A 114852-nucleotide genomic window follows, 5' to 3' on the forward strand; every position below is an offset into this window, starting at 1 on the left:
GACCGGCAGCGGGCCGGGGAGGGGCTTCGGCGAAAGGGCTCGCGCGCCCGGGAACCGGAGGTCGGGAGTCCGCGCGCACCCCCTTGCGCAATGGTCAAGAAACGTTGACCATTGCTCGCATGCCTACCGACGATCTCCCCGACACGTTCCGCGTCACCACCGACGAACAGCTGCGCGCCGTCTCCAGCCTCACGCGCCACCGGATCATGGCCGTGCTCCGCTTCGAGCCCGCGACGATCACACAGATCGCCGAACGGGTGGGCCTTGCCAAGGGAAGCTCCAGCTACCACGTGCGGCTGCTGGAACGGGCCGGCCTGGTCAAGGTCGTACGCACTCGCAAGGTGCGCGGCGTCACCGAGCGGTACTACGCGATGGCCGCACGCTCGATCGAGCTGCCGGGCCCGGGCGAGGGAGGGCCGGACGTGCTGATGCGGCACGCGGTGGCCGACCTCGAAGCATCGCCGGCGGACGGCGAGCGGCACGTGCGGATGGCGCACCTGCGGCTCACCGGGGAGCAGTTCGCGCAGCTGGGAGCGCGCCTTGAAGCGCTGGCGGACGAATACCGGGAGCTGTCCGACCCGTCGCTGCCCGACGCCTCCCTCGTCTTCGCACTGTTCCACCCGGCACGGCGCACGCAGACCGAGGAGGGCGTCAAGTGACCACAACCGCTGGGACGTTACCGACCGGGTTCGGACGGCTGTGGACCGCGCAGACGATCTCCTCGCTCGGCGACGGGGTGTCGCATGCCGCGCTGCCGCTGATCGCGCTGACGCTGACGCGCGATCCGATGGCGCTCGCCGTCGTCACGGCCGCCGGGACACTGCCCTGGCTGCTCTTCGGGGTGCTCGGCGGTGCGCTGGTGGACCGCTGGGACCGCCGGCGCACGATGTGGGTCGCGGACGCGGCCCGTGCGGTGTTGCTCGGCATACCCGCGGCGGCGGCCGTGCTCGACGTGCTGAGCATTGGGCTGCTCGCGGCCGTCGCCTTCCTGCTCGGCCTCGGCGGACTCTTCTTCGACACCGCCGCCACGGCCTATCTGCCGGATCTGCTCCGCCGGGATCCCGTGCTCCTGGAGCGCGCCAACTCCCGTCTGCGCGGCGCCCAGACCGCCATGTCCGGCTTCGCGGGGCCGCCCGCGGGCAGCGCGCTGCTCGCGCTCGGGCGGGCGGTTCCGCTGCTGGCCGACGCGGCGTCGTTCCTGGCCTCCGCGCTGCTCGTCCGGTCGCTGCCCGCCATGCCCCGACCCGTGCCGGAGGCCCGCGAGTCGCTGCTCGGACAGGCGCGGGCCGGGGCCTCGTACGTCTTCCGGGACCGGGTGCTGCTCGGCCTCGCGCTCCGCCCGGCGGTCGGCAACATCGCCTTCCTCGCCGTCGAGACCGTCCTCGCCCTCTTCGCGCACGACCGCCTCGGCATCGACACCTACGGCTTCGGGCTGCTTCTCACGGCGGAGGCCACCGGCGGCCTGCTCGGCGCGGCCATCGCCTCCCGCCTCGGCCGGCGACTTGGCACCGGCACCGCACTGACCTGCACGGCCGCCGTCGAAGGGCTCGCCATCCTGGGCCTTGCCGCTGCCCCGAACCCGTACGCGGCCGGGCCGGCGCTCGCCGTCTGCGGGGCCGGCATGGGCGCCACGATGGTCCTCGCCCCCTCCCTCAGGCAGGCGATCGTCCCGGCCCACCTCATGGGCCGGGTCACCTCCACCTCCCGCATGCTGGCCATGTGCGCCGCGCCCCTCGGAGCCTTCCTCGGCGGCTGGCTGGCCACCACCTACGACGTCCGCACCCCGCTCTGCACCGCCGCCGGCCTCCTCCTGACCATGACGGCCGTCACGGCATCCATGACCAGCAACCGCCGTGTCGAAGCAGCCCTGCGCGCCGCCACCCCGACGGCCGGCACCCCGGACCACCCGGCGCCCAACGAACCCACCCAGGAGCACGCACCCGACCCGTCCTGACACCCGCGCCCAAGGCAGAGCCCCAGTCGGCCCGCGCAGGAGCCGGTGCCGGGTGGTTGCGGCGATGATCAAACAGGACCGGCGGTCGCCGGCCTCGGGGAGGGCGGAGTTGTGGACGTGCGCGGTGAACGTCTCCGGTGCGGGCCGGCCCACATCGTCGTACGCCATCAGCACCGTGTCGATCCGCTCCCACAGCTTCACCGGTCCGCCTCGCGCACCTCCCAGCCTTCCCGGCGCGGGTCAGGGCGGCGGCCGAGGTTGGGCTCCTGCTCTGCCCGTTGTCGTGGACCATGGACGGAACCAAAATGGACTGGTTTCGTGCAGCTCAGCTGTGGTCGACGCTGGATGCGGCCTCGCGGGTCATGCGTAGGTTGGGCAGCCTTCCTTGCCAGAGCTTTCGCTCGCCCGTGATCTTGAACCCGTGGCGTTGGTAGAAGCGGACCGCGCTGTCGTTGTAGTCGGTGACCCATAGGCATATGGGTGCGGCTCCGGCCCAGGTGAAGAACTTGGTCATCATGCGGCCACCGAGCCCTTGGCCCTGGACATGGTTCAGCAGGTACATCGGTCCGAGGGTGACCACCTCCTCGCGGCGCCCGCAGAGAACGCCGACGATCTCGGTTCTGGAACGGACGACACGGCAGAACAGCAGGTCCGGTTGCTGGTTCGCTGCCTCGATGAACTCCCGCCACTGGATGATGCCTTCGGCGGTGGCTGACGAGCCGCGATGCTCACGGATCCAGTTGTTGTCGATGCCCATTTCCGGGTTGGGGTATGTCTGCAGCCAAGCTTCCAGCAGCAACGGCCCCAAGCACGCGGAGTCGTCCGGACGGGCGGATTCGATCACGTAGGTCATGGCAATGATCCTCGCCGATCATCCACCGCCTCGGGCCGCTGAGACAGACGTCAGCCGACTCCGGCGGGCTGCTCCGTTCGCGCCGGCTCCCGCATCGTCATATCGACGAGGAAGCCCGTACAGCCTCCTACACGAATAGCGAGCAGGCCGAGCCCGCCGGCTTCCACAGTCCAAGCGGTGAAGGGGCGGAACTGATCCGAAGCCCCGCCCGTGATCGTTCATGGGCGTCCGTCAGGTGCCGAGGCCCGGACGGTCGCGGAGCTGGCGGCGTGAGCTGATGCCGAGTTTGCACTGCGCCCCGGACACCCGTACGACCCTCAGCCCGGGAGCCGTCCGCCCGGCATGGTCCAGCAGGCTGCTCTTGCCCATGCCCGCATCGCCCCGCAGGACCAGCGCCCCGCCCCGGCCCGCACACGCGGCGGCCGTCAGCTCGGCGAGATGCCCGATCTCGCTCTGCCTGCCGACGAGTTGGCCATCGGTTCGAGCATCCGTCATGCCGCACACGCTGGGCCGGCCTCGGTTGCCGGGCAGAAGAGCGTTCGCAGGGCGGAACAGCCACTGCGGTCTCTTTGTCGGCCGACGACCGGGCCGGCCCTCTGCCGCGGAACGGGAGGGGCCGATGCTGTCGAAGAGGGCCGGCAGTCTACGTAGTTCTTGCCGACGCGACGGTGGTCCGGGGCGCAGCAAGCTGGTCCCGACGTCGGACGGCACCGTACGGGCCCGTGACCGGGTCCGTCTTCCGCCACGTCCTGGCCGCCGAACCTGTCAGAAGTTCGCGCGCGCCGAGAACCGTAAGTTGCCCCACCGTCCAGAGGATGCTCACCGATGAAGCTCCGCCGATCCGCGAAACTGGCGACGCTGACATGCGCCGCAGCGGTCGCCGCCACACTCTGCACCACCGCCTTCACCCCGCAGCCCGCCGCCCGGCACCACAGCACGGGGATCGTCGCCGACTGGGCCGCCGCCTGGAACGGCACCGATCCCGATGCCCTCGGCGCCCTCTTCACCGCCGACAGCAGCTACACCGACCAGGCCATAGGCGTCACCATGCACGGCCGCGAGGAGATCTCGGGGTGGAAGACGCGCACCGACGCCGGTATCGACGACGTCCACATCAAGGTGCGTGCCGTCCACCGGGACGGTGACCACATCACCGTCGAGACCGACTACTCCGGCCACATCAAGGGTGCGCCCACACCCTTCTCCGTGCCGGCCGTCGCCCTGCTCAAAGTCGACAGCCCCCACCGGCTCGTCACCGAGCAGGACTACTACAACCTGAGCGCCGTGATCGCCCAGTCCGGTCTTCCCGCCGACTGGTCCCCGTCGGCTTCCTGACCCGTAGGGCATCCCCGGCCGTCCCCGGCCAGGCTGGTGGGGTTGCCGCTCCAGGATGAGTGTTCATGCTGGCCATCGACGTCTCCTGTGTGCTCTCGGAGGACGAGCTGCACGGCCTGCTGAAGCGGGAGTTCGGCTTTCCGTCCTTCTACGGCAGAAACTGGGACGCGTTCTGGGATGCCGTCTCCGGCTTGGCGATTCCCGATCATGTGCGTTTCCTTGGCTGGGCTTCCTTCTTGGAGCACGTCCCGGGCGGAGGTCGCATGCTCCGGCGTCAGCTGGACAACCTCCGCGATGAGTACCGCCCCGATCTGCGCGTCGAGTACGTGTAGGCGATGTGTCCGCGTCCAGGACCCGGTAGCGGACGTTCGTGCTCGCACGCGCTGCTGTTGAAGAGGCGCACCGACTGGCCCTGGCCCCCGTCCGATGGGGCCAGGGCCAGTCACGGTAGCGGGCGCTGAGGACGCCGAGGACATACTGGTAGCGGCCCTCGGCCTCGGCGTTGCGCTGCCACTTCACTCGCTCGACGAGTAGCTCGTCGGCGCTCGGCCGGGTCTCCAGCGGGCACATGACCTCGCGGAGGAAGTCCTCGAGCGGCATGGCCACCGGCCTGTCCTGCTGCCCCATTCAATGTGGTCCGCGTCGCCGGCGGGACGAGCCCGACCACGTCGACGTTGCTCTTCGTCAGCTCAGGAGTGCGGGGGGCCGCAGCCCGTCACAGAGCAGGCGTACGACCTCCCGTGCCGTGTTCTCCCAGCCGGGCTGGCCGTGGGAGGCGCAGATGCCGCCCATGGCGCGGAAGACGGTGTCCGCGGTGATGTCGGCGCGGATCGTCCCGGCGGCGGCTCCGGCGGCCATCAGCTGCCTGATCGTGTCGGTCATGGCCTCGCGGCCCCGGCTGAACACGGGCGAGCCCAGGTCCATCAGCGTCTTCAGCGCGACGGCCATGCTGCGGCTGTCCACGGCGTGTTGGATCAACTGCTCCAGAAACGCGCGCAGCGCGTCTTCGGGAGGTTCGGTCGCCAGCCGGGCCGGCGCACTGGCGCACATGTCCCGCACCTGCCCGTCGTAGACCGCCTCGATGATGGCCTCGCGGGTGGGGAAGTGGCGGTAGAAGGTGCCGACGCCGACTCCTGCGCGCCGGGCGATCTCCTCCACGCGGACGTCCGCCTCCCCGGCGGTGAAGGCCTCGTACGCGGCGTCGATCAGCGCGTCCCGGTTGCGCTGGGCATGGGCCCGCAGCGGCCGGATGGCCGGGGGTGTGGCGTGGTCGTCGTCCACTGCGGCGGATCCTCCTCGTACTGCTGTCCTCAGGGACTCCACCCTACCGGAATCCGATTCCGCTATGGTTGCGGAATCGGATTCCGGTTTCTCTCCGGTCTCCGTCCGTCATGCCGTCTGCCACCTCTTCTCGGAAGGCACAGTCATGCTCCACACCACGTTCGGCCGCGGCACCGGCCTGCGTGTGTCCGAGTTCGCCCTCGGCACCGCCACCTTCGGCACCGGCCCCGACGCACCCGCCCCGCCCGCCGCGGCGCGGGCGGTCTTCGAGGCGTTCGCCGAGGCGGGCGGCACCTTCATCGACACCGCCGACCGCTACCAGGGCGGGCAGTCCGAGACGGTCGTCGGCGAGCTGCTGGGCGCCGACCGCGAGCGGTTCGTCCTGGCCACCAAGTACACCTCCGGCAGCGACGGGCTGACCGGCATCGGCGCCGCCGGCAACGGCCGCAAGACGATGATCCGGTCGCTGGAGGCGAGCCTGCGGCGGCTGCGGACCGACTACGTCGACGTGTACTGGGCCCACCTGCCCGACACCGTCACCCCGGTCGAGGAGATCGTCGCCGCCTTCGACGACCTGGTGCGGGCCGGCAAGATCCGCTACGGCGGCCTGTCCAACTTCCCCGCCTGGCGGGTGGCGACCGCCGCGACCCTCGCCACGCTGCGCGGCCGCGCCCCTGTCCTCGGCATCCAGATCGAGTACAGCCTCGCCGAGCGCACCGCGGAGCGCGAACTGCTGCCCATGGCCGAGGCGTTCGGGCTCGGCGCAGCCCTCTACTCGCCGCTGGCCGGCGGCCTGCTGACCGGCAAGCACCGGCGGGGCGACGCCGACAGCCGGCGCGTCGCGCGTCCCGAGACCGCGCACACCTCGGCCGTCCTGGACACCGTCCTCGACATCGCCGACGAGTGCGGTGCGGACGCCGCCCAGGTGTCCGTGGCGTGGCTGCGCGGCCGGGCGGCCCGCAGCGCGACGGCGCTGATTCCCGTCGTCGGCGCGCGCACCACCGCGCAGCTCGACGGCTACCTCACCGCGCTCGACCTCGACCTGAGCGAGGAGCAGTACGACCGTCTCGAGCGGGTCAGCGCCGTCGCCCTCGGCACCCCGCACGAAGCGGTGGCCGGCGCCCTGCCCGGCATCTTCGGCGGCGACCTCGGCAAGCTGCGCCGACACCCGGTGCCGGTGATCTGACCGCGCGCCGTACGGTCAGGAAGGGCTTGCGGTCCCCCGCCCGCCGGGACAGCCAGTGGCGTCGGCGTCGTCCGCACCTGTCCGTCCAAGGCCGGATCTTCCGTAGGAGGGGCGGGCACCGGGGACGCGCATCAGTTCAGGCGTCCGACATGGCCGTACACGGGCTCGGTGCCAGGCCGGTCGCGGAGCCGGAGGCTGATCAGCGCGGTGAGCGTGAAGGCGGCGACCTGGTAGAGCATGGCGTGGCGGAACGCGGTGTCCGCATCGGCGGCGGGGGCGTAGTAGGCGAGTCCGGCCGCGGTCACTCCTATGGATCCGCCGAGCTGCTGTGCTGTGGGCAGCAGTCCGGACACCGAACCGGCGGCGGGGCCGTGCACCTCGGCCAGGACCAGGGTGAAGACCGAGGCGGTGAAGGCACCGAACGCGGCTCCGCCGATGGCCAGCACGGGCAGTGCCGCCTGGCGTCCCGCTGCCGAGCCGATGAGCGGGGCCAGCGCCAGGCACATCCCGGCCAGTACCAGGGACGCGACGGTGAGCACCGCCGGCCCGTGCCGGCGGGTGAGAGCGGGCGCGGCTCTGCTGCCGACGACGGCAGCGGCGGCGAACGGTGCTGAGGTCAGCGCGGCCGCCAGGGCCGAGTACCCGACGGCGGACTGAAGGTGGAGGAGAAGCAGGTAGGTGAAGGAGGGCACGCCCGTGTTGAACACGAACACCAGCAGTGTGCCCCGGCGCGCCGACCGGTCACGCAGCACCGCGGGACGGATCAGCGGGTCGGGCCGGTGCGGGAGGCTGCGGACGAAGTGGCCGAGGGCGGCAACAGCCACGGCGAAGCCGGCCCAGGTCCACCAGGGCCAGCCTGCTTCCCGCCCCAGGGCCAGGGGCAGGACCAGCGCGCCGGCTCCCACGGTGACGAGCAGCGCACCCAGCTTGTCGACGCGGAGTCCGGCCGCCCCGCGGGTGCGGGGCAGGGCGGTCGCTCCGGCCAGCGAGGCGAGCGCCACCGGCACGGTGAGGAGCATCACCGGCCGCCAGCCGGCGCCGAAGAGATCGGCGCTCAGGACGAGGCCGCCGATCAGCGGCCCGGCCAGTGACGCGACGGCCATGGTGGCGCCGTACAGGCCGAGGGCGCGCGGCCGGCGTGCCGCGGGCGTGGCAGCCTGGATGAGTGACAAGACCTGGGGAGCGACCAGGCCGCTGCCCGCGCCCTGCACCAGCCGGGCCGTGATCAGTGATGCGGCGTCGGGGGCACACGCGCCGGCCACCGAGCCCACGGTGAAGACCACGGTGCCCGTCACGAACAGGCGGCGGTAGCCGTACCGGTCGCCGAGCCGTGCGGCGGGGATGAGCAGGCACGCGTACGTCAGGGTGTATCCGGCGAGGACCAGTTGCACGGCGCCCGGGCCGGCGCCCAGACCGGCCTGTATCGCCGGCGCGGCCACCTGGACGACAGTGACGTTGAGCAGTTGCACGAAAGTGGCGCTGAGCACCACCGGCAGCACGAGGCGTCCGCCGCTCACGGCAGCAGAGCCGCGGCGAGCTCACGAGGCCGGGCGGCGAACGGGCTGTGGCTGCCCGGGAGGGTGCGCACGGTGAACGGGTTGCCGGTCATGGCCCGGTCGGCTTCCGTGATCATCAGATCCTGCACGGCCGTCGGCAGTGCCCGGTCGTCCGCACAGCGCAGGAAGGTCCGCGGGATACGCCCCCACCGGCCCGGGGTCACGATGACCGGGGTGGTGGGGATCGCCAGCGGCAGATCGGGGCTCAGTGCCGAGCGCCAGCGGTCGAAGCGGTCCCGGGGGGTGTCGTGGTAGTGGGTCTGCCGCAGTTCCTCGATGTAGGCGGGGTCCTGCGAGAGCGGGTTGATCCGCACGGCGCCCAGTTCCCCGGGGTCGCCGAGGTTCAGAGTCCGGCCTCGTGCCGTGGCGTTCTCGGGCGAGCCGAGGTAGTCGAAGAACCGTGGCCGGCCGGCGGGCACGAAGGCCGAGAGGTAGACGATCTCGTCGACGAGTTCGGGTGCGCGCTCGGCGGCGAGAGACGCGGGGCCGCCGCCCGCGCTGTGTGCGACGAGCACGACACGACGGTGGTGGCGGGCCTGGCGCAGCGTGTCCAGAACAGTGTCGGCGCTGTCGTCCATCGTCACGGTGGCGAGCGCGGACTTCTCGGTCAGCAGGCCCGGCTGGCCCGGCTGGAGGTATCCGCTGGGCAGTGGCGCGTCGAAGCCGTGTCCCGGCAGGTCGGCGGCCATGCTCGCGGCACCGAGTGCGGCGAGTGCGCGCTGCGTCGCCGCCCACTGCCCGGAGCCGTGCCAGGCCCCGTGCACGAAGACGAAGACGGTGTCTGTAGAGGAGAAAGCAGCCATGCCCGCATTCCACGCGACCTGACCTCGATCATCCAGCGAAAGATCTGACAAGCGGGCCTACGATACATATGAGATATGAATGGGAGGCTGACATGGAGGCGCGGCACCTGCGCTATGCACTGACCCTCGCCGAGCACGCACACTTCGGCCGGGCGGCCGGTGCGCTGGGCATCGCGCAGCCTCCGCTGTCCAAGCAGATCGCCGACCTCGAACGGGAAGTTGGCGCCCGCTTGTTCGACCGCACCCGCCAGGGGGTGTTCCCGACGGCTGCGGGCGCGGCCTTCCTCTCCCGGGCCCGCAGGGCGCTCGACGAGATCACGGCGGCCTCGGTCGACGCGGCCAGGGCGGCACGCGGCGAGACGGGACGGCTGCGCCTGGGGTTCATCGCCTCGGCACTGCTCGAACCCCTGCCGGACGTTCTCGGCCGGTTCGGCCGCGAACGGCCCGACGTGCGGCTGGAACTGCACGAGATGGCGACCAACCGCAGCACGACCGCGCTCGTCGCCGGCGAACTCGACGCGGCGATCGGCCTCGGCCGTCCACGAGGGGTCGGGGCCGAGCAGTTGGTATCGGTCCCGATCGGGCACGACCACCTGGTCGCGGTCGTGAGCAGTACGCATCCGTACGCGGGGCAGTCGTCGGTGGACGTGGATCAGCTGCGGCGACAGCCGCTGATCGTGGCGCCGGGCGAGGACGAGCCCGCCGTCGTCACCGGACTGCGGACCCTGCTGGGCAAGGACTCCCCGGCGCTCTCCGGCGCGACCGTCGCGAGGGACGTCCACACCATCATCGGCCTCGCCGCCTGCGGAGTGGGCGTCGGTCTGGGACCCTCCCGCATGCTGACGGCCCCACGACGAGGCACGTGGTTCTGCGAGGTGACCCCGCACACACCTCTGCCCGATCTGGTCCTGTCCTTCCAAGCCCGGGACCGCTCCCCCGCGCTGAACGCCTTCCTCGACATCATCCGCCAGAACTGCCCAGAGGTCGGTGCCGCACTCGACCACCGGCTCGGCCCACTCGAACCACAGGAAGCAGGCGACGGCGCCTCGACTCCTGCCTGACTTCGCCTCGCCGGACGAGTGGGAGGAGTTCACCTCCGTTCCTGTGAGGGCTGTTTCCCGTTTCTCGCGGTGACTCGCGTGGACGAGCCCACGGTCCGTGGCTTGTGCACGCTGTCCCGCGAACCTGTCACGCCAGGCCCGGGCATCGCCGTCGGCGCGGGTCGTGCGGAAGCTGCTCCGGCGTCGAAGAAGTCCTGTGGCAGTCGATGGGATCCCGCGGTAGTCGCGCCCCGTCAGGCCCACGCCGCGGCGAGCCGCTGGGCGTGCGTGCGCAGCTCGCGCAGCGACGGCGGCGCGTTGCCGATGACCACCATGAGCACGATCGGACCGCACAGTTCGGCGGCGGCCAGGCGGTCCTCGGGCATCCCGGGGAACGCCGGGCGCACCTGGTCCAGCACCGCCCGGGCCGGCCCGGCGAGCAGGTCGGCGTCGGCGAAGAGCTTGCTCACCTCGGCGTCGTGCTGGGCCTCGCCGAGCAGGGCCCGGTAGGCCGCGCCGGCGGTCGAGGTGGTCAGGAACTGGGCCAGGGCGACGAGGAAGTCGGTGACGGTGCGGACCGGGTCCTCGTGCGCGGGGACGGTCAGCTCGGTGTCGGCGTCGTCGGCACAGGACTCGATCAGGATGTGCGCCTTGGTCGGCCACCAGCGGTAGACGGTCTGCCGGCCGACACCGGCCCGCTCGGCGATGCCCTTCATGGTCATCGCCGAGTAGCCGATGTCGACGAGCAGGTCATCGACGGCGTGCAGGACGGCGAGCCGCGCGCTCTGGCTGCGCGGACGCCCCGGGGTGGCAGGCTTGGTCACGTCGTCAGCATATCGGGCCACAGTGCGCCGTTATCGCTGCCCGGCTGTCGGCCCGGACCGCTGCCGCCCGGCGCGAACCGCCACGGTGACGACCACGGCCCCGACGAGCGCGGTGAGCAGAGCGGCCGTCCGCAGCGCCGTGCCGACCCCGGTGGCGAAGGCCTCGACTATGGCCTGCCGCTGTCCCGGCGCCGCGACGAGCGCTTCGGCGACGGTCCGCGGAGCCGGGTGCCCGTCCCGTACGCCGGCCGGCAGGTGTGCGGTGAACGCGGCCGTGAGCACCGTACCGACCACCGCGATACCCAGCGCGCTGCCGAACTCCCGCGTCGCCGACTGCAACCCGCCCGCCACACCGGCCTGCTCGGCCGGCAGCGCCCTGGTGAGTTCGGCGCTCAGCGTGGGCAGGGCGAGCATGAAGCCGGTCCCGACGACGACCAGCCATGCCGCGTACGCCGGGTAGGGCAGGCCGGTCGCTGTGGACACGCCGAGCAGCCCGCCGCTGATGGCCACGAACGCCACGGTCAGGACGGCCGGGATGCCGAAGCGCCGCACCAGATCCGGCACGCGCCGGGAACCGGTCAGCAGCGGTATTGCCAACGGGAGGGTGCCCAACCCGGCCGCCAGTACCGAGTATCCGCGGCCGTACTGCAACAGGGAGGCGTTGGCGAAGAAGAGCCCGAAGCTGCCGAAGAAGGTCACGAACATGCCCAGGCCGGCGCTGCTCAGCACCGGGATGCGGAACAACCGGGGGTCCAGCAGCGGGTGGCTCACCCGGAGTTCGGCACCGATCCAGACCGCGCCCAGAACGGCGCCGACGATGAACGCCGAGACCACCGAGGCGCTGCCCCAGCCCTGTTCGGGCCCTTCGATGATGCCGAAGAGCAAGGCCACCGTGGCCGTGCTGAGCAGCACGGTGCCCACCGGGTCCAGCCGGCGGACGCTGCGGGCGCTCGGCGCCGCCACCATGGCGGCCCAGACCGCGAAGACCAGGGCGGTCAGCGCGACGACGCCGAACATGACGCGCCAGGACCCGACGGCCAGCAGCGCGCCGCCGGCGGTGTTCCCGACGAGCCCGCCCATGCCGGACACCGCGCCCCAGACGGCCAGGGCCCGGCCCCGCCGCTCCGGAGCCGTGGCGTGCACGAGCACCCCGACGCAGTTCGGGAGCACCAGCGCCGCGCCCAGGCCGGTGAGCGCCCGGGCGGCCAGCATGACCGGCACGTTCGGCGCGGTGGCGGCGAGCGCCGCGCCGGCGGCGAAGGTCAACAGCCCGGCCAGCAGCACGCCCTTGCGGCCGAACCGGTCCCCGGCCGCGCCCGCGGGGATGACCAGGCAGGCGAAGACGACGACGTAGGCGTCGACGATCCACAGCAACTGCGAGGAACTCGGGTGCAGCCCACCGGCGGTGATCTGCGGCACCGCCAGGTTGATGGCGGCGACCAGCCCCATGACCAGGACGGTGCAGGCGCATACGCAGGCCAGCACGGTGCCGGGGCCGCGGGTGCGCTCCGTGACGGCTGGGCGAGCTTCGACGGTGGTCATCGCGACAACCTCCTTACTCGCTGTAGGCGCCGGTCAGAATGGACTCGACCAGGGTCGGGCCGGTCGGGTCCCAGCCGAGCAGGTCGCGGGTCAGCCGACTGGAGGCGGTCATGGTCATGCCGAAGAAGCCGCCGACGAATCCGAAGTGCTCGTCGGCGTCCGCCGGGTCGATCGAGGCCACCGGGAGGTCCAGGGCCTGGCCCAGGGCCTCGGCGATGGCGCGCGTGGTCACGGCCTGTTCGGCGACGGCGTGCAGCCGGGTGCCGGCGGGGGCGTGCTCCAGGCCGAGCCGGATGAGCCGGGCGGCGTCGGTGCGGTGCACCGCGGACCAGGCGGCCGAGCCGTCGCCGATGTAGCCGGAGACCCTGTGCTCCTTGGCGGCGGCGGCCAGGAAGGTGACGAACCCCCAGTCACCGGCGCCGTGCACGGAGGGGGCGAACCGGATTGCCATCCCCCGCACCCCGCGCTCGACGTAGTCCAGTGTGAGGTTCTCGCTGCCACCGCGGTCCGCGCCCGGTCCGGCCTCCGGCGAGGCGTCGGTCTCGGTCGCCGGCCTGCCGTCAGTGAGGCCCGACAGCGCGTTCGCGACCAGGAACGGGCGGTTGGTGCCGACCAATGTGTCGAGCATGGCCTCCACGGCGGCGCGCTCGGCACGGTCCGATTCGGCCGGGTCGGCCCAGTCGTGCTTGTTGGCGAGGTGGACGACGGCGTCGGCGGTGCTGGCGCCGGTGCGCAGGCTGTCCAGGTCGTCGAGGTGGCCGGGCAGGGCGGTGGCGCCCTTGGCGGTGAGGGTCTGTGCGGCGTCCGGGGTGCGGGCCAGGCCGGTGACGGTGTGGCCGGCGGCGAGCAGTTCATCGACGGTGGCAGAGCCGATCCAGCCGGTGGCTCCGGTGACGAACACATGCATGGGAGAGCTCCTTCAGACAGGGGACAGCAAGTCGGTAACCCGTTTCGAGTCAACGTGTGTTGAAACGGTAGCAGAAACGAGGCACGCTGCCCTCAAACAGCGAAAGAAGCGAGAGAGACGGAGAAGCCATGCACATATCCGAGCTTGCGGAGTCGTTCGCGGCCACGCTGCCCCGGGCCCAGCGCGCCCGACTGCACCAGGAGTACTCGGCGGCGAACGCGGCGCGCTGGTCGAACTTCCCCCAGTCCGCCCTTGGCCACCGCGGCCGGCTCGGCCTGCGGACCGGCGCACTCACCCCCGAGCAGTGGCGGGCACCGAACACCCTGCTCGCCGCCGCCACCGGAACGGCGCCGAACCGGGGCTACGACAAGATCCAGCAGCACCTCGACGCGGACGACCACCTCCGCGCGCACGGCGCCGGCTACGGCTACGGCTACGGCTACGGCTACGGCTACGGCTACGGCTACGGCTACGGCTACGGCTACGGCTACGGCCGCGGGAACTTCTACGTCGCCTTCCTCGGTACGCCGTCGGAAATCGGACGATGGGAGCTCCAGTTCGGCGGGCACCATCTCGCGGTCGCCAACACCTACGCCGACGGCGCCCTGATCGGGGCCACGCCGTCCTTCCGGGGCATCGAGCCCTTCGCCGGCTTCGAGGCCCGGGACGGAGTCCGCGAACCCGGACGACACATGCGGGAGGCCCTGGCCGCGCTGCTCGCGGCGCTCAGTCCCGCCCAGTCGGCCGCGGCCCGGCTCGGGCGCCCCCACCATGACCTGTTGCTGGGGCCGGGACGGGACTGGGCGTTCCCGAGCCGGGCGGAGGGCATAGCGGGCGTCGAGCTGACCGCCGAACAGCGGACTCTGCTGCCGGCGGCGATCGAGGAGTATGTCGCCGACGTCGACGACGAGAGCGCGGCGCGCATCCTCGCCGGCTACGCGCGCGAACTGGACGCGACCCACGTCGCCTTTACAGGGTCGGCCTCCCTGCTCCGGCCCGGAGACTACATCCGCATCGACGGCCCGTCGGTGTGGGTCGAGTTCTCGATGCACGACGGCATCGTCCTGGCCGAGCCGCATCCGCACGCGGTCTGGCGCGACAAGAACACCGACTACGGCGGGCGCGGATTCTGAGGCTCGCACCATATTCGAGACAGCAAGACTTGAATCTAGCTTCATTTCAATACACCATGGATCGAAACAGGGACCGCTGGCAGCCCACATCCCAGGCTTCCACCGCTGCCCCCCAGGCTTCCACCGCTGCATCGCAGGCTTCCCTCGCAGCCACCTGTCGCAGTTCACCTCTCTGAAGGAGCTCTCCCATGCATGTGTTCGTCACCGGAGCCACCGGCTGGATCGGCTCTGCCACCGTCGATGAACTGCTCGCCGCCGGCCACACCGTCACCGGCCTGGCCCGCACCCCGGACGCCGCACAGACCCTCACCGCCAAGGGCGCCACCGCCCTGCCCGGCCACCTCGACGACCTGGACAGCCTGCGCACCGGCGCCAGCACCGCCGACGCCGTCGTCCACCTCGCCAACAAGCACGACTGGGCCAACCCGGCCGAGACCAACCGGACCGAGCGCACCGCCGTGCAGACCCTCGCCGAGGCGCTGACCGGCACGGGCCGTCCGCTGGTCCTGGCCGCCGGGCTGTCCGGCCTGGTCCAGGGACGGCCGGCGACCGAGGCCGACGCCTCCCCCGCCGTGGGCCCTGACTCGCCGCGCGGCGGCAGCGAGAACCTCGCTCTGGAGTACGTGGACAAGGGCGTCCGAGTGGTCAGCGCCCGCTTCGCGCCGTCCGTGCACGGCATCGGCGACCACGGATTCATCGCGCAGGCAGTCTCCGCCGCCCGCAAGCACGGCGTCTCGGCCTACATCGGCGACGGCACCGCGTCCTGGGCCGCCGTGCACCGCTTCGACGCCGCCCGGCTCATCCGGCTCGGCCTGGAGCACGCCCCCGCCGGCACACGGCTGCACGCCGTCGCCGAGCAGGCCGTGACCACCCGCGCCATCGCCGAGGCCATCGGCCGCACACTCGGCGTCCCCGTGAAGTCGGTCGCGCCGGACGACGCCATGGAGCACTTCGGGTTCGTCGGCCGCTTCTTCGGTATGGACATGTCCGCATCCAGCGCCCACACCCGCGACCTGCTGGCCTGGAGCCCCTCGGGCCCGACCCTGATCGAGGACATCAAGGCCGGAGCGTACGGCACGGCCGAGTAGCACGCCGGATCAGAGCTTGAACACGGCCAAAGAACCCTTGAACACAACCAAAGAACGGGAGACATCATCATGAGCGACGACATCACGAGCGACGACAAGACCTTCGACGCCGCCCTCACGGCCTTCATCATGGTGCGCACCACGCCGGAATGGCTGGCGCTCACCGTGCCGCAGCGGTTCGAGGTCTTCACGAAGGAGATCCTCGACCCGGTGCTGGCCAAGGTAGCGAACGTCCGTTCGCGTTTCTTCGACACCGAGTTCTACTCGGCCCGGGTGACCGACATGTGGGTGTGGGAGGCAGCAGACCACCACGCCTTCCAACTCGTCGTCGAAGCGTTGCGCGAGACGCCCTTCTGGGACCGGTACTTCCGGATCGAGGAAATCCTGGTCGGTGTCGAGAACGCCTACGCCAACAACTACGGCCGGGAGGCCATCCTCACCATCGAGGCCTGAGCACACATCACGCATCCTGACACTGCTCTGCTCTGCCCTGCCCGCGGCCGGCTCGTAAAGTCCGTCGACGTCCCGCTCACCGGCTGGCGGCGGGACGCCGGCGGCACTGCCAGGCACACGTGCTGCCGGCGGGATACTCGCGAGACTCCGACACGGCAGCTGTGGCAGCCTGCGGACATGCCCGTGGGTTCGGGCGATCAGCCGCGGATGCCCGCCGCCCACTCCCCCACAGTGGTGACGTCGGCCTGCTGCGGAAAGACCTTCTCCGTCAGCACTCGGTGAACTTCGGGATCGGCATCCGCGCACCCGTCGGAGAGAACGGTCAGGCCGTAGTCGAGGTCGGCCGCCTGCCGCAGGGTGGAGAGCACCACGCCGCTGGTCGCGATACCGGCCAGCACGAGGTGGTCGATACCGCCTGACCGGAGCACCAGATCCAGGTCGCTGCCGGCGAAACCGCTCACCCGGCGCTTGGTCACCACGGGCTCCGACGGCAGCGGTGCGACCTCGTCGTGGATGGAGTTGGCTCGTGCCTCCTGCGGCAAGGCCTTGCTGCGGGCAAGCGGGCCGAACATCTTGTTGCGCGGATGGATCTCGGCGCGACCCGGGCGGAAGCCGACCACGACGTAGATCACGGGCAGGCCCGCCTCCCTCGCGGCGTCGATCGCACGGCGCAGCCGCGTCACGTACTCCGGATCGGCGTACCGCTCGGGACCAGCTGGTGGACGGACTGTGCGCCAGACCCGATGTCGTACTGATGCCGTCCGGCACATGGTCCCGGCTCGCCGAGCGGCTCATCGAGGAAATGGTGATCGCCGACGGCCTGCCGTGGATCCTCCGTTTCGAATCACTCAACCGGCTGCTGAACCATCCCCGGGGCGGCCGGACCGTCATCGCCATGTGCGGTGTGATGGCTGCCGAACGCGCGCGACTGACAGCCACCGAGATCGTCTGCGCCCTGGACAACTGCGGGCACCCTGACGCGACCGACAAAGTGCTGGCCGAACTCACTTGTCCCAGCGGGCCGTTGGCTCACCGGGGCGCGGTCATGGCCTGCTTGCGGAAAGTGGACTACCGCCACTTCGACGAGCGTCAGCTGAGGACTCTGGTACGGGCGCTGCGGGACTGCGCCACTACCGGACCGCTCGGCGACCAGATCGCCCCTCTCCGCAGACACCTGTCCGCGGCGCACCCCCAGCACGCCCACGCGGTACTGGGCCGCCTCGACCACCCCGTCAGCGGAACGGCAGTCCACCGTACGAGCAGGTCGAGTCCGACGGCCGGAACACCCCTGGCAGCGGCACTGCACAGGGTGACCACACGGATGGCCACCGTCCAGCCCGACCGGATGCACGACCCCGCGGTACCGACCGCCCTGGTGGCCGAGGCCCTGACCAGCCCGCTTTTCGACATCCGGCTCTACGCCTCCTTCATGCTCGCGGCCACCCCGTACCGCTCGGCGCTGGCGGACGCACTCGCAGCCGAACTGGCGCGTCCCATGGCCGTCCGGCACGAAGAACTCGCGGTTCCGCTACTGGACGCGCTGCGCGTCCTCGGCGGCCACCGGCACCGCGAACTGCTGCAATGGCTGGCCGTGGCACCGAGCGTGCCACGCTTCACCGCGTACGCCGCGGTACGCGGCCTGGGCCACGAGGCGGCCGGCCACTCCACCGACACCTTCTTCCAGGACGCCGTCACCCATCACCACACCGCCTGGCTGAGCGATCGGGACCCGATGACCGCGGCCACGCTGGAAAGCCTCTTACTTCACAGGTAATGGCCTCAGGCTTCCTGCATCGGCAAGGTTGGAGATCACTCCGCGTCGACAGGACGCGGGCCGGGACGGAGGGGTCAGCCATGTCCACAGCCGCACCTACGAACACGCGCACCGTGGTTGAAGAACTGCTGCGCAGGATCGGTGAGGGCGACCCCCAGCGGATTGCCGAGTTGTATGCCGAGCAGGGCGATTGGAAGCTGGACTGGCCGGAGGCCGAGCATGGTCGTGCCGCCACACCGTGGATCCGTCACCGGTCGACCCGGGCCGACGCGGCCGCTCACTATCGCGAGATTGCCGAGCACCACATGCCGGAGCATGTGGCGACAGAGGTCGAGCGCATCCTCATCGACGGTGACGACGCGGTCGTGCTCGGCGAAATCCGTCAGACCGCCCGGACCACCGGACGTGCGTATCGCGCGCGGTTCGCCCTGCACCTCACCGTCGAAAACGGCCTCGTCACCCGGCACCATGTCTACGAGGACAGCCTCGCAGTCGCCCAGGCATTCGAGGCGGAGGATCAGTGAAGGGCCGCAGGCCGATCGAGAGGCTGCTGGTCACAGCCACTCGTTGCCCAAGCTGCGAATGCCGCAAAACCTCTCGGCACAGCAACCCGGCATGCCGGCATGATCTGCGCTGCCGGCGCTTGCGCACCAGAGGCCGCCACCGGACCCGCACCGCGTCATCGATCTCCGCAGCGGCGTCGGCACGGGCGTGCTTGCGGGCACCGCATCGGTAGCGGTTGATGGCGTCGACGGTCACCCCGATCACTGCCGCGACGGCCTGTGCGCTGCCCAACTGGCGGATGAGATAGCCGATCCGGCCCTCGAAGGTCTTCGACGGGGCCTTGGTGAACGACTCCCGGTCGGCCCGCTCGATCGCGTCGTCGATTTTGCCCGCGGACTGACGCACGGCGAGGGGCAAATCTGCCGTCAGCAGAGAACGTGCAGACTCGCTGTCGCGAATACTCCGGTCACCCAGGTCCACAGCACGGCGAGACCGGCGTGTCCCCCGGTGCGCAGGCGGTTGCCGTACCACAGACGCGGTGAGAAGTAGGCGAACTCCATGATCCAGCGCAGTCCCCAGAACAGAGTCTGGGCACACAGCAGAAACGTCGGCAGGGGCGCGCCGGTCAGAAGGTCCGGGGCGAACGCGAGCGGGAGTGTGCCGAGCAGCGCGCAGGTGAGCGCGATGAAGACGAGATGTGCGTAGGAGACCTGGCGGGTCAGCAGGCTGCTGGCGCGTAGATCGGCGGGCCAGTTCATGATGCGTGGGAGTGCGGTGTGCACCAGGCCCATGACGATGAGGGCGAGGCCGACCAGACGCAACTGCCCGGTGAGGGTGAGGAAGTGGGTCACACCTGTTCCTTGGTGAAGGCGAACGCCGTGACCAGGTGGGCGAGTCGGCGCTCTGCCGTGGGGCGCAGTCCGGCGTGGGCGGCAAGGCGCAGCCACTCCGCGCGGGGCAGGAAGTGCCAGGCACCGGGTCCGAACACGGCCTTGTTCGGCGTGTCCCGGTGATGTTCGGCCAGGAGCAGCGTGCCGCCCGGCCGCAGCAGGCGGGCGCATTCCGTGAACAGTCGCTCCCGGTCTCGTGCCTGGCGCAGTTCGTGTGCCGCGAAGACCAGCAGGACGGCGTCCGTCCCGCCCGAGGGGAGCGGCAACGTGCCGGGGCGCCCCGGCACGGCGTGGGCGGGTGGTGACACGCGGCGCCGGGCGCGGCGGATGGAGCCCTCGTTCGTCAGTGCCGGGTCGTACAGGTCGACCGCGGTGTGCCGGGCGTTCGGCCAGCGCTCGGCGAGCGGGGCGCTCACCTCGTCGAGTCCGGTGCTCACCACCGCGTACGCGGACGGGGTGGCGGGCAGCAACTCCGCCAGCCAGTCGTAGGTGTACAGGTCGGAGCGGTCGTAGACGTACCAGCTCGCCACCGTGGCGGTGCCGAGGAGGGTGACGGCCGCGGCGGATCCCGCGCGGGCGAGGCGGCGCAGAGGGGGTGGGAGCCGGCCGGCGACGGTGGCGGCGGCCAGCGCGACGGCCACTCCCTTCGCGTACTGCGGCCAGTTGTAGGCGATGACGTCGCGGACGCCGGAGTGCCGCACGGTCATCTCGCACCGCCGCTCTCGCTGCGCCGTACTCCGCGCTCCCAGCCGTAGTCGACGCCGGCGACGTGAAAGGCGTTGGCGAGAACGGGGTGGGCGCCGGCGAGCGGGCCGTGGTCGAAGAAGGTCAGCCGGTCCACGTCGACCCGGACAGGCTGCGGGTCCCATTGCGCGCGCGACGCTTTGATGACGATCACGGAGCGGGTCTGCGGTTCCCATTCGAAGGTGTAGGGCAGCGGACCGGCGAAGCGACGGGCAGCGCGTTCGTCCGCGAAGGGGCTCGTCGGCGGCAGGGGCGCCGGAGCGCTGCGCAGATCGGCGCGCACGGTCAGATCGGCGTGCCCGTCAGCGCTGTCGACGCGGAACTCCAGGGTGTCGTTCGTGACTTGTGTGCTCACGCGCGCCTGGCGGTAGTTGTAGCGGGTGAGCAGGTTGCCGCCGAGCCGCATCAGGTGTTTGTCGGTGTCGCTGCGCAGGATGCGCAGGCCGCGCATGGTCCGGCCGCCGGGAGTGGGAAAACGAGTGAAGACCCGGTAGCCCGTGAGCAGGAAATCGCGGCCGAACCGGGCGGGTACGGCCGCGGGCCGCAGCGCACGGGTGTCGACCAGGGCGGCGGCCACGAAGCCGTACAGCGGTTCCTGCGCACCGGCGCGGTATGTGTCGAGTTCCAACGCCGGTGGTACGAGTGGGCGCAGTACCTCGGCGGGCAGGGCGTAGGTCAGGACGAGCGAGTGCGCGAAGTGCGTTTCTATCGGGATGGGGTGACGTCGTATCAGGTGTCGCACGGATCGATCTTTCTGTCGTTGTTCTTGTCCGGGTCCGTGCCCAGCCGCAGGACACGTACGACACCCCACAGCGCGGAGCGGTCCTGTGCCGCCCAGCCCGCGCCGGCGGGTCCGGGTCCACGGAAGCTGCGCAGGATCACGGTGCCGCCGGGGCGTACGGCGTGCCGTACGGCGGCGCGCAGGCGGCGACCGAAGGCGGGGCCCGGGCCGTCGAGCACGTTGGAGAGGGTCACGGCGTCGTAGCCGGCGCGCGGCGTCCGCTCGAGGACGTCCACCACATCTCCTTGGACGAGTGGAAGATCCGGTGCGTGCGGCGGTGGCGTGTCCGGGGGGTCAGCGCCCGCGAGCAGCCGCCACATCCATGGGTTACGGGCGTTCGGGTGGCTGGTGACGGTTCGCTCGATACGCCGTCTGAGCACCTCGTCGAAGCGGGCGGGGACGACTGCGGCGAACGAGGGGCGCAGCGCCACCGCGAGTGCGCCACTGGGGCGCAGCGCGATCCGCATCAGGCGGCGCAGCCCCGGACCATCCAGCTCCGAGTGCCATCGCCGGGCCTGTTCGGCCGGGTCGTCCAGGGCGAGGAAGGTGCGCAGCGCGGGCGGGCGCCAAGCGGGCAGCGCCGAGCCGGCCGCGCGACGTCCCAGCCGCATCAGCGTCTCGGCGGAGCCCTCCGTGCTCACGCCCCCGGCGAGCCGCTGTCGGGCGTAGGCGAGTTGCACGGGGTTGAGGTCCACGGCTGTCACGTCATGGCCGGCCTGGTGCAGGGCGGCGGCCGTGTCGCCCGCGGAGGCGATGCAGAGCACCCGGGCGCCGGTCTTCGGCAGGACAGCGAGTTCGATGCCGCTGTCCTCGTACATCCGCCCGAACAGGAGGCGGGGGCCGCCCAGTCCGCTGATGATCCGGCCGTGGGTCCACGGGGTGGCGCTCACCGGGCCACCGGCCTCGGGGAGGTCCCTGACACCGTCCAGATCAGGACGATGAAGACAAGGTTCTGCGTGAGCAACCGCCCGGGCTCCTCGATCCGGCCGGGGCTGAACAGCAGGCCACCCGCGTTGAATACCGCCACGAGCGCCGTCTGGACGATGGCCGCGCTCCGCGCCCGCCGCCCGGCGAGCACCCAGAGACCGATCAGCACCTCGGCAGACCCGATCAGCACGAGCGCCGCCGTCAGCGCCCAGTCAGGAAGGAAGGGCACGCCATCGACGATGGCCCGCTGATCCGTCCGCCCCGGCCAGATCTTGCACCAGAAGCCTTCGTAGAACCACACCAGGGCCACGGCCCAGCGCGCCGCCGCGCCGCGCCAGTCCTCGGCCATGCGCCCGCCGCACCGGGCGACGTGAACGTCGGAGCCGGCCAGCTGTTCCATGCACATTGAACATCGCACCGATCTCGTCGGTCCACTAATTTGAACACGTTCAAGAATAGCGTAGCGAGACGAGGCCGCGGGGGTCGGGGCACGAGATGTAGTGTCAAGACAGCAACGCTCGGCGGGTGTTCGCCGGCTTGCCGGGGTCGCCTGGGTGGGCGCGTACCACCTGTACGACCGGGGTGACCGGGGTGACCGGGGTGACCGAGGGAGACTCCAGCGGCACACCGGAAGCGAGCGGGCGTGCCGCAGCAGCCGGGGCCGGCCCACCCACGGCCGGCCACCACGGCATTGACCGACGAGGCGTCGATCTGATCGCCGGTGAGGGCCGACTCCCGCTATGCGAGAGCCGGCATCGCGGGTCTCACAACTCCAGTACGCCCTTCACCAGCGTCGTCGCCCCGCCTGCCAACGCCAGTGCCAACACCAGCGTCCGGGCGCGGCGTTCGGGGGTGTGGGCGGCGAGGAACCGGCCGGTCATCATTCCGACCGCCATCGCGGCGGCGACGGACGTCCACTGGACGACGTCCAGCCGTGGCACGCCGTTCACCGCGACCGACAAGATGTTGACGAACAGACCGTAGAACTGGGCGTTGGGGACGAACTCCCTGACCGTCCAACCCGCGTTGAGGGCGTAGAGGGAGATCGGAGGACCGCCCACGCCCGCCGCGGCGTTCATGAAGCCACCCACCGCGCCGGTACCGACAGCTCCCGCGCGGCCCCTGAGGGCAGGGACCCGCAGTCCTCGGATGACCAGCAGCACAGCCGCCGTCACCAGGGCGCCCATCACGATCAAGAGCGTCGGCTCCGGCAAATGCCGTGTCGTCCACGCGCCGAGCGGGACCGTGCATGCCGAGGCCAGGCAGAGCGGGACCATCGCGCCCCACCGGACCCTTCGCCAGCCGCTTGCCAGACCGATCGCACAGATCACGCCGGATGCGCAATTGGCGAGGATCACGCCTTGAGCGGGGCCCAGGAGGAGGATCAGGGCCGGAACCGCCACCAGCGCGAAGCCCATGCCGGTCAGCCACTGGACACATGAGCCGAGCAGCACGATCGCCGCCAGCCAGAGCGCCCCCGTCGTCACAGTCTCCGCCTTCCGTCCTGAAGTCCTGAAGCTCTACCTCTCTCCACTGATGGAAGGCGCGGCAGCCCCACACCGTACCGCGACCAGTTCGGACGAGGGTGTCTCGCCCGCCTGGTGGCCAAGGGCGACCGCGCGGCGTTCGAGGAGTTGTACCGGCATACGTCGCCGTGGACGGCGGTCCGGCTGCGCCGTCGCTGCTCCGACGAATAGATCACCGTCGAGGTGATGTGGGAGATGTGCTTGGCGGTGTGCGCGCCGCGGATCTTTCTGTGCGGGGCGGCGTACGCCTGGACACTGCCGCCGGGCGGGCTGGAGCTGGCCCTGTTCGCCCCTCCCGCGGCCAAAGAACCGATGCAGCGCCCGCTTGGATGCTGCGGCCAGCGGGCGCGGTGGCGGCCACGTGGACCGCCCCGATCCTGGGCGTGGCCGACACCGCCGTGTACGCCGTTGTCGGGCCCAGGTCGGTGGGGTTCCGTCAGCTGGTCCTGTCCACGCTGGTCACGAGCGCGTCGAGGAATGCGGACGCGTACGAAGTGGCCGTACGCGGGTGTCGTTCGTGGGACGCCCGGGTGTTGAGCGAGGTCTTCGGGCCGGAACTCCTGTAGGAGGCCGGCCACGGCCCAGCTGAACCGGCAGAGCCACCAGATGGCCCCTTGCACCGTCGAACTCGCGATGCGCGAACCCGGCATCCGCGGCACTGTCCGCTGCCGGCGGGTGGTCACCACGGTGCCCGGCGGGCTGGTCGAGCGGGCCCCGGACCTGAACACTCGGTGTCCTGCCACGGCGGACCGGGCCCGTGCGGGGCATCACCCCCGCTCGGCCCCGGTCGTGGACGGCCGGCGTCAGATGCCGGGCTGCGGTCCGGGCTCGTCCTCGTGACAGTTGAGTCCGACGACGTTCGGGAGGTGGGCGGCGACGACGGTGCACCGGAAGGTTCCGCTGTCGTTGGAGATGGTGCCGTCAGTGATGACTCCGTTCTCCGGAGCGCCGCCGACCGCCGTGCAGTCCGTCCCGTGCACCTCGTCGCCGGAGTCGGCCGACTGACAGTGGTAGCCCGGGCCCGCTTGCACGGTCCGGGCCTGCGGTGCGACCGGTTGGGCCGCCACCGCCGTGACAGTCAGCGGGGCGGTGAGGGCCAGCGCGGCCGTGCTGATGCCGAGGGCCCTGTGAAGCCGGATCATGACGATCCTCCAAGGTGTGCAGCCGCGCCGCTGTTCGGCGCGGTCATTACCCTGCGACTGCGCGCATCGGACGCGGACACACCGAGCACATCCCGTCAGTACACAAACGGTTGACGGCCTGGATCCCGGACCCGGTGCGCAATGGGCACACACGTTCCGCTATAGCTCGTGCGTACGAATATCGAGCGGCGGCGGGCGACAGGGCCCACCGGACCCGGTCGGGCAGCCTCCGCGGCCGACGTGCGCCGCTTCCGTACGCGCCCGGACAACGCCGACGGCGGACCGGCCCGCCGAGGCCGGGAGCCGAGGTGACAAAGTGAAGCCAATCGTTCCGCCGAGTGGAGGTACTTCCTGAATGCGTCTGCTGCTCATCCGCCATGGCCAGACTCCGTCCAACGTCAAGCATCTGCTGGACACCGCGCCACCCGGACCGGCTCTGACGCCACTGGGCCAGCAGCAGGCAGCCGCCCTGCCCACGGCCCTGGCGGAGGAGAACATCGAAGCCCTGTACGCCTCCACCCTCGTACGCACTCAGCTGACCGCCGCACCGCTGGCCGCCGCCACAGGGCTCGACGTCCGCATCCGGGACGGCATCAGGGAGGTGGAAGCGGGTGAGCTCGAGATGCGCGGGGACGACGAGGCAGCCGCTGTCTACCTCGCCACCGCCTTCGCCTGGTCCGCCGGGGACACGGAACGCCGGATGCCGGGCGGCGAGAACGGCAGGGAGGCTCTGGGCCGGTTCGATGCCGTCGTCACCGAAGCGGCCCGGACGGGAGCGGAGACGGTCGCGATGGTCAGCCATGGTGCGGTCATCCGGACGTGGGTGGCCGCCCGCGCTCACAACATCGACGTGGCCTTCGCATCCGGCCATGCGCTCGGCAACACGGGCGCCGTCGTGCTCTCCGGCTCGCCCGGCCAGGGCTGGCACGCCGTCACGTGGGAAGGCCGTCCGCTGGGACCGGAGGGACCGTTCCCCGATGACAGCGGCCCGGCGGGAGCGGCCGCTCCGACGCCATGAGCAGCTGTCCTCCTTCCCCGGACCGGGCCGGTGGGCCGACCTCGATGCCGTCCGTTACGCGCAGGGCGCCGTAGACCCAGGTACCTCGCCGACGCAGGCGACTACCGCTCCTGGGGCGGGCGGGAGCCCGTCGGGCGGGCCGCCGCCCGCCCCAGGGGCGGTCGGGAGCCGATTCCGGTCCGCGTCAGCGGATTTTCCTGGAGCGAAGGCGTCCCCGGCGGCCTGACCGCTCCGCCCCTGCCGAACGGCGGCCGGACCGGGTACCGCCAAGACCTCGGCTCCGCCGGGCGTGTCGGGATGGAGGCAGAGGCGAATGCCGCCGGTCGGACAGCGCACCGCTTCGCCCGGTTCGTCCGCCCTGAACGGGCGGAGTGTGAGGCGGTGTGTCCTGGGCAGGCACGGTCACTCCGGAATCCAGTCCATGGCGTCGTGGGTGCCCGCGCTCGCGTGGATCTGCACCAGGCGTCCGGTCTCCGGGTCGATCACGAACACGTTCTCCTGTTCATCGACGTAAAGGGTCTGTCCCTCCTCGTCCACGTACCGGGTCAGTCCGGGGATCTCATGGGCTTGTGCCACACCGCTGGACGTGCCGACGTCCGGTACGGGCGGCAGCGGCTTCTTGACCTCACGGGTGAGCGACCTTTCGGCGATGTGCAGTCTGCGTGCCATCGAGGAGGTGGTGTACTGCGCGCTGAGGGTCTGCACGAGCCGGCGCAGCCCCAAGGGCATGTTCCTCGGCTCGATGTGGGATGTGTCCTGCTTTTTCTCGCGCCGCAACCACGCCTGGTGGAAGTCCGGATCCGCCTCGATCTCCTGCGTAAGACGCGACCAGTTCTTGGACGTCTTGTCGAGTGGCTTGCGGGTCTCCTTCTGTGGCTTCTTCTCGGCGTACTTGCCTTTCTGCGGCTGCCTGACGGGGGCCTTTCCCTTGCCCTTTCCGCTGTCACGAGACTCATGACCGGTGCGCTTCTCGACACATCGGTAGATGGCACTGACCAAAGCCTGTACGCCCCGAGGGTCCACCTCGTCGAGGATTTCGGCCAGTTCGGTACGGGTGGCCTTCTTCTCTTTCTCCCAGTAGGTGAAGCACGCCCTCCGCTGTTCTTCGGTTCCCGTCTGCCACGTCTGCTGGATGTACTGCCGGTCTTCGATGTTGTTGATGATCCGTGGCGCGTTGAGCCTGGCCAGGCTCCTCTTCGACCCCTTGCCGACGCGGGAGCCCGTCACACCCTCGATGTCCTGCTCCATCGTGTACGGATAGAACGCCGTCATGCCTTTCTCGTCGACCCCCATCCCCATGTCGCTCGGGGACGGAGTCCGGTAGTTCCGCCGCGACGCTTGTCCGGCGCTCTCGATGGTCTCGCCCAACGGGCCCTCCGGGCCCATCGGTGCGCGCATACGCGTGAGCGCGGGAGTGCTCGGCAGGCCCGAGGCCAGAGCCAGCATGGTGGTCTGGAATTCGGGGTCGTTGATGACGTGTTTCTGGTGCCGGTAGAGATTCTCCAGGGATTCGTAGTAGTAGAAGCCCGGATTGGGGTCGTAATTGAGGCCGGGGAATTTCGACTTGTAGTACGCGAGGGCAGCCGTGCAGCAGAGGCAGCCCCGGTACCGGCCCATAATGGCGTGTTCCCCTCGCACATCTTCGGCCTCGATGCCCGACCTGTGCAGGGCCAGCATCAGTTTCTGTTCGGCATGGAGCAGTTCCTCGTCCTCGGAGAAGGCCACCAAGAAGACCGCCCCCTCGTAAACCTCGTTGGTGAGGTAGTCGTGCAGGTCCTTGTCACCGATGTCCAGCAGCTGCACCGGCGAGCCGTGCCGTTCCTGCAGAGCTGCGGCCGTGGCGTCGTACGCTCCCCGCGCGCCCGCCAGGACGGCCTGTGTCTTCACGGCGGCCCGCTGTATTCGCTGGTCGTACTCCTCGGCGTCCGCCCCCTTCAGCCCGGCCAGTCGCCGTTTGGCACTCGGGTGCTTGCTCACCAGATCCGGATACGTGTCCACGGTGCCGTCCGTCTGATAACCGCCCAGGGCGCGCATCGACGCGTTGTAGTTCGAGGCAAAAAGCAGCCGGTTGTTGATCAACATGCCCTGCACCTCGCGTTCCTCGTCCTTCTCCACCCCCTTGTCCTCGTTGACGGCCGAGATGGCGTCGTACAGCAGGAAACTCTGGTGCGACAGGGTCTGCGCCGTGCGGTCTCCGTCCATGGGACGCGCGTACCGCATCCGCACCTGTTCCGGACCCCGGCCGTGCCGTCCTCCTCCGAACTGCTGGGGCCACGACTCCTTGACCTGAGCGTCGAGCGCGTCCCTGACCTGCTTGGTGGAGGGCTTCCTGGCCTCACCCCGGTCACTCTTGTGCCCCGCCATGCGCTGCACGGGAGGCGCCCCGGCGGCGCCCATCATGCGGGCGACGGCGCGATTGCCCGCCGCGGACTGAAGGGCCAGCATCCGGGCGACGATCGCGTTGCCGGGCGCGGGACGCGGCGCGAGGCCCTGCGCGGGACGGGAACCGAGGGAGGGGGCCGTACCGGCGCCGGCCGCGAACGCCGCTCCGTCGGCCGCGGCGACCCGCTCGGAGCGCTGGTCCGGGTCGGTCACGCTGACCCCGGAACCGTTGTCGCTGCCGGTCTCCGGCATGCCCCGCAGGTTCTTGTCGACATGCCCCAGTTCATGGCCCATCACCTCCTTGCTGCCGGCCGCCCCCTCGCCCAGCAGGACATGTGTGCCGACCGTCATGGACCCGGGCTCCCAGAGCCGCCGCGGCCCGCTGCGCCACCGGACCGTCATGGACCCGGGCCGCGGAGAAGTCGTTCTGGTAGAAGCTCTCCGCCTCGGCCCGCAACGGCCCCGGGAGAGGCCGGTCGGGCGAAGCCAGCGCGGACTGCAACAGTGCCTGACCGCCGACCGGTTCGGTGTCCGCGTCACCAGGGTGCCCGCACCCGGCACCGTGGACATGCGCCTGCGCCCCCCGGTCGCCGGCGAAGCGCTGAACGAGTGCGATCTCCGCCGCGGACGAAGGGCTCCCTGTGGGGGTCCGGCCGGCGCCGGGCGCCACCCGTCCCCCGCCGGAAAGGCTGGTGATGTCGTTCTCTGAGCGGTCCGGCGCTTTACGCACGTGTTCTGTCCTTCTGACGACGCGGTGGCGTCCTCGGCCCGACGGGCAGAGGAACAGGCCGAATTTGCGGGCAGGACGTCTCAACCGCCAGACTTCGCTGACCATTTGGGACGCCGGGACGGCCGAGCCCTCTGGACCAGCGGGGACACGGTCGACGCGGGACGTCCCGTGGGACGCCGGCGGCGAGGAGGACGGATGCCGGGTACGGAACAAGCCGACGACATCGAGAGGTTCGCCGCGCTGCTGTGGCAGCTCAAGCAGCGCTCGGGGCTCAGCTACGAGGTTCTGGCGAAACAGCTGCACACGAGTGCGTCGACGCTGCACCGCCACTGCCGCGGCGCCGCCGTTCCCGACCGGTTCACGCCGGTGGAGCGCCTCGCGCGGATCTGCCGGGCCACGACGGCTGAACTTCTGGAACTGCACCGGCGCTGGATCCTCGCGGATGCGGCCCACCGGCGTGCCACGGCCACCGGAATTCCCGCCGCGGCCGGTCGGGGAAGTGCGACGGACCCGGCCGTCGCCCCATTGGTGGACGGCCGGTCGTCGGTGGGCGGTGCCGCTCGCGAGTCACTCGTGGACGACCGGGTGACGGCGGTCAGTGCCGCATCCGATCACACCGCACCGGACACCACCGCACCGGAAGACATCACAGCGGACACCACCGCACCGGAGGACACCTCAGCGGACATCACCGCGCCGGGCGGCACCGCGCCGGACGACACCGCGCCGGCCCGCCTCCCAGCCGCCCCGCACCGCATCCGTCCGGCTCAGCTCCCGCCCGGCCAAGCCGCCTTCATCGGCCGTGTCGAGGAACTCCGTTGCATCGACGACCTGTTACCCGACGACGGGACCCGGCCGAGCACGGTGGTGATCAGCGCGATCGGCGGTATGGCCGGGGTCGGCAAGACCACCCTGGCCGTGCACTGGGCCCAACAGGCCGCCGCCCGCTTCCCCGACGGGCAGATCTTCCTGAACCTGCGCGGCTTCGACCCGGCCGCGCCCGCCATGACTCCCGAGGAGGCCGTCAGGGTCCTCCTCGACGCCCTCGAAGTCCCCCCGCAGCGCATACCGGCCGAACTGGACGCCCAGACGGCTCTGTACCGCAGCGTGCTGGCCCACCGGCGCGTACTGGTCCTCCTGGACAACGCCCGTGACACCGACCAGGTGCTTCCCCTGCTGCCGGCCGCCCCCGGCTGCCTCGCCATCGTCACCAGCCGCGACAGCCTCACCGGCCTTGTCGCGGGCGAAGGCGCGCACCCTCTGACCCTGCACCCTCTGACACCCGCCGAGGGACACACGTTCCTGGCGCGCCGCCTGGGTGCCCGGCGGACGTCGGCGCAACCGGACGCGACGGCCGAGATCGTCCGGCGCTGCGGCCGGTTGCCGCTGGCCCTCGCCGTGGTCGCCGCCCGGGCGGCTGCCGAGCCCGACTACCCGCTGACCGCCGTCGTCGACGAACTCCGCGAGGGCCAGGACAGTCTGGACGCCTTCGATAGCGGCCACCGCGGCACGGACCTCCGAGCCGTCTTCTCCTGGTCCTCCCAAGCCCTCACCCCACCGGCCGCGCGGCTCTTCGCCCTGCTGGGCCTGCACACCGGACCCGACCTCTCCGTACCCGCCGCGGCGGCCCTGGCCGGACTGGCCCCGCGTACGACCCGTGCCCTGCTGACCGAGCTGACCCGGCTCCACCTGGTCACCCGGCACGCGCCCGGCCGGTACGCCCTGCACGACCTGCTGTGCGTGTACGCCCGTGAACGCCTGCGCATCGACATCCCGGCCGGGGAACAACAGCGGGCCCTGGAACGGCTCTTGACCTGGTACCTGCACACCGCCGACGCCGCCTACGCCTGGTTCGCGCCCCGCCGCCGCCGGGTTCCCCAGGAGCCGGTTCCCCCGGATTGCGAGCCGTCGGCGTTCGCCACCCACGACGAGGCACTCGGATGGTGCGAGACCGAACGGCCGAACCTCGTAGCCGCCGTCCAGCAGGCCGCCACATCCGGCCTGCCCGGCATCGCCTGGCGGCTGAGCGCCGCGCTGTGGGGCTTCTTCTACTTGCGCAGCCACGTCAACGACTGGCTGGACACCTGCCGGATCGCCCTCGCGGCGGCCCGCGCCGCACACGACCGCACCGGCGAGGCATGGACCCACAACGACCTGGCCAGCGCACTGACAGTAACGCGCCAGTATGACGAGGCCATCGAACACCACCGGTGGGCGATGATCCAGCGCCGGGAACTCGGTGACGCCGTGGGGCGGGTCCAGTCGATCTCCAATTTGGGTGACACATACCTGAAGGCCGGCCGGTGCAACAAGGCCGTCGAGTACCTCCGCCGTGCCCAGGTCTGCTGGGGCCATCTCGGCGACGCCTGGGGCGAGGGCATCGCCCTGGCCAACCTGGGTGACGCCTACCAGAGGCTGGGGCGTTTCGATGCGGCCGTCGAGCAGTTGCAGCGGGCACTGACCGTGCTCCGTGTCACCGGCAACCGCTGGGTCGAGGGCGTCACCTTCGACATCTTCGGCACCGTCCAGCACCGGCTCGGCCGCCCCGGCGAGGCGATCGAGCACTACCGGCAGGCGCTCGACGCGCACCGGGACGTCGGTAATCGCTGGGTCGAGGGCGAGACCCTCAGCCACCTCGGAGAAGTCCTGCTGGCGGAGGGCAGGACGGAAGAGGCCGGCGCCGAGTTGCGGCGGGCCCTGGAAATCTTCGAGGGACTCGGCCATCCGGACACGGCGCGGCTCAGGACCAGAGTCGTCGGGCTGGCCCGATGACGGGTGGGTGCAGCTCTTGGCCCGAAGGTGAGTCCCGTGGGTGCTGACCGTCCGTCTCCTTCCCGGGCGTGACACCGCGCGCGGTCGACGAGACGGCGTTGCCGCTGCTCCGGCCGGAGCCGGTGGTGATCCCCCGGGGGATACGGAACGGAAGGGGCTGGGCGGCTGTCCAAGGGGGGCCGCGAAGGCGCGGTACTGGTCAGCCCCGACGATCGACGGTTTCGTGGCGTGGCGCTGCACGGGCCCGGTGCCCGACTTGGAGCCGTCTCCAGGTGCCCGACTTGGAGCCGGACCTGCGCCAGGCACCTGGCCCGAGCCACGTGAGGCCGCGGCGAGGGCGGAGAGCGGCGGACGCCGACGGCCGACATGCCAGGCAGTCCCCCGGGCCGGTCGCCGACCGGCCGATACCGGGAACGAGCTGCTTCAGGGCGAGCCGCTTTCACCCGTTCGGCCGTCTCTTCCCGGCGGCCGGCCGCGCGGCGGAACGTGCGTGCCACGCGCGGTCCGGCCCGTCAGCACCGTACGGGCGGGTTCGAAACGCCAGGACGCCGCCCTTTCGCGGCGGATGCGGTGGCCGCGAGTTCCGCGAAGCCTGGGCTGAGTCGCCGCGGTCCAGCCGACCGCCGCGAACGGAAACGGCTTCCGCGGCCTGTGTGCGGGACCACCGGCCGTACCCGCGTCGATGGACCGGAGTCCGGTCGTGCCCCGTGGCCGAGCCGATGGACGAGTCGAACGGAGTGAGCGATGCCTGAACCGACCGAGGGACTGTCCCCGCGGCACGTGGAGTCGGCCGATGCGACGGGCCGGCTGGGTGCCGCCGTCGTAGGGCTGGGCGGAGCGGTCGCCACCACCGCCGTGGCCGGCGTGGAACTGCTCAGGCTCGGCGCCTGCGGCCAGGACGGGCTTCCGCTGGCCTCGCGTACGGACCTGGTGCCCTACGAGGAACTGGTGTTCGGCGGCTGGGACGTCTCGGCCGACGACCTGGCCAAGGCGGCCCACCTGCACCGCGTGCTGGAACCGGCGCAGATCGAGGCCGCGGCCCCCAGCCTCCAGCAGCTGCGACCGTGGCCTGCGGTGGCCGACTCGGACTACTGCCGCGCGGTCACCGGCGCCAACGTCGTGCCCTGCGACGGCCTGCGCGAGCGCACCGAGCGCATCCGGGAGGACCTGCGGCGCTTCCGCGACGAACAGGACCTGTCCCAGGTGGTGGTGGTCAACCTCGCCTCCACCGAGCGGCTGCCCGACCCGGCGGCACCCGCTCTCGCCTCGCCCGAGGCGTTCGAGGCGGCGCTGGACGCGGGCGACGAGGCGATCGCCCCCGCCATGCTCTACGCCTACGCGGCCCTCATGGAGGGCATGGCGTATCTCAACTTCACGCCCAGCGCCGGGGCCGACGTGCCGGCGCTGAGACTCCTGGCCGAGCGGCAGGGCGTGCCGATCGCCGGCAAGGACGGCAAGACCGGACAGACCATGGTCAAGACGGTGCTCGCCCCCGCGCTGCGCTCGCGGGCCCTGCGGGTGGAGGGCTGGTACTCCACCAACCTGCTCGGCAACCGCGACGGCCGGGCCCTTGAGGATCCCGACTCGCTGGCCAGCAAGACGGCCACCAAGGAGAAGGTGCTGGACTCGGTGCTCGGCTACCCGGTGGAGGACCACAAGGTCCGCATCGAGTACTACCGGCCGCGCGGTGACGAGAAGGAGGCCTGGGACAACATCGACCTCGTGGGCTTCCTCGGCCGCCGCATGCAGATGAAGATCGACTTCCTGTGCCGGGACTCCGTCCTGGCCGCCCCGCTGGTGCTGGAGCTGATCCGGCTGCTGGCCGAGGCGCGGCGCCGCGGGGAACGCGGTGTGCAGGAACAGTTCGGCTTCTTCTTCAAGGCCCCGATGACCGTCGACGGCGGGGTCCCCGAGCACGCTCTGCACCGTCAGGAGCGGGCGCTGCTCGACTGGCTGGACGGCGCGGACCGGACAGCGCCGGGCGGACGGTCGTGACGGAGGCCGCTTCCCGTCCCGCCGCGCAGGCCACTTCCCGTCCCGCCGCGCAGGGCGCTCCCCGTCCCGCCGCGCGGGACGGGGAGGTGCCGCGCGGATCACTGCGGGTGGCCGTTCCGCTGCTGCGCGAGATCGGCGACCTCAAGCGGATCCGTACGGCCGGCAGCGGCGCCTCGATGGCCGAGCGCGCGTTTCGCCGGTCGTGGGCGGAGCTGGTGCGCGGCGGGGACGCGAGCACCATCGCCGTACGCGAGTGCGCGGCCGCCGTGGCCGGGGCACGGCTGGCGGGTGTCGACGGCCCGGTGCTGCGGCGTTGCGGGCTGACCGCGGACGAGGCGGTCGCCGTACTGGAACGCTCGGTCGCCCAGCACACCGACCGCATGGATCCGCTGACGTCGGGCCTGCTGTACGAGGCACTGCCGAGCCTGGTGGAGGACCCGCTTCGTGACCCGGTGGACGACGCGCGCGTGCTGTCCGAGGATCCGCTCCGTGCCCCGGCTCCCGCCTTCGCGGCGGTGATGTGCGCCCAGCCCCGGGCGGGCGCCACCTGTCCGGGACGGCCGCGGCTGATGGCCGAGCCGCCGGAGAGCCACGGCGACCACTGCTGGGCGGTGGCGGTCTACGGAGTGCTGCTGGCCGGGGCGTTCGGCGCCGCTCCCGGCGATGTCTTCCTGCTCGGCCTGGCCCACCACCTGCACAACGCCGTCCTGCCCGACGCGGGGTTCGCCGGTGAGGAACTGCTGGGCGATCACCTGCCCGCGGTCGTCGCGCGGCTGACCCGGCAGGCTCTCGCCGAGCTGCCGGAGCCTCTCGCGGAGCGCGTGGAGGCGCTGCTCGCCCTGCGCGAGGGGGCAGACGCCCCGGCTGCCCGGGCCTTTCACGCAGCCGACGTCCTCGACCGGGTGCTCCAGGTCCGCCACCACGCGCGAGCCGCCGCCTTCACCGCCGAGCAGGCGCTGGAGGAACTGGACCTGGTGCATGCCTGCGCGGTGTCCGGCTTCCACCGGGCCGTGCTGGACGCGGCGGAGGCGACGTGAAGGGCCGCCCCGCGGGCCGCGCGCAGGCCGGTCCCACGACGACCGTGGACACGGCAACCATCAACGCCTCAATCACCGGCACGACGGCCACCGACACCTCAATCACCGACACGGCGACCGAGCCGGTCGCGGCCCCGCCCACCGCCACCGGTCCTCTGGACTTGGTCAGCCCCGGCAACGGGGCCCCGCTGCGACCCTGCGGCCCCCATCTCCCCGGTCTCCTGACCGACGGCGAACGGCGCTGGCCCGTCGTGGCGGGCATCCCCTGGCTGCGCACCGGCCGTGAGGAGCTGCGCGAGCGGGCGGTGCGCCGGCTCCAGGAGGGTGACGCGGACGGTGCCGCGCTGGTGCTGCTCGCCGACAGCGACGACTGGTGGGACGGCCCGGCCCCCTCCCCCGGCGACCTGCGCGCCGCGCTGGCGGCCGACACGCTGCGCGGGGCGGTGACGCTGCTGGGCATGGGCAGGGTCGGGGCGTACTTCCTGCACCGGTGGAGCGATCCGACCTGGCTGGCCGTGCTCGCCCTGACCGCCCGGCACTCCCCCGGCGCTTCGCCGGTGCTGGAGCTGGCGTGCGGCGCCGGGCACCTGCTGCGCGAACTCCAGCTGCGCGGGCACCGCGACGTGACCGGGATCGACGTGGTCTTCGCCAAGCTGTGGCTGGCCCGGCGCTTCGTCTCGCCCCGGGCGCGGCTGGTGTGCGCCGACGTCACCGCGCCCTGGCCGCTGCCCCCGCCGGGCCGCCCCGCGTACGTCGCCTGCCACGACGCGCTGTACTTCCTTCCGGACAAGGAGCAGGTGGTGCGCCGTGCCGTGGCGTACGCCGGTGGCGGTGGCGTCGTCCTGGGCCACCTCCACAACTCCCTCGTCCCCGGCCCGGTCTCCGGGCTGCCGCTGGACCCGGAGGGCTGGCGGGGGCTGCTGCCGGAATCCCTCTGCTACGACGACGCCGAGCTGACCCGCGCCCTGCTGGCGAACGCGCCGCCCCGGCCTCGTACGACCGGGGAGCTGGCCGGCTGTGAGGCCGTCGCCCTGGTCGGCGCCCCGCCTCCGCCGCCCGCGTACGGCCCGCTCTCCCCGGACCGGCCCGTCCCCGGCCGGCCTCTGCGTCCCAACCCGCTCTACCGCGACGGAGTCCTGCGCTGGCCCGGGGACCGCTGGCGGGACGAGTACGGGGCTGGCGCCCGCGCCTATCTGCCCGACCGCGTCGCCCTCTCCCCCGCCCTGCTCGCCGACGCCCGGGCCGGACGGCTGACACCCGAGGTGACCGAACTGGCCCGCCGCCGGGTGCTCCTGGACCTGCCGGAGCAGTGGTGAACGCCAACGAGGACGGACGCGCCACCCCCGCCGCCGCTCCGGTGGCGGCCGGGTGCCGCTGGGCGGTCGCCGGCTGCGGATGGGTGGCCCGGGACCACTTCCTGCCCGGCCTGCTGGCCGCCGCCGAAACGGCCACCGAGCAGGAGGCCGGGAACAGGAGCGGGCCCGGAAGCAGGTCCGGGAACGGGAGTGGGACCAAGCCTGGAAGCAGGCCCGCCAGCGCGAGCGGGGACGCGACCGCGAGCCGAGTCCGCGACGCCCCGCCCCGCCTGGTCGCCCCACCGCGCCTGATCGCCGTGACCGACACCGACCCCGCAGCCGCCGACCGGCTGGCCGCGCGGGCCCCCGGTGCCCGCACCGTCGCCGACCTCGCCACGCTCCTGGCCGTGCACCGGCCCGACGCGCTGTACGTCGCGACGCCCAACCACGCCCACCGTCCCGCGGTCGCCCTGGCCGCCGCGGCGGGGACCGCGGTGCTGTGCGAGAAGCCGCTGGCCGCCGGTCTCGCCGACGCCGAGCGGCTGGTCGCCGCCTGCGGCCGGGCGGGGATTCTGGCGGCGACCGCCTACGACCAGCGCTTCCACCCGGCCCACCGGGCGGTACGGGAGATGGTGGCCGCCGGGGCGCTGGGCACGGTCACCGCGGTGCGCCTCACCTACTGCTGCTGGCTGCCGCCCGCCTGGTCGCCGGACGGCCGCCCCTACGACAACTGGCGGGCCGACCCCGTACGGGCGGGCGGCGGGGCCGCCCTTGACCTGGCCCCGCACGGCCTCGACCTGGTGGGGGTCCTGCTCGGCGGGGACGACGTGACGGAGCTGACCGCGCTGGTGCAGCACCGGGCGCATCCCTACCCGGTCGACGACGGCGCCGTACTGGCCGGCCGGACCGGTGACGGCGTGCTGGTCTCGCTCCACGTCGCCTACAACACCCCGGACGCGCTGCCCCGTCGCCGCCTGGAGGTCGTCGGCACCCTCGGGCAGCTGACGGCCCTCGACACCCTCGGCCAGGACGCCGGGGGGACGTTGTGGCTGACCGACGCGCGCACCGCGCACCGTACGCCCGTGCCGTTCGACACCCGCACCTCGCCGTTCGCCGTGCAGGTGCGGGAGTTCTCGGCGGCCGCGCTCGCGGTGCGCGCCGGACGTCCGGCCGGGCGGGCCTGGCCGTGGCCGCTGCGACGCGATCTGGCCCTGCACCGGCTGCTGCTGGACGCGCTCGCCCGGGTCCGCGACGCCCCCTCCCCGCACCCGTCCGCCCGACGTGCCCCGGCGCCGCCGCCGTCCGGTTCGTTCCCGTCCGCGCTGCCCGTTCCGTCCACCGTCGAGGAAGGCCGACGATGACCCTGACGATGTACGCCTGCACCAACTGCGGCCACTGGCAACGGTGGTTCGACACCCCGCCCGCCTGTCCGGTCTGCTGCGACGTGCGCAACGCGCTGCCCGAGGACGGCTGGGACCTCGTCGAGGAGAAGGCAGTCGAGGCCGTGTCGGTCGCGGACTGGGACCGGCCGGTCCCCGGCGTCACCGGCTTCCGTACGCTGCCCTCCTTCGGTCTGGGTTCGACGGGCTGGCTGATCGAGGCCGAGGGCGGCAACGTCGCCTGGGAGGCCGCCCCGTACTACCCGGCCGAGGCGCTGGCGGAGATCGAACGGCTCGGCGGTATCACCCGGCTGGGCGCCAGCCATGTCCACGGTTACGGCGCGCTGTGGCAGCTCCAGCGGCGCTTCGACCCGCCGGTGGTCGCCGTGGGCGTGCAAGACCTGGTGTGGACGAAGGCGTTCCAGGTCACCTGGCCGGTGGACGAGCGTCTCGAGCTGGCGCCCGGCCTGACCGTGCACCGCACCGGCGGCCACTTCCCCGGCCACTGCGTGCTGCACGACGAACGCCGCAAGATCCTGTTCTGCGGCGACACCCTCAAGGTCGACCTCGACGGCACCGTGCCCCGCGCCCTCTCCTGCCACAAGGCCTTTCACGCGGCGATCCCGCTCTCCCACGACGAGGTGCGCCACTACCGGTCGGTGATCGGGGCCCTGGACTTCGAGGCCGTGGCCACGCCCTTCGAGTTCGCCGCTCCGGTGAGCACCGCGGACGTCCTGCGCCTCTTCGACCACCAGCTGGCCGGCCGGCCCGACACGGCCGCCCTTCCCCTGGGAGCCCGATGATGAACGCCGCCGACGAGCATCCGGTCGTCCGGGCCTACCGTGCCGCGCTGGCCCCCGGTGAGCAGCAGGACTTCGACATCGGCGGCGCCGACCGCACCGGTCTGCCGGTCGTCTCGGCCGACCACCTGGATGCGGCCGGTCTGCGCAAGAGCGGCGTCGGATACGGCGCGGACCCGGCCCAGGCCCGTACCGGCGCCTACGGCGAACTCGTCGAGGAGGTGCTGATGACCCGGCACCTGGCGGGTGTCGAGCGGCGCCGTGCCTCCTACGCGGAGCTGGTGCGTGAACGCGGCCGGGACCGGGTCGCCGACCCCGTCACGCTGGTGCTGCCCGCCGGCGCCGAGTACGGCCCCGAGCGGCTGCTCGAGTGGGTGCCCGCGCGCCGGCTGCGGACCGGCGAGGAGGTGCTGGTGCCCGCCGAGTTCGCCGCCTGCTCCGGGTCGGACCTGCCCGGTACCCCGCCGCCCGGCGGCTGGCTGACCACGCCGGTCAGCAACGGGCTCGGAGCCGGGGACACCCCGGAGCGGGCCCTGTCCCACGCGCTGCTGGAGATCCTTCAGCGCGACGGCAACGCCACCGCGCACCGTGCCATGGACCGGGGCGTGGTCATCGACCTGGACGAGGTGGGCGACCCCGTCACCCGCTCCGTACTCGAACGGCTGCGGGACACCGGTGTCGATGTGCTGCCCAAGCTCGCCTCCACCCAGTTCGGCATGGCCGACATCCACGTGGTCGGCACGGACACCGCCCCGGGGCCCGTGGAAACGGCCTCGGCGGGCCCGTACCCGCAGGTCCCGGGGAATGCGAAGACGGCCTCGGCAGACCCGTACCCGGAGGAAGGTGTCACGCCGCTGACGCTCACCGCCTGCGGCGAGGCCGCCCACCCGGACCGTGAGACGGCGCTGCGCAAGGCGCTGACGGAGTACGTCTCCTCCCGCGCCCGCAAGGTCTTCAGCCACGCTCCGCTGGAGACCGTCGCCCGTATCGCCCCGCCCGGATACCTGGAACGCGAGCTGTCCTCGCCGCTGGCACCGCAGGAGCCCCGGGCCCTGCGGGCGATGACGCGGTGGGCCGCCCTGGACGCCTCCCGGTTGCGGGAACTGCTGGCACCCACCGTGCTCTCCCGGCGTTCCACCGTGCCCTTCTCCGGCCTGCCCACCGTGGCGCCCGGCTCACTGGACGACCCCGCCGCCCTCCTGGCGGACCTGCTGCAACGGCTGGCGGATGCGCATTTCGATGTGCTGGTGATCGAGGCGGGCGGCCCCGGGGCCCACTCGGTCAAGGTGCTCGTCCCCGGCATGGAGGTGGAGACGATGTCCTACGCGCGGATCGGCGAACGCGGCGTGCGCAAGCTGATGAGCCGCAGTCACCCCCTGGCCGGAGTGGGGCGACCGCCCCGCTCCGGAGCACGGCCGGTGCATCTGACACCCGGGGCCCGCGAACGGCTCGGCGGCCCGGCCTGGTTCGACGTGGACGCCGCTCGGGAGACGGTGGGAGGGCTGTACCCCCTCTACCGTGAACCCGACCGCCACGCGATCGCGCGTACGGCCGTGGGAGCGGCCCGATGACGCCGCCGCGCGCGGGCCGGCTGCGCTACGCCTACAACACCAACGGCATGACCTCGCACCGGCTGCACGACGCGCTGGCGCTGCTGGCCGACGCCGGGTACAACGGGGTCGCACTCACCGTGGACGTGGCCCACCACGACCCCTTCGCACCGGATCTGACCACCCGTACGGCGGCACTGGCCCGGCGCCTGGACCGGCTGGGCCTGGGCAGCACCGTGGAGACCGGAGCGCGCTTCCTGCTGGACCCGCGGCACAAGCACGAGCCGACCCTGATCACCGCCGACGCGGCAGGGCGGGCCCGGCGCCTGGCGTTCCTGCGCAGGTGCGTGGACATCGCCGCCGATCTGGGCGGCGAGGCGGTCTCGTTCTGGGCGGGCGTACCGGCGCCGGGCACCGACACCGCTCCCGGCGGGACGGCCTGGGGCCACCTGGTGGAGGGGGTGCGCGCCGTCACGGCGTACGCGGCCGAGCGGGGCGTGGTGGCGGCCTTCGAACCCGAGCCCGGCATGCTCGTCGAGGACTGCGCCGGCTGGTCCCGCCTCGCGGCCCTCGCCCCGGGGCTGCGGCTGGCCCTGGACACCGGACACTGCCTGGTCGCAGGGGAACTGACACCACGTCAGGCTGTGCTGCGGCACGCCGCGGACCTCGGCGCGGTCGCCGTGGAGGACATGCCCCGCGGCCGGCACGAGCACCGGGCCCCCGGCGAGGGCGACATGGACCTGCCCGCCGTCCTCGGCGCGCTGCGCGCCGTACGGTACGGCGGCCTGGTGAGCCTGGAGCTGTCCCGCGACGCGCACCGCGCCGACACCCTGGTGCGCTCCGCGCTCCAGGCCCTGCGCGAAGCCGAACGCGCCGGGAGCGGCACCACCACGGTGGGTGCACGCACGGTCGACGCGGCCGGCGCCGGTCCACCACCGCCCGCCCCGGTGATCGGCGCCGTCGGCACCCCTGGCGGAGGCGCGCGATGAGGATCTGCTTCGTCTCGCGGCGCTACTGGCCGGCCGTGTCGGGCATGAGCACCTACGCCGAGAACCTGCTGCGCGCGCTGGTCGCGGCCGGACACGAGGTCACCCTGGTGTCCCAGTACCGCGGCGACCGCCAGGGCCGCGCCGTCTACGGCGGCGGTCCGCCCCCGCCCGAACGGGTCCCAGAGGGCGTGGAGCTGGTGGCGCTGGAGTCGCTGGGCGAACAGGCCGTCGGCGACGGACTGCCCGCCGACTTCGAGGCCGACGTGAGTGCGCTGCGCGACGCGGTCACCGCCCTGCACGCCCGCGCGCCGCTGGACGTCCTGCACGCCCAGTACGGCTATCCCCCGGGGCTGGCCGTACTGGAGGCCTCCGAGCTGCTCGGTGTCCCGGCGGTGGTCTCCATCCAGGGCGGCGACGGCCACTGGGTCGGCACCTGCTGCACGACCCACCGCACGGCGATCCGCCGGGTGCTGCGGGAGACCCCGGCGCTGCTGATCGGCTCCCCCTCCTTCCGGGCGGAGGTCGCCGCCCGGCACCGGGTGCCCGCCGAACGCTTCACCGTCGTCCCCGGAGCCACCGACACCGACCTCTTCCACCCCGCGCCCGGACGGGACATCGGGGACCTCGCGGATCCGCCGACGCTGCTCTACCACGGCCGGATCGACGTCCGCAAAGGCGTCCTGGACCTGCTGGAGACGGTACGGCTGCTGCGGGCGGACGGCCGGCGGCTGCGGCTGCTGGTCTCCGGCACGGGCCCCGACCTGGACCAGGTGACCCGCCGGGCGCTCCGGCCCGACCTGGCCGGCACCGTGGAGGTACTGGGCCCCACCGGCTACCACGACGCCCCCGCCGTCTACCGCAGGGGGGACGTCTTCGTCAGCCCCACCTGGGCCGAGGGCTTCTCCAACACCGTGCTGGAGGCGATGGCGAGCGGGCTCACGGTGGTCTCCACCGATGTGGTCGGCGTGGTGGACTGCGTGCGCGACGGCGTCAACGGGCTGCTGGCGCCGCCGCGCGACCCGAGGGCCCTGGCGGCGGCGGTCGGCCGGGTCCTCGACGACACCGCGCTCCGCCGCCGCCTGACCCGGACCGCGCTCCACCAGGTGCGTACCCAGTGGTCGTGGCCGGTGGCCGCCGCGCGGATCGGCGCCGTGTACGAGCGGGTGCGCGCCGCGCGGCCGACGCGGTCCACGCAGGTCACCGGCGGCAAGGCGGTCACGTCGGACGCGCCCGCCGTGGACCCGTCCTGCCGGTTCCGCCGCGCCCCGCACCTGCTGTGAACGCCACCGGGGCCCGTACCGGCGTGACCCGTACTGCCGAGGCCGGTACCACCGTGACCGATACCGCCGAGGCCGGTACCACCGTGACCCATACCGCCAAGGCCAGTACCACCGTGACCCATACCGCCAAGGCCAGTACCACCGTGACCCATACCCCCAAGGCCAGTACCACCAAGGCCCGTACCCCCAGGGCCCGTACCGCCAGGGCCCGTACCGCCGTGGCCGTCGGTCCGCATCTGGACGACGCGGTCTTCTCCGTCGGCGGTGTACTGGCGCTGCTGTCCCGGGCGGGCTGGCGGGTCACGGTCGTCACCTGCTTCACCGCTTCCGTCGCCGACCCCTGCCCCTTCGCGCTCTCCACCCAGCTCGACAAGGGGCTCCCCGCCGACGTGGACTACATGGCCCTGCGCCGCGCCGAGGACCGGGCCGCCCAGCGCGGGCTCGGCACGCTGGCGCCGGTCCACCTCCCGCTGCCCGAGGCCCCGCACCGGGGATACGGCAGCCCGTCCGAGCTCTTCCGCCCGCCCCGCCCCGACGACGACGTCGAGACGGAGCTGCGGCGACTGCTCGGCCGCCACCTGGCGTCGGCGGACCTCGTCCTCGCGCCCCGCGCGATCGGCGACCACGTGGACCATCTGCTCACCGCCCGCGCGGTCGCCGCCGTCGCGCCGCCCGCGCGGACCGCCTGGTGGCGCGACCTGCCCTACGCCGCCCGCACACCGGCCGACGGTGGCGGGCCGCGGCACGGCGCACCGGCGGCGACGCGGGAAACAACGGTCGACATCGGCGCCGTCCTCCCGCAGAAGATCGCCGCGGCACGGTGTTACGCCACCCAGCTCGGCTTCCAGTTCGGCGCCCCCGAGCGCACCGGCGAGGTCCTGTCCGACGCCGCCCGCTCCGAGGCACTGCGTACGCGGGCGCCCTGCCTCCATGGCGAGTCACTCCACGCCGGCGACACGGCACGACGGCTGCTGGAGGGTCTGCCCCACTACGAGTTCAGCCCCTGACCGGACGCGTCTTCTCCAGGATCGTGCGCAGCCACGGGCTGCGCACGGCCGGCAGCCGGACCAAAGTGTGCTGGAACGTTCCCCGGTCGGCCCGGAACGGGTGGTTGGGGAGCATCGGGAGCGGCTCGTCCCGGAGTATGTCCTGAGGCAGGCGGCCCGCGAAGCCCGCGACCACACTCACCACGATCACCATCCCAAGACCGAAGTGCGCGACAGGCAGGTCAGCACGCAGCACCTCTCGCGCCGCCCCACGAGCTCCCCGCATGTCGGAGCTGTACCGCTCTCGTGCTGCTCGGCCCAAGCCCGCATGGCTGGAACAACGCCCGATCAGCAACGCACCGGGGCCCGAAGTCGCCAGGGGCGGCCGTCTCCTGGATGGCAGGCTCCGTCCCGCATGGGCGGTGTTGTCAGTGGTGCCGGGCAGTATGGACAGATGACTCACGCCATCCCCGTGACGCTGCCGTCCGCACTCGTCGATCACCACGCTCTCGACGTGGAACGCAAGTACTCCGACGGCTGGGGTGTGAGCGTCGACGACGTCGCCATCACGCCGTCCGGTGAGCTCTACGCCCTCTTCCGCGTCCACCGCCACACCTACGGTGTCGCTGACGACGAAGCCGCCCCGGCGAAGGCGCACTTCAGCTATGCGCTGCTCACCCGGTACGCCCCGGACGGCACCCCGCTGGCCACCGCGGTCTCCGGGCAGGACGAGTTCCTGTGCCAGGAGGCGACGTTCGGCGGCCCCGGCCCCACCACGGGGCTGGGGCAGGACCTGTGGTGGGCCAAGTCGCTGTGCGTCCTGCCCGACGGCACTCTCGCGGCCACCGCGCCCAACGATCGCACCCATCTGCTCACCGCGGACCTCACTGCGGTGACCGCGCACTACGACATGCCAAGCCGCCGGCACGAGGACGGCCCGCGCGATCCGTTCGCCACCTGGATCAGCACAACCCCCGCCGGCCGCCTGCTGTGCACGACGGGCGAGTTCGGCGTCCACAACTACGGCAACCTCATCACCAACATCGTGTCGATCACCGACCGGCCCCTCACCTCCACCTCGAAGCCGACCCTGCGGGCCCTGGCCTCCATGGAGGCCCAACCGCTCCACCACACCGAGGCCGACCTGCGGCCGGACCTTCTCCTCAACGGCGAACCGGTCGGCATGGACCACCGGCCGCGGCCGTCACTGACCGAACACCTCACCGCGCTCGAGCAGACCGCCCAGCTGCGGGACTGGCACGGCGCCCGGCTCAGCCGGCCCGCGGTGGTGCGCGAGGACCTGTTCGTCATCCCCGTCTACGGCCGCATCTACCGCGGCGGCAGCCGCGGCCAGCAGTTCGCCTTCGTCCTGGTCACCGACGACGGCGACATCACCGGCCAGCTCGGCGGCATGCACCTGTCGCGCGACAGCCCCTTCACCGGTCACTGCTTCGAGATCGCCACCGACCCCGCACGCGAGCGGATCTACCACCTCAACCGCTACGGGCTGTTCGCCTGGACCGCCACCGGCGTGCGCGCTCAACGCCTCGACCTGGAAGACAAGCGGTACAAGCTCCTCAAGCACTTCACCCTCATGGACTGCACCCCCCAGGGCGAGCTGATCCTCGTGCACCGCACACAGCACCTGATGCTGCGCGTACCGTGCCCGACCTCCCTCGGCGGCCTCGGCGAGACGGTGGAAAACGCCTTGCGCGCCTACGCCAGGGAACGCACCGCCCTCAAGAAACAGCATCAGCCGGTGAATTGGCATTGGGTCGACAGCACGACGCCCGTACACCGCCTTTGATGAAGACCGGGGCTACCGGCCCCGGCCCGCTCGCAAGGAGGTACCCGCTGCCGCCTTTGCAACAGGCAGCCACTGGTAGATCCTTTGTAGCCGTGACTCACATGACAACCGACACCACGTGGCCCGGGAAGATCAGTGCCATCACCCTGTTCGTAGAGGATCTGGAGGCCACGAAGCGGTTCTACCGTGAGGTGTTCCGCCTGCCGGTGACCTACGAGGACGACAACTCGGCCGTCTTCGACTTCAGGAACACCATCATCAATCTGCTGCGATCGACCGCGGCACACGAGCTGATCAGCCCCGCACGCGTCGCCGCCCCGGACGCCGGCTCCCGCCTTCAGCTCACCCTCCCCGTGGACGACTTGGACGCGATGTGCAAGGAGCTGACCACGCGCGGCGTGACGCTGCTGAACGGTCCGATGGACCGGCCCTGGGGCATACGAACGGCCAGCTTCCGGGATCCGGGCGGCCACATCTGGGAGATCGCGCAGTGACCGCGCTCATGCCCGCGACCGCGGACACCGAGATTCAAGCCCTCCTGTCCTCTCTGAACGCACAGCGCCGCCATGTCCTCGGCATACTCGACGGGCTGACCCCGGAGGCACTGCGGCGGCCCGTACTGCCGTCGCGATGGAGCTGCCTGGGCCTCGTCCAGCACCTCGCGCTCGACGTCGAGCGGTTCTGGTTCCGGTCCGTCATCACCGGCGACCCAGCCGTCATCGAAGCCCTCGACGACATCGACGACGCCTGGCAGGTGGCCCCCGACGTACCGCGCACCGAGGTACTCGACCGGTACCGAGCGGAGGCGGAACTCGCGAACACCGCCGTCGCCGCCGCGGACCCGGACGCCCCTCTGGCCTGGTGGCCCCACCACCTCTTCGGCGACCCGCACCTGCACACCGTTCGGGACGTCCTGCTGCACGTCATCACCGAGACGGCGTGCCACGCCGGACATCTCGACGCCGCACGAGAACTCATCGACGGCCGCCGGTGGATGGTTCTGACCTGAAGACCGACTGCGGACCCGCGAAAGAGAGGAGTCACCTACGGGCCCTGCCAAAGCCGCTGCACGTGGCGGTGGGCGATGAGGCAGACCCGCCCACGCCTCCTGGTGCCCGCGCACCAGGGCCGGACCGTGACCTGGGGTCTCTTCGATACGCTCCGCTGATGCGTCTGATCCCCGACGGCCCGTTCCCCGAGCTCGGCCACCCCTACACGACCCACGTGAGCGCGGACGGGCTCTGGCTCGCCGTCAGTTGCCACGCGAGCTGCCGCGGTGCGCTCGGCCGGATCGCCGTCTACCGGACGAGCGACCTCGCCCTGTGGGACGAGATCGTGCTGGAGCAAGGCATCGAGGAGCTCGCCTTCCACCCGGTCCTGCCGCTGCTCGCCGTGGGCACGGAGGACGGCGACGAGTTCGCCCTGCGGGGCGGGCTGCACCTGTACGAGCCGGCGACCCGGCGCCGTACCGACGTGGCCGTCGCCGGGGCCGGGGTCACTGCCCTGCGCTGGCGGGACGCTCGCCGTCTGGAGGTGACCTTCGCCCGGCCGGTGATCGACTACGCGGACCCGGGCCAGATGACGTACACCCGGAGCGTCGCCGAGCGCGACGACTGGAGCGACGTCGCCGCCGACGCGCTCGCCGCGCTGGTCTCCTGGCCGCAGGTGCCGGTGGAGATCGACTGGAGCGCAGTCGAAGGACCGGCCATCGACCGGCCCCGGCAGTACCTCGCCGACCTCGCCGCCGAACGGGGCAGCACCTGGACCCTACGGCCCGGGGTGGCCGTGGTGGAGGCGCTGCGGGACGGCCGGATACTCGCCGCGGCGCGCAGCGGGACCCTGCTGGAGTGCTGGTCGCCGGACGGCCGGCCACAGTGGTCCGTGCCGGAGCCCGACGGGCGGCAGGAACGCAACGGCTGCCGGCTGTACGTCACCCCGGACGAGGAGAGCGTCTGGATCACCGTCCTCATCGGCGACAGCGACGACCGGCGCACCCGGCTGTGCCGGTACGCCCTCGCCGACGGCGCCCCGCTCGGCGAAATCCACTTCGACTTCCCGGTCGCCATCGCCGCGCGCACGGACGGTGCCTGGGTGGCCCGGGACTCCCGGGAACTGTTCCCCGGACCACGCTGGCCGCCGAACGAGAGCGTCGTACTCACGCCCTCCGGACGACGGCTCGCCACCCTGACGCTGGGAGAGAGCGGCACTTCCTACGACTTCCCGGTGCGACGCTCGCCCCACCTGCTGTTCCTCTACGGCGTCGGCCGCCCCGACGTACCGCCGGAACTGCTGGAGAAGTGGGTCGTGCGGGCCGGCCCCGACGGGATCGAGCGGCTGTTCCCGCTGGCCTGGAACGACTCCCTCGGCCCTTACCTGCGCGGCGGACCCGCCGTGCACGTCGACGACGACCTGGGGCCGGGGCTCGTCCACACCTGCACGGCGCGCGACGGCACCCACCTCGTACGCCGTGCCTATCCGGACGGCGCGGTGGTCTGGGCACACCGCTTCGGCGAACGGATCACCGCGGTCGACGCCCAGGACGGTCTCGTACACGCCGTGCTGGGTGACGGAACCGGTGAGCTGCTCACGCTGCGCGCGGCGGAGGGCACGGTGGTACGGCGCCGGACCCTCCCCCTCGGCGGGCACCACTACGCCCCGACCTGCCTGAGCGTCGCCGCGGACGGGGACCTGGTGATCGGCACGGTGGAGGGGCGGCTGATCAGGACGCGGGAGAGTCAGTGACGGTCTCGGCCAAGCACCTCAGGTCTGCCAGGCCGGGCCAATTCGTCGGCCAAGCGCTCCTGCCGACGCCGGTGACGACTCGCCCGGAGGCCGCTGCGGACGGGACAGCCGACTGACAGCCTGCCTGCCACTGAGCCAGTGAGCCAGCCGCAGTACGCGGCGCGCCACCGGGCAGTAGCCGCAAGCCGTGCCGTGCGCCGCCCGGGCAAGGCCCGAGCACTCCCGACCGGCTGCCTCACGACCTCCCGCTGGAAGACAGCAGCGGTGAGATCGAGGAGTTCGCGGACGGCTTTCGAGGAGTTCGCCGGGCCGAGGTACGCCAAACTCGACCGCCACCGCCACCGCCACCGCCACCGCCACCGCCGCAGCAGCAGCAGCAGCAGCAGCACACCAAACGAGGCGAGACGTATCGTCTTGTCAAAGTCCACGATGCGACGTACTGTCCTGCCCATGGGTTCCCTGTGACATCACCGGCGCAGACCGCGTAGAGCACCGCTCCGCCGTCTCCGCGCCCCACCGTGCATCCCTCACCCCGCCGGCCCGGGCGCGTACCGCCGCGTCCAGGAAGGACCCGCTCTTGCACACCGCACAACTCACCCTCTGCCGCGTCGGCAAGCACTACCCCGGCCGCACCGTCCTCGACCGGGTCTCCCTCTCGCTGAAGCCGGGCGAGAAGGCCGGGCTGATCGGTGACAACGGCACCGGCAAGTCCACCCTCCTGCGGATCGCCGCCGGTCAGGAACGCCCGGACAGCGGCGAGGTCACCGTGACCGCAGCCGGCGGCATCGGCTACCTCCCCCAGACCCTTCCCCTGTCCCCGACCGCCACCGTTCAAGACGCCATCGACCTCGCGCTCGCCGAACTGCGCGTGCTGGAAGCGGAACTGCGCCGCGCCGAACGGTCCCTCGGTGAAGGCGAGAATCCGGCGGCACTCGCCGCTTACGGCGTCCTCCTCGGGCGGTACGAGGCGCGGGGCGGCTACGACGCCGACCACCGGGTGGACGTAGCGATGCACCACCTCGGTCTGCCCGTCCTCGGCCGTGAGCGCCCCCTCGGTACCCTCTCCGGCGGCGAGCGCTCCCGGCTCGCCCTGGCCGCGGTCCTGGCCGGCCGGCCGGAGCTGCTGCTGTTGGACGAGCCGACCAACGACCTGGACGACGCGGCCGTGGAGTGGCTGGAGACACAACTGCGCGCCCACCGCGGCACCTTGCTCGCGGTCACCCACGACCGCGTCTTCCTGGAACGTCTGACGGCCACGGTCTTCGAGGCCGAGGACGGAAACGTCAACCGCTACGGCAACGGCTACGCCGGCTACCGCACGGCCAAGGCGGCCGAGCGCCAGCGCCGGCTCCGGGAACACGAGCAGTGGCGCCTCGAACTGGCCCGCAACGAGCGGCTGGCCGCCGGCCACGCCGCCCGCCTGAGCACCATCCCGCGCAAGGCGGCGCTGGCCAACTTCGGCCACGGCGGCTTCCGTGCCCGCGGCCGGGCACACGGCACGATGGCCCGCGTCCGCAACGCCCGTGAACGGGCCGAGCGGCTGGCGGCCAATCCGGTGGCGCCGCCACCGGATCCCCTGGCCTTCACGCCCCCCACGGCAGCGACAGCGGACACCGCGGCGGGCCCCGCGACCGCGTGCGCGCAACCTCCCGCCCTGCACCTCGCGGACGTACGCGTGGAAGGCCGCCTGCGCCTGGGTTCCCTCGCCCTCGAACACGGCGGCCGACTGCTCGTCACCGGCCCCAACGGCTCCGGCAAGACGACCCTGCTGAAACTGCTCGCCGGTGAACTGCGGCCGGACGAGGGCTCGGTGCGGGTGCCGGGCCGGGTGAGCCACCTGCGCCAGGACGAGACGCCGTATCCGCCCGGTCTGACCGTCATCGAGGCGTTCGGACTGGGGCGCGCGGGCTCCGCCGACGAACAGGCCGACGCCCTGCTCGCCCTCGGCCTCTTCCGCCCGGCCGAACTCCGTATGCGCATGGGCGAGCTCTCCTACGGCCAGCGCCGCCGCGTGGACCTGGCCCGGCTCGTCACCGAGCCCGCCGATCTCCTTCTCCTCGACGAGCCGACCAACCACCTGTCACCGGCGCTCGTCGAGGAACTCGAGGAGGCACTGGCCGGGTCTTCCCAGGCGGTCGTGCTGGTCACCCACGATCGCGCGCTGCGGAACCGGTTCCGGGGCGGACACCTGCGGCTGCCGGACACCACAGGGGTCCGGGTGAGCTGAGGGCCGGACCGAACTGGCCGCGCCCACATCGCCCCGGCCGCGCGGGTACGGCCCCAGCGGGCCGTGCACGCGTGGCTCGCGCGGCCCGGCCGTCATTCACGGACAGTGGCCCGCGCGACTACGGCCGCCGTTCACGAACAGTGGCCCGCGTGGGTACGGCCGCCGTTCACGGACACAGGACGGGGAAGTCGGCCTTCGCCCACAGAGCCCGGACAGCGGCCGCGGCCGCGGGCAGCTCGTCGGCGCCGTCCTGAGGGCAGCTGACCCACCTGTTGATCTCGGGGACGGGTCCGCCGACTGGAGGCCAGCCGGGGTTCCCGGTGGCGGCGAAGTCGGCCCAGGCACGCACCATACGGCGGGCCAGGTCCTGGTCCGCCGTAGTGGGTGCGCCGCCGATCAGGAATGCCAGGCGTTCGTCGTCGAGGTTGCCGAAGGCGAAGGGCATGTCCGCGCAGTGCCAGGCGCGCACCACCGTGTCCGGGCCGGTGCGCCGCCGGTCGAAGAGGGACAGGAACGCGCGGCCGCCGGCGCGGGCGTGCACTTCGGCGAGCCGGTTGCTGTACTCACCGAACAGCAGGTCGCTGTAGATGGCGAGGTAGACGTCGAGCACCGGGGCCTGCGGCATCGCGGCGCGGTAGCCGGCCACCAGGCCCTCGGGAAGGCCGAAGTCCTGCGCGAAGCGGGCGAGCTGCTGACCGGTGGTGACCCTCGCGCTGCTGCCGACCGCGTCGAGCAGCCAGTACTCCTCCGTGGTGGAGCAGACCAGCAGGTCCACGTCCCGGGCCGCACCGTCCGCCAGTGCTGTGAGGGGGTCGGTGGGCAGGACGTCGCCGTCGAGTACGGGGGCGTAGAGCGAGGGGTCGTAGTGACGCGATCCGGAGGCGGGGTCGCGCCGGTAGCGGTCGACCACCCGGTCCGAGGCGGCGACCAGTGCCTGCGGACTCGCGGCGGCCAGACCCTCGGACGTGGCCGGGCAGCCCGCGGCGGCGGCGACCTCCCGTGTCGTGGCGGCAGCGATGTCGCGCGTATAGCAGGGGCTGGCGGGGCTGTGCGCGATGGCGCGGCGAAACAGGCCACGAGCACCGTCCATCCCCATCAGGCACGCGACCGAGGCGGCCCCGGAGGACTGGCCGGCGATGGTGACGTTGTCCGGATCACCGCCGAAGGCGGCGATGTTGTCGCGGACCCAGTGCAGGGCGGCGGCCTGGTCGAGCAGGCCCCGGTTGTCCGGGTGGGCCGACTGCCCGTCCGCCGGAACGTGGCCGAAGCCCTCGAATCCGATCCGGTAGTTGAGGGTGACCACGACCAGCCCCGAGCGAGCCAGCACGGTGCCGTCGAAGTCGGGCTGGGCCGAGGAGCCGAAGGTGTAGGCGCCGCCATGGATCCAGACGAGGACCGGCAGACGGCCACCGCCCGCGTCCGGTGTCCACACGTTGACGGTGAGAATGTCCTCGTCACCCGGAGACCAAGCGGGCGCGCCGGGCAGCTGCGCCGACTGCGGGGAGATGGGACCGAATTTCCGGCCCTCCCGTATCCCGCCCCAGGAAGAAGCCGGAAGAGGCTCCCGGAACCGGTTGGCGCCGAACGGCGGAGCGGCATAGGGGATGCCGAGGACGGCGACGATGTCGGCAGCGGCCCGAAAGCCTCGTACCGAACCGTTCTTCGTGTCGAAAATGCCTATGGCCAACTGCCTCTCACTGCACGCACACGAACCGGACGAGCAAGTCTCGCACCGCCTGCGAACTCCGGCCGACACCAGGTGAGGCAGGAGGCTCACTCCCGTCCGTTCTGCCCCGCCAGGCGGTCGCCGACGTGGCTGAGCGCGTCGTCCCGTACGGCAGCACCTCGGACAGCCGAACTCCTGGGTTGGCACGTCGAGCACGAGGAGCCGAATACGGCCGTCGTCGCCTCCCCGCAAGGGGCGTTCTTGGTGTTCCAGCAGGCGGACGGCCATCAGGCTCCGGGGTGGCCTCCGGTCGAGGGCGAACAGCACCCGATGTTGCACCTCGACTTCCAGGTCGGCGATCCGCATTCGGCGGTCGCCGAGGTGGTGGCCCCGGGCGCCACGGTGGCGGAGTTCCAGCCGCAGGACCGCGTCCGGGTGCTCTTCGACCCGGCCGGACACCCCTTCTGCCTGTGCCTGGACGGGGGATGACCGGCCGGCTCGCACGTCACGCGATCCCCAGCTGGTGACGCCGGACGAGAAGCGAGTGCAGCGCTGACGCCACCCGAGTTCTTCGAGTCGGTCCGCCAGCAGGCGGCGCGGGACCCCTGGCTGAGACTCGCCTTTCCGACCGGCCCATCACCGGTCAACGCACGCAGAACCCCAGACAAGTTCGAGGACGAGTTCGGCTGAAGCGGCGATGCGCGGTGGCGGAGGACGTACCGAATGTCGGCGGCAGATGCCGCCAGGCACAGCCGCTGATCAGCACGTACACCACTGCCGTGAACGCGGCCCTCTCGTCACGTGGAGCAGTCCGACCACCTTGCGGTCGAGCCGCGAACGACGGCGGCAATGGGGCGACCAGCCCCAGAGCTCATCAGGAACCAGACGCTTCGACAGATCAGCACCCACGGCCGGCATCATGACGCTCGAACCTCAAGTCACGTGGCGCAGTCGTCTATGCCTTGACTGATGCGGCTGATCTGGCGGCCTGCTCGATCTTTGCCCAGTAAGCGGCTCGTACTTCTTCATCGATCTGCATCTCGTGTTCGGGGCGCATCCCGGTTCGGCCGTCGACACCTTCGCGCAGGATGTCCGCGTGCCCGGCATGCCGGTTGGTCTCGCCGAGGACATGGACCATGATGGCGAACAGGTTGGTGTTGGAATGAGGCTCCGGCCACCACGGCACGTGGCCGGGGGCATCGAGGGCAAGCTCGTCGATCGTCGTATCCGAGTGCTCCCACGTGCGCCGGTAGGACTCGATGATCCGGTCGCGCGCCTCGTCCTCGGCCGCCCACAGATCGCTGCCGTCGTGGTCCTGCCACCGGGGCAGCGCTTCCGGGGAAGGGCGGTCGAAAACCTCGCCGAAATACCTGGCCTCGACGCCGGCCACGTGTTTGACCAAGCCGAGGAGATTGGTTCCGGTCGCTGTCAGAGGTCGGCGGGCGTCGTACTCGGACAGGCCGTCGAGTTTCCAGAGAAGCGCCTTGCGGTCCCGCCGCAGTCTCGCGTGCAGGGTGTCCTTCGCGAATTCATCGATCATGCGGCATGAGCCTGCCATGGGCTACTCGTGGTCTCAAGATTCCGCAGGGGGACCGCAACGACCGGCAGAGCCGAAGCCTGGCCATGGCCACCGTCCCGAGCCACTGAAGAAGCCTGTGGAACTTGCCACGTTGGACAGCCTCTAAGATCTTGCCTTTTCGGGTAAGGGCGGGTATCGATGCGAGTCGTCCCATATTCGATCCGACGGGGAGCGCGGCCATGGTGACCCTTCTCTTCGTGCACGGAACTGGCGTGCGCGGACCGGCCGGCGAAACCACCCTTGACCGCATCCGGAGCGAAATCGCGGCCCGGCGCCCGGACGTCCGGGTGGAATCCTGCGACTGGGGCTCGGCTCTCGGCTCATACCTGCGCGCCGACGGCGCGTCGATCCCCGGTTTCGTCGCCCAGGACGGCAAAGGACCCGACTCACCTGCGGCCGAGGACGAGGAGGTGGCTCGCTGGGCACTGCTGTACACGGATCCGTTGGCGGAACTGGAACTCTTCGCCCTGACGGCCTCCGCCGCGTCTGCGCCGTTCGTCCCGGGCGCGCTTTCCCGCGGGGACACGCTCCTGGCCGACCTGGCCCGGCTGGCCGACGATGACGCGCTGCGCACGGCTTGGGCGGAGGCCGGCCTCGACGTACCGCTGGCGCGGACCGCCGAGGCGCTGGCCGCCGCGCCGGAGCTGCGCCGGGCGGCCGCGGCCGACGGGGGCGCCGCCTCCGCGCTGCCCCGGCTGGCCGCGCGGGCGCTGGTGGCACACGCCTTGAACGAGAGCGGCGGCGACGCCGGCCGGGTACCCGCCGTGCGGCGTGACGTGTTGGTGGACCACGTCACCGACGCGCTCGGCGGTGACGTACGCGGCATCCCGGAGGCGGTGTCCGCGGCAGTCCGCTTCTCCGCCCGCCTGTTCGAGAACGCAGTCGGCAACCGGCTGGCCGTGGCCCGCCGCACGGCCTGGAGCGGCAGGTCCGCCGGCTTCTTCGGCGACATCGTGCGTTACCTGGTGCGCGGTGATGCGGTGCGCGCCTTCGTCGCGGAGGCCATAAGGGCCCGGCCCGGCCCCGTGGTCCTGCTCGGTCACAGCCTCGGCGGCATCGTCTCGTTCGACCTGCTGGCTTCCGGAGCCCTGCTGGACGGCGCCACGGCGGGCGCGGGCGCCCGCCCCGGGAACGTCACGGCCCTGGTCACGGTGGGCTCACAGGCTCCGCTCCTGTACGAGCTGGACGCCCTGCCGTCCCGGCCGTTCGGCAGCGGCCTGCCTGCGGGCTTCCCGCCCTGGGTCAATGTCTACGATCGCCGCGACCTCCTGTCCTACCAGGCCGCCCCGGTGTTCGGCACCGGCGCGAGCGACGTGCGGGACGTCGAGGTCGACAACCGGCAGCCGGTGTCGGCGGCGCACAGCTCCTACTGGGGCAACGAGCAGTTCTATACGGTGCTCTACGGCGTGCTGGACCGGGTCGCGGAGCAATGACCCGCGTGCGTGCGACTATGCACCGTACACAGACTGCGGCCCGTGTTCTGGCGGGTTCCGGTCTGCGTGACACCAGGTACGCTGCCCGGCTTGCCCACCACCGTGCGAGGGGGAACGCGCGTGGCGAGACAGAGATTCGACGACGTACAGCTCGAGCTCATCGAGGCGGTCGTGACGGTGCTGAAGGAACCCGGGGGCGGCCTGATGTCCGAGGGTGCACGTCGGCTGTGGCGACAGATGATCGACGAGGCTCTGGAGGGCCTGCCTCAGGACACCTACCCCGCCCCGCATCTGGAGTTCTTGAGCCTGGTGCACGCCTGCGCCGGGCGGCACGGGGGCATGGCCGTGCTGGCCAGGGTGACCGGACTGGTGGCTCCCGCGCTCGGCGGGCAGTTGCAGCCGCTGCTGGACGAGTGGCGGGCCCATGAGACCTTCGAGGGCAGGAACTGGCGTTTCCTGCGCGAGGCACTCCAGCCCAGACTGCCCGAACTGGCCGCACTCGTGGCCGAGTCGACCAGCGGCCGCCACGTGCTGCCCCAGTACTGCGCCACGCCCTGGCAGGCGTTCGTGTACCTGGCCGGCCTCAACTCGCCCGTCGGCGGCCTGCCACCGGCCATGGACCTGCTCGAGCGGCTGGCCGTAAGCCCGCTCCTCGCCTCCTCCGTGGGGGAGCTACGAGCCTGGAACGACCATTTCGCCGACCGGTGGGGGCTGGACAAGGGTGACGACGGGCTCAGGAGCCTGCGCGGGGAACTGCAGTCGGCGCACCGCGCCGCCCGCGTCCCCGTCGCGGTCGCCGCTCACGGCGCGTACGACGGCACCGCGGACACGGGCCCGGCCGATGGACGGCAGGAGGACGAGGCGGAGCCACCGCTCATCCGGCTCTACATCAGGGTGGCCCGCGACCGCGCCCCCCAGCCGAGCAGTCGTCGGCGTATACCGCGGCCACCGCGCTACCATGTCGCGGCCTGCGTGAAGTACGCCGACTCCCCCGCACTGCAACGGCAGCCCGAAGCGGAGCCGAAGGGACCGGTCACCGGCGACGAACTCCCGGCGTCCGTAGCGCAATTGCTGGCCAATATGACGGTGATGTGGCACAACAGGGCCGAGAACGTGGCCCTGGAGTTTTTTCTGCCACTGGAGCTGCTCACGGAGGCTGTCGAGTTCTGGGACCGCGATCCCACTCGTGGATTCGAGAACCCCTTGCTCAGCACCTACCGGGTGTCCGTCCACAGCCTTGATCGCATACAGCGGCGGGAATTCCACCGCGCGTGGCGATCGCGCTGGACACAGTGGCGGAAGAACGAGGCTCAGCGAAAAGAACCGGGGAGCAACCCGGAGGACGGACGGCGCGTTGTACACGAGTGTGCCTCGGAGCCGGCGCTCGCGATCCACCATCACCTGACACGACTGGACGCCGCCGTGGGAAGCGACAATGATGTGGTCGGCATGCTGCTGTGCGAACCCCCCTGGGACCAGGGCGAGTTGGGTATGCAAGAGGTGAGCCTGGCCCTGGACCTGGGAGTGCCCGTACTGATGTATCAACGTGACGGCGCCGCCACGCCCGCCTGGCGTACGGCGATGCGGGAAGCGTTGGCCGAAGAAGGGCTGGCCGCTCTTCCCCGGCGCACGCAACAGTGGAAGACCGACGCTGCCGCCGGCAGGCTCTTCGCGCACGATCCGGCGACCGTTCGTGCCATGGGCATGATCTGGGACGACCCTGAGCATCTTCTTGACGGGGGACCGAGTGCTCCCGCCACCTTTGTAGGGGGGACCGATTGAACGCGTCGCTGGAGAACGGAGGACCCCTTTACAAGGGCACGGGTGACCGGGTGCCCGACACCCCGTACGAAGATCGCACGTGGCCCGCCGGACCGCCGTGGCGTACCTTCGCCGCCCCGCCCACGATGCCGCAACCACCCGACGACGAGGAAGCCGACCGCAGACTCGGGCGGCCCGGCGCCCCCCGCCGTCCGCGGCGCGAGGAGGTCCGCCTGGTCAACGCGGCGCTGCTGCTGCGCAGGCCCCTTCTCGTGACTGGCCGTCCGGGAGTGGGCAAGTCGGGTCTCGCCTACCGCATCGCCCGGGAGTTACGCCTCGGCCGTGTCCTGCACTGGGCCGTCACCAGCCGCACCACGCTCGCCTCCGGCTTGTTCGAGTACGACGCCATAGGGCGCGCCCAGGCCCTGCAGAGCCCGGGGGAAGTACCCTCCGGTACCGCCGACTTCGTGCAGCTCGGACCGCTCGGTACGGGCTTGCTGCCGTACCGGCTGCCCAGGGTCCTGCTGATAGACGAGATCGACAAATGCGATATCGACCTGCCCAATGACCTCCTGACCCTGTTCGAGGACGGGTACTACGAAATCCCTCCGCTGATCAGGGCGAAATCGCAGGAACCCACCGCCGTCGTGCACACGGACGACCCGGGCGGGAAAGCGGAAGTCCGCGAGGGCGTGGTGCGCTGTCACGCCTTTCCGGTGATCGTGCTGACCTCCAACGGCGAACGGGAATTCCCGGAGGCGTTCATGCGCCGATGCCTGCGGCTGGATATGCCGGATCCGGACGCTGCAGCCCTGGGCGAACTGGTCGCCGCACATTTCGGCGATACACTGGGCGCCCGCCAGGAGAAACTGGTGCGTGATTTCCTTCGGCGCAGCGACCGCGTCGGCGCCCTCGCCGCCGACCAACTCCTCAATGCGGCTCACCTCGTGACTTCGGGTCAATACCTTCCTTCGGCCACAGGTGACGACGCGGACGAGTGGACCGATCTGCTGGAGGCCATCTGGCACCCGCTGGGCGGTGAAGAGGCGGCACCGGCGTGACCCACGACCCCTCCCCGGTACCCGACGGACGGACCGTGCACGGCCGGGACGGGCCGCGCACACCGGCCGGCCAGGAACCGACGCCGCTCACCCGTCTGCACCCCACTGAGCTGGCCGACGCGGTGTGGATGGCGAGCGAACACGGATGGCTCACCAGCCCGTCCGCGCACGACCGCCCACCCGACGAAACCGCGGACCTCGCCCGAGCACCCGGGCAGGATCCGCCCGGACCGGCCGCCGAGCCCACCCCTTGGCTGCCCGCACCCGAGGACGCCTTACCCGACGCACCGCCCACGACCGACGTGACCACGAGGCCCGCCGGGCCCGACGGCATGCCGTCGGGCCCGGCGATCCACGAAGCATCCGCATCCTGGGGCGGGGACGAGACGACCGCCGGGCACCACGCCTGGCCCCTGCCCCGTACGGCAGGGTCCATGCCGGCGAATCGGCCTGTCACCCCGACGACCCGCCGCTCGACCGGAACCCGGGCCCTGGGGCGTGCGCTGCGTGCCTTCCGTACCGCTGTGGCCTCCGCACACGGGCACGAACTGGATGAGGAAGCCACCGCCGAGCGCATCGCGCTGGCCCCGTCCCTGCCTCCGGTACTGCGTCCGACGGCCGAGCGCCACTGGCGCGCCGTGCTCCTGGTGGACACAGCACCGCACATGGCGGTGTGGCGCACGCACATCGCGCGCTTCGCCCGAGTCGCCCGCCGCTTCGGCCATTTCCGCGACGTCACGGTGCTGTCACTGGACGCCTCGTCCGCCGAAGAGGCCCGCTTGTCCCCGCCCGGATCGGTTCCCGGAACCCGGCCCGCCTCGGCTCGCAGTCTCGTCGACCCGACCGGGCGCTCCGTCATGTTCGTCCTGACGGACGGCTGCGCGCCGGCCTGGCGCTCGGGCGCGGCGCAGCGTCTGCTCGCCCTGTGGGGCAGGCGGCAGCCGGTGACCGTACTGCACCTGCTGCCGCAGCGGCTGTGGCACCGTACCGGGCTGCACCCGACCGGAGTCAGGCTGCGGGCGTCGAGTCCCTGGACCGTCGGCCGCACACCCGTGTGGGAGCCGGCCGAGGCCCTCTCCGGCGTTCTCTACTCCCGCGTCGCCCCACGTGCGACGGTGGCGGTGCCCGTGCTCGAACTGGACGCGAGCTGGCTGGAACCATGGGCCCGGTTCGTGGGCGGCGCCGAACCCCGCGAGGTCGAGCTCGCGGCCGTCATCACCACCGTCCGCACACGACCCCTCGTTCCTCTCCCCGTCCCGCCCGCCGACCCCGCCCAGCGGGTCGCCACGTTCCGCGGCTGGGCCTCCCCCGAGTCGTTCCAGCTCGCCACACACATGGCGGCCGTCCAGCTCGACCTGCCCACGATGGATCAGGTCCGGCACCGCACCATGCCCCACTCCGGTGCCGAGCACATGGCAGAGTTCCTGATCAGCGGATTGGTCTCACCACTGCTCTGGTACGCCGACGACAGAGCGTCCTTCGTGTTCCAGCCCGGCGTGCGCGAAGAACTGCTGGCGTACGGCACGCGTGACACCACCGAGACAGCGATGGAACATGCCGCGCAGCTGATGGCCCCGCGCAGCGCCGCGGCCCGGGATCTGCTGTCGTTCCTGCACGGCGACGACGTACGGGCGGCCCCCGCCTTCGGCTCGGACCGGGAGTTCAGGCAGGTCGAGCGCGCCGTCCTGCACGCGCTGAACGGGCCCTACGCCCACCGCGCCAGGGAGCTGGACTCGTTGGAGGAGAGGTCGCCGCTCGCCCGCGGGCGCGCCGGTCCGGCCGACGAGTCCCCCGAAAGCCCCTCTTCCGCACCCGATCCGGCGGACTCGTCGTTCACGAACAGTCCGCCACGATCGGCGCACGACGGCTCCCCTCTCGCCCCAGCGACTTCGGGGGGCCTGACAGATTCAGAAAAAGGAGAGACACAAGTGAGCACGGTTCCCGCCTCGTCCGAACGAGGACACGAACCAGATCTGACCGCAGGCGGCCCCCGGCCACCCAAGCCGACGGTCTGGGGGAACATGCCACCGAGAAACCTCGTGTTCACGGGCCGCGATGAACTTCTGTCCGCTTTGGAGCGGGGACTGCGTTCAGGACCGACCGCCGTGCTCCCGCACGCCCTGCACGGCATGGGCGGTGTCGGGAAGTCGCAGCTGGCACTGGAGTACCTGTACCGGCACGCCTCCGAATACGATCTGGTGTGGTGGATCCCGGCGGAGCGACCGACACAGATCCAGCAGGCATTCGTCGAGCTCTCCCGCCGCATGCATCTGCGTGTCACCCCCGAAGCCATCACCGCCGTTCCCGCGGTGCTGGAAGCACTGCGCACCGGCCACCCGTACAGCAGGTGGCTCCTGGTGTTCGACAACGCGGAAAGCCCCAATGCCGTTCAGGAGTATTTCCCGAGCGCTCCCGAGGGCGGGCCCGCCGGCTCGGTCATCGTGACCTCACGCAACCCTCAGTGGAACACGCTGGCCCACCCCCTGGAGGTCGACGTGTTCACTCGCCACGAGAGCATCCAACTGCTGCGCAGGCGCAACCCCGACCTCGCCGACGACGACGCGAACATGCTCGCCGACATCCTCGGGGATCTTCCGCTGGCCGTGGAACAGGCATCGGCGTGGCGCGCGGAGACCGGCATGCCGCCCGGCGAATATGTGAGGGTGTTCGAAGAAAAGCGAGCCGAGCTGATGGCGGTCTCACCACCGCCCCAGTACGAGGAGACGGTCGCCACCGCCTGGAATGTCTCCCTCGACCATGTGGAAACCAAGAACGCCGGAGCGCTTCAGCTGCTCCAGCTGTGCTCCTACTTCGCACCGGAACCCATCTCCCGGCAATTCTTCTCCAATTCGGTCGCCGAACCGATCGCCCCGGAACTGGATCTCATTTTCGCCGACCCGATCCGGCTCAGCCGGGCCATCCGGGAGATCAGCCGTTACTCACTGGCGAAAATCGACCACCGTACCAATTCGATCCAGATGCATCGCCTGGTACAGGCCGTACTGGTGGCACGGATGTCGGTGGAACGGCGCGAACGTTTCCAGCACGGCGCACATCTGCTGCTCGCGGCCAACGCACCGAACAACCCCCGCGACCCGCAGAACTGGCCCCGTTTCGGCGAGCTGTTCCCCCACGTCATCGTCTCGCAGGCCACTACGTCGACCAACCGCAATGTGCGGCAAATGGTGCACAACGTGGCCGAGTACCTCTACCGCTGGGGAGACCACGCCGCCGCCCTGGACTTCACCGGCCAGGTCCACAAGGAGTGGCTCGAGAAATTCGGCGAGGACGACCCTCAGACCTTGCTGATCGGCCAGCGCCTGCGATTCGTGCTGTGGCGGGTCGGCCGCTACGCCGAGGCCTCCGAGCTCGGTGAGCGGATGCTCACCACCCTGGCGGCGGCGGGACCGGAGATGGAGGAGGAGTACCTCAAGGTCAAGGGCCAGGTGGCCAGTGACCGCCGGGTGAGCGGGGACTTCCGCGGCGCACTGGAATATGACGAGGACGTGTACGCCCACGCCGTCCGGTCCTTCGGGGACGACGACCCCACCACCCTCACGCACGCCTTCAACCTGGCCGTGTGCCTGCGCGTGCACGGCGACTACCGTCGGGCGCTGCAGCTGGACGAGAACGTCTGGCGGCTGCGGGTTCAGATGTTCGGTGCCGACAGCCCACAGGCACTGGCCTCCGAGGCATCGGTGGCACTCGACCGGCAGGAACTCGGCGAGTACAACCGCGCCCTGCGCATGTGCACGGAGAATGCCGACAAAACCCAGGCCCTGCTCGGCGAGACCCAGCTGGAGACCTACCGGTCAAAGGCCCGGCTCGGAGTCGCCCAGCGCAAGGCGGGCCTGCACGCGGAGGCCGCCAAGAACACCAACATCGCGCTCACGGCACTGACCGAACGGTACGGCGAGCGGGCCCCCGACGTGCTGCAGATCTCGCTGAACTACTCCATCGACCTGCGTCAGACCGGCAAGCTCCAGGAAGCCGTGCAGCGCTGCCAACGCACCCGCGACCTCTACAAGGAGACCCTCGGCGCCGACCATCCGCAGACCGTCTCGGCGGACGCCGACCTCGCCGTGACCCTCCGCGAGCTGAACCGGGTCGACGAGGCCCGCAAGCTGAACGAGTCGGCGCTGGCCCGGTTCGAGTCACTCCTCGGCGAGACCCATCCCAATGCTCTGGCCACTGCCGTCAATCTGGCCAATGACATGTTCGCCCAGGGGGACAGCACCGGCGCGCACGCACTGGACAGGCGCACCCTGGAGAAGGTGCAGGAGCAGCTGGGCGATACCCATCCGACCGCGCTGGTGCTGCAGGTGAACCTGGCGATCGACCTGCGAGCCCTGAAGCAGACGGAAGAGGCGCAGGCCCTGCACCGGGAGGCCTGCACGGCGATCAAGGAGACCCTCGGCGCCGACCATCCGGCGTACCAGGACGCTCTGGAGTGGCGCCGGGCCAACTGCGACATCGACCCGATGTACCTGTAGGCCCGGTCACAGGCCGGCCCGGTCCTCGCCGGACGTCGCGTCCTCGGCAAGCGCACGCCCCAGCCACTGGGCGAGTCCGACGGGGTCCGCCGTCTGCCCGGTCCGCCCGCGCAGCTGCCGCGCGACCGCCCTCACCACTTCGGGTACGGCGGTCAGCGCGCGTAGCGCCGACGGATTGCGGCCGGTCTCGTCCAGGGTCAGCCGGAGCCCGGCCCAGGCGGCCGGTGGGGCGGAGGCGGCGAGGAGAGTGCGCTGGTAGGCGTGCTCGGCGGCGACGGGGTCGCCCGTTGCCCAGGCGACGTCCGCCGGGTCCGCGCCGGTGACGCCGGGTACGCCGTCGTCGTCCACCGCGTCGCGGAGCTTGTCCAGGGACGCCGGGTCGAGCAGCGCCATACGGGCCAGCACGGCCCGCGAATCGAGGTGGTGCTGTCGGCGCTCGGCCGTCACCTCCTGGCGGCGGGCAGGCAGCAGCGGCGCGGCACCCGTCAGCCAGGCCGCGGCCAGCGCCTCGATGTCGCCGGGGAAAGGCCGTACGTGATGCAGCCGCCACAGCACACGATGGTCGGCAGCGAGTCGTCCGGCCAGCTGTACGGCCTCGCGGGCGGGCTCACCCCCGGGAACGTCGTCCGCCCAGCCCGCCACCGCCGTGTGCACCTCCTCCACCAGACGCACACCCGTCCGGGTGAGTTCGGGGTCCGTCCCGACCTGGGACAACGCACGGACCAACTGGCCGCGCCACAGGGCGAACTCGAACCACGCGAGCGGGTCGTGCGCGCCGCCCGGCAGCCGCGTCCGGCCACTCCAGAAGCGGGCGACGCCGGTGAACGCATAGATGCCCTGCAGCATTCCGTTCAGCGGTCGCGGATCGTCTCTCCAGGGTGCGTAGTACAGCCTCCCCGGCCCCGGCCCTTCCTCGACCAGCGGGAAAAGATGGGAAAGCGCATTGAGCTTGCTGTGCTGGAGTTCGTGGACGAGAGCCGCGGCGCAGGCCGACGGGGACTCGGGCAGGGACAACGCCAGCCCGCCCACGCCGTACGAGCTGCTCGCGCTGCGGACCCGGAACGCCTCGTGCGCCGCCATGGGCTGGATGGTGCGCAGCAGTGCCGCGACAGTCACGGCGGACACCGGATCGGCCTCGGCCAGCAGCTCGGCGCCTTCCTGCACCAACCGGATCAGCCGAGTCGCCGTTTCCGGGCCCAGCCGTCGGGCCGCACCGGCCGGCCGTGCGGCTACGCGATGCCGGCCGAGGTCGTCAAGGAGCAGACGGAACGGCTCGCCGCCCGGCAGCCCTAAGTTCACGTGCCGCAGCGGCAGCCACCCCGGCCCGGGGCGGGCCGGCTCGTCCGGCACTCGTACCGTGCCACCCGGGGACGTCACCGTGACGGCTCCGGCGCGCGCTGCCAGCACGGCCGTCTCCTGTGCCGTGCGGGCCGGCAGCCGGACCTGACCGAGGGCGGGGAGTTCGACCCGGCCGCCGACGCAGGGCAGCGGGAAGGAGAAGTCGAGGCCCGCGCGCGAGGCCGCCACGGCTGCAAGGCAGTGCAGGTGTCCCACGTCGGCCCACAGGGGCAGGTCGTGCGGACGTGGATGATGCAGTCTGTCCAGCAACTGTCCGGCCCACAGACCGGTCTCGGGCAAGTCCAGCAGCTCCCGCACGGCCTCGGGGGCCCATCGCTGCGCGGCTGCCAACAGATCCCAGGCCCGCCCCGGAGCGGGCAGCGGGCCTGCCACCCCGTCCAGCCGCGCGAGCGTGTCCAGCAGTACGTCCAAGAGCAGCAGCCGGTGGCTGTGCTCGGCCCGCACGAGTTCGGCAAGCGCGCTCGCCTCGCCCCCTCCGCGCGCCAGACTCTCGAGGTCCCGGGCGGTGAGCCGGTGCAACGGCTCCGCCTCCCCCGCCGCCCCGGTCCGGGCCATCAGGCCGTCCAGGAGTCGTCAGTCCCTGGTGACGCGCTCCTTGCCGGTCCGCCGATGGCCTCCAGCAAGCGTCTCTTGGCCCTCTCCCGCTCGAGGCCGCCGTGCGTACGCAGCTCCTCCAGGGAGACGTCGTTCAAGTCGGGCAGGTCCGACCTTATGTCAGGTTCCGGATTCTGCATCCTGCGGTAGACCTCCCCCGAAACAGTCAGAGCCCTGAACGATCCGCCTTTACATCATGACCCAACGCCCCGGCGGCGGAAACATCGCCAACCGGCCAGGATCGCGGCCCGGTTGGCTGATCACGGTGCCGTGAACCACTCCGGATAATCCCGCAGTACCGCTTCGAAGTCGTTGAACTCCACCGTTCCCGCATCCACCAGGGACATGGCCCCCCACAGGTGCCACAGCCCGTGCCGGAAGGCCGCGCAGGTCCTGATCAGCTCGAGCATCTCGACCCGCGCGACCGCGTTACGCGGCACCGACGTACAGATGTCCGGAGGCAGATGACCGATGACCACGGCGCGCAGACCGGGGTCCTGCATGATCGGTACGGTCTGCAGGGCGCCCAGCAGGCGGTGGTAGTCCGCCAGCTCGAGCCGTCTGCGCGGGGCCGCCCGGCCCGCCTCCGCGTGGATCGCGTCGCCGCCGCCTTCTGACCACAGCGTCGTCGGTACCGGGGAGTGAGGGCCGTGCGCGCGGAACCGTTCACGAAGGGCGGCGGCCAGCGGGGCGCTGTCGTACCGCCACTCCGGGTGGACGCGCAGCAGTTCCAGGGCCGCCGCACTGAAGACACCGGTGGAGACCTGTCCGGGCCCGCAGGCGAACAGCACATGCTGCCCGTCGACTCGACGCAGGCGTCCGCGCGGCACCGGGTCGGGCCGCAGGGCATGGCCCACGCTCGTCACGTCGGTGAAGGTCTGGCAGGCGTCGATCAACCACAGCTGGCGCGCGTGTCCCGCAGCGATGTCGGAGCGGTATGCCGCCAGCGCGCCGTCCAGGTCCAGGCAGCGCAGATCGGTGGGGATCGCGTCGGCATACACCAGCCTGCGCCGTCCTTCCAGGTCGACCAGGCCATGCCCCGACCACGCGACGAACAGCCAGTCGTCGGCCGCTGCGGCCACTTCCCGGAAGAGGGTTCGATGCACCTGCTCCCGGTCGGCGGGCCGCCAGTCCACACCCGCCTCTGCGAGCAGGGCCCGGCTCGTCGGCAGCGGGGACGCCAGGACGGTGATCGCCTCTGCGGACAATCCCTGTTCGAGCAGCCACGCGCGATGAGCCAGCGCATCCCGCACCGGTCCGTTCAGATCCCAGGCACCCCCCGTTCCGTACGTCTCGACCGCAACCAGCACCGCCCGGCCGCCCATGCGCTCCCCCGTCGCCGCGTTCATCGGCCGAGTCTGTCGGAATGCGACGACACCGGCCAGCCCCATGCGATGTCGGCTCGCGTCTCCCGTCGGTGCAGGCGTCCCGCGAGCGGCGCTGGGCTGCTTCACGACATCGCAGCGCTTCACCGTCGACCGCGAACGCCTCGCCGGTGTCCCGCTCTTGCCCGCGGGACACTTCCGACTGCGGGAACGCACAGACCGCCGTGTCGAAGACGCATGGAATTGTCGTTGGGCGGCGGGATCGGTGCCTGGGCGGCGAGCAGGCCCGCAAGGACCAGCAGGCCGGCCCGGAACACCGCGACGAACCAGCGGTGCGGCGCCCGCACTCCTCACGTCGGGCCCCGCCGATGAGCCGGCGGGCCCCGGCATCGCACTCCCCGATATCAAACTCCCCGACGTCAGTGGTGGCCCTGCGCCGCCGAGGCGATCTCGGTCATGGCGTCGGTGCCGGCGAGGATGCCCCGGGACTCGGCCTCGGCCCAGCCGAAGATGCCGGTCGACATGGTGCCGCGCTCCTGGGCGGCGCGCAGCGCGTACACCTCGGCACGGGCGGTGTGGACGGCCGCGTCGTCGGGGGCGGCGTCGCCCGCGAGTTGGGCGAGGTGGCAGGCCAGGCGGTGGGAACCGGCACGGGCCAGTTCCAGGGCGCGGTCGGCGAGGACCTGGGCGCCGCCGCTCAGGTCGGCGAGCTCGGTCGCGAGCTCTTCGTCGGTGGCGGGCTTGAGGTGGGCGGGGTTGCCGTCGTACCAGCCGGCGAACTGACGCCAGACGTTGCGGACGACGAACTCCGGCTCGTCGTAGAGGGGTTGCAGGTAGTGCAGCGCGGCCAGGTCCTGCGGTACCCGCACCCGGTGCAGGGTCTGGGCCAGTGTCGCCCCGTCGTTGAGGCAGGCCATGGTCTGCTCGACGAGGGTTTCCAGGTAGCGCGCGGTGTTCTCCAGCGCCTCGCGGACGTGTGCGGCACCGACGACGGGAACGCCGTGGCTGCCGAGCATCAGCTCGGCGTCGAGCGTGGCCATCCAGCGCAGCGCGGCGGCCCAGTCGACGGGGTAGCGCTGCGCCTTCTGCGGGTTTCCGGCGTTCGGCGCCACGCCGAGGTAGAGGTCGCCGGGGAAGAGGATCCGCTGTTCGGGGAGCCAGCCGACCACGTGGTCGTCGGTCTCGCCCCGGTGGTGGGTGAGTTCGAGCCGGAGTCCGCCGGCCTCGAGGGTGTGGGTGTCGGCGAAGGTGACGTCCGGCTGCCGGAACTCGGCGGGCCAGACCAGGTCGGGGATGCGGAACTGGCGGCGGTTGATGACGGTGTTGTAGCCCTGCGTGCGCGCGTATCGCTCGAACCGGGCGAGCACGTTCTCGTGCGCGACCGCCACCGGCCGCGGCAGGCCCTGCGCGTCGGCCTCGGCGTCGAAACGCCCCAGGCCTCCGACGTGGTCGACATGGCCGTGGGAGTAGACCGCGTGGGTGACCGGCCCGGCGTCCCAGGCGGTCACCTGTTCGTGGAGCCGGTCGGCGAACAGTGCGGCGCCGGTGTCGAAGAGCACGGCACCGTGGGCGTGCCGGAGCGCGAAGGCGTGTCCGAAGCCGGGCACCATCAGGATTCCGTCGGCCACCTCCTCAGCCTCGGTCGGCGCGGCTTCGAGCAGGGAGGTCGGCTCACGGCGGCCTGACCACACCTCGGCGGCGTGCTGGAGAATCTTGGAGTTCGTCATGGCTGGTCCTTTCGAGGGGGTGCGACAGGGGCGGGTGCCGGGGCGGGATCGGGAGCGGGGGCGAACGTCTTTCCCGGTGGGTTCCCGTCTCCCACCGGATTCCCGGCGACGTCCGGGTGGGCCCGTACGGCGCGGCGTACGAGGACGACGGTGAGCGCGGCCATGGCGAGCAGCGTCGGCTTGGCGAACAGCGCGCTGACCAGGGTGAGACCGACCACCGAGTCGGCCGCGTAAAGGTAGCCGAGCGGCACGAGGTGGCTCAGCCACACCACGGCCCAGGCGCCGGTCAGGCGGCGGTGACGGCGCCGGGCCGTCGGGGCTCCGGTCGTGTGCGCCGGTTCCACCCGGGCCCTGCGGCACACCGGTTCCGTGACCGGGCGGCCGACCAGCAAGGAGCCCACGCACAGGGCCAGTCCGGCCGCGTTGACCACGAGTTCGGGGAAGTAGAAGGCCCTTCCCTCGCCGAAGGCGATGGCACTCACACTGTGGAACGCCACGATCGTGGTGGACACCGTGACGACGAACAGCGAGTCGCCGCGCCGGCGGCGCACCACCGCGACCGCGAGCGCGACCAGCAGCGCGACGACCGCTCCCCGCTCGGGGCCCCAGCGGGACTCGGTGACCAGATACGCGGCCGGCGCGGCGATCGCGTCGACGACGTGCCGGGCGATGTCGGCCGCACGGCGTGGCGGGCCGGGCACCGGTGTGTGTGCGTTGCCTGCGTCGGGCACTGCGTTCTCCTGCCGTCGTCGGGTGGCCGGGCGGCCGTCGCGCGGTTTCGGTACGGGAGCGTCGAGGCGGTTTATCGGCTGTCCGGGGTGGCCGTCAGCTGCCTTGGTGCATCGTCGGCCGTCGGCCGTCGGACGTCGGCCGTCGGCCGTCGGATGACGACTAACGGCGACGGCCGACGGGTTCGGACGCCGGCCGTCGGAACGGCTCGGTAGGGACGTGCCGATCGTGCGGCCCGACGGCGCGGACGGTGCGCATCCCGGCGGACCGCCTACAAAGATGATTGATTTATCAGCTCTGATGTGTCAACCATATTTGGAGTGCAGTCGCTCGAGGCGAGAGGAGTCGGCGATGACGACCACCGTGACGCTGACCGGTACCGGTGTTCCGTTCCCGAGTGCGGAACGGGCCGGACCCGGTGTCCTGGTGAGCCACGAGGAGGTGCACCTGCAATTCGACGCGGGCCGCTCCACGCTGATGCGGCTGACCCAGGCCGGGATCGGCGCGCACCAGCTGGCCGCCCTGTTCCTCACCCACCTGCACAGCGACCACGTCAGCGACGTCGTCGATCTGGCGCACACCCGGTGGGTGCAGAACCACCTTCACGGCACCGGCCCGCTTCCGGTGGTGGCGGCCGACGGTCACGCCCCCGGCTTCGTCGAGCGGGCGCTGACGGCGAACGCGTACGACGTGGAGGTGCGGATGCGCCATGTGCAGGAGCATCCGCCCGAGGTGGCCGGAAACTGGTTCGCGCTGCCTGCCAGGGCGACGGAGGTCTGGCGCAGTCCGTGCGGCCGGGTCGGCGTCGAGGCCGTGCGGGTGCGCCACGAACCGGTCGAGCAGGCCGTCGGCTACCGGATCACGACCCCCGACGGCGTGGTCGTCGTCTCCGGCGACACCCGGGTGTGCGAGGAGGTCGCGGCACTGTCCGAGGGAGCCGATGTCGTGGTGCACGAGGCGTGCCGGAGCACGGCTCTCGCGGAGTTCGTCCGGGACACGCCCTTCGAGACGATCTTCAGCTACCACGCCGACACCGTGGCCCTCGGGGCGATGGCCCAGCGCGTCGGCGTGTCCCACCTGGTGCTGACCCACCTCATCCCCGAGCCGATGTCGCCGGAGCAGGAGGCCGAGTACGAGGCCGAGGTCCGCCGCGGCGGGTTCACCGGGCGGGTGTCGGTCGGCCGCGACCTCCTGACGGTCACGCTTCCGCGGGACACGGCAACGGACGACGCACAGACGGGAGTTGATCGGTGATCAAGCAGACAGGGGTTGAAGGGTGACCGAGGAGACGGGAGTGGAACGGTGATCGAGATCGACGTACCGGCCGGAGCCGGGCAGACCGGAGCCGGGCAGGCCGATGTCCATCATGGGTTGCACAGCGAGCTGGGCGCGCTGCGCGGGGAGCACCCGGGCCGGGCCCGCAACCCCGTGATCAAGGTGGTCGGGCTCGGCTGGCTGGAATTCGTGAAGCCCGACCTCGACCGTGCCGAACGGTTCGCCCGCGACTTCGGGTTCGCCGTCCACGAGCGCACTCCGGACCGGCTCGCGCTGCGCGGCACCTTCTCGGCCCTGCCGTGCCTGGTCGTCCGCCGCGGGCGCACCGCCCGCTTCGTGGGGCCGACGTTCCTCGCGGAATCGGTCGCCGACGTGCGGCGGCTGGCCCGCTGGGCCGGAGCGAACGTCCTCCCGCTCGGCGGCGGCCAGGCCGTCCGGCTCCCGGATCCGAGCGGGTTCCCGGTGCGGGTCGTCGCCGGCCTGGAGGAGCCGGCCGCCCTGCCGGAACGCGACCCGCTGGAGCTGAACTGCGGCACGCGACCGGTCCGGTTCAACACGCCGCAGCGACCCCCGCGCGCCGCGGCGCAGGTGCAGCGGCTCGGGCACGTCGTCCTGGAGACGACCAGGTTCCGGCGGGCCCTGTCGTGGTACCTCGAAGCGCTCGGTCTGATCGTGAGCGACTTCCTGTACCTCGACGACCTGCGCGACCGCGGGCCGACGATGGCGTTCATGCGATGCGACCTGGGGTCAATTCCGGCGGACCACCACACGCTCGCCATGCACCTGGGCCCGCGCACCGGATACGTGCACTCGGCCTACCAGGTCACCGACCTCGACGCCGTGGCCGCGGGCGGGCAGTACCTCACCGAGCAGGGCTACCGGCGGGTGTGGGGCGTCGGCCGGCACATCCAGGGCAGCCAGATCTTCGACTACTGGCGCGATCCCGACCGGATGATGGTCGAGCACTACGCCGACGGCGACCTCTTCGACTCCTCGCTCGAACCCGGCTGGGCGCCCATGAGCGCCAGTGGTCTCGCCCAGTGGGGCCCGCCCGTCTCCCGCGACTTCCTGGGCAGCACCCCCGGCCCCGGCATGGTCGCGGCCCTGCTCAAGGCGCTGGGCGACAAGACCAACGAGATCGACAAAGACACTCTCAAGGCACTGGCGAAAGCGATGGCGGCATGAGCACGAACGTGGCACGCACCGACGACGGCTGGTGGATCGAGCACGACGGCCGGCTGACCCGGATCAGCACCACCGCGACCACCACCGCGGAACTCCTCGCCGACCGGCCGGCGGTGGACAGGGCCGTCGCCGCCCCCGATCCCGACGGCCCCGAACCGGACGACGTCACCCTGCTGTCTCCGGTCACCGTCCCGGCGCGAGTGGTCGCCCAGATGGTCAACTACCGCAGCCACGCCCGCGATTCGGGCATCGACCCCGACACGGTGCCACCGGCGTTCTTCCGCAAGGCGTCCGGTTCGGTCTGCGGCCCCACCGACACCGTCCGCTGCCCCGACCACGTCGGTTTCCTCGACCACGAGGTCGAACTCGGGCTCGTCATCGGCCGCCGGATCGATGTCGGCACCGTGGTGAGCGAGGACGACCTCGCCGGTGCCGTCGCGGGCCTCGTCGTCACCAACGACGTCAGCGCCCGCGACATCCAGCTCACCCGCACCCAGTTCTACGAGGCCAAGTCCTACCCGACCTTCACCCCCGTCGGCCCGTTCCTCACCCTGGTCGACGCCACCGAACTCGCCGCCCTGGAACGGCTGCGCCTGACCTTGAGCGTCAACGGCGAGATCCGCCAGGACAGCACCGTGGCGGACATGCTCGTCAAACCCGCCCGCGCGCTCACGCTGCTCGCCCGCTTCCAGGCGCTCGACGCCGGCGACCTGGTACTCACCGGCACGCCGGGCGGCACCGCCCTCAAGGCACCGGGGCCGGTGATGGAGAAGATCGGCGCCCTCCTCCCGCCGGCGGTCAAGTGGCGGGCCTTCTTCAAACGGCAGGCCGGCAACCCGCGTTACCTCAAGGACGGTGACGTGATCGCCGCGACCATTTCCGATCCCCTGCGGGGCATCGATCTAGGCCAGCAGACGAATATCGTGCGCGGCCCGTCCCACGAGTCCGCCCTGTGAGGCCCGCCGGCCTCCCGCCGCTGACATCGCCGGAGGACCTTCACGCCATCGAGCGCGTACCGCTCGGCGACCGCGACCTCGCGCTCACCACCTACGACCTGCTGGTGCGCGCGGCACAACGGTGGCCCGACGCGCCCTGCTCCCTGTGGATCCCCGACCCGGCCGCGATAGAACAGCACGTGACGGTCACCTACGGCGCGCTGCTCGACCGCGTGCACGCGATCGCCCACGCCCTGCACGCCCTGGGAACCGGCCGCGAGGACGCGGTCACCTTGATGGCACCCAACTGCGGCGACCTCCTCGCGGCCACCCTGGCCGCCGAGGCCATCGGCATCGCGGCCCCCGTCAACGCCGCACTCGATGTCCGGCACGTCGCCCATCTCATCCGCCTGACCGGCTCCCGCGTCCTGCTCACCGCGGGCCCCGAACTCGACGCGCCGCTGTGGACCCGGCTCCTCGACAGCGCGGCCGGCCTCGGGATCGGAACACTCGTCGCCCTCCCGCCCGACGGCCAGGACCGCGCCACGGCACCCGAGCTGGAGGGCCGCCCCGGACTGCGCACCGTCCGGCTCGACGACCTCGTGGACAGCGGCCCGCCCTCCCCCGCACAGCTGCCGGCCGCACCGCCGGCCCCCGACGACCTCGCGGCCTTCTTCCACACCGGCGGCACCACCGGTGCCCCCAAGGTCGCCGCCCACACCCACCGCAACCAGGCGGTGATGGCGTGGAGCCTCGCCGTCGCGGGCGGCTCCGGGACCGGGCAGAGCATCGTCGCCGGACTGCCGCTGTTCCACGTCAACGCCCTCCTGGTGACCGCTCTGGCACCGATGGTGACGGGAGCACGGTCGATCTGGCCCGGTCCGCGCGGCTACCGCGACCCGGACCTGTACGCGTCGTTCTGGAAGCTCGTCGAGCGCTACCGGCCCCGCGCCATGTCGGCGGTTCCTACCGTGTACGCATTCCTCGCGGCCGTACCGGTCGACGCCGACATCAGCTCACTGGAGGCACCGGTGGTCGGTGCCGCACCGCTGCCGGACGGCGTACGGCGGGCATTCGCACAGGCCACGGGCGTTCAGCTGCTGGAGGGTTACGGACTCACCGAGGGTACGTGCGCGGCGTCGGCGACCCTGCCCGGTGATGTCCGCACCGGCTCCGTAGGACTGCGGCTGCCCTACCAGACGGTGACGGCGGCCGAGATCGACGAAGCCGGCGGCCGGATACGGCCGCTGCCCGCGGGCGAGACCGGCGAGCTGGTGATCGGCGGCCCGACGGTGTTCGCCGGGTATCTGCGGCGCGACGGCGACCGCCGACGGGTCTGTTCGGACGGTGTCGTGGTGGACGGCCTGCTGCGCACCGGTGATCTCGGATGCGTCGTCGACGACCGGGTCCATCTGCGGGGCCGCCAGAAGGATGTGATCATCCGCGGCGGCCACAACATCGATCCCGCGGTCATCGAGGACGCGCTGCTGAGCCACCCCGCCGTCACGGCGGCCGCGGCCGTCGGCCGGCCCGACCGCTCCTCCGGCGAGGTCCCGGTGGCCTTCGTCTCGCTCGCCACCGCGCAGGTCACCGTGGCGGAGCTGCTGGCCTGGGCGGGCGAGCGCATCAGCGAACCAGCGGCGCGCCCCAAGCTGATCACGGTGGTCGACGCGATCCCGCTCACCGACATCGGCAAGCCGTTCAAGCCCGCGCTGCGCGAGACGGCCGCGGCCCGGCACTTCCGGGACGAGCTCGCCGAAGGCGGCATCGGCGCGGTCGAGGTCGGTGTCGCCCACGAGAACGGCCGCCTGACGGTGCGGCTGACCGGCCCGGGCGCGGTCGGCGAGGCCGCCGCGGTCCTGCGGGCGTACGACGTCGACGTCCGTACCGGAGGGGACGACGTCCGTACCGGAGGGGACGACATCCGTATCGAAGGGGCCGACACCCGTACCGCAAGGCAGGAGGTACAGCGGTGAGCTCGCCGAACGTCCCGCCCGCGACCGGCACCGACGACCTGGACGTACTCGTCATCGGCGGGGGTCCCACCGGACTCGCGGTGGCGACCCTGCTGGGCCGGCGGGGACTGCGCGTCGCGGTCGTCGAACGCCATCACGACGTGTATCCGCTGCCCCGGGCGGTCCACCTGGACGACGAGACCTACCGGATCCTCCACGAACTCGGCATCGGCGAACGCTTCGCCGCCCACACCCGGCCCGCGCTCGGGCTCCGGCTCCTCGACGGGAACCACCGCGAGCTGGCCACCTTCACCCGCAAGCGCACGACGGCCGCCGGGCTCCCGCAGGCCAACATGTTCGACCAGCCCGACCTGGAACGTCTGCTGCGCGACAATCTCGAACGCCTCCCCCACGTGACACTCCTCGGCGGCCACGAGCTACTGCGCCTCGACACGTCCGGCAGCGCGACGGTGGCAGCCCGCGTCCGCCGCCCCGACGGCACCCGGGCCGACCTGCGCGCCCCGTGCATCGTCGCCTGCGACGGGGCCAACAGCACGGTCCGCCGGCAGCTCGGCCTCACCAGCGACGACTTCAGGTTCGAGCAGCGCTGGCTCGTCGCCGACGTCCGCTGCGACCTCGACCTCGACGCGTGGGACGGCGTGCACCAGGTGTGCGACACCCACCGGGCCGGTACGTACATGCGCATCGGTCCCGACCGCTACCGCTGGGAGTTCCAGCTCCTCGACGGTGAGACCTCCGCCGACTACGCCGGTCTGCCGCGGCTGCGCCGGCTGATCGGACCGTGGGTGCGCGCCGTCCCGGACGAGCGGCTGGCCGTGCTCAAGTGCACGGAGTACACCTTCCGCGCCCGCGTCGCCCGCCGATGGCGCTCGGGGCGTGTCTTCCTCGCCGGGGACGCCGCCCACGTCACGCCGCCGTTCATCGGACAAGGACTGTGCGCGGGGCTGCGCGACGCCAACAACCTCGCGTGGAAGATCGCGGCCGTGCTGCGCGGGCAGGCCCCACCCGGGCTCCTCGACTCCTACGAAGCCGAGCGCAGACCGCACGCGACGGCGATGGTCGAACGGGCCAGGGCCATGGGCCTGATGATGACCGGCGGCGGCCGTCTCGCCACGCTGGCGCGCGGCCGTCTCGTACCGGGCCTCGCACGCTCCCGGGCCGTCCGGCAGCTTCTGCTCGACAGCCGCACCCCGGCCCTCACGCCCGGACCCCGTATCCGCGAAAGCACACCCCGAGCCGTACGCGGCGCGCTCCTCCCCCTCGTGCTCCTGCCCGGCCCGGACGGCCAACCCGTCCTGGTGGACCGGGTATTGGGCGACCGGTCCGCCATCGTCGCGCTGCCCGGCACGGACCTGGCGGCCGTGCCCGACGCGCTGCCGTCCGCGTGGCTGACCATCGACCCGCAGGGCTCCGCGGGTGAGCGGCTGCTCGCCCGCTGGCTGCGGGATGCGGGGGTGGGCTGGGTCCGGGTCGACCCCGACCGGGTGGTCAGCGCGGCCGGCCCGGCAGGGGTGCTGCGATGAGCGCGGATGCCGTCGCCGTCCACCGTCCTCTCCTGCCGCTGTGGTGCCCGGCCTCCACGGCCGCGGCGCGACACACGCGTATGGCATCAGGCGCACGGCCGAACAATGACTGAGCCGGCGACCGCCCCGGATACGATCACCGCCATGTCCCAACAGCCATCTTCGCGCAGGGAACGGAACAAACTGCGCACCCGCACGGCGCTGATCGAGGCCGCGCAGGAGCTCTACGCCGAGCGCGGTGACCTCGATGTCAGCATCCAGCAGATCACTGAGGTGGCCGACGTCGGCTTCGGGTCCTTCTACAATCACTTCTCGACCAAGGCTGAACTGCTCGACGCGGCGATCGCCCAGGCACTCGAGTCACACGCCGCCTGGCTCGAGGACGTCCTCTCCGACGTCGACGACCCGGCCGAGGTCTTCGCGACGTCGATGCGGCTCACCGGCCGCCTCGTCCGCACGCGGCCCCGCATCGCGCGGGTCCTCATGCGCGGCAGAGGAGGACTGCTCACCGCGTCGTACGGTCATGCCCCGCACGCCCGCAGGGACATCGAGGCGGCCATCGCCTCCGGCCGCTTCGTCACGGAGGACGTCGGCGTGGCCCTCGCCTGCACGGCCGGATGTCTCATCGCGACGATGCATCTGTGCGACGCCGACCCGACGGTCTCGGTCGACGACGTCGCCGACCAGACGGTACTCAACGTCCTGCGGATGTTCGGCCTGGAGGACGCCGAGGCCCGACGGATCGTGACGCTGCCCCTTCCCGCGGATGAGCCGCCGGCCGCGTCGGACTGACTGCCGTCGGACGGACTCCCCGCGCACCGACAGGTTCGGCGGGTGATGTCCGCGGCCTCGGAGCGCTGGTCGTACTCGGTGACGTGAGCACAGGCGGGGGCTTGGCCGCGGACGCCTCACGCCGGCCCGACGAGCGAGCACACGCACAGGTACGACGCCCGGCTAGCCGCGCCCGTTTTCGCCATGGATGGTCAACGCTCCGGCGAGATCGAGGTCGGTGGCCGTGCCGTGTGCGCCGGCGCGGACGAGCAGCACCGCGCCGAGCGCGGTACTCCAGAACGTCCTGACCTCCACGCCGAGCGGTCGACGGGCTCCCCAGCCGCGGCTGTCGACGAGTTGGCCGACGAACCGCTCGGACTGCCGGAACAGCAGTTGGAGGTGCCGGTCGACCACGGGGGCGAGTTCCGGCTTGGAGACCCCGGTGGCGAGCGCTCGCGCGACCGACGGGAGCGAGGGCATGGCGAGTACGGCGCGGGCGATGTTGCGCCGGAAGGCCGCCGCATCGGGGGCCTGGCGGCCGATGCGCTCGATCCGCCGGGCGTCGTGCAGCAGGCCGAGGAAGGCGGCGTGCACGAGCAGCGAGTCCTTGGAGCCGAAGTAGTAGGTGACCTGATTGGGGAAGGCACCTGCCGCGTTCGCGATCTCCGCGACGCTCACCTCGGCCCCGGGCCGCTCCTCGCAGAGCCGTGCGGTTGCTTCGATCAGCCGGCGTCTCGTCGCCCTGCCGCGGTCACGCGGCCGGGCCGACACCGCTCGGGCCGACACCGCTCGGGCCGACACCGCTCGGGCCGACGCCGGTCGGGCATCGCTTCGCTTCTTCTCCACTCCTGCGTTCTTTTCCACTCCTGACCTCTTCTCCACTCCTGGATTGTATGTGATACAACAAACCCTCGTTCGCTTGTATCGCATACAAGAAAGGTTGATGGCATGCACCGGACTGAAGTCGTCGTGACCGGACTCGGCGCGATCACGCCACTCGGGGCTACCGCGGCATCCACCTGGGACGCCCTGCTCGCCGGCGAGTCCGGCATCCGCGGCGGCGTCCTGCCCGGCCGCGAGGAGGCGGGCCTTCCCGACGCCGTCGCGGGCACGATGGCGGTCGACCCGGCCGAGTCGCTGCCGCCGGCGCGGGCCAGGCGGCTGGACCGCGCACAGCAGGCGGCCCTGACCGCGGCGGCCGAAGCGTGGGCCGACGCCGGTGCACCGCAAGTGGCCCCGGACCGGCTCGCATCGGCGATCGGCACGGGCATCGGGGGCGTACGCACACTGCTGAAGGAGGACGACGTACTGGAGGCGGCGGGGACACGGCGCGTCTCGCCGCGCACGGTTCCCATGCTCATGCCCAATGCGGCGGCGGCGCTGATCAGTATCGAGTACGGCGCACGAGCCGGGGTCTACACGCCCGTCTCGGCGTGCTCCTCCGGTGCCGAGGCGATCGCGTTGGGAGCCGGACTCATCCGTGCCGGTGAGGCGGACGTGGTCATCACCGGCGGGACCGAGGCCGCGATCACCCCGATCACCGTCGCCGGCTTCGCCCAGGCACAGGCCCTGTCGCGGTACACCGCCGAACCCGCCTCGGCCTCCCGGCCGTTCGCCGCGGACCGCAGCGGGTTCGTCCTCAGCGAAGGCGCCGCCGTCATGGTGCTCGAGAGCGCCGAGCACGCCGACGCCCGGGGCGCGCGCGTCCGCGCGGTGCTCGCGGGCGCCGGCGTCGCCGCCGACGCTCACCACATCACGGCGCCCGCGCCCGACGGCTCCGGTCAGATCTCCGCCATGCGCAAGGCCCTCGCGCAGGCCGGCCTGGCGCCCGAGCGGATCGGCCACATCAACGCCCACGCCACCGGAACTCCGGTCGGCGACGCCGCCGAGGCACACGCGATCCGGCAGGTCTTCGGCCGCGCCACCGTGACGGCCCCCAAGGCGTCGCTCGGCCACCTCTTCGGCGCCGCCGGCGCGATCGAGGCGCTCATCGCCGTCCTCAGCGTGGAGCACGGCGTCGTCCCGCCGACCCGCAACCTCACCGCGGCCGGCGTCGGTCCCGGTATCGATCTCGATGTCGTGACAGAGCGACGAGACGCCCCCCAGGAGGCCGTGCTCAGCAATTCCTTCGGCTTCGGCGGCCAGAACGTCTCACTCGTCGTCACCGCCGCACGGCACCACGCGTCCCGTACGACGTCGACGACAACATGACCCCCGTTCACGTGAGCATCAGCGCGGCGTGACGACGTACGCGCCGCCCGTCGGCCACATGCCCCAGAACGCGCCGTCGACGGGCGCGGTGCCGCGCCAGGCGTCGGTGTTGTGGTGGGTGACCCAGCCGTCCGCGCCGTACTGCACCCGCGCGGTGCGCCGCCCGGCCACGGCGAGGTCGTCGAGCAGGCGAAGACGGGCTCCCAGCACTCCAGGAGGTCGGTGGTCGGGGCCGGCCAGTAGTTCATCTCCGTGTTGATGTCGATCGTGTACTTGGCGTCCCAGGGCGGGGAGAGCTGCTCGTTCCAGATGCCCTGGAGGGGTGGCGGGCTGGGTGCCGGGGCGGGAGGATGCGATCAGCAGATAGCGGCCGAACCGGTAGTGCGGGGTCACCAGCTGCGGGTCACCGCCCTCGGAGAAGCGGGCCACCCGCTGGTCGGTCGGCAGGTCGGCCGCGTCGGTGGTACCGAGATCCAGGGACACCCGACGGAAGAGCGCCCGGTGGTCGCGCACATGCCGGGAACGCAGCTGCCCGTACGTGATCCCGGATGCGGAGTTGAGCGGACGCTCGGCGCGGGCCCTGTGGTCGCCCGAGGCGTCGCGGTAGTCGTTGTAACTGGTGCCCGTCGAGACGAGCAGGGTGACCGCGTCGGCTCCCTCGACGGTAAGGGTGCCGTTCTCGCTGTGGACGGTTCCGCCTTCCCCGAGCGCGCGGACCAGGGCACGGAAGCGTACCCGCCCGGTGATGCCCTCCCGGCTCTGCCCGGTCCCCTCCATTGCGAGGGTGAACGGGTCGGGGGCCGACGTCTCGGTCTGCTGCGGGCTGTCGAAGGCCGCGGTGAACGACAGCCCGCCGGTTCGGTCGGCGGTCAGCCTGACCACGATCACCTGGTCGGGATGGCTCGCGAACACCTCGCGCCGGTAGGCGGTCCCGCCGCGGTCGTACGTGGTCGTCGCCACCGCCGTGTCCATGTCCAGTTCTCGGCGGTAGCCGGTGACCTCGCCCGTGTCGGGAAAGGTCAGGCGCAGGTCGCCGACCGTCTGGTACATCAGCTCCCCAAGCGGGCTGCCCACGAACGCCGAGTTGATCAGGGACTGGGCCTCGGCCCACTCACCGGCGAAGACACGTCGGCGGATCTCGGGCAGGTCGGCCAGGCCCCGCGGATTCGCGGGGTCGTAGGGGCCGCCCGCCCACAGGGTGTCCTCGTTGAGCTGGCGCCGCTCGGTGTCCGCTCCCCCGAACACCATGGCGCCGATGCGGCCGTTGCCGAGCGGTAACGCCTCCAGCCACTCCTCGGCGGCAGCGTCGTACCGCAGGAGGAGACGCGACGGCCGGGAATGGACGGGGACGGCCGTCCTCGGTACGGTCCGCGCGTCCGCGGTTGCCGCGGCGGGCGGTAAGCCGGTGAGGGCGGCCGACGTGGCCACCGAGGCGGCGATGAAGTCTCTTCGGTCCATGCGCATGCCTTTTTGGATGGGGGCACGGGTTCGTCACCGCGCCACCGCCGTCCGGCATCCGGGCTCGGCTACTCCTGCTTCTCGCCGGAGGCGAAGCGGGAGATGACGAGGGCGACGATGATGATGGCGCCGTTGAGGAACTGGTTCCACAGGGGCGGTACTCCGGCCAGCGTCATGACATTGACGACCAGTTGGAGGGTGAGTACGCCGGTGAGGGCGCCGAAGACGGAGCCCTTGCCGCCGTTGAGGCTGACTCCGCCGATGACGGTGGCGGCGAACACCTGGAAGATCCATCCGTTGCCCTGGGACGCGGAGAGGGATCCGTAGTGCCCGGTGTAGAGGATCCCGGCGAACGCGGCCAGCAGGCTGCCGAGGACCAGCACCGTCCACACGACACGGTCCACGCGGATGCCGGCGGTGCGGGCGGCCTCGGTGTTGCCGCCGATCGCGTACAGCGCCCGGCCGTGACGCAGCCAGGCCAGCGCACCGCCGCCGAGGGCGAAGAGCACCAGGCAGATCCAGATCGCGGCAGGCGTGCCGAGCCAGGACGCCTTGCCCAGGTAGGTGAAGGAGGACGGCAACTCGACGATGGACTGGCCCTCGGACAGGGCGATGTGCAGTCCGCGCAGCATGGTGAGCATGCCGAGGGTGACGATGAACCCGTTGAGCCGCAGTTTCAGGATCAGGAAACCGTTGACCGCGCCGATCACGGCACCCACCAGAAGACAGAGCGGCACGGCCGTCCACTCGGGCAGCAGCCCCAGGCCGGTGAACCGGGCGCCGCTGGTGGGCAGGACGAGCCAGACGGCGATCACCGGTGCCACACCGATGGTGGACTCCAGGGACAGATCCATCCGTCCGGCGATCAGGATCATCGCGGTGGCCAGGACCAGCAGACTCAGCTCGGTCGACTGCTGGGCCACCCCGATGAGATTGTCGGCGGTGAGGAAGGCCGGGGAGACAATGAACCCGATCAGGCCCATGACCAGGATGACCGGAATCAGGGACAGTTCACGGAAGCGGCCGAGGCGGAGCCCGTACCGGGCACCCGCGGCGGATGCCCGTCCCGTTTCCGCCGCGGATTCGGTGACGTCTGTGGTGGCGGACATGCCTACCTCTCATGTACGTCGGCGTCGAAGGCTTCGGACGTCGTGGCCCCGTCGGACGATTCCGCTGCTCCGGACGTCGTGGCCCCGCCAGACGCTTTCGCTGCTCCGGACAGATGGGCCACCCCCTCCATGGCCGCGACCAGCTGCTCGTCCTGCCAGCCGGGGCCGAACTCGGCGACCGCGCGCCCGTGGAACATGACGAGCACCCGGTCGCACGCCCTGAGGTCGTCGAGCTCGTCGGAGACGATCAGCGTCGCCTTCCCCGCCTCCGCGGCCCGCCGTATCCGGCTCAGCAGGAACTCCTTGGACCTGACGTCCACCCCGTTGGTCGGCCGGATGGCCACCAGTACTGGCGGATCGGTCGCCAGGGCGCGCGCGACGACGACCTTCTGCTGGTTGCCGCCGGACAGCGCCGACACGGCGGTGGCCGGGCCGGGAGTCTTGATGTCCAGGTCCTCGATCATGCGCTGGGCCAGATTCCTGGCACGCGCGGGCAGGACGGTACCGAACGGGCCGAGCTGGTCGGTGACGGTCAGCGTGGCGTTCTCGGCCACGCTGCGGCGGTGCACCAGGCCCTGCGCATGCCGGTCCTCCGGCACCAGCCCCACTCCGGCTTCCAGCGCCGACGGCACGCTGCCGGTGCGTACGGGCCGGCCCGCGACCTCGATCGTTCCCGCCTCGGCACGGTGCAGTCCGGCGATGGCCTCCCCCACCCGCACATTGCCGCTCGCCGTCGCGCCGGCGAGCCCCACCACCTCACCCGCGCGCACCGACAGCGAGAGCCCCTGGCAGGCACCCTTGAGCGTCAGCCCTTCGACCGCCAGGACCTCCCCGGAGCCGGCCCGCGCCGCGCCATGGGATGGAGCGACGGCCGTTTCACCGGCCGCGGACTCCCCGGTCATGGTCTCGACGAGGACCTGGTGGCCGACCTCCGCGACGGGGGCGGTGAGGATGTGCGCGGCGTCCCGGTAGACCGTGACCGTGGTGCACAGGTCGTACACCTCCTGCAAGTGGTGCGAGATGAAGAGGAAGGCGACCCCCTGGCGTTGCAGGGCACGGAGTTTGTCGAAGAGCCGGCCGATGCCGCGCGCGTCGAGCTTCGCGGTCGGCTCGTCCAGGACGATGAAGCGGGCGCCGAAGGACAGCGCCCGCGCGATCTCGACGAACTGCCGCTGCTCGACGCTCAGTTCTCTGGCCCGTACGGACGCGTCGACGTCGACGCCGTACTCGGCGAGCAGCTCCGCGGCGCGCCGGCGCAGCTCCTTCCACCGGATGGGCCGCAGCGGTCCGTCGCTCTGCCGGTTGAGGAACAGGTTCTCGGCGACCGTCAGGTCAGGGATGACGGTGGACCGCTGGTAGACACAGGCGACCCGGGAACGCCAGGCACCGATGTCACCGACAGCGGGTGCGGGCGCGCCCGAGAAGCGCAGGGTGCCGGAGTCGGGCGCCCGCAACCCGGTCAGGATGGACACGAGCGTCGACTTGCCCGCGCCGTTGCGGCCGACCAGCGCGTGCGACTCGCCGGGGGCGACGGTGATACGTGCTTCGCGCAACGCCACGGTGGCACCGAATCTCTTGTTGATGCCGGTGGCTTCGACCACGGGCACCGGCCCGCCGTCCCCGTGCGCCGGGGCGGTGCCGGTATCGGTGTCCGCCATGGTGGATACCGTCCTTGGTGGGCTGAGAAGCGGGGAAGGTGGCGTCAGGTACCAGCCGGGGGCCCGGTGCCGGCCGGGCCGGTCACTGGCCGACGGCGTTGCCCCACAGAGCCTTGTCGTCCACGTTGTCCTTGGTCACCAGCGGTGCGGGCAACTGGTCCTCGAGGCCGTTCGCGATCTTGACGATGGTGGAGCCGTGGTCCGTCCTGCCCGGTTCGAAGGTCTTCTTCTCAGCCGCGGCCCTCGCGTAGTACAGCGCGTACTTGGCGTAGAGGTCGGCGGGCTGGGAGACGGTGGCGTCGATCTGCCCCTCGCGGATGGCGTCGAGCTCCTGGGGGATGCCGTCGTTGGAGATGATCGTGATGTGGTCTTCGTCCCCCGCTGGTTTCAGCAGCTTCTTCTGTTCGAGCAGGGCCAGCGTCGGCTGTAGGAAGACCCCGCCGGCCTGCATGTAGATGCCGTTCAGATCGGGGTGCTGGGCGAGCAGGCTCTGCAGTTTGGCGGAGGCGACGTCGCCCTTCCAGTCGGTGGGCAGCTCGAACACCTTGATGTCCGGGAACTTCTTCTTCATGCACGCCGCGAACGCCTCGGAGCGGTCCCGCCCGTTGATGGAGTCCAGAGCGCCCTGGAACTCGGCCACCTTGCCCTTGCCGTGCAGCCGTTCGCCGAGGAACTCGCAGGCCTTGGTGCCGTACGCCCGGTTGTCGGCGCGTACGACCATGTAGACGTCCCCCTTGTCGGGGCGGGTGTCCACGCTCACCACCGGGATCTTCTTGGCGGCGAGATCGTCGAGCGTGGATGCGATCGCCCCGGTGTCCTGCGGAGCCATGACGACGGCCTCGGCGCCGCTGTTTTCGAAGACTTGCACGTTGGCGGCCAGTTTCGTCACGTCGTTCTGCGAGTTGCTCAGCGGCAGGGCGTTGATGCCGTCGGACTTGATGCCCTTCTTGACGTACTCCGCGTAGGAGTTCCAGAAGTCGGAGTCGGAGCGGGGCAGGTCGATGCCGATGGCCGGCTTGTCACCGCCCGCGCCGGACCCCGCGCTGTCACGGTTGCACGCGGTGGCTAGGGCCGATAACACGATGACGGTGCCGGCTGCTGCGGCTCTGGAGCGGGTGCGGGCGGACTTCATGACCGGTGCTCTCTCCTTGGCCGGACGGGGCCGCGAGGCGGGACGAGGCTGGAGCGGATCACGGGACGGTCTGCGCACTAAACACATGGGGTACGACTTGAACGCCCGACGAGGGCGGGAACGGACGGGGGTTCGGCACGCACAGCGTCAACGAACGCACGAGAGGGTGTGATTCCTCCGATGTATGTGGGGGTATCCAGGACGGTACGGCGGCGTCGGCGACCGTGACAAGACCCCGTCGAAACCGAATTGACGGCTGGCCCAGCCCGACTTTCCTCACCTGCGCTCTTACCGGCTACCCTCCCGGAGAGCGAGCCGACGCCGCAAGTGCTGCGGACCGGCCGTCCAACGTCCTATGCCATGACACAGTCATCCGATGACTTCATCTGATGAATGCTGAATCGGACGTTGCCCGTTCGAGACGGCAGCCGGGCACGTGGGTCCGCACGTGGGTCCGCACGTGGGCGACCGTCTTCGTCAACGGCGACGGCCAGAGTGGTGGTGGCCGCCATTACTGCCCTCGTCGCTGCCGTTGTCGCTGCCGCCGGGTGCCCCGCCCATCATGCGCAGCATCCCCGTCCCGCCGGTGCGCACGAACCGGATCACGAGGACCGCGGCCAGGGCGAGGAAGGCGATGTTGAGCCAGGTCGTGTAGTTCCAGGTGATGCCGCCGCCGGGGAGCCGCGCGCCGGAGCGGTCCGGTACGAGACCGAGGCCGCCGAAGACGAACTCCACGATGTACCCGGCGGCGACCATGGCCACGTAGAAGGTGACGAGCAGGAAGCCCGCCATCCGCCCGCCGTAGTACTTCCGGTAGATGCTCAGGATCGGCACGATCAGCAGGTCCGCGAAGAGGAAGGCGATCACCCCGCCGAAGCTGATGCCGCCCTGCCAGAGCACCACGGCCAGCGGAACGTTGCCGACGGAGCAGACGAACGAGGCGATGGCGACGAGCGGGCCGACGACGGGTCCCCACAGCTTGGCGGCCAGCGGGTGGCCGTCGAAGAAGAGCGCCTGCCAGAAGGTGTCGGGCACCCACGCGGCGACCGCTCCGGCGATCAGCAGTCCGAGCACCAGGTCGCGCAGGATCGCGGCCCACTCCATGACGAAGACGTGCGCGACGGCGGTGAACCCCTCGCCGGACAGCAGACGCCGGACGAAGGGGCCCTCCTTCTGTACGGACATGTCCATCGCCGCGTGGCCTTCCATGGCACCGGCGAGTCCGCGCTCGGCCTGCGCCCGCGCCTGTCGCACCAGCCCGGCCCGCAGGAACAGGCGGAACAGCACCGCCAGGAACACGATCATCAGCGGTCCGCCGACGAACTCGGCGGCCGTGAACTGCCAGCCCATCAGCAGAGCCAGGATCACCCCGAGCTCGACGACGAGGTTGGTCGAGGCGATCTGGAAGGCCATCGCCGCGGTGAGGTGCGCGCCCTTGCGGAACAGCGACCGCGCCAGCGCCACGGCCGCGTAGGAGCAGGACGACGACGCGGCGCCGAGCCCGACCGCGAGCGCGAGGGTACGCGGCCGGTCGTCGCCCAGGAGCCGGACGACGGCGGACCGGCGGGCCACCGCCTGCACCACGGCCGACAGGGCGAAGCCGAGCACGAGGGCCCACGCGATCTCCCAGGCCATCGAACCGGCGCGGGACAGGGCGTGCAGTACGGCATCCACAGACGCGCCTTCCGTCGGCGTACGGGCCAGTCGGCCGGCTGGCCGCCCAGGCGCACGGCAGGTGCGGAGTGCGCCGTTCCCATTATATTTGCATGGTGCAATAATGAAGTCGGCAGGCCCGCAGGACACGCCGCCTGATCAGGAAAATTCATGCCCGCGGAGCACATCCGCCCGCCGAACAGCCCGACGGGGCCCCGGCCATCGCGGGCGATCTCGCCGAGTCCCCGCCCTCCGTCACCCTCGACCAGCACCTCGCCGGCGCGCTGCACGCCCTTCTCGCGGCACCCGGCACCGGGCTGCCGGTGCTCGACCCCGGCACGGGCCGCCCGGTGGGCCGGCTCAGCCACCAGGGCGCACTGAGGGCGCTGCACAGCCCGCTCCAGCCGGCTCGCGCGCACCGCGTCCTGCCGGACGCTTCGCCGGACTAGAATCTGCCGCGATCCGGCAACCCGAGCGGTACTCCGGCACTTCCCGTCCCAGCAGGCAGGGTTGGAACGTCACGCGCCCGGGCCGCTCGCGGCGCCCCCGCACGTTCCAGGAGACCCACACAATTGCACTCAGCCTGCCGTTGCCGTATCGCCCCAGCCCAGTGGATACAGGCCGGTGTCCACGTCCAGGGGCGGGGCGAGAGGTTCACCGCCCGCCTCGTTGAAGTCGCCGAGCGCGGCGATGAGCGCCGTCCGCTGCTCGGGGGCCAGACGCTGCACGATGGACGCGATCTCCTGGCGGCGGCGCGCGGTGACGTCCTCAACGGTGCGGCGTCCCTGGTCGGTGAGCTGCAGCAACGTCGCGCGGCGGTCGTCCGGGTCGCTGCGCCGCTCGGCCAGACCGGCCGCGATCAGCCGGTCTACCATCCGCATCGCCGTCGACGGTGCCACCTCCAACAGGTCGGCCAGCCCCACGAGTTTGGTCGCCCCACGCGTGGAAAGCACCACCAGCATCCGGAACTGCGGCAGCGTCACCCGCTCCTCGACCTCGGCCAGCGAACGTGCCGACACCGCGACCAGTACCCGCGACGCCGTCAGCACCACTCGGGTCACCGCATCCACGTCGTCCATGTAATCCGCTGGAGCCGCTTTCCTTGCCATGATCCCTTTCTACCCTGCGCAGCGCACAGCGCGCCCTTTCGCCCATCACCCCTTCACGGCCCGGCCCATGCGGCATACGTGATGTGTTCCCGTTGACGTACTCCTCGCCCTGAAAGGCGAGGATTCCGGCCTGGGTCGTCTGCCCCTTCCGGTGGCTTCCTGCTTCAACGCGCTGTGCCGGGACTTTCGCCCTGGTCTTACCTACGCTCAGCGAGGCGTTTAGCCGGTCCGCTCGTCCAGCGGCCCGGATGTTGCGTGCTGCGTTGGTGTCGCGGTCGGGATGCGGTCCAGGGCCGCGTCGACGGCGGCGAGTCCGGCCTGCGCGCTCGGCGGATACTCCTCGTCGTTGCCGGTGTCGTCCAGGACCACGGCTGTCAGCCCGGTGGCGAGTTCGCTGATGGGCGTCCCCTGCGCCTGCTCGGCGAAGTCGCGACGGAGAGAGCACCCAGATAGTCGAGGAACTCGTCCGCGATCGACTGCCATTCGTAGGTGGCCATCCGGACACTCCTCGACATGGACCGCACCTGGCCCCCGATGCGGTTCGTGAAGTCCTCGCGTGCTGCCGAGACGACGGCCCCGCCCACCTGGTGACGCTCTATTCGCACTGCCCTGCTCCTTGATCGGATCTCCGCGACAGCCTAGATGCTGCATCTGACAGGCCATCGGCTGTTGCGAGCGGGGCGCCGGCCGGGGCCGGGACCGTCGCACACCGCCTCCCCGCTGAGAGATTTGGTTCAGCTCATAGGCCGAGGCGGCGCAGTGCAATCGCGACGTGCCCGCGCAGCGAACGGTCCCACCCCGGTACGACTCCAGCGACCTCCTCGTCATCGGCCTGGACGAGCACGTTCAGTGCCGCGTCGGGCAGCACGGCCGGCCGCCGACGGGCCAGTGCGACCGCGGCGGTGACGCGCACCGCTTCGTCTCCGGACTCCAAGCAGGCGGTCAGAGACGCGAGTTCGGCGGCGCCGGGCGGCCCGGGCAGAAACCCCAGCGCGAGATTCACCGACGCCCGGGCACTACTGGCACTACTGGCACTACTGGCACTACTGGCGCCAGCGTCTCCATCGGAGCCGCACGGTATGTCGGCGAGCGCGCCCGCCAGCCCGGCGACTTTGGGGAACCAGACGGTCAGCGCCGCCGCGCGGGTCACCACGGCCGGATCGAGATCCCCCAGCCAAACGAGGAAGGAAGGCGCGCGTCGTTCGGCCGCGGCGGCCCAGCGCTTCGCCACGGCTTCGGCCACGTCCGCTACGGCCTCGATGTCCGGGTCGTCCTCCTCGAAGAGGGTCCGGATCACCGCCGCCTCGTCCGACGGACCGGCCCGGTCAACCCCGACGAACGCCCGCACGGGGTCGAAGGGCAGTTGGTCATCGCTCAGGTCACCGATCGCGACAAGGCGCAACAGGTCGAGCACTGTGGCCCGATCGGGCGTCGAGGGCGAATTGATGAGCGTGACCAGCGGGGCCACCACATGAGCGCTCGCGGGCCACCGGGTGCCCTGGTGGTAGACGTTGCCGGAGAGGGCCGACACGGCCAAACGTCGAGCCGCCGGATCGGGACTGGACAGCGCGGCCAGCTGTCCTGGAACGTCCACCGCCCGGCCATAGGCGTGATGGAGGCCGGACCAGTCGGTCGAGTCCAGGATGCCCACAGCCCGGACGCTATACATCACCCCTCCAGCCATGACGAACAATCGCCTCGGACAATCGCCTCGGACAACCGCCTCGGGTGAAAACCGGGGCCTCACCCGGACACCCGCCGACTTCGTGGGGCGTCATCGTGCCGGCAACGCCCTCGTGACGCCGCGAAGGCGAGGTCGCGACGTCACGGGTGTCATTCTGCGCCAACCATGCCTGTGCCAGCGAAGGCCCGTATGCCTCAGCCGGCGACACCGGTGGTGTCCCCGGCCGGGCAACCGCGCGGGCCGACCGCACCGGAGGGGTCGGATCTGTATGCACCGGCCGTGTACGCGTCGGGCCCGGCGACACAAGGCGGGCAGGCCTCGGCCGACCGGACGGGGGCGGGGATCGGCAACGCGGCGACGGCCGCGGCGATGGGTGGCGCGCCACCGGGACCCGGGCCCGGACCGCCCGGGTTGGCCGGACAGAGGTTGCTGGCCGGGCAGGACCTGATCGGCAATCAGGCCGTCGCGACTCGGGCGAGCACGCTGCCCACCGCACAGCAACCCACTCCGACCGAGCAACGCAGTCCCACCCAGCAACCCGCCCCGGCACAGCAGCCCGCCCCGGCACAGCAGCAGCCCCCAGCCGAACAACCCACCCCCGCGCAGCAACAGCTCCCGGCACAGCAACAGCCGCCCCAGAAACCGCAGCCGGGCGCGAACCCGGAGCCCGGGGCCATGCCTATGCCCGGCGCCGAACCCGAGTCGCAGCCCGAGTCGCAGCCCGTCCAGGAAACGCAGCAGACGCCGAAGACGCGGCCCCCGACCCCGCCTCACCCCGACCAGCAGGACCCCCAGAAGGAGCCTCAGAAGGAGACGAAGGGCACCGGCGACCGCCCCGGCACGGGCGCGCAGGAGAAGGAAGCCGCGGGTCTTCACTCACCGGGTACCCCTGGCCGGGAGGCCGGAGGCGTCGTCGGCCGTCCCGGCACCGGCGTGGACCCGGCCCGCCCGGCGCGGCTGTCGCGGCTGTCACTGCCGTCGTTCGCCCGCCGGTTCCGCGCGCCGACCGCGCCGGCGCCACCGCCGCGGGCGAACGCCGCCGACCGGGAGGCGTTCGCCAGGGCCGCTCAGGCGTTCGCGCGGCTCGTCGAGCGCGCCCGGCGCGCCCATGACGCCCAGTCGGCGCTGCTGGAGCGGCTCGGCCGGGCCGCGTCGAACCGGCACGACCGGGTGGAGGGCCGGACGCGGTCCCGGGTCGCGGAGACCGAGGGCGAGCTGGACGAGCTGCGCCTGAAGACGCTGGAAACCGTCGACGCCGCGTACCAGGAGGGGGCCGTAGGTCTCGATCGTGCCCTGCGGCGCAGCCGCGGGCAGGTCGCCGCCGCCTCCGCCGGCGCGCTCCGCCGGTTGAGAGCCAACGCGGACACGGCCGCGGACCAGATCACCGCAATCGTCAACGATCTGGCGTCGAGCTATACCGACCTGCTGGAACAGAGCGCCGTGGACGTCACCACCGCGGCCGGGCAGGCGATACCCGCGGTTGAGAACTACGGCGCGTCCGCGTCCAAGCTGTTCCCGGGCGGCGCGACGCCGCTGGCGGAGGCCGAGAACGAGGCGCGCCGCAGGGCCGTACCTGGGCTGGCCAAGGCGGCCGTGGACTCGCTGCGTTCGGCGTCCGACACGCAGGCGGCGGCCTACCGCGACCAGATCCCCGTCGTACGTACGCAGTTCAGTCAGAGCGAGCTGGCCACGGCGCTGGACAGACGCAAGAACGAGATCGGTACGAAGGGCCGGGCCGCGGTGGAGAAGGCGGCCCGCATGGCCTACGCCGCCCTCGACAAACAGGGCGCGAGCGGCCGCGAGGCACTGCGCCGGATGGCCGGGGACGCCCGTAAGTCGATCGAGCTGCGGCACGGTGCGGCCCGGTCCCGGCTGGTCGGTGAGGCCGATGGGCTGGTGCACGGCTCCCGTGCGCAGGCCGACGCGGAGCTGACCGGTCTGAAGGTGGCCGCGTCCACCGGGCTGCCCGCGTTCGAACAGCCGGTCACCGCGGTGCACGACGGGCTCGAGCGGGCGGCGGAGACGGGCGGGGACAGCCTGCGCGGGTCCGCGCAGCAGGCGGCCGAGGACACCGGGCCGAAGGTGGACCAGCTCGCCGCCGAGCAGCAGCGCATGGTGACCCGGGCCGACGCGTCGACCGGCGCGGCGGTGGACGACGCCGAGCGGGGGGCGGCCCAGGCCACCGGGCGGGCGCGCGGGGAGGCGGCGAGCGCGCTGCGCGAAGCGGGGAAGGCCGGTGAGCAGGGGATCGGCGACTTCGTGCACGGGCACGACGCGTCCTTCGCGGCCACGGCGCGCGGTGTCCGGCAGGTCGCGGACGCGTGGGCCATGCCGCTGGCGCGGGTGTTCGGCGAGGCGATCCGCGCGACCAAGGCGGCGATGACCGGACCGTTCAGCGAGTGGAAGACGACGACGGACACCACGCGGACGAACTACATCGGCGACATCTTCACGCCGTATCTGGACCCGGCCGTCAAGCTGGCCGGCCTGCTCGACGCGGCCGCCACCGAGGTGGCGGCGAAGTTGGAGACGCGGGAGTCCGGTCTGGTGCGGGCGTTCTCGGGTTGGGGCACCGACGAGGCGGGCGTGTCGACGGCGTTGCGCGGGATGACGCCCACGCAGGGCCGTGCGCTGAGCTGGATGTGGGAACGCGACCATCACGGTTCGCTCGAGGCTGCGCTGCGCGACGAGCTCAGCGGTGCGGACCTCACGTCGGCGCTCGCCTACCTGAGCGGCGACCAGGTCGCGGGCGCCGCGGCCGAACTGGATGCCTCCACCCACTGGTACAACGACGAGGAAGCGCGCATCGAGGACCTCATGCGCAACCTCACTCCCGAGGAGCTCGACCGGCTCAAGGGCAGCAAGGAGGGCGCGGAGGCGCTCGCCGACGTGCGCGACAGTCTCGGCGGCACCGACCTGAAGGTGTTCGACGCGCTCGCGGCCGGCAACCAGAACCTCGCGGACGCGTTCCGGATGAAGGACAAGGTCGACGCGGCGCGTCAGGCCGGCGACTCCGACGCGCTGCACGACGCCCTCATCCAGTACGGAAAGGCCGCGACCGAGCGCGGCCGTACCCCGGTGAGCGCGGACGAGCGCCGGACGGCGGTGCAGCGCGAACTCGCGGGCATCATCGGCGGCACCGGGCGCTCCGCGGCCGCGATCTCGCCGCAGGAGGCCGCGGCCGCGGTCGAGCGTTACGTGCTCGCGCCCGTCGAGGTGGTCGTCGCCGGGCCCGAGGGCACCTCGCGGACCGAGACGCGCCAGATCACCGGCGCGAACCGGGACCTGGCGGTCGCGCTCGTCCACGGCGGCGAGGACACCGTGGCCGCGCGCGCGGCCCGGCTCGGCGTGGAGACCGAGCGGGCCGGCGGGCCGAACATGCTCAAGCTGGACGCCGCGCTGGTCGACCCGCGGCTCAAGCCGCAGGCGCAGCCGACTCAGGAGCAGACCGCGGCGGCCCGGCAGGCGCTCCAGGAGCGCGACCAGGTGTTCCAGAAGTACGCCGCCGACTACGGCGGCGCGGACCGGTCCGGCACGCCCGCGTCCGCGCAGGCGTATCTGGAGGGCCGGCTGCGCACCGCGTACGGCGACGACAAGGACGCGGGCGACCTGGCCGTCCGTCTCGCCCACGAGGAGTACCCGACGCCGAAGACGGCCGCGCTGGCCGTCAGTTACGCCTCGAAGGGCGCGGGCACCGACGAAGAGCTGATGTTCCGCTTCGTCGAGCGGATGGACCGCGACGAGATCGCCGCGATGCGCGTCGAGTACAAGAACCTCACCGGCACCGCGCTCGACGACGACCTCGGCACCTTCGACGGCAAGGGCTGGTTCACCGAGCTGTCCGGCGACGACCGGCTGCGGATGGAGCGGGCGCTGCTCGGTCAGCCGCGCAACGACCGGGAGCGCGCCGAGGTCGCCGCGTTCAGCATCCAGCAGCAGCGCGACGAGACCGGCTGGCTCGGCTCCTGGCTGGCCGACGACAGCCTCGCGGACCAGTCGCTCACGTCGGCGTCGTCCCGGCTCACCACCTCACTGGGCGGCGCGACCGTCCGTGTCGACGACCACGGCAACCCGGTCTGGACCGATGCCTCGGGCCGGTCCATCGCGCCCGGCGGCACCCTGTTCGACGCCAAGACCGGCTCCTACACGGGCAAGGACCCGCGCGAGTTCGCCTCCGCCGTGCGCGTCAGCAAGCTGGCGGCCGAGAACTACGCCGCGCAGATCGACAGTTACGCCGACTACTTGACGACCGCGGTCATGGTGGTCGGCGCGGTCGCCGCCGCCGTCGCCACCGTCGCGACCGGCGGCGCGGCCAGTCCGCTGCTGCTGGCCGCCATCGCCGGACTGACCGGCCTCGGTTCGATGGCCGTGCACAGCGCCGTCAGCGGCGGCCGGTACGGCTGGGAGCAGGCCGCCGTCGACCTCGGCATGACCGCCGTGCAGGCCCTGACGGCGGGCGTCGGCCAGCACCTGTCCATCGTGGCGCGCGGCGGCACCCAGAGCCTGACCGCCGGGATGACCACGCTGCGCTCGGCCGAGGGTCTGGCGGGCACCATGGGCTCCATCACCGGCAGCACGCTCGGCGACCTGGCGGTGATCGGTGCCGCCACCGGCGGCCTGGGCGGCTTCGGCGGCGCCCTGCTCGACGAGGCCACCTGGAAGAAAGGCTTCGGACCCGGCTTCGCGGCGCTGCTCGAAGCCACGCTGACCGGCGCGCTCGCGGGCACGGCCTCCACCCTCACCTCGCAGGCGTTCGAGTCGCTGCCGGTCGGCCGCGCCGTCGCCGGCGGGCCGCGTGCCACGCTCGGCGACGCGCTGAGTGACTCGCTGGCCGCGCGCTCGGCGCTGCGCGGCACGTCGTCGTTCCTCGGCGGCGCGACCGGCAAGGGCGTGGAACTGGGCGTAGGTGCGGCGACGGGCAGGTTCCACGGCGACGCGGGCGACGCCCTGGGCCTGATGGCCAGGGCCGGGCTGGAGGCGGCGGTCCAGGACAGCGCGGCGGGGCCGCTGGAGAGACCGGGCCGGCGCACCGGGCGAGGCCGGGAGGACGGCCGGTCGACGGGCCATGACCAGTCGGAGACGGCGCGGGTCAGACTCGAGGAACTGCGCCGGGACTGGCCCGAGTTGGACCGTGCGCTGACCGCCAACCCCGTCGCCCGCGAAAGTCTGCTGTCCCATCCCGACTCCGTCACGATGCTGGACGCCGCGCTCCGGGACGTGCGGAACCGGCTCGAGAGCGCCGGTATCGCCGACGCGGTCCGTCGCGGCGAGATCACCCCCGAGATCCGGGCGAAGGTCGACTCGATCGTCGAAGACCTGCGTGCCGAGAGCCCCAACCAGGTTCTGACCAGGGCCGATCAGCTGGCTATCGGCAGGGAGATCGCGGCGGGCACGACCAAGGAGGGCTACCGGCAGCGCGGTTTCGATCTCGGCCGGCGCGAGGACTCCGCCTACCAGGAGGCGAGCGTCGACCGGCTGCGGGCGGAGGCGCCGGCGGCCCAGGAGGAGCTCAACCGGGTCGTCTCCGACATCGCGGCCGAGACCGGCGGCGAGGCGTCCTGGCGCAGACAGATCAAGGACCGTGGCCGCAGCCTGCGCAAGGTCCAGGAGTACGTGGCGAAGTCGGAGCGCGGCGACGCCTCGATGCTGGTCGACGTCGTCGGCGCGAGGATCCGTTTCGACAGCGTCGACTCGCTCTACCGGGCCCTGAGCGCGCTGAAGGACGACCGGCGGCTCGAGATCGTACGCATCAAGGACCGGGTCGCGCAGGCTACGGACAGCGGCAACCGCAGCATCCTGATGAACGTACGGATGCCGAACGGGCACGTGGCCGAGCTCAAGTTCAGCCTGAAGTCCTACGAGGCACCCTCGGCCGCCGAACACCCGCTGTACGAGGTCCGTCGCGACCTGGAGTCCACGGCGCTGGCCGAGCGCCGGGCGCCGACGCCGGTCGAGTCCCTGATCTCGGCCGCGGCCGAGGCACACGCCCGCCGGGAGTACAGCGCCGCGTGGAACCGGGAGATGGCGGGCAGCCGGCTGCACGAGGTCCTCACCGCGCACCCCGATGTCGCCGGGATCGCGCGGCGTCTGGTGGCCGATTCGGTCCTGCACCCGACCAACCTCGCGAAAGCGCTCGCCGATCCGGGGACCCGCGACGCCACCATCGCCCTCCTCGGCGAACTCGCCGACCGGCGCGTACTGGACGGCCGGACGCTCGCCGAGTACCGCGCGGGGAGCCCCGGCAGGGGGCCGCTGTTCGAGCCGGTGGATCCGTCGGTCAACAGGGACCCGGAGGGCCGGGACCGCAAGTCCGTGCTCGTCGAGGAGGCCAAACGGATCGATCCGGCCCGCGGCGTCGGCAGCACACCGACCGCGGAGGAGTCCGCGCAGCTTGCCGACTACGCGCGGCGGTTGCGGGAGGACGTGCAGTCCGCGGTCGAGACCGAGGTGCGCGCGTTCGTGGCGCAGGTGGCGCCCGACTCGTCCGTCAGTGTCCGGACCAAGACCGCGGAGGGCATCCTGGACAAGGTCAAGCGCATGTCGACCGGCTCCCCCTCGCGCCCCGGCCGGCCCGGCTACCGGGCGGGCGACGTCATCGACGCGGTGGGCGCGCGCATCACCGCCGCCAACATGCACGATCTGGCACAGGTACTGGAAGCGGCGAAGAGGCATTTCGGTGTGGGAGCCGGTGGCCGCATCCTGGAGATCGAGAACATGTACGCGGAGCCGAAGGAGAAGAATCCGGCGTACCGCGTCATCCCGCTCGTCGTGCGGGTGGACGTGGCCGGGGTTCCCTATACTTTCGAGTTGCAATTGACGACGATGCGGGCTTCCGTCGCTGCCGACCTGGAGCACAACACGCTCTTCAAGCCGTATGTGGAGATGTCGCCGGCCGACGCGGAGATGGTCAAGGGCATGCTCGCCGAAGCGGCCGCGCTCGATCAGGAGGAGACCCGATGAACGCGCTGGACCTGGGGTCGATCCCGTACCACGAGCACCTGACCTTCGTATGGATCGCCTTCGGGTCGTACGGGGAGCCGAGGGCCGCCTTCGTCATCGACGGCCGTGACTACGCGGATGCCGGACAGGCTCGTGCCGCCGTCCGTGAGGCGCTAGAGCGGACCGATCTGCGGGCACAGGTCGCCGATTTCCGGCCGGTCAATATCCCGGAGAACGAGAAAGAGCTGTCCTCCTGGCCGAGTTGGGCCGAATTCCGGTGTTTTCTCGACGTCTACGGCCCGGTGTATCCCTGGCGCAGGCGGTCGGCCTCACCGGCGAAAGCGGTTCCACGGCCCGCACCAGTCACCGTCAACGCCCCGAAGGCCCCGCTGTACTCGGAGCGGTGGCGCTACTTCGACTGCTGGGGTCAGCTCGTCGTGACCTTCCCGGCGGGTCGGGGCCCCGAGGATCCCGTACTCGGCCGGCCGGCCGAGGGGTACGGGCTCAATGGCTACACCGGCGAGTTCGAGGCCGACACGCCCCCCGCCCTGCAATGCGCCCACGGTTTCGAGGACGACGAGACCTGGCCGCTGCACGACGAGGACGACTTCGTCGCGGCGGTGGAGGAACGGCGCGAGGAACTGCTGCGGACCTCGTTCTACCAGCGTCACGACAAAGCGGAGATCTTCGCGGCCTACGAGCAGGCAGGCCCCGGGCAGTCCCGCCGCGCCACCTTCGAGATGTGGGAGCAGGTCCACCGGAAGCGGGCGTACTACCTCGTCGGCACCGAGCCGGTGCGCGTGGATCTGGCCGACGACGGCACCCCGGCGACGGCCTGGCGACTGGACACGACGACCGGCCGGCTCGTTCCGACCGGCCGGACCGACGCGGGAACCGTCACGGGCAGGCGGGTCACCGAACACGTCTGGCTCCTCGCGGTGGAGGACGCACGGCGCACACTCGATGTGGACGGCGCCATCGCCGAGGCCTACACGAAGGCCGCCGCGGAGCCCGACGAGGTGTACCGGCGTCGCATCCTGACCCGCAGTTTCGACCTGTGGGCGGAGAAGTTCGCCGGTGACGAGGCCGGCCGGTGATGCGGACCTTCTCGGCGGAGGAGGGCTGGCCGGCCCTGCGCGCGAGCTGGGCGGACCGTCTCCCGGAGGCGGATCTGGCGGCGCTGGACAAGGCGACGGCCTTCGCGAGCCGCCACCACGGGGATCAGACGCGACCGGCGGGCGAGCCCTATCTGGAGCATCTGCTCGAAGCGGCGCGCGTGCTCGTCGAGGCCGTCGGGATCACCGATGCCGACGTCCTGAGGGCAGCCGTGCTGCACGACGTGGTCGAGGACACCGCCTGCACACTCGACGAGGTCCGGGAGCACTTCGGTGACCGCGTGGCGGCCCTGGTCGACTGGGTGACCAAGCCACCATGCCCCGAAGGCCGCAGCCGCGAGGAGGCGCGAGCCGCCTATCTGGACAGCCTGAACAGCGCCCCGGACGACGCGATCCTGGTGAAGCTCGCCGACCGGCTGAGCAACGTCCAGCGGCTCGACACGCATCCACGGCCCGAGAAACGACGCGCCTACTACGACGAGACCGTCCGCTCCGTCCTTCCGCTCGCCGAACGCCACCCGTGGTTCCGCGCCTGGTACGACGCCTGGCGCGGCGAGTTCCGTCGGCTCACCCAGTGAACTCCCCACAGGGCGTTGCCTTGCGGCCGGTGACGCAGGACGCGGCGGAGGACTTCGATGACCAGTGACGACATGTTCCGGAACGAGACTCTGCCCGCGTTCTTCCGGCACGGGAACGTCCCGGCGAAGGTGGTGCGCACCGCCGACGGCCGGGTCATCGCGTTCCGCTTCGACGCCCGCACCGGCGGCTGGACGGAACGGCCCGGCCTGCCGCGCGAGCTGCTTCTCGGCCCTTCCCGGCAGGAGATGGACGCCCTCGACCGCGACGGATTCCTGATGGAAGTGGAACGACAGCGTGGCCGCCTGCACGGCACCGGTCCGCTCTTCGACATCTACACGCAGATCAAGGCCGTCGAGCAGGTCGCACGGTCCGCGGACCGGTGCCTGACCGAGCAGGAGAACCGGACCGTCCGGGCGCTGCGCCGGACGTCGTACGCCGTATTCGAGACGGCGTTGCAGCGGCAGGGCGATCCGGGCGCGGACCCGTCGCTCGCCACCGCTCAGGACGCGACCGCCGAGGAGCATGACGCGGTCGGCTCACACCTGCGGGCCGGGATCTCGATGGCCGCGCTGTACGCGCAACTGGAGCCGATCCTGCGGACGGTCGCCATGGACCGCACCGGCGCCGCACTGCGGGAACTGCGGCCGCGGCAGGCCGACTACGCCGCGGTGTTCGTGCGCGAGACGGCGGAGCCCGCCCGGCAGCGGTACGAGCGGATGTGGGACGCCGGGATCGGCTTCCGGCACCCGGTGGGCCGCACGCGGATCCGCATCCACTTCGCACCGGCCGGCGCGCTCGCGGACGACAACGCGATGTCCCGGCCTTTCCCCGGCGGATACCGGTCGGTGGCGCACCTGCTGCTGCCGGCACGGGTGTGGAGCGCGTGGCAGTACCACTCCTCCGGCAACTCCTCAGGCATCTCGTACGACGGACTGGTCTGGTGCGACGATCACTGGTCGTTCTTCCCGAAGCCGTACCGTGCGCTGACCGCCGATTAGCGGAGCCCTGCCGTGTGCTGACCGCCGATTGGCGGACCTGCCGCGGCGTGTTGGAGGTGGGGCGGCTCAGCAGCAGGAGGGCAGCTGCGGCAGCAGGAGACCGGCAGCATCGCTCATGTGCAGCCCGGCTGACCCACCCGTCAGGCAGGTCAGCCGGGCGTCGGCGAGCGGCGTGGTGTGGAAACCGGGCGTGGTCAGACGGGCTGGCCCAGGGGCCGGATGGTCAGGGTGTTGAGGTCGACGCCCGCAGGCTGGTCGAGGGCGTAGCAGATGGCCTCGGCGATGGGCTGCGGAGGCAGGGCGAAGGGGGGAACGTCGGCACCTTGCCAGAAAGGTGTGTCGATCATGCCGGGGTTGACGAGAGTGACACCGATGCCGCGGGTCGTGGCGTGCAGGCGCAGGTTCTCGGCGAGTCCGGTGGTGGCCCACTTGGTGGCCGAGTAGAGGTTGCCCGGAGAGTTCTTCAGCCCGGCGACGCTGCCGATGAGCACCAGCCGTCCGCCGGTTGCTTCAAGGTGGGGCAGGGTGGCATGGGCCAGTAGGGCGGGGCCGAGGACGTTGGTGAGGATCATGGGCGGCCACAGTGCCGGGTCGCCTGCCCCGATGGAGTCACCGGACATGAATCCGGCGTTGGCCACCGCCGCGTCGAGGGCACCGAAATGCGCCACGATACGGGTCACGGCCGACTCGGTGGCCTGCCAGTCCGCGGCGTCCGCGACCAGGCCCAGCAGCCGGTCGGGGTGGCCGGCCTCGTCGAGGAATGCCTTCAGTCTGCTCTCGTCGCGGCCGGTGACGGCCACGCGGTGGCCGCGGTCGAGGAGCAACCGCGCGGTGTGGGCGCCGATACCGCTGGTCGCGCCGGTGATCAGTACGGTCTTGCTGGTCATGGTCGTGCTCCTGAGGTGTGGACGGGGACGGCGGACGGCGGCCCGCGATGACGCAGTGCCGGTCACATCCGCCGACCTCAGAGAACCGGCGCCGTCCAAGGCGGGCAAGGCCGCGTTTATGGGGGGGTATAAACGCAACCTCTCTTGACCGGCAGGGCCATGGGTACCGTGGGCGGATGACACCTCCGTCCGAAGACCGCTCCGGTGATCCCACCGACAACCGCTCGGAGATCCGCGACTTCCTCGTCAGCCGACGCGCCAAGCTCGCCCCGGAGCGGGTCGGGCTGCCCACCGGCCGACGCCGCCGGGTTCCGGGACTGCGGCGCGAGGAGGTCGCGGCCCTCGCCGGCGTGAGCACCGAGTGGTACACGCGGCTGGAGAAGGGCCACATCGGCGGTGTCTCCGAGGACGTCCTCGAAGCGGTCGCGCGGGCACTGCTCCTCGATGAGGACGAGCGCACCTACCTGCTCGATCTGGCCAGAGCGGCTCGCCCCGCCCGCCGCGGGTCGCACCGCCGCAAGGATGTCAGGATCCCGCCTTCCGTCCAGTGGATGGTGGACTCCATGACCATGGCCCCCGCCTTCGTGCGCACCGGACGTCTGGACATCGTCGCGAGCAACGCGCTGTGCAGGGCCCTGTACTCACCGATGTTCGACAGCGACACCACCGGCGACCGGGGCTGCGCCAATTTCTCCCGTTACTTCTTCCTCGACCCCGGCTCCCGCGACTTCTTCGTCGACTGGGAGGACGGCGCGAGGGCCACCGTCGCGGTGCTCCGCGCCGAAGCCGGACGCGAACCCCACGACCGGGCCCTGCGTGAGCTCGTCGGCGAACTGTCCACGCTCAGCCACGACTTCCGCACCATGTGGGCCAGTCACGACGTCCGGATCCGTCACGAAGGCAGCAAGCGGCTGAACCACCCCGAGGTCGGCCGTCTGGAGATGACCTTCCGCCACCTGAACCTGCCCCTGCCGCAGCGGGCCGTGCACGACCTGATCATCTACGCGGCCGAGCCGGGCACCCCCTCGGAGGACCACCTCAGACTCCTCGCCAGTTGGACAGCGCCGCGGGGAATGTCACCCCGGTGAGCTCCTCCGAGACGGTCCACAGGCGCTGCTGGACGGCCTGGTCGTGGGAGTCTGGGCTGGAGGTGACCAGCTTCGGGTAGCCGCGGACCTCCCACCGGTTGCCGGGGCCGTAGTACTGGCCGCCGGTGACGGCCGGATCGGTGGCGGCGCGCAACGTGGGCAGGGCGCCCATTTCGGCCTTCTGTGTGAGCAGCGGCGCGAGCCAGGTGACGGGCAGGCGAAGCGCGGCGGGCGTGTTGCGGGCGAGTTCGGTGTTGGACACGCCGGGATGGGCGGCCACCGCGACCGTGGTGCCGTGCGGCGCGAGCCGGCGCTGGAGTTCGTACGTGAACATCAGGTTGGCGAGCTTGGCCTGGCCGTAGGCGGCGACGCGGCTGTACGAGCGCTCCCCTTGCAGGTCGTCGAAGTGGATGGCCGCCCGGACGCGGTGGCCGGTGCTGCTGACCGTCACGACGCGGGAGCCGGGGACGGGCAGCAGCCGGTCGAGGAGCAGGCCGGTCAGGGCGAAGTGGCCGAGGTGGTTGGTGCCGAGCTGGAGCTCGAAGCCGTCGGCGGTGGTGCGCCGCGGGGTGTACATGACGCCCGCGTTGTTGATCAGAAGGTCGATGCGCGGGTGGGCCGCGCGCAGGTCGGCCGCCGCGGCCCGGATCGAGTCCAGACAGGCCAGGTCGAGGGCCTGGACGGTGACGTCGCCGGTGATGCGGGCTGCCGCCTGCCTGCCCTTGACGACGTCACGGACCGCCAGGACGACCACCGCCCCGCGTGCCGCGAGCATCCGGGCGGTCTCGAAGCCCAGCCCGGTGTTGGCGCCGGTCACGATCGCCACCCGGCCGCGCTGATCAGGTATGTGCTGCTCGGTCCAGTCGCCACTCATGGCACGCCCCATCCCCTTAAGAACCGTCGGTCTGTTACGCGACCAACGTAAGAGACCGCAGGTCTGCTGTCAAGGAACCGGCGGTCTTTAAGCTAGACTGGGAACGTGACATTCCAACGGGCACGAAGCGAGGAGCAGCGGGAGATCCGCCGCAGGGCGATCCTGGACACGGCGGCGGCGATGCTCGACGAAATGCCCGTGGCCGAGGTGAGTCTCAACGAGCTCAGCCGGCGGGTGGGCCTGGCCAAGTCGAACGTCCTGCGGTACTTCGAGTCGCGCGAAGCGGTGCTGCTCGAACTGCTGGACGCGTTCCTGGAGAGCTGGCTCGCCGAGCTGACGGACGAGCTGGCCGCGGGCATCGAGACACATGCGGCGCCCGAAGTACGGGCCGGCCAACTGGCCGAGATCCTGAGCCGGTCACTGGCGGACCGGAGGGTGCTGTGCGACCTCTTCGGCGCGCAGGGCGGCGTCCTCGAGCACAACGTCTCGGTCGAGGTGGTCAAGCAGCACAAGCGCTCCTCCCTCGCGCGGCTCGCGGCCATGACCGAACTCGTACGCCGCCACGTGCCCGAACTCGGCGACGACACGCAGCTCTTCTGCCTGATGAGCCTGGTCTCGGCGGGCGCCCTGTCGGCGTACGTGCCGCCACCGCCCAGCGTCCTTGCCGCCTACGCGGACGAGCCTGCTCTCGGCGTGCTCCACCTGGATCTGCGTGACGCTCTGCGGATCTCCTTCACCTCGGCACTCCTGGGCGTGCTGCCACGCGCCTGACCCTCACCGCCTGCCGCAGGGAACACCGCCCCGCGTCGGATCCCGCACGGCACCTGCCGGTCGGCCGTCAGCGATGCTCCACAGGTGTGCGTTGGAGTCCGAGGTCGAGGGCGCCGTCGTCGGTGGCGATGCCGACGGTGACGATGTCGCCGTGCTGGAGATAGGCCGGGTTGGTCACCTGCCTCTTCGTCAGGGCCCGCCACCTGCGATCGGCGGGCAGCAGCGAGCCGAGCGCCCGCACGACCGGGCGCGGGGAACGCAGTGCGGTGCCGCCCGGGGTGCCGGTGAGGACGAGGTCGCCGGGTTCGAGCTGCTGGAAGCGTGCCAGGCGGGTCAGGGCCTGGGCCGGCGGCACGATCATGTCGCTCAGGGTGCGGTCCTGGCGCAGGACGTAGTTGACCCACAGCCGTACCCGTAGCCGTGCGATGTGGGGCACGTCGTGGGGTTCGAGCAGGACCAGGCGGGGGCCGACCGGGGTGAACGTGGGGTAGGACTTGGCCTCGTAGAACTGGCCCTGGGGCAGTTGGACGTCGCGGGCGCTGACGTCGTCGGTCACGACGAGGCCGGCCACGTATTGCTCGATGTTCTCCTCGGTGACGTTCGTTCCCGGGGGCAGCGCCGCGCCGAGAACGAGGCCCAGTTCGGCTTCGTAGTCGAGCAGGCGGACGTGCTCGGGGCGAATGACGGTGTCGTTGGGGCCGCAGACGGAGCCCGAGGACTTGCGGAAGAACGTAGGCACGACCTTGCCGGGGTCCATCCCCGAGTCACGGGCGTGCGAACGGTAGTTGACCATCTGGGCCACCACCCGGCAGGGCGTGGTGACCGGGGAGACGAGGTCGAGGTGGCGGACGTCGACGCTGTTGCCGCCGGTCACGGCCGTGGCGTGCGCCTTCTCGACGGCCGTCCGGTCGCCGAGGAGGTTCGCGGTGGTGGTCGCGCCGGTGTCGATGCGTACGGCCCGTCCGTCGCGCTCGGTGTACCAGGCGTCGGCAGTGCGCAGGACGGAGATGCTCATGAGTTCATCGCTTTCATCAGGTGCAGCAGGCGGGGCACGGTCAGTTCCGTGTTCTTGAGGCGCAGGCTCGCGACCGCCTCGCGCAGCCGGGTCACGGTGCCCTCGCTGGAGAGGAACTCGCGGGTGACGGCGGGTCCCCACTGAGCGAGGCCGGAGGAGGACATCGCCGCCCAGCCGGGCTCGACGGTGGCGTCGAACATGTCGCCGTCGGCGTAGTGCTCGACCATGAGCCCGTCGGGGTCGCGCCAGTAGTCGAAGAGCTGGCTGCCCTGGATGTGCCGGCCGATGCCCCAGGCACGGCGGTATCCCTGCTCGGTGAGGTACTGGGCGCCGGCGCCCATGGCATCCAGGTCGACGACCTGGTAGGCGGAGTGCATGTACTCCACCGCGGGCCCGAGGTGGAGGGCGAGCGTGTGGTGGTCGGTGGGTTCGCCGCCGCGATCGCAGCGCATGAACGCCATGGTGGGTCCGAAGTCGCGTTCGTCGGGCAGGAAGAGGAAGTCGCTGACGATCAGACCGAGGGTGTCGAGGTACCAGTCCAGCGCGGCCTGGAAGTGCGGGGTCCCCATGACGACGTGGCCCAGGCGCTGTACCCGTGACGGCTCCCGGGCGGGCCGCTGGGGGACGTTGACGCGGGCGTAGTCGCCGGTGGAGTGGGCGCCGGTGTTGAGCGGCAGCGCCACCTGCCCGGGCAGCGCGGGGTACTCCCGCGGGTCCGAGGCGATGCCGACCGGCACCCCTGAGGGATCGCGGAGCCGGACGATCCGGCCGGGCCGGCCGCTGCCGAGGGGCAGGGGTTCGGCACCGGTGTGCCGGGCCAGCCGGTCCAGGTCGGCGTCGGTGCCGGCGCGGAAGACGGGGCCCACGAACCGGGAGGAGGGCCCGCGTCGGATGACGAGGGCGTCGGTGCCGGGCAGGGTTCCGCGCAGCCGGAGTTCGTCGGGGGTGTGCGCGGCGATGACGAAGCCGAAGTCCTGGGCGAACCGGGCCGCCCGGTCGAGATCGGGCTTCTCGAACTGGAGCCAGGCCAGGTCACGGACCTTGATGACAGGGTTGCGGGAACGGCCGGGGTGCTCACCGCGGCGCCGGCCGTGTTCGCTGTGCAGGTTGCTGTGTGCCGTCTCCGGCACCTCGCCGGGAGGGGTGGTCTCGGTGGTCACTCGAACCGCCTTTCACAGGGCTGGGAAGGGGGACGTGCATCGGACTCGGCGTCTACCTGGTGCTGAGACCCGGCTGCCGGCTGTCGGCGGGGAGCTGCGGCGGACGGCCGCGCAGCACCAGCAGCCCGGAGGCGATGATGTCGCCGAGCGCGAGGGTGACGGTCAGTGATCCGCCCGCGGCGGACATACCCGCGTCGGGGGCGATCGTGGGGTAGATCAGTGCCGCGGCGCACAGCACGGCCACGATGTCGGCCTTCAGGGTGATGCCGCGCGCCCTGATACGTATGCCGCCGGGGTACTCCCTGGCCTCGGGCACCGTGTCGTACTCGACCGTGCGCGCCCGGACTACACCGGCCGTGGCCGTCACGACGAGAGCGAGCACGACGAACAGGACCAGGTGTGTCCCGAAGACCTTCGAGGCGCCGTCGAGGAGCGCGAGCACTCCGATCAGCAGTGCCACGCCGGGGACCACCAGCCGGCGTACCAGCGTGAGCCCGATGCCTTCGCGCCATGCGCGGGACACCAGGACCCGCATCACTATGACCAGCACGATCGTGCCTGGACCACCGAACATCGCAGTTGTCTCCTCAGGTTGTCTTGGATTGCAGGGGGCTGGGTCTTGCGTGGTGTCTCAGGCGTCGCCGCCGGGCTTGCGGCGGGTCAGGCGGTGGACGAGGGCCAGCACGGGGCCGTCGACGAGCAGCAGTGCCAGGGGCCAGAACCCCAGTCCGGGGGCGGCCACGACGAGCAGGAAGGCCACCGCGAGACAGGCGGCGTTGCCCATCACCTGCTCGACGGTCTCCCTGCCGGGTGCCGTCTGCGGGGTGCCGGTCCGGCGCAGAAGGAGGGCCATGGCCGCGAGCGCGACGCTGGAGGCGAACAGGACGGCGACATAGAGCGCGAGGACGAAGGGCTCGTCACCGTAGGAACTGATCATCTCGACCGGGAAGGGCAGGACCACGATGCACACCAGCCACAGCACATTGATCTGTGCGATGCGCCCGCTCACCCTCTCCGTACGCGCGAACACCTCGTGGTGAACGGTCCAGATGCGCCAGATGACGACGAAGCTCAGCAGGAAGCTGCTGATCGACGCCATGTGGTGGGTGACGACCTCGGCGGCGCTGTCGCCGTCCTCCAGCGCGTCGGGCACGAGGTCGATGAGCGGGATCGCCAGCAGGGTGATCGCGATCGCCACGACGGCGTCACTGAAGGCCGACAGCCGGTCGGCCGACAGGGTCGGGTTCGGGGCCTTGGGGGCGGTGTCGTCGCTGCGGTGTGTGTGATGAGGGTTGGCGTGCACGGTGATGTGTGTCCCTGGAGCGAGGAAGCGAGTGAGTGAGGAGGCGGAACGGGGAGGACGGTCATGGACGGTGGCGGGGGCCCGGTAGTCCCTCAGTCCGGGACGATGACCGCCCGGGTGGGCCCCGTGTGCGCCCACGCCTCACCGGCGCGGCTGATGGGGTAGGCGGTGTACGGGGCGGTGAGGGTGCCCTCGGCGATCGCTTCGATCACCCGGGGGATCTCGGTGAGCAGGCGCTGAACCGGGACCGAGCCGACGCCGCTTCCGGTGATCCGCATCCGGCGGCTGCGCAGCAGGACGGCGGGCACGGACGCGTCGGCGCCGCCGAGGGTGCCGATCTGGACGTAGCCGATGTCCGCGGTGTCCTCGCCGAGGCCGTGCCGGGCCAGCGCGGCGAAGGCCGCTTCGGCGGTCGGCCCCCACACGTAGTCCAGGACGAGCGCGGGGGCCTCTCCCGCGAGCGCGACCGTCAGCGCGTCCCGTGTCACGTCCCGGTCGGCCCGGGCGATCGCGACGGTTTCCGCGCCGTGGGCGCTCAGCCGTTCCAGCGCCTCGCCCTCGACACCGGCGGCGAGCACCCGGGTGGCGCCCAGGGCAAGTGCCGCCTGCACGGCCATGGTTCCGGCCATTCCGGTGGCCCCGAGCACCAGCACCGTGCCGAGGCCGCCCGTCTCTTCGTGCCGGGCGGCCAGCGGCAGCCAGCCCGACAGGCCGGGGTTGACACCGGCGGCGACGGCGAGCGGGTCGGCGCCTGCGGGCAGTTCGAGCCCGAACGGGGTGGTGATCCGCTCGGCCATCGTGCCCCACGGCGCGGCGGCCATGGCGGTGTAGACGAGGCGGCCGTCGGAGGTCCGGGCCACGGCGTCGATGCCGGGCACCAGCGGGTACTGCTGCCCGCTGCCGTAGTGCCGGCCCGCGGCGAGAGCCCGTACGAGCTGGTGGACTCCGGCGCCGACCAGGCTCACCGGATCGCGCTCCAGCATCGGTTCAGGTTCGGGGAACTCCGAGTCCACCGGTGCGGTCCCGGGTTCGGTGACGACGACAGCGCGCACGACACGCTCCTTTTTTAACTAAGTTAAAAACCGGTCGTCGAGACACTGGACCAAGGTGAGGTAGGTTGTCAAGCATGGCGAAAGGGCTGAGCCGCGAGAGCATCGTGGCCGCGGCTCTGGAGGTGCTCGACGCCAAGGGCATCGACGGAGTGACCGTACGCGCGGTGGCGGCTCAACTCGGGGTCAAGGCACCCGCGCTGTACTACTACGTGCACAACAAGCAGGACCTGCTGGACGAGATGGGCACCGAGATCCAGCGCCGTGTCGTCGACAGACTCAGGGGACATGTGGCCACCGGGGACTGGCTCGACGACCTCATCGCCTACGCGGGTGCGCTGCGCGCCACATACCTGGAGCACCGCGACGGCGCCCGCACCTTCAGCGGCACACTCATCACCGACCCGGACGTCCTGAAGGCGCAGGAACCCTGGCTGCGGCGCTGGGTCGCCGCCGGCGTCCCGCCCACCGCCGTCTTCGACGCCACCGAGATGGTCACCGCCTTCGTCGTCGGCTTCGTCATCGAGGAGCAGGAGCGGCTACAGTCCTCCGCCGATCCTTCGCGCTACTCGCCCGACGAGCGCGACCGGCGACTCGGCCCCGAGGTCCCCCTCGTCGCCGCATCGGGCCACGCCCGCCATGACCACCAGGCCCGCTTCGAGCGCCAGCTCAGGACCGTGATCGCCGGAATCGACCGACAGCTCGCCTCTTGAGCGGCGGTCCGGAGCACGGTGGCAGACTTCGCATCCCGGTGCCGCGCCCCACATAGGTTGTACTTGGCAACCAAAAACGTTAGATGTAGCATACATGTATGAATACCGGCAGGACATGGTGGCCATCCCTCGCCCACACGCTCACGGCGGCGGCACGCGTCGAACGCAGGTGGAGCGATCCGCAGAACCTGATGCGGGCCGCGGTGGCCCTGGTCGCGGGCTCGGTCATCGGCTGGGCCATCGATGACCGCATGGCGTGGGCGATGATGATGGTGGGCACCTTCATCTGCGGCATCTGCACACTCCTGCCCGCCACGCGCACCCGCTTCTCCGTCAGCCTGATCAGCGGCGCCGTCTTCAGCGCGGCGGTGTTCGCGGGCGTGTACCTGCACGAGCTGGGCTGGTGGTTCCTCCCCTTCCTCTTCGTCGGCAGTTACGTCGCCGGTCTGTGGCGCGCGTTCGGCATCGTCCCCGGGATCCGCGCCTGCCTCATGGTCATCGGCGTGATGATCACCGCGGACCTCTCGCCCGGCGTGGACCAGGGCCTGGTCATGGCCCGCTGGATCGCGGTCGGCGCGGCCCTCGTCGTCGCCGCCCAGTTCCTCCCGCCGTACGGCATGCGCCACCACAGCCAGCGCCGCAACCTCGCCGCCCTCTACGACGCCCTCGCCGGGTACGCCGCCGAGGGCCCGGCGGGCCGGCTGCCGTCGACGCCGTTCACCCTCGCCCGTACCGCGCTCGGCGTGCTGCCGTCCTCCGCCCGGCGCCCCGCGGGTCCGCTGTTCGCCCTGTACGGCGCCGCCGAGGAGGTCCGCCGGGCCCTGAAGACGACCGCCCACTCCGCCGACGTACCGCGCACGGCGGTGGCCACGGTGCTGAAGGCCGTCGCCGCGGCGGTCCGCAGCGGCCGCACCGCCGACCTGGACACCGCCCTCCACTCCCCCGCCGCACAGGAACTGGAACGCTGGCGCGGAACCGAAGCCGACCTGGTGCTCCCCCGGCTCGCCGAAGCCCTCGGCATCACCCGGTACACACTGCGCCGCTCCGACCGCCCCGGCGAGTTCGAACTCGGCGAACACCACCTCGTCGGCTTCCCCGCCGACGCGGTCCGCTTCGCCCGGCAGCGGGTGGCCGCGGCGCTGCGCCCCGGCGCCCCGCTGTTCATGAACACCGTCCGTCTCGCCGTGGGCGCCACCGCCGGCGAGGCGATCGGCCGCTGGACCGGCGACTTCGGCGGACACGGCCTGCCCTCCCACGGCTTCTGGGCCGCGCTCACCACGATCCTGGTCCTCTTCCCCGACTACGGGCACACCCTCACCCGCGGCTGGGGCCGGTCCGCCGGCTCCGTCATCGGAGGCGTCGTGGCCTGGGCGCTGCTGCTGCCGGACATCTGGAACCACGGCGCGCTGGTCGTCGCCGCCACCGCGCTCGCCCTGCTGTCCTTCTGCACCCTGCTCATGGGCCAGTGGGTGCTGAACATCTTCATCACCGCCTGGATCGTCTTCCTCATCGGCGGCATCGGTCTGGCCCCGACCACCGAGGCCGCCTGGGGGCGCGCCGCCGACACCGTGGTGGGCGCCCTGCTCGGCATGGCGATCTTCCTGATCCTGCCGACCTACCACCACAACCGGCTGCCCGGACTGCTCGCCCGCTGGGTCGAGGCACAGCGCGACCTGTTCGGCACCCTGCTCGACGGATACGCCCGTGCCGGCGCCGTCGACCCCGCCGTCCTCGGCACCCTGCGCCACCACGCCCGGCACGCCCGTGAACAGCTCGAGGCCGCCATCGCCAGCCTCGCCCACGAGCCGCGCAGTCACCGCGCCCGCTGGAACACCACCGAGCTGGCAGCCATCCAGGCCGCCGTCTTCGACGTGGCCCGCGCCGCCACCCTCGTGCACGGCAGCCTGCCGCGCACCCCCTCGGACGCCGTACCCGAGACGGCGCTGTTCGCCGCCGAGGTCCGCGACCACCTCGACCGGCTCGCCGAGGACCTCGCTCTCGACACCCCGCCGCAGGGCGGCAGCCTGCACCAGGTTTTCGACCGCATCGCGAGCAGCGGCCGCCTCGCCCAGCTCACCGACCCGACGGCACCCGGCGGCGTCTCCCACGCCCGCAGCCGGGCACTGACCGCGTGCCTCCAGACGGTGACATCGGTGGAACACCTGGAACGCGCGGCACTGGGCCGCGCGGCCTGACCCGTACGCCTCCGGTGCCCGGGTACGGGACACCGGCGGATGCGGGACCGCCGCCGCCCTTCCCCACTCGTCCGCGACCTGTCCCTCACGGAAGCGCAGAAGGCGGCGGAGGTCAGGCCGTGAAGAGGGACTGGATGCCGACGGCGGCCGCGCCGCGTGCCCACTCCTCCCAGGGCAGCGGGCGGACCACGAGCGGGCAGCGGGCGGCGGCGCCGAAGGCCTGGGTGGTGAAGGCGGCGCGGATCTGTTCCTCGAAGAGGTCGTACGCGGCAAGGCCCTCGCCGGAGACGACGACCCGTTCGGGCCCGACGAGGTTGACCATGGCGGCGAGGCCGAGGCCGATGGCCTGGCCCGCCTCGGCGAAGACGGCCCGTACGGCGTCGTCACCGCCGTGGGCGCGGTCGATGGCGCCGGCCATGTCGAGCGCCGGATCACCGGACGCGCGCCGGGCGCGGGTGACGATGGCCTCCTCGGAGGCGATGGACTCCACGCAGCCCCGCCCGCCGCAGTGGCACGGGGGTCCGTCGCCCGCGGCGACCGGGATGTGCCCGATCTCGCCGGCCACTCCGTAACCGCCCGCCACCAGACGGCCGTTGACGACCAGGCCGCAGCCGATGCCGACGCCGACGGTGGCCAGTGCGAAGGAGTCGGCGCCCACGCCCTCGCCGAACCACTGCTCGGCGACGGTCAGCGCCTTGACGTCGTTCTCGGCGGTCACCGTCAGTCCGGTCGCCCGGCCGACCAGTTCGACGAGCGGGACGTCACGCCAGCCGAGGAAGGGCGAATAGCGCACCAGGCCGCCCGCGCGGTCGACGTCACCGGAGACGGACACCCCGACGTGGTGGGTGCTCGCGGCGTACTCGGCGGACACCTCTCCCACGAGCGCGGCGATGCCGGCCACGACCTCTTCGACGGCGCGACCGGTCACGGGCATCCGGCGGGCGTCCCGGACCTGGGCCCTCAAGTCGGTGACGACGCCGATGAGTTCGTCAGCGGTGACCTTGACCCCGACGAAGAACTCGCGGTCCGCGCGGACCGCGAGGGGGTGGGCCGGGCGCCCGGCCCCTTCAGCCGTCCGCTCGGTCTGCGTCAGCTCCTCCAGATAGCCCGCCTCGATCATCGGCTTGGCCGCCTTGGTGACCGCGCCGGAGGACAGTCCGGTGAGCCGGGCGATCTCCGGACGGGCGACCGGTCCACGGGTGAGCACCGTGGTGAACACCGTGTTGGCCGCCGGAGACGCGAGCAGCACCGCTCGGTTCAGCACCATGGGGGAAACGTAGAGGCATTAATTTCCTTCGTCAATATTTTGATTCGACGCAGTGGCGCCTAAGCTCCGTGGCCATGCAACAGGTGTCCCCGGTGTCCTTCGACGCGTCCAGCCGCACGTTCCTGCTCACCACTCCGGCCACGTCCTACGCCCTGCGCGTCGGCGCCGACGACGTACCCCACCATCTGCACTGGGGCGCTCCGCTCACGCTCGACCACGCCTCGGCCCTGCCCTCGTACGACGGCGTCGTCAGCAGCTTCGCGTCGACCGGCGGCGAGGAACTGGGAGTCGAGGGCGGTGCGCGGTTCGGTGTCCCGTCCCTGCTCGTGCGGTACGCGGACGGTGCGCGCGGCGTCGAGTGGCACTACGAGGGCCACGAGATCGAGGGCAGTGAACTGCGGGTGCGGCTGCGGGACCGCCACTACCCGCTCGGCTGCACCCTCCACTACGCCGTCCACGAGGACAGCGACGTCATCGAACGCTCGCTGACGCTGCGGCACTTGGGGGCCGCCGACGGCGACGACACGATCGAGGTGCTGCGCTGCGACGCCGCCGCCTGGTCCGTCCCCGCCGCCTCGGGTGTGCGGCTGAGCCATACGGTCGGCCAGTGGTCGGGCGAGACACAGCTGCGCCGCACCGAAGCCCCGTACGCGGAGACCGTCTTCACCAGCCGGCGCGGAGTCTCCGGGCACTTCGCCAATCCGTGGCTGATGGTCGACGCGGGCGACGCCGACGAGACGGGCGGCGAGGTGTGGAGCATGGTCCTCGCCTGGTCCGGGAGCTGGCGGATCACCGCCCAGCGCGACTTCACCGGCGCCCCGTTCACGGTCACGGGCGGCGCCGGACACGACGGCATCGGCTGGCGTCTGCGGCCCGGTGAGAGCCATCGGACCCCCGTGTTCGCCGGGCAGTACAGCCGTGGCGGCTTCGGCGCGACCAGCCGTGGCTGGCACGCCTACATCGCCGCGCACGTGCTGCCCCGCCCCGACGAGCCGCGGCCGGTCGTCTACAACAGCTGGGAAGCCACCGGCTGGAACGTCACCCTGGCGGGACAGCGGGCACTCGCCGAGCGCGCGGCGGAGCTCGGGGCCGAGCTGTTCGTCGTCGACGACGGCTGGTTCGGAGCCCGCACGGACGAACGGGCCGGGCTCGGCGACTGGCATCCGGCCCCCGAGCGGTTCCCCGACGGTCTCGGACCGCTCGTCGACACGATCCGCGGCCTGGGCATGCGGTTCGGGCTGTGGGTGGAACCTGAGATGACCAATCCGGACAGCGACCTGTACCGCGAACACCCCGACTGGGTACTGCACATGCCGCACCGGCGGCGCACGGAACTCCGCCACCAGCTCGTCCTCAACTTCGCCCGCACCGACGTCACCGAGTGGGCCTTCAAGTGGCTCGACCGACTCGTCGCGACGTACGCGATCGACTTCCTCAAGTGGGACATGAACCGGGCGTTCACGGAAGCGGGCTGGCCCGCGGGGCCCGACGCCGAGCGCCTGTGGAGCGACCACACACGCGGGGTGTACGCGGTCATCGACCGGCTGCGCGCCGCCCACCCGCACCTGCGCATCGAGGGCTGCGCGGGCGGCGGCGGGCGCGCCGACCTGGGCATGCTCGCCCGTACGGACCAGACCTGGATCTCCGACAACACCGATGCCGCGGACCGCATCGGCATCCAGCACGGCTACAGCCAGATCTACCCGGCGCGCACCATGTCCGCCTGGGCCACCGACAGCCCCAACCCGTACACCGGGCGCACCGCTCCCCTGCGCCACCGCTTCCACATCGCCATGGCCGGGGCCCTCGGCATCGGCGGCGATCTCTCCCGCTGGAGCGACGCAGAGCTGGCCGAGGCCCGCGAACTGGTCGCGCTCTACAAGGAGATCCGCCCGGTGGTCCAGTTCGGCGAGCAGTACCGCCTTGACGACGCCGTGCAGTACCGCACGGACGACCGCGTCGTGGTGATCGCCTGGGGCCGGAGCCGCGGTCTGCGCCTGGCCGGTCTCTCCCCCACCGACATCTACACCGACGAGGCCACCGGCGCGGAGCACCACGGGGCGACGCTGCTCACCCACGGACTGCCCCTGCGGCTGCCGAAGGAGGACGGGCCGAGCGCGGTGGTGCGACTGCGGCGGCGGTGACGGCTGCCGCCCCGCGGCCTACGTCGTGGGTCCGGTCGTACGGGCGAGACGCTGGGCCAGGTGCGCGAACGCGTGGGTGAGCTCGGGCGGGCCGACGACCGTGATGTCGGCGTCGAAGCGGGCGATGGCGGCGGCGAGAGCGGTCCAGGACCAGGACCCGAGGGTGAGTCGGCACCGGCCCGGGCCGAGTTCTTCGAGGACGCCGTCATGGACGTAGGGGGCCAGGGCGGCGGCGTCCACGCCGAGGACGACGGTGCCGGTGCACGGCCAGGCACCGGTGGTGTCGGTGGAGCCGCGGAAGCGGCTGGTGACGAAGGCGGCCACGTCGCCGCCGGGCAGTTGCCGCGGGCTGAAGCGGGGTCCGTTGGGGGTACGCAGGGTGATCCGGTCGGCACGGAAGACGCGCCAGTCCTGGCGGTCGAGGTCGAAGGCGACCAGGTACCAGCGCCCGTTCGAGGTGACGACGTGGTGGGGTTCGACGCGGCGCGGGGGCCGGTCGGGGTCCTCGGCGCCGTAGTCGAGGCGCAGGGTCTCGTGGCTGTGGGCGGCGGCGCTGAGCGCGAGCAGTTTGCCGCCGTCGACGGCCGCGGCCGGCCGTGTGGTGGGCTGGGCGACGGCGGTGACCCGCAAGGGGTCAATGCGGTTGCGCAGCCGGGCGGGCATGACCTGGCGGATGGTGTGCAGGGCCCGGGCGGCCGCTTCGGCGTGGCCGCTCGCCGGGCTGGTGGCGGCGACCTGGAGGGCGAGGGTGAGGGCGATGGCCTGCTCGTCGTCGAACAGCAGCGGGGGCAGGTCGGTACCGGCCCCGAGGCGGTAACCGCCTTCCGGTCCCTTGGCCGCGGCGATGGGGTAGCCGAGTTCGCGCAGCCGGTCGACGTCACGGCGGACGGTGCGCAGGCTGATGTCGAGCCGTTCGGCCAGCAAGCTGCCGGGCCAGTCGCGGCGGGTCTGCAACAGCGACAGCAGGGCCAGGAGGCGAGCGGAGGTTTTCGGCATGCCCCTGATTCTCTTCCGAGAAGGTGACAAACCCTGTCACCTACCCTTGCGAGTCTTTCTCCTGTCGGCAAACACACCTCTTGAGCAGGAGAAACATCATGAGCGTCACCACCACCGTGCATCTGAACTTCCGGGACGAGGCCCGTGAGGCGCTGGAGTTCTACCGGTCGGTGTTCGGCGGGCAGGTCGTCGCGGTCACCTGCGGCCAGGCCCAGGCCGTGGAGCACCCGGCGGACACCGACCGGATCCTGTGGGGCGAGGTCCGCGCCGAGAACGGCTTCCACGTCATGGCTTACGACGTCCGCGAGAACCAGACGTACGACGCGGGCGACCGGCCGTTCTTCGTCTCGGTCCGCGGCGAGGACGCCGAGGAGATCACCGGCTACTGGAAGGGCCTGTCCGAGGGCGCCACGATCATGACGGACCTCGGCCCGTCCGGGTGGGCTCCCCTGTACGGGATGGTCAAGGACCGCTACGGCGTCATCTGGACGCTCGACGTCGCCGTTCCCTATGCCGGCTGACTCCCGGCCGCGGGCGCACGGCGCGGCATGAAGGTGTGCCGTGCCGTGCGCCCGCACAGTGTCCGGTCACTCCCTGGGAAGGCGGCTTTCGTGCGTATGCGTACCCTCGGCCGCACCGGTATCCAGGCCAGTCCCTACTGCCTGGGCACCATGAAGCTCGGCCCCTACGGAAACCCCGATCCCGACGACTGCGTCCGGATCATCCACCGGGCCCTCGACTCCGGCATCAACTTCATCGACACCGCCGACGTCTACGGCGGCGACGGCGCGACCGAACGGATCGTCGGCAGGGCCCTGCGCGGACGCCGCGACGACGTGGTCCTGGCCACCAGAACGACGGGGTTGGTCGAGCCCAGTTCGCCGTAGAAGGGGATGGGGTCGGGGCGGGCTGCGGCCAGGTCGAAGAGGTGGCGTCCGCCGCGGGTGGAGCCGGTGAAGCCGACGGCCTTGATCCGGCGGTCCCTGACGGCCCGCTTGATCCGGCGGTCCCTGACGGCCCGGACGCCGGACCGCTCGCCCTCGACGAGCTGGAGCAGACCGGCCGGTGCGCCCGCCGCGTCCAGCGCCGTGGCGGCGCCGGACGCGGTGCGCCGGGACAGCTCCGGGTGGCCGGGGTGGGCCTTGACGACGACGGGGCAGCCGGCCGCCAGGGCGCTGGCGGTGTCGCCGCCCCGCACGCTGAGGGCGAAGGGGAAGTTGCTCGCGGCGAAGACCAGGACCGGGCCCAGCGGCACGGTGGTCCGCCGGATGTCGGGGCGGGCGCCCATCGGCCGGCCGGGGTCCGCGTGGTCGACGGCCACGTCGTCCAGCGCGCCGGAGCGGAGCCGTTCGGCAAAGAGCCGGAGCTGGAAGGTGGTGCGTCGCAGCTCGCCGGTGAGGCGTGCCTCGGGCAGGCGTGTCTCGCGGTGCGCGAGCGGCACGAGGGTGCCGGCGTCGGCGTCCAGCGCGTCGGCGACGCCGGTCAGCAGGCGGGCACGCCCGTCGGGCGTGGCGAGCCGGGCGTGTCCCGCCGCGGCCTCGGCGCGGGACAGCACGTCGTCCAGCATGTCGGTCCCGGTGGAGTGGGGCTGGGGCGTGGGGGTGTGCACGGTGGACCTCGAGGCAGATGGCGTTCGGGGCAACGCCGTCAAGCGGGTGGGGTTCAGTCGATGCCGGCGCCGGTGCCCTCTTCCAGGCGGTCCTGGCCGTACCGTTCTTCCTGCTGATGGAGACAGGCCACTTCTGGGGGTACGTGATCGGCATGACCCTCGGCCTCGGTATCGGACACGCCGCCATGTACGGCGCCCAGGGCGCCCTGTTCGCCAACCTGTACCCGGTCGGCGTCCGCTACACCGGCCTCTCCATCACCCAGCAGATCGGCGCCACCCTCGGCGGCGGACTCTCCCCGCTGATCGGCACCGCCCTGCTGACCGCGGGCGGCGGCCACTGGGCCTGGCTCATCGCCTACTGCGTCGGCGTCGCCGTCCTCTCCGCGCTGGCCGCCACCCGGCTGCGCCGCGGCGAGGCACCCGCCGCCCAGGGTTCCACCGCACCACAGCACCTCCAGCACCTCCCCGAAAGGACCCAGGTTCCGTGAACCGACTGTTCCTGCCCGACCACGACGCGGTGGAGCAGGCCCTCCACGGCCTGGCGCTGGCCCACCCCGGGCTGCTCCGCGTCAACGAGGACCCGCTCTACGCCGTCGCCCGCGAGCGGCACCCCGACCGCCGCGTCGGGCTGGTCTCCGGCGGCGGCTCCGGCCACGAGCCGCTGCACACCGGCTTCGTCGGCCGCGGCATGCTGGACGCCGCCGCGCCCGGCCGGATCTTCGCCTCCCCGCACAACCGCCAGATCTACGAGGCGTCCAAGGCCGCCGCCGGCCCGGACGGCGTACTGCACGTGGTGAAGAACTACACCGGCGACCGCATCAACTTCGGCATCGCCGCCGAGCGACTGCGCGCCGACGGCATTCCGGTGCGCCGCGTCCTGATCGACGACGACCTCGCCACCGAGAGCGAGGAGACCGCGACCGGCCGGCGCGGCACGGGCGCCACCGTCCTGGTGGAGAAGCTGCTCGGGGGCGCCGCCGACACCGGCCTCGGCCTGGACGAACTGGCCGGCCTCGGCGCCGAGTTCGCCGCCGCCTCGCGGTCCATCGCCGTCGCCGCCCGAGCACAGACCTCGCCCTCGCGCGGCGGCGAGGCGTTCGAGCTGCCGGCGGGCACCCTGGAGTACGGCGTCGGCATCCACGGCGAACGCGCCGCCACCACCCTGGAGCACCCCGGCTTCGAAGCCCTCGTGGACCGCATGACCCACCAGGTCCTCGACGCCCTGCCGCAGGCCGAACGCGACGTCCTGCTGCTGGTCGGCGGGCTCGGCGCGACCACCCTGCTCGAACTGCACGCCGTGCACGCCCGGGTCGCCGGCCTGCTGGACAAGCGCGGCCTGACCGTGACCGGCCGCCTCGTCGGCACCTTCGTACCGGCACTCGACATGAGCGGCTTCTCCCTCACCGTCACCGCGTTGCGCGACGACTGGGCCGCCTACTGGAACGCCCCCGCCCGCACCGCCGCCTTCCCCACCCTGGAGGCCACCCGATGACCACCGACCAGCGGACCGTC

97 protein-coding genes and 3 pseudogenes (1 of these 100 only partly in view) are annotated in these 114852 nt (G+C 71.8%); 54 read left to right on the top strand and 46 right to left on the bottom strand.

Annotated features, from left to right (window positions below):
- Positions 1–119: 119 nt before the first annotated feature.
- Positions 120–659, top strand: a complete 540-nt coding sequence (locus tag ACFV6E_RS07185) for an ArsR/SmtB family transcription factor (protein WP_385459782.1) — start codon at positions 120–122, stop codon at positions 657–659.
- A complete protein-coding gene (locus ACFV6E_RS07190) occupies positions 656–1954 on the top strand; it encodes an MFS transporter (protein ID WP_385459784.1) in 1299 nt (432 codons plus the stop codon). The genes ACFV6E_RS07185 and ACFV6E_RS07190 overlap by 4 nt, the downstream gene beginning before the upstream one ends.
- A gap of 325 nt (positions 1955–2279) precedes the next feature.
- Here the strand turns inward: ACFV6E_RS07190 and ACFV6E_RS07195 are convergent, their stop codons facing one another.
- Positions 2280–2807, bottom strand: a complete 528-nt coding sequence (locus tag ACFV6E_RS07195) for a GNAT family N-acetyltransferase (RefSeq protein ID WP_385459786.1) — start codon at positions 2805–2807, stop codon at positions 2280–2282.
- 231 nt (positions 2808–3038) lie between these two features.
- Positions 3039–3302 carry an AAA family ATPase gene (locus tag ACFV6E_RS07200; RefSeq protein ID WP_385459788.1) on the bottom strand — a complete coding sequence of 88 codons (264 nt, stop codon included), beginning with the start codon at positions 3300–3302 and terminating at the stop codon, positions 3039–3041.
- Positions 3303–3632: 330 nt separating this feature from the next.
- Between ACFV6E_RS07200 and ACFV6E_RS07205 the strand changes: the two genes are divergently transcribed.
- Entirely contained in the window at positions 3633–4142 is a 510-nt protein-coding gene (locus ACFV6E_RS07205) for a nuclear transport factor 2 family protein (RefSeq protein ID WP_385177675.1), read from the top strand.
- Positions 4143–4207: 65 nt separating this feature from the next.
- A complete protein-coding gene (locus tag ACFV6E_RS07210; protein WP_385177677.1) occupies positions 4208–4474 on the top strand; it encodes a barstar family protein in 267 nt (88 codons plus the stop codon).
- A 352-nt stretch (positions 4475–4826) separates the two neighbouring features.
- On the opposite strand, the gene ACFV6E_RS07215 is transcribed toward ACFV6E_RS07210, so the two are convergent.
- Positions 4827–5423, bottom strand: a complete 597-nt coding sequence (locus ACFV6E_RS07215; RefSeq protein ID WP_385177678.1) for a TetR/AcrR family transcriptional regulator — start codon at positions 5421–5423, stop codon at positions 4827–4829.
- Positions 5424–5568: 145 nt separating this feature from the next.
- Here ACFV6E_RS07215 and ACFV6E_RS07220 point away from each other — a divergent pair, with 145 nt between their 5' ends.
- Complete coding sequence (locus ACFV6E_RS07220) at positions 5569–6609, top strand: aldo/keto reductase (protein ID WP_385459790.1); 1041 nt, start codon at positions 5569–5571, stop codon at positions 6607–6609.
- 131 nt (positions 6610–6740) lie between these two features.
- On the opposite strand, the gene ACFV6E_RS07225 is transcribed toward ACFV6E_RS07220, so the two are convergent.
- Entirely contained in the window at positions 6741–8126 is a 1386-nt protein-coding gene (locus ACFV6E_RS07225) for an MFS transporter (protein WP_385459791.1), read from the bottom strand.
- Complete coding sequence (locus ACFV6E_RS07230) at positions 8123–8968, bottom strand: alpha/beta fold hydrolase (protein ID WP_385459792.1); 846 nt, start codon at positions 8966–8968, stop codon at positions 8123–8125. Before ACFV6E_RS07230 ends, ACFV6E_RS07225 begins: the two co-directional genes overlap by 4 nt.
- Positions 8969–9060: 92 nt before the next feature.
- On the opposite strand from ACFV6E_RS07230, the gene ACFV6E_RS07235 reads away from it, so the two are divergent.
- A complete protein-coding gene (locus ACFV6E_RS07235) occupies positions 9061–10029 on the top strand; it encodes a LysR family transcriptional regulator (RefSeq protein ID WP_385177342.1) in 969 nt (322 codons plus the stop codon).
- A 233-nt stretch (positions 10030–10262) separates the two neighbouring features.
- Here ACFV6E_RS07235 and ACFV6E_RS07240 read toward each other — a convergent pair whose 3' ends face one another.
- From ACFV6E_RS07240 to ACFV6E_RS07250, 3 genes are read right to left on the bottom strand one after another with little or no spacing between them, the layout of a single operon-like run.
- Positions 10263–10832 (bottom strand): TetR/AcrR family transcriptional regulator, encoded by a 570-nt coding sequence (locus ACFV6E_RS07240; protein WP_385177340.1) that lies wholly within the window; start codon positions 10830–10832, stop codon positions 10263–10265.
- A gap of 30 nt (positions 10833–10862) precedes the next feature.
- Positions 10863–12374, bottom strand: a complete 1512-nt coding sequence (locus tag ACFV6E_RS07245; RefSeq protein ID WP_385459794.1) for an MFS transporter — start codon at positions 12372–12374, stop codon at positions 10863–10865.
- Between the two features lie 13 nt (positions 12375–12387).
- A complete protein-coding gene (locus tag ACFV6E_RS07250; protein WP_385459796.1) occupies positions 12388–13281 on the bottom strand; it encodes an SDR family oxidoreductase in 894 nt (297 codons plus the stop codon).
- 128 nt (positions 13282–13409) lie between these two features.
- On the opposite strand from ACFV6E_RS07250, the gene ACFV6E_RS07255 reads away from it, so the two are divergent.
- From ACFV6E_RS07255 to ACFV6E_RS07265, 3 genes are all read left to right on the top strand, one after another.
- Positions 13410–14414 (top strand): DUF3500 domain-containing protein, encoded by a 1005-nt coding sequence (locus ACFV6E_RS07255; protein ID WP_385459798.1) that lies wholly within the window; start codon positions 13410–13412, stop codon positions 14412–14414.
- Positions 14415–14602: 188 nt separating this feature from the next.
- The gene (locus ACFV6E_RS07260; protein ID WP_385459800.1) at positions 14603–15502 is read left to right on the top strand and encodes an SDR family oxidoreductase; all 900 of its coding nucleotides are present in this window, start codon (positions 14603–14605) and stop codon (positions 15500–15502) included.
- A 69-nt stretch (positions 15503–15571) separates the two neighbouring features.
- A complete protein-coding gene (locus ACFV6E_RS07265; protein WP_385167231.1) occupies positions 15572–15955 on the top strand; it encodes a darcynin family protein in 384 nt (127 codons plus the stop codon).
- 197 nt (positions 15956–16152) lie between these two features.
- Here the strand turns inward: ACFV6E_RS07265 and ACFV6E_RS07270 are convergent, their stop codons facing one another.
- Entirely contained in the window at positions 16153–16725 is a 573-nt protein-coding gene (locus ACFV6E_RS07270) for a cysteine hydrolase family protein (RefSeq protein ID WP_385459802.1), read from the bottom strand.
- Here ACFV6E_RS07270 and ACFV6E_RS07275 point away from each other — a divergent pair.
- Entirely contained in the window at positions 16710–17729 is a 1020-nt protein-coding gene (locus tag ACFV6E_RS07275; RefSeq protein WP_385459804.1) for a hypothetical protein, read from the top strand. The two genes, ACFV6E_RS07270 and ACFV6E_RS07275, sit on opposite strands and share 16 nt — an antisense overlap.
- A gap of 80 nt (positions 17730–17809) precedes the next feature.
- The gene (locus ACFV6E_RS07280; protein ID WP_385167226.1) at positions 17810–18253 is read left to right on the top strand and encodes a nuclear transport factor 2 family protein; all 444 of its coding nucleotides are present in this window, start codon (positions 17810–17812) and stop codon (positions 18251–18253) included.
- Between the two features lie 405 nt (positions 18254–18658).
- Here ACFV6E_RS07280 and ACFV6E_RS07285 read toward each other — a convergent pair whose 3' ends face one another.
- From ACFV6E_RS07285 to ACFV6E_RS07310, 6 genes are all read right to left on the bottom strand, one after another.
- Complete coding sequence (locus ACFV6E_RS07285) at positions 18659–19084, bottom strand: hypothetical protein (RefSeq protein WP_385167224.1); 426 nt, start codon at positions 19082–19084, stop codon at positions 18659–18661.
- Positions 19081–19830: a class I SAM-dependent methyltransferase gene (locus ACFV6E_RS07290; RefSeq protein ID WP_385459806.1), complete on the bottom strand. Its 750-nt coding sequence runs from the start codon at positions 19828–19830 to the stop codon at positions 19081–19083. Before ACFV6E_RS07290 ends, ACFV6E_RS07285 begins: the two co-directional genes overlap by 4 nt.
- Complete coding sequence (locus tag ACFV6E_RS07295; protein ID WP_385459808.1) at positions 19827–20609, bottom strand: DUF2071 domain-containing protein; 783 nt, start codon at positions 20607–20609, stop codon at positions 19827–19829. Before ACFV6E_RS07295 ends, ACFV6E_RS07290 begins: the two co-directional genes overlap by 4 nt.
- Entirely contained in the window at positions 20597–21538 is a 942-nt protein-coding gene (locus ACFV6E_RS07300; RefSeq protein ID WP_385459810.1) for a DUF3419 family protein, read from the bottom strand. Before ACFV6E_RS07300 ends, ACFV6E_RS07295 begins: the two co-directional genes overlap by 13 nt.
- Positions 21535–21975, bottom strand: coding sequence for a DoxX-like family protein (locus ACFV6E_RS07305; protein ID WP_385459812.1), 441 nt, complete (start codon positions 21973–21975; stop codon positions 21535–21537). Before ACFV6E_RS07305 ends, ACFV6E_RS07300 begins: the two co-directional genes overlap by 4 nt.
- Before the next feature lie 364 nt (positions 21976–22339).
- Positions 22340–23062, bottom strand: coding sequence for a sulfite exporter TauE/SafE family protein (locus tag ACFV6E_RS07310; RefSeq protein ID WP_385459814.1), 723 nt, complete (start codon positions 23060–23062; stop codon positions 22340–22342).
- Positions 23063–23430: 368 nt separating this feature from the next.
- Between ACFV6E_RS07310 and ACFV6E_RS07315 the strand changes: the two genes are divergently transcribed.
- Positions 23431–23667, top strand: a complete 237-nt coding sequence (locus ACFV6E_RS07315) for a hypothetical protein (protein WP_385167212.1) — start codon at positions 23431–23433, stop codon at positions 23665–23667.
- Between the two features lie 237 nt (positions 23668–23904).
- Here ACFV6E_RS07315 and ACFV6E_RS07320 read toward each other — a convergent pair whose 3' ends face one another.
- Positions 23905–24243, bottom strand: a complete 339-nt coding sequence (locus ACFV6E_RS07320) for a hypothetical protein (protein ID WP_385167211.1) — start codon at positions 24241–24243, stop codon at positions 23905–23907.
- A gap of 355 nt (positions 24244–24598) precedes the next feature.
- Here ACFV6E_RS07320 and ACFV6E_RS07325 point away from each other — a divergent pair, with 355 nt between their 5' ends.
- Positions 24599–25261, top strand: coding sequence for a histidine phosphatase family protein (locus ACFV6E_RS07325; protein WP_385167210.1), 663 nt, complete (start codon positions 24599–24601; stop codon positions 25259–25261).
- A 402-nt stretch (positions 25262–25663) separates the two neighbouring features.
- On the opposite strand, the gene ACFV6E_RS07330 is transcribed toward ACFV6E_RS07325, so the two are convergent.
- Positions 25664–27994: a hypothetical protein gene (locus ACFV6E_RS07330; RefSeq protein ID WP_385459816.1), complete on the bottom strand. Its 2331-nt coding sequence runs from the start codon at positions 27992–27994 to the stop codon at positions 25664–25666.
- On the bottom strand, positions 27927–28478 hold the full coding sequence (locus ACFV6E_RS07335) for a DUF4157 domain-containing protein (RefSeq protein WP_385459818.1): 552 nt from the start codon (positions 28476–28478) through the stop codon (positions 27927–27929). The genes ACFV6E_RS07330 and ACFV6E_RS07335 overlap by 68 nt, the downstream gene beginning before the upstream one ends.
- Before the next feature lie 90 nt (positions 28479–28568).
- Here ACFV6E_RS07335 and ACFV6E_RS07340 point away from each other — a divergent pair, with 90 nt between their 5' ends.
- The 10 genes from ACFV6E_RS07340 to ACFV6E_RS07385 all read left to right on the top strand — a co-directional run bounded on the left by ACFV6E_RS07340 (position 28569) and on the right by ACFV6E_RS07385 (position 42477).
- Positions 28569–31145, top strand: coding sequence for a tetratricopeptide repeat protein (locus tag ACFV6E_RS07340; protein ID WP_385167207.1), 2577 nt, complete (start codon positions 28569–28571; stop codon positions 31143–31145).
- 744 nt (positions 31146–31889) lie between these two features.
- The gene (locus ACFV6E_RS07345; protein ID WP_385167205.1) at positions 31890–33140 is read left to right on the top strand and encodes an inositol-3-phosphate synthase; all 1251 of its coding nucleotides are present in this window, start codon (positions 31890–31892) and stop codon (positions 33138–33140) included.
- Positions 33137–34177 (top strand): hypothetical protein, encoded by a 1041-nt coding sequence (locus ACFV6E_RS07350; protein ID WP_385167203.1) that lies wholly within the window; start codon positions 33137–33139, stop codon positions 34175–34177. The genes ACFV6E_RS07345 and ACFV6E_RS07350 overlap by 4 nt, the downstream gene beginning before the upstream one ends.
- Complete coding sequence (locus ACFV6E_RS07355) at positions 34174–35493, top strand: class I SAM-dependent methyltransferase (protein ID WP_385167202.1); 1320 nt, start codon at positions 34174–34176, stop codon at positions 35491–35493. The genes ACFV6E_RS07350 and ACFV6E_RS07355 overlap by 4 nt, the downstream gene beginning before the upstream one ends.
- The gene (locus ACFV6E_RS07360) at positions 35490–36833 is read left to right on the top strand and encodes a Gfo/Idh/MocA family protein (protein WP_385167201.1); all 1344 of its coding nucleotides are present in this window, start codon (positions 35490–35492) and stop codon (positions 36831–36833) included. Before ACFV6E_RS07355 ends, ACFV6E_RS07360 begins: the two co-directional genes overlap by 4 nt.
- Entirely contained in the window at positions 36830–37654 is an 825-nt protein-coding gene (locus ACFV6E_RS07365) for an MBL fold metallo-hydrolase (protein ID WP_385167199.1), read from the top strand. Before ACFV6E_RS07360 ends, ACFV6E_RS07365 begins: the two co-directional genes overlap by 4 nt.
- Positions 37654–39222, top strand: coding sequence for a YcaO-like family protein (locus tag ACFV6E_RS07370; RefSeq protein ID WP_385459820.1), 1569 nt, complete (start codon positions 37654–37656; stop codon positions 39220–39222). The genes ACFV6E_RS07365 and ACFV6E_RS07370 overlap by 1 nt, the downstream gene beginning before the upstream one ends.
- Entirely contained in the window at positions 39219–40190 is a 972-nt protein-coding gene (locus ACFV6E_RS07375) for a sugar phosphate isomerase/epimerase family protein (RefSeq protein ID WP_385459821.1), read from the top strand. Before ACFV6E_RS07370 ends, ACFV6E_RS07375 begins: the two co-directional genes overlap by 4 nt.
- Positions 40187–41470 carry a glycosyltransferase family 4 protein gene (locus tag ACFV6E_RS07380; protein WP_385459823.1) on the top strand — a complete coding sequence of 428 codons (1284 nt, stop codon included), beginning with the start codon at positions 40187–40189 and terminating at the stop codon, positions 41468–41470. Before ACFV6E_RS07375 ends, ACFV6E_RS07380 begins: the two co-directional genes overlap by 4 nt.
- 23 nt (positions 41471–41493) lie before the next feature.
- On the top strand, positions 41494–42477 hold the full coding sequence (locus ACFV6E_RS07385) for a PIG-L deacetylase family protein (RefSeq protein ID WP_385459824.1): 984 nt from the start codon (positions 41494–41496) through the stop codon (positions 42475–42477).
- On the opposite strand, the gene ACFV6E_RS07390 is transcribed toward ACFV6E_RS07385, so the two are convergent.
- Positions 42467–42670 carry a hypothetical protein gene (locus ACFV6E_RS07390; RefSeq protein ID WP_385167244.1) on the bottom strand — a complete coding sequence of 68 codons (204 nt, stop codon included), beginning with the start codon at positions 42668–42670 and terminating at the stop codon, positions 42467–42469. The genes ACFV6E_RS07385 and ACFV6E_RS07390 overlap by 11 nt on opposite strands.
- Before the next feature lie 240 nt (positions 42671–42910).
- Between ACFV6E_RS07390 and ACFV6E_RS07395 the strand changes: the two genes are divergently transcribed.
- The 5 genes from ACFV6E_RS07395 to abc-f all read left to right on the top strand — a co-directional run bounded on the left by ACFV6E_RS07395 (position 42911) and on the right by abc-f (position 49232).
- Positions 42911–44263, top strand: a complete 1353-nt coding sequence (locus ACFV6E_RS07395) for a hypothetical protein (RefSeq protein ID WP_385459826.1) — start codon at positions 42911–42913, stop codon at positions 44261–44263.
- A gap of 101 nt (positions 44264–44364) precedes the next feature.
- Positions 44365–44757 (top strand): VOC family protein, encoded by a 393-nt coding sequence (locus ACFV6E_RS07400; RefSeq protein ID WP_385167241.1) that lies wholly within the window; start codon positions 44365–44367, stop codon positions 44755–44757.
- Positions 44758–44765: 8 nt separating this feature from the next.
- Positions 44766–45272 (top strand): DinB family protein, encoded by a 507-nt coding sequence (locus ACFV6E_RS07405; protein WP_385460025.1) that lies wholly within the window; start codon positions 44766–44768, stop codon positions 45270–45272.
- 158 nt (positions 45273–45430) lie between these two features.
- Positions 45431–47005, top strand: coding sequence for a hypothetical protein (locus tag ACFV6E_RS07410; RefSeq protein ID WP_385459828.1), 1575 nt, complete (start codon positions 45431–45433; stop codon positions 47003–47005).
- A 577-nt stretch (positions 47006–47582) separates the two neighbouring features.
- Complete coding sequence (gene abc-f, locus ACFV6E_RS07415; RefSeq protein WP_385459830.1) at positions 47583–49232, top strand: ribosomal protection-like ABC-F family protein; 1650 nt, start codon at positions 47583–47585, stop codon at positions 49230–49232.
- A 166-nt stretch (positions 49233–49398) separates the two neighbouring features.
- Here the strand turns inward: abc-f and ACFV6E_RS07420 are convergent, their stop codons facing one another.
- Positions 49399–50913 carry a carboxylesterase/lipase family protein gene (locus ACFV6E_RS07420; protein ID WP_385460027.1) on the bottom strand — a complete coding sequence of 505 codons (1515 nt, stop codon included), beginning with the start codon at positions 50911–50913 and terminating at the stop codon, positions 49399–49401.
- A 78-nt stretch (positions 50914–50991) separates the two neighbouring features.
- On the opposite strand from ACFV6E_RS07420, the gene ACFV6E_RS07425 reads away from it, so the two are divergent.
- Positions 50992–51387 carry a VOC family protein gene (locus ACFV6E_RS07425; protein WP_385459832.1) on the top strand — a complete coding sequence of 132 codons (396 nt, stop codon included), beginning with the start codon at positions 50992–50994 and terminating at the stop codon, positions 51385–51387.
- A gap of 154 nt (positions 51388–51541) precedes the next feature.
- Here ACFV6E_RS07425 and ACFV6E_RS07430 read toward each other — a convergent pair whose 3' ends face one another.
- The gene (locus ACFV6E_RS07430; RefSeq protein ID WP_385459834.1) at positions 51542–51748 is read right to left on the bottom strand and encodes a transposase; all 207 of its coding nucleotides are present in this window, start codon (positions 51746–51748) and stop codon (positions 51542–51544) included.
- Positions 51749–51853: 105 nt separating this feature from the next.
- The gene (locus ACFV6E_RS07435) at positions 51854–52438 is read right to left on the bottom strand and encodes a DinB family protein (protein WP_385167184.1); all 585 of its coding nucleotides are present in this window, start codon (positions 52436–52438) and stop codon (positions 51854–51856) included.
- A gap of 218 nt (positions 52439–52656) precedes the next feature.
- Between ACFV6E_RS07435 and ACFV6E_RS07440 the strand changes: the two genes are divergently transcribed.
- The 4 genes from ACFV6E_RS07440 to fxsT all read left to right on the top strand — a co-directional run bounded on the left by ACFV6E_RS07440 (position 52657) and on the right by fxsT (position 61225).
- Positions 52657–53910 (top strand): hypothetical protein, encoded by a 1254-nt coding sequence (locus ACFV6E_RS07440; protein WP_385459836.1) that lies wholly within the window; start codon positions 52657–52659, stop codon positions 53908–53910.
- Between the two features lie 90 nt (positions 53911–54000).
- Positions 54001–55692, top strand: coding sequence for a hypothetical protein (locus ACFV6E_RS07445; RefSeq protein WP_385459837.1), 1692 nt, complete (start codon positions 54001–54003; stop codon positions 55690–55692).
- Positions 55689–56732: an AAA family ATPase gene (locus ACFV6E_RS07450; protein WP_385459839.1), complete on the top strand. Its 1044-nt coding sequence runs from the start codon at positions 55689–55691 to the stop codon at positions 56730–56732. The genes ACFV6E_RS07445 and ACFV6E_RS07450 overlap by 4 nt, the downstream gene beginning before the upstream one ends.
- The gene (fxsT, locus tag ACFV6E_RS07455; protein ID WP_385459841.1) at positions 56729–61225 is read left to right on the top strand and encodes an FxSxx-COOH system tetratricopeptide repeat protein; all 4497 of its coding nucleotides are present in this window, start codon (positions 56729–56731) and stop codon (positions 61223–61225) included. Before ACFV6E_RS07450 ends, fxsT begins: the two co-directional genes overlap by 4 nt.
- 6 nt (positions 61226–61231) lie before the next feature.
- On the opposite strand, the gene ACFV6E_RS07460 is transcribed toward fxsT, so the two are convergent.
- The 4 genes from ACFV6E_RS07460 to ACFV6E_RS07475 all read right to left on the bottom strand — a co-directional run bounded on the left by ACFV6E_RS07460 (position 61232) and on the right by ACFV6E_RS07475 (position 66961).
- Entirely contained in the window at positions 61232–63139 is a 1908-nt protein-coding gene (locus ACFV6E_RS07460; protein WP_385459843.1) for an HEXXH motif domain-containing protein, read from the bottom strand.
- A 299-nt stretch (positions 63140–63438) separates the two neighbouring features.
- A complete protein-coding gene (locus ACFV6E_RS07465) occupies positions 63439–64527 on the bottom strand; it encodes a hypothetical protein (RefSeq protein WP_385459845.1) in 1089 nt (362 codons plus the stop codon).
- 395 nt (positions 64528–64922) lie between these two features.
- Entirely contained in the window at positions 64923–66230 is a 1308-nt protein-coding gene (locus tag ACFV6E_RS07470) for an alkyl sulfatase dimerization domain-containing protein (RefSeq protein WP_385459847.1), read from the bottom strand.
- Positions 66227–66961, bottom strand: coding sequence for a DUF3159 domain-containing protein (locus ACFV6E_RS07475; RefSeq protein WP_385171533.1), 735 nt, complete (start codon positions 66959–66961; stop codon positions 66227–66229). Before ACFV6E_RS07475 ends, ACFV6E_RS07470 begins: the two co-directional genes overlap by 4 nt.
- 349 nt (positions 66962–67310) lie before the next feature.
- Here ACFV6E_RS07475 and ACFV6E_RS07480 point away from each other — a divergent pair, with 349 nt between their 5' ends.
- The 6 genes from ACFV6E_RS07480 to ACFV6E_RS07505 all read left to right on the top strand — a co-directional run bounded on the left by ACFV6E_RS07480 (position 67311) and on the right by ACFV6E_RS07505 (position 74645).
- Entirely contained in the window at positions 67311–68213 is a 903-nt protein-coding gene (locus tag ACFV6E_RS07480; protein WP_385459849.1) for an MBL fold metallo-hydrolase, read from the top strand.
- 48 nt (positions 68214–68261) lie between these two features.
- Positions 68262–69419 carry a VOC family protein gene (locus tag ACFV6E_RS07485; protein WP_385459851.1) on the top strand — a complete coding sequence of 386 codons (1158 nt, stop codon included), beginning with the start codon at positions 68262–68264 and terminating at the stop codon, positions 69417–69419.
- On the top strand, positions 69416–70375 hold the full coding sequence (locus tag ACFV6E_RS07490; protein ID WP_385459853.1) for a fumarylacetoacetate hydrolase family protein: 960 nt from the start codon (positions 69416–69418) through the stop codon (positions 70373–70375). The genes ACFV6E_RS07485 and ACFV6E_RS07490 overlap by 4 nt, the downstream gene beginning before the upstream one ends.
- Entirely contained in the window at positions 70372–72330 is a 1959-nt protein-coding gene (locus ACFV6E_RS07495; protein WP_385459854.1) for an acyl-CoA synthetase, read from the top strand. The genes ACFV6E_RS07490 and ACFV6E_RS07495 overlap by 4 nt, the downstream gene beginning before the upstream one ends.
- Complete coding sequence (locus tag ACFV6E_RS07500) at positions 72327–73853, top strand: bifunctional 3-(3-hydroxy-phenyl)propionate/3-hydroxycinnamic acid hydroxylase (protein WP_385459856.1); 1527 nt, start codon at positions 72327–72329, stop codon at positions 73851–73853. Before ACFV6E_RS07495 ends, ACFV6E_RS07500 begins: the two co-directional genes overlap by 4 nt.
- A gap of 144 nt (positions 73854–73997) precedes the next feature.
- Entirely contained in the window at positions 73998–74645 is a 648-nt protein-coding gene (locus ACFV6E_RS07505; protein WP_385171515.1) for a TetR family transcriptional regulator, read from the top strand.
- Between the two features lie 162 nt (positions 74646–74807).
- Here the strand turns inward: ACFV6E_RS07505 and ACFV6E_RS07510 are convergent, their stop codons facing one another.
- Complete coding sequence (locus ACFV6E_RS07510; RefSeq protein WP_385459858.1) at positions 74808–75470, bottom strand: TetR/AcrR family transcriptional regulator C-terminal domain-containing protein; 663 nt, start codon at positions 75468–75470, stop codon at positions 74808–74810.
- 102 nt (positions 75471–75572) lie between these two features.
- Between ACFV6E_RS07510 and ACFV6E_RS07515 the strand changes: the two genes are divergently transcribed.
- Positions 75573–76835, top strand: a complete 1263-nt coding sequence (locus ACFV6E_RS07515; RefSeq protein ID WP_385459860.1) for a beta-ketoacyl-[acyl-carrier-protein] synthase family protein — start codon at positions 75573–75575, stop codon at positions 76833–76835.
- A gap of 18 nt (positions 76836–76853) precedes the next feature.
- On the opposite strand, the pseudogene ACFV6E_RS07520 reads toward ACFV6E_RS07515, so the two are convergent.
- From ACFV6E_RS07520 to ACFV6E_RS07560, 9 genes and pseudogenes are all read right to left on the bottom strand, one after another.
- Positions 76854–77146: pseudogene (locus tag ACFV6E_RS07520) on the bottom strand (hypothetical protein).
- Between the two features lie 13 nt (positions 77147–77159).
- Positions 77160–78299 (bottom strand): annotated as a pseudogene (locus tag ACFV6E_RS07525) (glycoside hydrolase N-terminal domain-containing protein); the annotation flags it as partial.
- Positions 78300–78361: 62 nt separating this feature from the next.
- Entirely contained in the window at positions 78362–79402 is a 1041-nt protein-coding gene (locus tag ACFV6E_RS07530) for an ABC transporter permease (RefSeq protein WP_385459861.1), read from the bottom strand.
- A gap of 2 nt (positions 79403–79404) precedes the next feature.
- Positions 79405–81060 carry a sugar ABC transporter ATP-binding protein gene (locus tag ACFV6E_RS07535; RefSeq protein ID WP_385171505.1) on the bottom strand — a complete coding sequence of 552 codons (1656 nt, stop codon included), beginning with the start codon at positions 81058–81060 and terminating at the stop codon, positions 79405–79407.
- Between the two features lie 82 nt (positions 81061–81142).
- Complete coding sequence (locus ACFV6E_RS07540; RefSeq protein ID WP_385459863.1) at positions 81143–82192, bottom strand: sugar ABC transporter substrate-binding protein; 1050 nt, start codon at positions 82190–82192, stop codon at positions 81143–81145.
- Between the two features lie 477 nt (positions 82193–82669).
- Positions 82670–83866, bottom strand: coding sequence for a permease (locus ACFV6E_RS07545; protein WP_385459865.1), 1197 nt, complete (start codon positions 83864–83866; stop codon positions 82670–82672).
- A gap of 557 nt (positions 83867–84423) precedes the next feature.
- Entirely contained in the window at positions 84424–84954 is a 531-nt protein-coding gene (locus tag ACFV6E_RS07550; protein WP_385459867.1) for a MarR family winged helix-turn-helix transcriptional regulator, read from the bottom strand.
- 219 nt (positions 84955–85173) lie between these two features.
- Positions 85174–85437, bottom strand: coding sequence for a hypothetical protein (locus tag ACFV6E_RS07555; protein ID WP_385459869.1), 264 nt, complete (start codon positions 85435–85437; stop codon positions 85174–85176).
- Between the two features lie 256 nt (positions 85438–85693).
- Positions 85694–86605, bottom strand: a complete 912-nt coding sequence (locus ACFV6E_RS07560) for a hypothetical protein (RefSeq protein WP_385459871.1) — start codon at positions 86603–86605, stop codon at positions 85694–85696.
- 708 nt (positions 86606–87313) lie between these two features.
- Between ACFV6E_RS07560 and ACFV6E_RS07565 the strand changes: the two genes are divergently transcribed.
- The 4 genes from ACFV6E_RS07565 to ACFV6E_RS07580 are packed head-to-tail and all read left to right on the top strand — an operon-like array spanning position 87314 to position 96269.
- A complete protein-coding gene (locus ACFV6E_RS07565) occupies positions 87314–93598 on the top strand; it encodes a hypothetical protein (protein WP_385459873.1) in 6285 nt (2094 codons plus the stop codon).
- Entirely contained in the window at positions 93595–94674 is a 1080-nt protein-coding gene (locus ACFV6E_RS07570; protein WP_385459875.1) for a hypothetical protein, read from the top strand. Before ACFV6E_RS07565 ends, ACFV6E_RS07570 begins: the two co-directional genes overlap by 4 nt.
- The gene (locus ACFV6E_RS07575; protein ID WP_385459876.1) at positions 94674–95270 is read left to right on the top strand and encodes an HD domain-containing protein; all 597 of its coding nucleotides are present in this window, start codon (positions 94674–94676) and stop codon (positions 95268–95270) included. The genes ACFV6E_RS07570 and ACFV6E_RS07575 overlap by 1 nt, the downstream gene beginning before the upstream one ends.
- 57 nt (positions 95271–95327) lie before the next feature.
- Positions 95328–96269 carry a hypothetical protein gene (locus ACFV6E_RS07580; RefSeq protein WP_385459878.1) on the top strand — a complete coding sequence of 314 codons (942 nt, stop codon included), beginning with the start codon at positions 95328–95330 and terminating at the stop codon, positions 96267–96269.
- Between the two features lie 194 nt (positions 96270–96463).
- Here the strand turns inward: ACFV6E_RS07580 and ACFV6E_RS07585 are convergent, their stop codons facing one another.
- The gene (locus ACFV6E_RS07585; protein WP_385459879.1) at positions 96464–97156 is read right to left on the bottom strand and encodes an SDR family oxidoreductase; all 693 of its coding nucleotides are present in this window, start codon (positions 97154–97156) and stop codon (positions 96464–96466) included.
- A gap of 176 nt (positions 97157–97332) precedes the next feature.
- On the opposite strand from ACFV6E_RS07585, the gene ACFV6E_RS07590 reads away from it, so the two are divergent.
- On the top strand, positions 97333–98244 hold the full coding sequence (locus tag ACFV6E_RS07590) for a helix-turn-helix transcriptional regulator (protein ID WP_385459881.1): 912 nt from the start codon (positions 97333–97335) through the stop codon (positions 98242–98244).
- Here ACFV6E_RS07590 and ACFV6E_RS07595 read toward each other — a convergent pair.
- Complete coding sequence (locus ACFV6E_RS07595; RefSeq protein WP_385459883.1) at positions 98195–99118, bottom strand: SDR family NAD(P)-dependent oxidoreductase; 924 nt, start codon at positions 99116–99118, stop codon at positions 98195–98197. The genes ACFV6E_RS07590 and ACFV6E_RS07595 overlap by 50 nt on opposite strands.
- A gap of 105 nt (positions 99119–99223) precedes the next feature.
- On the opposite strand from ACFV6E_RS07595, the gene ACFV6E_RS07600 reads away from it, so the two are divergent.
- Positions 99224–99889 carry a TetR family transcriptional regulator gene (locus ACFV6E_RS07600; RefSeq protein WP_385173413.1) on the top strand — a complete coding sequence of 222 codons (666 nt, stop codon included), beginning with the start codon at positions 99224–99226 and terminating at the stop codon, positions 99887–99889.
- Between the two features lie 67 nt (positions 99890–99956).
- Here the strand turns inward: ACFV6E_RS07600 and ACFV6E_RS07605 are convergent, their stop codons facing one another.
- The 5 genes from ACFV6E_RS07605 to ACFV6E_RS07625 all read right to left on the bottom strand — a co-directional run bounded on the left by ACFV6E_RS07605 (position 99957) and on the right by ACFV6E_RS07625 (position 104419).
- Positions 99957–100904: a fumarylacetoacetate hydrolase family protein gene (locus ACFV6E_RS07605; protein ID WP_385173410.1), complete on the bottom strand. Its 948-nt coding sequence runs from the start codon at positions 100902–100904 to the stop codon at positions 99957–99959.
- Positions 100901–102064 (bottom strand): VOC family protein, encoded by a 1164-nt coding sequence (locus ACFV6E_RS07610; protein ID WP_385173407.1) that lies wholly within the window; start codon positions 102062–102064, stop codon positions 100901–100903. Before ACFV6E_RS07610 ends, ACFV6E_RS07605 begins: the two co-directional genes overlap by 4 nt.
- Before the next feature lie 52 nt (positions 102065–102116).
- Entirely contained in the window at positions 102117–102638 is a 522-nt protein-coding gene (locus tag ACFV6E_RS07615; RefSeq protein WP_385173404.1) for a hypothetical protein, read from the bottom strand.
- Positions 102639–102695: 57 nt separating this feature from the next.
- Entirely contained in the window at positions 102696–103367 is a 672-nt protein-coding gene (locus ACFV6E_RS07620; protein ID WP_385173402.1) for a TMEM175 family protein, read from the bottom strand.
- 92 nt (positions 103368–103459) lie between these two features.
- Positions 103460–104419: a zinc-binding alcohol dehydrogenase family protein gene (locus ACFV6E_RS07625; RefSeq protein WP_385173399.1), complete on the bottom strand. Its 960-nt coding sequence runs from the start codon at positions 104417–104419 to the stop codon at positions 103460–103462.
- A 74-nt stretch (positions 104420–104493) separates the two neighbouring features.
- On the opposite strand from ACFV6E_RS07625, the gene ACFV6E_RS07630 reads away from it, so the two are divergent.
- Both ACFV6E_RS07630 and ACFV6E_RS07635 read left to right on the top strand, forming a co-directional pair.
- Positions 104494–105129 carry a TetR/AcrR family transcriptional regulator C-terminal domain-containing protein gene (locus tag ACFV6E_RS07630; protein WP_385459884.1) on the top strand — a complete coding sequence of 212 codons (636 nt, stop codon included), beginning with the start codon at positions 104494–104496 and terminating at the stop codon, positions 105127–105129.
- 98 nt (positions 105130–105227) lie between these two features.
- Positions 105228–107324 (top strand): FUSC family protein, encoded by a 2097-nt coding sequence (locus ACFV6E_RS07635; protein ID WP_385459886.1) that lies wholly within the window; start codon positions 105228–105230, stop codon positions 107322–107324.
- A 112-nt stretch (positions 107325–107436) separates the two neighbouring features.
- Here ACFV6E_RS07635 and ACFV6E_RS07640 read toward each other — a convergent pair whose 3' ends face one another.
- On the bottom strand, positions 107437–108591 hold the full coding sequence (locus ACFV6E_RS07640) for an ROK family protein (protein WP_385173391.1): 1155 nt from the start codon (positions 108589–108591) through the stop codon (positions 107437–107439).
- Positions 108592–108665: 74 nt separating this feature from the next.
- Between ACFV6E_RS07640 and ACFV6E_RS07645 the strand changes: the two genes are divergently transcribed.
- Positions 108666–110735, top strand: a complete 2070-nt coding sequence (locus tag ACFV6E_RS07645) for an alpha-galactosidase (RefSeq protein ID WP_385459888.1) — start codon at positions 108666–108668, stop codon at positions 110733–110735.
- Between the two features lie 18 nt (positions 110736–110753).
- Here ACFV6E_RS07645 and ACFV6E_RS07650 read toward each other — a convergent pair whose 3' ends face one another.
- Positions 110754–111731 carry a helix-turn-helix transcriptional regulator gene (locus tag ACFV6E_RS07650; protein WP_385459890.1) on the bottom strand — a complete coding sequence of 326 codons (978 nt, stop codon included), beginning with the start codon at positions 111729–111731 and terminating at the stop codon, positions 110754–110756.
- Between the two features lie 98 nt (positions 111732–111829).
- Here ACFV6E_RS07650 and ACFV6E_RS07655 point away from each other — a divergent pair, with 98 nt between their 5' ends.
- The gene (locus tag ACFV6E_RS07655; RefSeq protein ID WP_385459892.1) at positions 111830–112252 is read left to right on the top strand and encodes a VOC family protein; all 423 of its coding nucleotides are present in this window, start codon (positions 111830–111832) and stop codon (positions 112250–112252) included.
- A 90-nt stretch (positions 112253–112342) separates the two neighbouring features.
- A pseudogene (locus ACFV6E_RS07660) lies at positions 112343–112585 on the top strand (aldo/keto reductase); the annotation flags it as partial.
- On the opposite strand, the gene ACFV6E_RS07665 reads toward ACFV6E_RS07660, so the two are convergent.
- A complete protein-coding gene (locus ACFV6E_RS07665) occupies positions 112504–113298 on the bottom strand; it encodes an aldehyde dehydrogenase family protein (RefSeq protein ID WP_385460029.1) in 795 nt (264 codons plus the stop codon). The pseudogene ACFV6E_RS07660 and the gene ACFV6E_RS07665 sit on opposite strands and share 82 nt — an antisense overlap.
- Before the next feature lie 158 nt (positions 113299–113456).
- Here ACFV6E_RS07665 and ACFV6E_RS07670 point away from each other — a divergent pair, with 158 nt between their 5' ends.
- The 3 genes in view from ACFV6E_RS07670 to ACFV6E_RS07680 are tightly spaced (each overlapping or abutting the next) and all read left to right on the top strand, a layout consistent with a single transcriptional unit that may run on beyond the window.
- Complete coding sequence (locus ACFV6E_RS07670) at positions 113457–113828, top strand: hypothetical protein (protein WP_385459894.1); 372 nt, start codon at positions 113457–113459, stop codon at positions 113826–113828.
- Entirely contained in the window at positions 113825–114832 is a 1008-nt protein-coding gene (locus ACFV6E_RS07675; RefSeq protein WP_385459896.1) for a dihydroxyacetone kinase subunit DhaK, read from the top strand. Before ACFV6E_RS07670 ends, ACFV6E_RS07675 begins: the two co-directional genes overlap by 4 nt.
- Positions 114829–114852, top strand: the beginning of a protein-coding gene (locus ACFV6E_RS07680; RefSeq protein WP_385459898.1) for a DAK2 domain-containing protein. 621 nt of this gene lie beyond the right edge of the window; 24 of the gene's 645 nt are visible here — the first part of the coding sequence; it begins with the start codon at positions 114829–114831; its stop codon lies beyond the right edge, outside the window. Before ACFV6E_RS07675 ends, ACFV6E_RS07680 begins: the two co-directional genes overlap by 4 nt.

The sequence above is a fragment of the Streptomyces sp. NPDC059785 genome, from assembly GCF_042732375.1.
Taxonomy (GTDB): domain Bacteria; phylum Actinomycetota; class Actinomycetes; order Streptomycetales; family Streptomycetaceae; genus Streptomyces.

What these genes read in the sequence shown, in the direction of transcription:
- ACFV6E_RS07185 (WP_385459782.1), top strand. Translation starts at nt 120, where the DNA reads ATGCCTACCGACGATCTCCCCGACACGTTCCGCGTCACCACCGACGAA.
- ACFV6E_RS07195 (WP_385459786.1), bottom strand. Translation starts at nt 2,807, where the DNA reads ATGACCTACGTGATCGAATCCGCCCGTCCGGACGACTCCGCGTGCTTG.
- ACFV6E_RS07200 (WP_385459788.1), bottom strand. Translation starts at nt 3,302, where the DNA reads ATGACGGATGCTCGAACCGATGGCCAACTCGTCGGCAGGCAGAGCGAG.
- ACFV6E_RS07205 (WP_385177675.1), top strand. Translation starts at nt 3,633, where the DNA reads ATGAAGCTCCGCCGATCCGCGAAACTGGCGACGCTGACATGCGCCGCA.
- ACFV6E_RS07210 (WP_385177677.1), top strand. Translation starts at nt 4,208, where the DNA reads ATGCTGGCCATCGACGTCTCCTGTGTGCTCTCGGAGGACGAGCTGCAC.
- ACFV6E_RS07220 (WP_385459790.1), top strand. Translation starts at nt 5,569, where the DNA reads ATGCTCCACACCACGTTCGGCCGCGGCACCGGCCTGCGTGTGTCCGAG.
- ACFV6E_RS07230 (WP_385459792.1), bottom strand. Translation starts at nt 8,968, where the DNA reads ATGGCTGCTTTCTCCTCTACAGACACCGTCTTCGTCTTCGTGCACGGG.
- ACFV6E_RS07235 (WP_385177342.1), top strand. Translation starts at nt 9,061, where the DNA reads ATGGAGGCGCGGCACCTGCGCTATGCACTGACCCTCGCCGAGCACGCA.
- ACFV6E_RS07245 (WP_385459794.1), bottom strand. Translation starts at nt 12,374, where the DNA reads ATGACCACCGTCGAAGCTCGCCCAGCCGTCACGGAGCGCACCCGCGGC.
- ACFV6E_RS07250 (WP_385459796.1), bottom strand. Translation starts at nt 13,281, where the DNA reads ATGCATGTGTTCGTCACCGGAGCCACCGGCTGGATCGGCTCTGCCACC.
- ACFV6E_RS07255 (WP_385459798.1), top strand. Translation starts at nt 13,410, where the DNA reads ATGCACATATCCGAGCTTGCGGAGTCGTTCGCGGCCACGCTGCCCCGG.
- ACFV6E_RS07260 (WP_385459800.1), top strand. Translation starts at nt 14,603, where the DNA reads ATGCATGTGTTCGTCACCGGAGCCACCGGCTGGATCGGCTCTGCCACC.
- ACFV6E_RS07265 (WP_385167231.1), top strand. Translation starts at nt 15,572, where the DNA reads ATGAGCGACGACATCACGAGCGACGACAAGACCTTCGACGCCGCCCTC.
- ACFV6E_RS07275 (WP_385459804.1), top strand. Translation starts at nt 16,710, where the DNA reads ATGCCGTCCGGCACATGGTCCCGGCTCGCCGAGCGGCTCATCGAGGAA.
- ACFV6E_RS07270 (WP_385459802.1), bottom strand. Translation starts at nt 16,725, where the DNA reads ATGTGCCGGACGGCATCAGTACGACATCGGGTCTGGCGCACAGTCCGT.
- ACFV6E_RS07280 (WP_385167226.1), top strand. Translation starts at nt 17,810, where the DNA reads ATGTCCACAGCCGCACCTACGAACACGCGCACCGTGGTTGAAGAACTG.
- ACFV6E_RS07290 (WP_385459806.1), bottom strand. Translation starts at nt 19,830, where the DNA reads ATGACCGTGCGGCACTCCGGCGTCCGCGACGTCATCGCCTACAACTGG.
- ACFV6E_RS07305 (WP_385459812.1), bottom strand. Translation starts at nt 21,975, where the DNA reads ATGGAACAGCTGGCCGGCTCCGACGTTCACGTCGCCCGGTGCGGCGGG.
- ACFV6E_RS07315 (WP_385167212.1), top strand. Translation starts at nt 23,431, where the DNA reads ATGCTGCGGCCAGCGGGCGCGGTGGCGGCCACGTGGACCGCCCCGATC.
- ACFV6E_RS07320 (WP_385167211.1), bottom strand. Translation starts at nt 24,243, where the DNA reads ATGATCCGGCTTCACAGGGCCCTCGGCATCAGCACGGCCGCGCTGGCC.
- ACFV6E_RS07325 (WP_385167210.1), top strand. Translation starts at nt 24,599, where the DNA reads ATGCGTCTGCTGCTCATCCGCCATGGCCAGACTCCGTCCAACGTCAAG.
- ACFV6E_RS07330 (WP_385459816.1), bottom strand. Translation starts at nt 27,994, where the DNA reads ATGACGGTCGGCACACATGTCCTGCTGGGCGAGGGGGCGGCCGGCAGC.
- ACFV6E_RS07335 (WP_385459818.1), bottom strand. Translation starts at nt 28,478, where the DNA reads ATGGTCAGCGAAGTCTGGCGGTTGAGACGTCCTGCCCGCAAATTCGGC.
- ACFV6E_RS07340 (WP_385167207.1), top strand. Translation starts at nt 28,569, where the DNA reads ATGCCGGGTACGGAACAAGCCGACGACATCGAGAGGTTCGCCGCGCTG.
- ACFV6E_RS07345 (WP_385167205.1), top strand. Translation starts at nt 31,890, where the DNA reads ATGCCTGAACCGACCGAGGGACTGTCCCCGCGGCACGTGGAGTCGGCC.
- ACFV6E_RS07365 (WP_385167199.1), top strand. Translation starts at nt 36,830, where the DNA reads ATGACCCTGACGATGTACGCCTGCACCAACTGCGGCCACTGGCAACGG.
- ACFV6E_RS07370 (WP_385459820.1), top strand. Translation starts at nt 37,654, where the DNA reads ATGAACGCCGCCGACGAGCATCCGGTCGTCCGGGCCTACCGTGCCGCG.
- ACFV6E_RS07375 (WP_385459821.1), top strand. Translation starts at nt 39,219, where the DNA reads ATGACGCCGCCGCGCGCGGGCCGGCTGCGCTACGCCTACAACACCAAC.
- ACFV6E_RS07380 (WP_385459823.1), top strand. Translation starts at nt 40,187, where the DNA reads ATGAGGATCTGCTTCGTCTCGCGGCGCTACTGGCCGGCCGTGTCGGGC.
- ACFV6E_RS07390 (WP_385167244.1), bottom strand. Translation starts at nt 42,670, where the DNA reads ATGGTGATCGTGGTGAGTGTGGTCGCGGGCTTCGCGGGCCGCCTGCCT.
- ACFV6E_RS07395 (WP_385459826.1), top strand. Translation starts at nt 42,911, where the DNA reads ATGACTCACGCCATCCCCGTGACGCTGCCGTCCGCACTCGTCGATCAC.
- ACFV6E_RS07400 (WP_385167241.1), top strand. Translation starts at nt 44,365, where the DNA reads ATGACAACCGACACCACGTGGCCCGGGAAGATCAGTGCCATCACCCTG.
- ACFV6E_RS07405 (WP_385460025.1), top strand. Translation starts at nt 44,766, where the DNA reads ATGCCCGCGACCGCGGACACCGAGATTCAAGCCCTCCTGTCCTCTCTG.
- ACFV6E_RS07410 (WP_385459828.1), top strand. Translation starts at nt 45,431, where the DNA reads ATGCGTCTGATCCCCGACGGCCCGTTCCCCGAGCTCGGCCACCCCTAC.
- ACFV6E_RS07435 (WP_385167184.1), bottom strand. Translation starts at nt 52,438, where the DNA reads ATGATCGATGAATTCGCGAAGGACACCCTGCACGCGAGACTGCGGCGG.
- ACFV6E_RS07440 (WP_385459836.1), top strand. Translation starts at nt 52,657, where the DNA reads ATGGTGACCCTTCTCTTCGTGCACGGAACTGGCGTGCGCGGACCGGCC.
- ACFV6E_RS07460 (WP_385459843.1), bottom strand. Translation starts at nt 63,139, where the DNA reads ATGGCCCGGACCGGGGCGGCGGGGGAGGCGGAGCCGTTGCACCGGCTC.
- ACFV6E_RS07465 (WP_385459845.1), bottom strand. Translation starts at nt 64,527, where the DNA reads ATGAACGCGGCGACGGGGGAGCGCATGGGCGGCCGGGCGGTGCTGGTT.
- ACFV6E_RS07470 (WP_385459847.1), bottom strand. Translation starts at nt 66,230, where the DNA reads ATGACGAACTCCAAGATTCTCCAGCACGCCGCCGAGGTGTGGTCAGGC.
- ACFV6E_RS07480 (WP_385459849.1), top strand. Translation starts at nt 67,311, where the DNA reads ATGACGACCACCGTGACGCTGACCGGTACCGGTGTTCCGTTCCCGAGT.
- ACFV6E_RS07490 (WP_385459853.1), top strand. Translation starts at nt 69,416, where the DNA reads ATGAGCACGAACGTGGCACGCACCGACGACGGCTGGTGGATCGAGCAC.
- ACFV6E_RS07505 (WP_385171515.1), top strand. Translation starts at nt 73,998, where the DNA reads ATGTCCCAACAGCCATCTTCGCGCAGGGAACGGAACAAACTGCGCACC.
- ACFV6E_RS07515 (WP_385459860.1), top strand. Translation starts at nt 75,573, where the DNA reads ATGCACCGGACTGAAGTCGTCGTGACCGGACTCGGCGCGATCACGCCA.
- ACFV6E_RS07530 (WP_385459861.1), bottom strand. Translation starts at nt 79,402, where the DNA reads ATGTCCGCCACCACAGACGTCACCGAATCCGCGGCGGAAACGGGACGG.
- ACFV6E_RS07535 (WP_385171505.1), bottom strand. Translation starts at nt 81,060, where the DNA reads ATGGCGGACACCGATACCGGCACCGCCCCGGCGCACGGGGACGGCGGG.
- ACFV6E_RS07540 (WP_385459863.1), bottom strand. Translation starts at nt 82,192, where the DNA reads ATGAAGTCCGCCCGCACCCGCTCCAGAGCCGCAGCAGCCGGCACCGTC.
- ACFV6E_RS07550 (WP_385459867.1), bottom strand. Translation starts at nt 84,954, where the DNA reads ATGGCAAGGAAAGCGGCTCCAGCGGATTACATGGACGACGTGGATGCG.
- ACFV6E_RS07555 (WP_385459869.1), bottom strand. Translation starts at nt 85,437, where the DNA reads ATGGCAGTCGATCGCGGACGAGTTCCTCGACTATCTGGGTGCTCTCTC.
- ACFV6E_RS07565 (WP_385459873.1), top strand. Translation starts at nt 87,314, where the DNA reads ATGCCTATGCCCGGCGCCGAACCCGAGTCGCAGCCCGAGTCGCAGCCC.
- ACFV6E_RS07570 (WP_385459875.1), top strand. Translation starts at nt 93,595, where the DNA reads ATGAACGCGCTGGACCTGGGGTCGATCCCGTACCACGAGCACCTGACC.
- ACFV6E_RS07575 (WP_385459876.1), top strand. Translation starts at nt 94,674, where the DNA reads ATGCGGACCTTCTCGGCGGAGGAGGGCTGGCCGGCCCTGCGCGCGAGC.
- ACFV6E_RS07580 (WP_385459878.1), top strand. Translation starts at nt 95,328, where the DNA reads ATGACCAGTGACGACATGTTCCGGAACGAGACTCTGCCCGCGTTCTTC.
- ACFV6E_RS07585 (WP_385459879.1), bottom strand. Translation starts at nt 97,156, where the DNA reads ATGACCAGCAAGACCGTACTGATCACCGGCGCGACCAGCGGTATCGGC.
- ACFV6E_RS07590 (WP_385459881.1), top strand. Translation starts at nt 97,333, where the DNA reads ATGACACCTCCGTCCGAAGACCGCTCCGGTGATCCCACCGACAACCGC.
- ACFV6E_RS07595 (WP_385459883.1), bottom strand. Translation starts at nt 99,118, where the DNA reads ATGAGTGGCGACTGGACCGAGCAGCACATACCTGATCAGCGCGGCCGG.
- ACFV6E_RS07605 (WP_385173410.1), bottom strand. Translation starts at nt 100,904, where the DNA reads ATGAGCATCTCCGTCCTGCGCACTGCCGACGCCTGGTACACCGAGCGC.
- ACFV6E_RS07615 (WP_385173404.1), bottom strand. Translation starts at nt 102,638, where the DNA reads ATGTTCGGTGGTCCAGGCACGATCGTGCTGGTCATAGTGATGCGGGTC.
- ACFV6E_RS07630 (WP_385459884.1), top strand. Translation starts at nt 104,494, where the DNA reads ATGGCGAAAGGGCTGAGCCGCGAGAGCATCGTGGCCGCGGCTCTGGAG.
- ACFV6E_RS07635 (WP_385459886.1), top strand. Translation starts at nt 105,228, where the DNA reads ATGAATACCGGCAGGACATGGTGGCCATCCCTCGCCCACACGCTCACG.
- ACFV6E_RS07640 (WP_385173391.1), bottom strand. Translation starts at nt 108,591, where the DNA reads ATGGTGCTGAACCGAGCGGTGCTGCTCGCGTCTCCGGCGGCCAACACG.
- ACFV6E_RS07645 (WP_385459888.1), top strand. Translation starts at nt 108,666, where the DNA reads ATGCAACAGGTGTCCCCGGTGTCCTTCGACGCGTCCAGCCGCACGTTC.
- ACFV6E_RS07650 (WP_385459890.1), bottom strand. Translation starts at nt 111,731, where the DNA reads ATGCCGAAAACCTCCGCTCGCCTCCTGGCCCTGCTGTCGCTGTTGCAG.
- ACFV6E_RS07655 (WP_385459892.1), top strand. Translation starts at nt 111,830, where the DNA reads ATGAGCGTCACCACCACCGTGCATCTGAACTTCCGGGACGAGGCCCGT.
- ACFV6E_RS07665 (WP_385460029.1), bottom strand. Translation starts at nt 113,298, where the DNA reads ATGCTGGACGACGTGCTGTCCCGCGCCGAGGCCGCGGCGGGACACGCC.
- ACFV6E_RS07670 (WP_385459894.1), top strand. Translation starts at nt 113,457, where the DNA reads ATGGAGACAGGCCACTTCTGGGGGTACGTGATCGGCATGACCCTCGGC.